Origin of the sequence: Flavobacterium frigoris PS1 (assembly GCF_000252125.1) — a bacterium.
In the GTDB taxonomy this organism is placed as follows: Bacteria; Bacteroidota; Bacteroidia; order Flavobacteriales; family Flavobacteriaceae; genus Flavobacterium; species Flavobacterium frigoris_A.
On sequence record NZ_AHKF01000017.1, the window covers coordinates 57,672 to 173,014 of the forward strand.

Sequence of the window (115,343 nt, forward strand, 5' to 3'; positions counted from 1 at the left end):
AAGTAGATCTTGGTTTTATAGGTTCCTGTATGGTTCATAAAGGGGATATGAAAATTCTTGCTCAAATGCTTAAGAATATTGATGCACAAGAAGGTAAGGTGGAATTTAAAGCGCCGCTAGTTGTAGCTCCCCCTACATACAATATCGTAGATGAATTGAAGAAAGAAGGAGACTGGGAAATTTTACAGAAATATTCTGGTTTTGAATTTGATGATAGCGTGCCTAAAGCGGTAGCTCGTACATCATATGAGAAAATGCTGTATTTAGAGCGTCCAGGATGTAATCTATGTATGGGTAATCAGGAAAAAGCGGCCAAAGGAGATACAGTGATGGCAACTTCTACACGTCTTTTCCAAGGAAGAGTTGTCGAGGATACTGAAGGTAAAAAAGGAGAATCTTTACTTTCGTCAACACCTGTTGTTGTTTTATCTACGATCTTAGGTAGAACCCCTACTATAGAAGAATATAAAGCAGCTGTAAAAGGGATTAACTTGACTAAGTTTGCGCCTCCTCACAAGCAATTAGTTGGATAATTACAGATTGTCTATTAAATATATTAAGAAGCCTGAGTTATAAACTCGGGCTTTTTTTGTATATTGTGATATCTAAAATACAACAACAAAAAATACCTATATATTATGGCTTTTGATATTGATATGATTAAAAAAGTGTATGACAACATGACTACTCGTGTTGATGCAGCACGTGAAATAGTGGGTCGTCCGCTTACTTTAACGGAGAAAATTTTATACAATCACCTTTGGGATGGTATGCCATCTAAAGCTTTTGAAAGAGGTACGGATTATGTAGATTTTGCTCCAGATAGAGTAGCTTGTCAAGATGCAACGGCGCAAATGGCATTATTGCAATTTATGCATGCTGGTAAATCTCAAGTGGCAGTTCCTACAACAGTACACTGTGATCACTTGATTCAAGCAAAGGTTAATGCTGTAACGGATTTGGCTAGAGCCAAAACACAAAGTAATGAAGTTTTTGATTTTCTTTCATCAGTATCTAATAAATACGGAATTGGTTTCTGGAAACCGGGAGCTGGGATTATTCACCAAGTAGTTCTTGAGAACTATGCGTTCCCAGGTGGAATGATGATTGGTACTGATTCGCATACTGTAAATGCAGGTGGTTTAGGTATGGTTGCTATTGGTGTTGGTGGTGCTGATGCGGTAGATGTAATGTCAGGAATGGCATGGGAACTAAAATTTCCAAAACTAATCGGAATCAAATTAACGGGTAAACTTTCAGGTTGGACAGCTCCAAAAGATGTTATTCTTAAAGTTGCTGGCATTCTTACTGTAAAAGGGGGGACGGGTGCTATAGTTGAATATTTCGGTGAAGGTGCAACTTCTATGTCTTGTACTGGAAAAGGAACAATCTGTAATATGGGTGCTGAAATTGGTGCAACCACTTCTACATTTGGATATGATGATTCTATGGGGCGTTACTTGCGTTCAACTAATAGAGCTGATGTGGCTGATGCAGCTGATAAAGTAGCAGATTACTTAACTGGAGATGCTGAAGTATATGCTAATCCAGAGAAGTATTTCGATCAGGTTATCGAAATTAACTTATCAGAATTAGAGCCGCATTTAAACGGTCCTTTTACTCCAGATTTAGCCACTCCAATTTCTAAAATGAAAGAAGCAGCGATCAAAAATAACTGGCCGTTGAAAATTCAAGTAGGTTTGATTGGTTCTTGTACCAACTCTTCTTATGAAGATATTGCTCGCGCGGCTTCAATAGCCAAACAAGTTACCGATAAAAAATTAAAATTAAAATCAAAGTTCACCATTACTCCAGGTTCTGAAGTGGTTCGTTATACAATCGAGCGTGATGGTTTTATAGATACTTTCGATAAAATTGGTGCTACGGTGTTTGCAAATGCTTGTGGACCGTGTATCGGAATGTGGGATAGAGAAGGTGCTGAAAAAGAAGAACGTAACACTATCGTTCACTCTTTCAATCGTAACTTTTCTAAACGTGCCGATGGAAACCCAAATACGATGGCTTTCGTAGGTTCGCCTGAGTTAGTGACGGCTATGGCTATCGCAGGTGATTTAGGTTTCAATCCATTGACTGATACTTTGATCAACGAAGATGGTGAAGAAGTAATGCTAGAAGCACCAACAGGTGATGAATTGCCGAAAAAAGGATTTGATGCTGAAGACCCAGGTTTTCAGGCGCCAGCTCCTGATGGTTCGGGTATTCAAGTAACTGTAAGTGAAGATTCAGAGCGTTTACAATTATTGGCTCCGTTTGCTCCATGGGATGGAAAAAACATTACGGGTGCCAAATTGCTTATTAAAGCATTCGGAAAATGTACCACAGATCATATTTCTATGGCAGGGCCATGGTTGCGTTTCCGCGGACATTTAGATAATATCTCTAATAATATGTTGATCGGTGCTATCAATGCATTCAATCAAAAAACAAATACGGTTAAAAATCAATTGACTGGAACGTATGATGCAGTTCCAGCTGTAGCACGTGCTTATAAAGCGGCTGGTGTACCATCTATCGTTGTGGGGGACCATAACTATGGTGAAGGATCTTCTCGTGAGCATGCTGCCATGGAACCTCGCTTTTTAGGTGTGAAAGCGGTATTGGTGAAATCCTTTGCTCGTATTCATGAAACAAACCTTAAAAAACAAGGATTGCTAGGGTTGACATTCGCTAACGAAGCTGATTACGACAAAATTCAAGAAGATGATACAATCAACTTCACAGATTTAGTCGATTTTGCTCCGGGAAAACCACTAACATTAGAATTCATTCATGCTGATGGTAGCAAAGATGCAATCATGGCTAATCATACCTATAACGAGGGACAAATTGGTTGGTTCGTTGCCGGTTCAGCATTAAACTTAATAGCTGCTGGAAAAGCTTAAATTTAAATTTCCTCACCGATTTTCGGATGGGATAATTCATACTTAAAACGCCTTGTGAAGACAGGGCGTTTTTTTTATCTCTTTATTTGTTAAAATAATTATAAAGAGTTCTTAAAAAAGTGCGTTATTTGTATTTATGGGTTAAATTCGCATTGGTGAAACATGGTTTTTGCAGGTTTTACTATTTTGGTATGACAATTCACTGATTTTAAATGCGTAATATGTTTTATGTAGTTGAAAATAAGAGGGGTGGTTAAATTAAAAATGAAATTTAAATAGGGTTTATGAGGTACAACAGTTGGATTTTAGCAATAGTTTTTTTAGGTAGTGTTAGTGCTTTTTCACAAGAAAAATATACGAAGCACATCGTTTCAAAAGGAGAAAACATTTCTAAAATTGCAGAGAAATACCATGTAAAGCCGAGCGCCATTTTTGAACTCAATCCAGATGCTAAAAATGGGATAAACTATAAGTCGGTTTTATTGATTCCGAATACCAATTTAAAATCCCAAAAAGCGAGTACCGATATTGTAACTACTTATCCTTCAAAAAAACACTCCGTCCTTCCTAAAGAAACTCTTTATGGTATAGCCAAACAATATGGTGTAACTGTAGAAGATTTACAAAAAATAAATCCTACGCTTGGAAAATCTGGACTAAGAAACGGACAAAAAATAAATATTCCTGGTACCGAGTCAGATCAAAAGGCAGTAGCTTCAGTCGTCGAACCACTAAAATCCAATCAAGAAGTAACCGTTTCTTCACAAACCAATGTAACAAAGGAAATTTCGACAGAAAGCGTAGTTCGCGAAATCTTACCAAATGAAACTAAGTATGCCATTGCAAGAGAATACGGTATTACGGTAGCTGACTTAGATAAGGCGAATCCAATTTTAGAAACTGAAGCTTTACAAATTGGGCAAAAAATCACCATTCCTGTTAAAGAAGAAAATAATACTAAAACTGTAGTTGCCAATGTTGAAACCAAAAAAGAGAATGCCACTGTAGCTGAAAATAAAATTACTCCAAAAACCGAAACTTCAGTTATTGAAGCAGAGGTAATTGAAAATAAAATAGTTGAAACAACTTTTATTCGCAAGGTTTTACCCAAAGAAACCAAATATGCAATTGCAAAAGAATACGGTATTTCGGTTAAAGAATTAGAGAGACAAAATCCAAAAATAGCCAAATCACTTCCCATAGGTTATAAACTGAGTATCCGTAGTCCAAAATTAGTTTTGACAGAAGAAGCCAAACAGGAATATGCGAAAAATAATGAGCCAGAATTTGTAGGCCCATCTTACAACCTTAAATCCTTCCACGGAACTGATTTCTTGGATCAGTTGGTTTCTACTGCATCTGAAAATATTGGGACGCGATACCGCACTGGCGGTACCACAAAAGAGGGCTTTGATTGTTCTGGACTGATGTGTACCACTTTTGGGACATTTGATATCCAGTTGCCTAGAACATCCATTGAGCAATCACGTTATGGTGTGAAAGTAAGTAATGAAGAGGCGCAAAAAGGAGATCTGATTTTCTTTAAAACTAACGGAAGACGTCAAATTAACCATGTAGGGATGGTAGTCGAGGTAAATGATGGGGACATTAAATTCATACATGCCTCTGTTGGTGGCGGGGTGATTATTTCGTCGATTAAGGAAAGGTATTATAGCAAAAAAGTGTCTCAAATCAATAGGGTGTTATAGTACATTCGATAAAGATATAAAAACTGACTCTCAGGGAAACTTGGGAGTTTTTTTTATGAAGTTTATTTAAAATAGATCTCCGTTGTATTTTTTCAACTGTCTCAACTGAGACTGTTTTTTTTAATAATTAAAATCATTCTTTGCTTTCCGAACCTAAATGTGCATTTTCAATGCTCAGACATAGTCTGCTGGTTTGTGGCTAAATGAGAATATAGTAGTTTAAAATTGTAAATATTTCTTTGTTCGGTCCAACGCGAATTTTTCAACACGGAATTTTAGTATGGAAATAGCAGTAAGTTTATAAAAAAAAAAACAGATAGTGCTAAAGTAAAAATCAGCATTCCGAAAGTAGGAATGCTGATTTTTTTTGTTTTTTAATTGCGACTTTCAACTGCCATGATTTCCAGGTTTTTTTCACCTTCTTCAAAGTCCCAGTTAATCACATCACCTACTTTCCAGCCCACTAAAGCAAGCCCCATCTGAGTTAATATGGATTCCGTTTTGTTTCTTTTTTTTGCTTTATCTGGAGCAACAAAAACATAGGTTTCTTCAAGATCGTTATCTAGGTTTTTAACGGTTACACGTTTCTCTATATCGACAACGTCGTCGGGTAAATTCTTTCGGGTTAACTGTTTTGCGTTCTTAAGTTGTAATTTTAAATTTTCTTCTTCTGTAGGTGTTACTTTTTTACTTTTAATATGGTCTTTGATAAGATCGTATATACCGGTTGTTAAAATAATATTTTGTGACATTTTTCTGTTTCTTAGTACCAATGCTTTTGATGCACCTTTGTTAACGGCCCAAACACTAAATAGCAATTGTCCCTGTAGGTAATTGGTGTTTAATGATAAAACTGCTTCAATAAGCTATTCACGGTGTAAAATTATATATAAAGGATAGCTGAGGGTGTCCCTGCCTTGGGTTTGCAGGGAATATTATCTAAAGTCTTTGGAAAATTTTAGAAAATAGTCTTCATACTGACAGGGCAATAAAAATAAATGTCCTGATGCATAAGTGCTTATGTTTAAAAAAAGTGATTTACTCATTGTTTTTAATTGAAGAACAAAATTACAAATTTAAATATGGCTAAAAGAAGATTTAGCCTAAGATTGAGGCTATAATTTAATCGAAAATACTAACCATCCTTTTTTGAAGTCTTTATTTTTTTTAAAGAGATTAAAAAGGGACTTCTTACTATCGGTATTTTTAGCTACGATATATTTTGCATAAAAAAAACTGCTATTGATGAGGTAGCAGTTAGATTTTTAAAAGGGTTGGAAATATGATTTAAAGTCATTATTCTTACCCTAGCACATGATGTGCCAGTACTTTTTGCACTTCATAAACATTGACAGATTTATTGAATTGTTTTATGATGCTAGGATTTAGTTCACTGGAAACCCAGATCTTTAATTCGGCGTCCAAGTCAAAGGTGCCGGCAGTCTCAATACTGAATCTGGAAATGCTTTTATAGGAAATGGATTTGTATTCGGTTTTACTTCCTGTTATACCTTGTTTGTCAACCAGAATAAGTCTTTTAGTTGTAAAGATAAAAGTATCTCGTATTAGTTTAAAACCCAATTCGATTTGTTCTCCTTCTATCAAAAGTTGGTCATACTGTTTTGCTAATTGCTCTTGGCTTACAGTACCTGCATTACCAAGAATTGCTGAGAAAATCCCCATATTATAATTCGTGTTATTAGTTAATTTTTTTAGTGGTTTGAACAATGTTTTAGAAAGAACGATTCGGGAATTGCCTTTTTATTTTCTAAGACTTTTTATTATTGCCATTACATCTTCGTCGCCCAAACCTTCATATTGAGCGGCAGCGTAGCTATCAAGTAGGGGTTCGATTAATGGGGTGTTTAATCCTGCTTCTTTGGCCAACCCCAAATCTTTAACGAGGTGTTTCAGCGCAAAAGCGGCAGGGTAGGAGTCCTCTAAAATGGAGGTTGATTTTATTTTGGTGATTCCGTTGCCACAGGCGCCTTCATTGATAATGCTGAGCATGTCTTCTTTACTTACGCCATTGTTTTCGGCAAAAATAATGGTCTCCGCCAATCCCTGAAGATTAAGTCCGAGTAAATAGTTAATAGCCAATTTAGCAGAACTTGCTACGCCGGCTGCACCCACGTGGATGGATATTTTTCCTAATACGTCAAAAATAGGTTTGACTTTTTGATAGCTTTCAGCAGTTGATCCAACTAGGATTACCAGAGTCCCATCTTGTGCTGGCTTAACGCTACCAGAAACGGGTGCGTCTATAAAAGTTACTTCCCTCTTGCTACAGTTGGTCGCCAAATAGCGTGAAGTGGCAGGAGATACTGTACTCATGTTTATGATAATTTTCCCAGGATATTCTTTTCCCAATAGTCCTGATAAGCCTTCAAATATTTCTTTTACTGCGGCATCATCGGACAACATGGTTAAAACTACATCGCAATTCTCCATCAAGTCTTGAGGACTATTGGCAGAGGTAGCGCCTGCTTCAATTGATTGGGATTCTTTGTCTTTGGTACGGTTGTATACAGCCACATCAAATCCAGCATTCAGTAAGTTTTTAACCATCGGATTTCCCATGTTGCCAAGTCCTATCCAACCTAATTTTAATTTATTCATGTTTTTTCTATTGCTGATTTAGAATTTCTTTATTACATTTTTTAGAGAAAAGGTAAGTTACTCTTTGTTTGCAAAACGCGATACTAATTTAAACTTTATTTCTTGGCAAAGAGTATAAAATCAACTACAAATGGTAGTAATCTATAAGCAACTGAAAGACAGTATTTTTTTAAGTATATTATATATTGATGATTTAATAAATAGGTATGATAGAAAAGCACGGACGTTAGTCCTTGCGATATACGGTAAAGGAATTAGAAAGCATATCCCATTGTTAATAACCAATTTCTAGGTGTGCCTGGAAAAAGACGGATATAATCGTAACCACCTACCCAATGTTCCTTGTTAGAAATATTATTTATGTTTAATTGTAAGGTAAAGTTGTTTATCTTATAATAAAGTGCGGCGTCCAGTAAAGTATATCGTGGAATAGTTTGATCGCTATTTTGTTGCAAAATTCTTTCAGTTAAAAAATTAGTGCCCATTCCCAAGCCAAAATTGGCAAATACACCATTTGTGATGTTGTAGCGGGTCCAAATGTTTCCTTGGTGTTTCGGAGTATTGGGCTTTTGCAGATTACTGCTATTCCCATTTTCGTCTTCAGTTATATTAGAATTATTATAGGCATAAGATGCAGTGACATTCCAATTGTCAAGAATACGCCCACTTAAATCTAGTTCTATACCTTTTGATTCTTCTTTACCAATTTGCTGCAAGTCATCAGAGTTAGGCTTCTGATACAGACTGTTTTTTTGTTGAATTTTATAGAGCGCTATGGTTCCAGATAATTTTCCGTCAAACCAAGTTGTTTTGCTTCCAAATTCAATCATATTACTTTCAAGAGGATCAAATGGTCCACCTAGTGTTGAATCCATATTTGATGCCATCTGTGGTTCATAGCCTTGTAAGTAGGTTCCATAAAGATTTATATTTTTAGTTGCTGTGTAAGTAATACCTATTCGAGGTAAATAAGCATGTTGCTTTACATTAGATTCATCTGTTTGTTTGTAGTTTATTTTATCAGTATAATTATCATAGCGTAAACCTAGTAGTGCTTTGAATTTTTTCCAGCTAATATTATCTTGTACATAGATTCCATGTGAGTTATAAAAGTCAGGGCCAAATTCCCGTATTTTATAAATATACTTATTCATGTTTTTTAACTGTTGTGATCCTACTCGGTCCGTTAAGTCAAAATGGGGGATATTAGGTACAGGATTACCATTTTTATCGAGCATGTATTTGTCTTTATCCTTCAGGAACTGTTCCGCACTATTTATGTTTAAAGCGTTTGTTCCATCTGCATTTAGGTATCCTGAAGCTTGCAATTGAGAACCTCCTGGAGGCATTTCTTGTTGTGCATAATCGTAACCAAGGATTATGTTGTGATTTAGAGCACCTGTATTAGTTTTATAATTTAAAAATGAAGATAGGTTGTCTATATACCGTTTACGTTTGCGTTGAAAAACTTGCATGGCTACTTTATCTGAAATATCTTCCCCGCTAGCATTAACTGCATAAGCATTAGCGCTGCGGTGTTCTAAAAGATCTTCATCGTAGCCTGTCCGAATATAAGAAGATGAGAACGAAAAATTATCGCTAAACTGATGATTTAATGCCATAGTCATAACATAGGTTTCCTCATTCAAATAATCATTGGCTGAACTCAGCGATAATGAGATTGGAGCCGAATATAAGTCACCTTTAAATACTGATTGTCCACGATCTAATCTGCTTTTTGAACTATTATAAATTAAGTCAAAATTAAGTTGAGTCTTATCAGAAGGTAGGAAAGAGATTGAAGGAGCAATAACTATGTTTTTGTCAAATTGTAAATCCCGAAAACTACCCGCATCTTCGTAACCAATATTTATTCGGTATAATAAAGACTTTTCGTCGTTTAATGGTCCCGTAAAATCTCCTAAAGCTCTTACCGTATTATTACTGCCTGTAGAAAAACTCATAGAATTTCTTTTTATATCCAGTGGTTTTTTAGTGACACGATTTACTACTCCACCAGGTGATGCGTTTCCCGCAAGTGCTGAGGCAGGACCTTTAAGTACCTCTACACGTTCCAAATAATTTACAAGTGGTTGTTTCCAAAATCCTGTAGAGGTGCGCATGCCATTTAACAATTGCGTGTTGCTGCTACCGTTAATTCTAAAGCCACGAATAATTATGTCATCATAAAAGGTGTTTTGGTTGACGCCACTAAAGTTTTTTACGATATCTCCAATACGTGTTACGCCTTGGTCTAATATTAGTTCTTTCGTGGCGTATGAAACAGCCTGTGGCACATCTTTAAGAGCCATTTCGGTTTTTGACCCTATAAACGAGCGTGTGTTTTTATAGGATTTTTCTTTTCGTCCAATTATTTCTACACTTTGTAATTGGTTAACTTTCTCCTGCAAAACAATATCTAAACGGATGGCTTGATTTGAACTTAAATGGATTGCTCTTATTTGTGATTCAAAGCCAATGGCTGAGATAATAATTGTATAATCTGCAGATGAGATTTGCGAGAATTTATAGTTTCCGTCTTTGTCAGTATAGATTCCCTTTTTCAGTTCTTTAATATATACGTTGACATTGTACACTGATTGCTGTTGTTTATCGGTGATTTGTCCAGATATGGAAGCCATTTCTTGACTGTGTAGTATTGTAGAGTAACAAGCCAGAATTAAAATGTAAAATAATTTCATTAGGTATTAGTTTTTATTTCAGCAAAACTAAATCTTATTTAGACTAAATACAAATAATGATATGTCAATTTACAAAATAATTAGGAAGCGAATATTTGTCGCTATTTGTAGTCTAAATTTTACCAGGTATTTTAAGGTTGTAAGTGTCTAATTAGTTGTGTTTTATTAGAAATGGCTGTGTGCTTTGAAGCAACTAGGAGACCTTGATCTATTGTATTGTTTCAGGGAAATCACTATAATTACATTTAAGAGGAGGTTTTCATTTAGTTGTTGCTGCGCATTTATAAACTAATGGTATTGTTTTTCTTTTAAATGAAAATTTAACATTGCAGATTCATCAATAAATTTTTAGCACGTAAAAGGTCTGTTGAGGAATTTTTGCTAATTTTCAAGAAGTAGTCTGTTTGCCAATTTTGAGTTTTCAACGCCTGCTGACTAACCACTACATCCCAGGGAGGATAAACCCTGATTCCACGTTTTCCGGTTTTGTTTTCCGTACTAATTATCCCTTTATCAGCAAGTACAGCTTTAGGAAATATGAATTGTCCAAAATTCTCCCCACTTTTTACTGTGATAATAATAAAGTCAAAATCGTCTTGAATGTTATAAGGTTCTGTTATACCGTCCTGATTTCTTTTCCAAATCGTCACAAACTGCCCTGATTTTGTAGGCGTAATTTTAGCAGTCCTATGTATGATTTTCTTTCTGTCAAGTTGAAATATGCAGGCTCCATATTCAACACTTTCAGTATTAATGGATGGATTGGTTATGTCAAAATCACATTTGTTATAGACCCGTTCTTTGGCGATTTTCAAGTCGCTATGAAATGAGTTGATTATTTTTAATGTATTTTCATTATCTATCATACTGTCTTTTTTAACCTTAGTTTTGTTTTTAGTCGCGTCATGCCACTAGCGGCCATGGCTTTTTTTTTGCTCTCTAGAGATTCAGAACTAAATTAGGATTTGTTTTTCGTTTCAATATAATCAATTCGCTCAATTCATAGAGATAAGTGAAATCAAAAACACAATTTAAATATCATAACCATGAAATTGGGATTTCAATAATATAGAATAAATGTAAATTAGGATTTTAAAGGATAAAAATACGGATCATCGTAAACTGTCGGATTTTATTTTGCAATCTTTGGACTCAAAAAAAAATAGCATTATGAGCAAGACAAAACTAATAATTAATCGCAACGGATCTATAAAAATAGAAGGTGATTTTGAAATTATAGACTGTGATGGTAAAGTATACGGATTAGAAGGTCGAACAGCCTTAGGACTATGCCGTTGTGGGTTATCCTCTAATAAACCTTTTTGTGACGGATCACATCGGAATAATTTTGAACACGAATCGGCTGCATTTGATTTGCCACCAGTGAAAACAAAATAAGATTTTTCATTTACTACTTACGCTTAAACAAAAAGCTGCATTTTATGAAAATGCAGCTTTTTGTTTGATGATAAAGGCCTACTAATTTTTTACCAATAACTCAATTTGAATTTATCTGTTTTCTCGGTCTAATTTTATATTGGTTATAGGATGATAGACTAAGGGGATTTGCTCTACTTCAATATCAGATTTCTCTAATCCAAATGCTTTTTCATCACTTACTCCTAAACGTTTCAAAAAGAAATAACCATTTAGTAAAAGTCCATCTCGTAATGCAAATTCATTTTCGATGGATAAAAATTTCTCAATTACAATAAATTTAAAATCAGGCTCATTGTTGTATTTACTTGATCCATCAGGTCGAATGTGTAAATTAAGTTCTTTATTGTTTACTAATTCGGTTACTATATTTTTGAAATAAAGTTCTGTTTTTGGCTGTATTCTAAAACCAACATTGATATTTACTTTTATTACTTTATCATCTACTAATTCCGAAACATCATACGATAATGTAAATGGATCTTCGGTTCGATTAATGTGTAAAAACCAGTAGACGTCAGCACGTTTTGGTTTCTTTGCAAAAATAGATTTGATTATTTTGTCTTCTATTTCATGTCTTCTATTTGATTTAGTTAAATAAATTAAATGCGTTGCAAATTTTGGAATAGCGTCGTCTTGACTTAATTCTGTAAGTTGAGAACTGTATTTGCCTAATTCTTCAAATTTAGTAAAACGATTATTGATTTTTCTGGCATAATACCAAATGTACATTACCATAAATAGGAACAATTCGAAGAATAAAAACATCCAACGTTCTTTGATTTTTGCCACATTTGCTATGAAAAAGGATATTTCAATAGTTCCAAAAATTATCAAAAATAAGATCACGTATATTTTTTTCCATTTTAATCTGTAATAGATAAAATAGCTTAGTAATAAGGATGTCATCATCATTGTAATGGTAATCGAGAAACCATAAGCTGCTTCCATGTGGGCGCTTTCTTTGAAGTAAACCATCATTAAAACACAACCAAACCAGAGTATAGTATTGATACTTGGGATGTATATCTGTCCTTTGCTGTCACTAGGTTGTCTGACCGTTATACGTGGCCAAAAGTTCAGGTTCATCGCTTCACTTATTAAAGTAAAACTTCCGCTTATTAAAGCTTGAGAGGCAATAATCGTGGCACAAGTTGAAATTATGATACTGGGCAGTAAAAACCAAGTTGGGATAATTTCAAAAAATGGATTTCTACCATTTAATAATGTTTCTCCCTGGTGCATGAGCCAAGCTGCTTGGCCTAAATAGGCAACTACCAAACTTATTTTTACATAAACCCAAGTAATACGAATGTTTTTAATACCACAATGTCCTAAATCAGAATATAAAGCTTCAGCACCTGTTGTACAAAGAAAAACAGCTCCTAATAACCAGAAACCTTTAGGATAATTTGCTAATAAATCATAAGCATAATAGGGGTTTAATGCGTGTAATATATCAGTGTGTTGCATAATTTCTTTCATTCCAAAAATCAACAACATTGAAAACCAAATAGTCATAATGGGACCAAATGCTTTACCTATAACTTGGGTTCCAAATCGCTGAAAGAAAAACAATAGGGATAAAATAGCGACGACAATTCCAATTGTTAAATAATTACCAGGAATAATAATGTTTTCTAATCCTTTAACCATACTTAAACCTTCAATTGCTGAGGAAACAGAAATTGGGGGTGTTATAATTCCGTCTGCAAGTAGGGTTGTAGCACCAAGTATTGTTGGAATAACTAATTTTTTGCCATAGCGTCTAACTAAAGCATAAAGAGAGAAAATCCCTCCTTCACCATGATTGTCTGCTCGAAGTGTGAGCCAAATATATTTGATTGTAGTTTGAAAAACTAAAGTCCAAAAAACACAAGAAACACCACCATAAACCAGCATTAAGTTAATATCTCTAGTTCCTATAATTGCTTTGAAAACATAGAGCGGACTTGTTCCTATATCTCCATAAATAATACCAAGTGCGACTAAAAGTGATGCAATAGTTACTTTATTTGCGACACCATTTTTTGTTGTATTCATTGTATAATTGGTTTAAAATTCTAATGATACAAAGTTCTATAAAATGGTATTTGCAGAATATAAAGATATAATGGCTAGATATAAAGATTTTATAAAGATTAAATAAAACGATATCCCACACCACTTTCAGTAATGATGTGTTTGGGTTGATTTGGGTTTTCTTCTATTTTTTTGCGCAAGGTGGCGACAAAAACTCTTAAGTATTGAGTTTCTGTTTGATAGGCAACTCCCCAAATTTCTTTCAGAACGTATTGATGTGTTAATACCCGACCTTCATTTTTCATAAAAAGTGATAATAAGTTAAACTCAGTTGAAGTCAGTTTTAATATAGCATCATTTTGTTTTATGATTCGAGCTCCAAAATTAATTTGTAAATCACCACATGTAAGAATACTACAATCATTTTGTAATTGATTTCTACGAATGACAGAACGAATGCGTGCCAAAAGTTCTGCACTTCTAAAAGGTTTAGTCAAATAATCAGTTGCGCCGTTGTCAAGTGCTTTTACAATATCTTCTTCGCTATCTAGGACAGAGAGTATTATAATTGCTTTGTTGTACCAAGTGCGCAATTCTTTAAGGATCTCGTGTCCGCTTTTATCTGGCAAACCAATATCCAGTAGAATTAATTCTGGCGGATGGTTTACAGCCATAAGTATTCCTTCTTTCCCTGTTTCGGCAAGCCAAACTTTATAGTCGTTACTCTCTAATGTTATTTCTAACAGTTTTCTTATTGGAGCTTCATCATCAATAACTAATATTTCGGCTTTATTCATTTTTGAGGTTGTTTAAATAAGAGGTTTCAGTTGGAATAATTACTGTGAACTTTGCACCAGAATTCAGGTTGTTTTCTAGTTTTATAAGACCATTATGTGCCTCAACAAAACCCTTTACAATAGATAATCCAAGGCCACTTCCACCTGTTTTTGTACTTGGTAATCGATAGAATTTATCAAAAACAAATTGAATTTGACTTTCAGGGAAGCCATTTCCGTTATCGGAAACTGAAATAACACAACTATCATTTTGGTGTGAAGCTTCAATCTTTATAATTGAATTTTCAGGGGTATATTGTAAAGCATTAGTTATTAAATTTTGAATGATTTCTTCAATTAATCCAGCGTCTAATTTGAATAAGGGTAGATTTTCATTTGAAATAAAAGAAATGGTATGATTGTTTTTTAGTGTTGCAATTTTTTGAATTACCCCATAAATAAGTTCGTTACTATCACACCAGTCTAGTTTTAGTTTTAGCATTCCAGTTTCAAGTCGACTCATGTTTAATAAGTTTTCTACTTGTCTATTGAGTCGAATAGTAGCTGTATCAATTTCGTCTAACAGTACATTTTGATTTATTTCTGAGAGTTTGTTTTTGTTTTCTTTAAGTATGTCAATTGCTCCAATGATTGTAGCAATTGGAGTTCGCAATTCATGAGATAATGAATTAAGTAAGGTATTGTATAGCTTTATTGTTTTTTCTTTTTCTTCTTTATCACGGGCTTTATTTTCGGCCTCTCGAATTTTAAAGGTTAAAACGGCATTTACTAAGGCAATAATAAAATACATTAAAAACAGTAGTATGTCTTCGGTATTTGTAATATGAAAAGTGTAAAGAGGTAGTATAAAGAAGAAATTTAAAATTAAACCACTTAAAACAGCGGTGACTACTACTGGTATAATTTCAAAAAGCATTGCAATAATAGAAACTGTCATAAGCAGAATTAATGCGGTTATTCTATAATCGATATATTTTAAGGAAAAAAAACAGATAATTGAAATACTCAATACTAATGAGATGCTAATGGTAGATTGCATACCTATTGAATATTTTTGTGCTTTCACTATTTTTAACATAATGTTACTTTTAATTAGAGCAAAAGTAATTCAATTCTATAAATAATGTATAAAGTGTTTTTTTTAGTTGGAATTAATAGCTTTGGTTTATATTTAAATTTAGTTTTTCTACATCTATGTTGTTTATTTCCTTTGTATTTCAGGTTGTGTTTTGGCATGCAAGTCTTTTAATGGTATGAATTAGAACTATTAGTTGATTTATGTTGCGTGAAGGATAGCAGCGGAAATCCTCCCGTTTTTCAGGGAGATTGTAGCGGATAGCCTGACCTTGTTGCTGGCTAGAGATTTTTTAGATGTGTGGAATCGCTCTGCAACATGGGCACGCCCAAAAGAATAACAGGAACTTTCCATATGCCTTAGTCGATTTACAAAAAAAGTATATCTTTAGCCAAACCAAAAAAACAAAAAACCAAATTTAAAGATGCAAGAAGACAATCAAGACGATTTTAAAAGAGAGCTAGGCTTATTAGACGGTACCATGCTTGTCGTGGGGTCTATGATAGGTTCTGGGATATTTATAGTGAGTTCAGATATGGTGCGTCAGCTGGGTTCTGCCGGATGGCTAATTGCTATGTGGGTTCTTACCGGCGTGATTACTGTGATTGCCGCAGTGAGTTATGGCGAGCTGAGTGCTATGTTTCCCAAAGCTGGTGGTCAATATGTATATATTAAGGAGGCATACGGAAAGTTGATTGGGTTTTTATACGGCTGGAGTTTCTTTGCGGTGATACAAACCGGTACAATTGCTGCCGTAGGTGTGGCTTTTGCCAAATTTACTGCCTATCTATTTCCGCCCGTTAGTGACACTAATATTCTATACGAGTTAGGTGATTTTAAATTGAATGCTGCACAACTTGTTTCTATTTTTACTATAGTTTTATTGAGTTATGTAAACAGTCGCGGGGTGAAAAACTCCAAGATTTTGCAAACGGTTTTAACAGTAATCAAAATTTTATCATTGGCAGGACTGATTGTTTTTGGCTTTATGGCTGCTAAAGCTGAAGTTTGGGATGCCAACTGGGCTAACGCCTGGGGATCACAATCGCTCGATGTGGCTACAGGAAACTGGATGCCTATTAGCGGAACGGTTTTGATATCGGCAATTTCGGCTGCATTGGTGGGGTCGATTTTCTCGAGTGTGGCTTGGGAGGGTGTGACTTTTATAGCAGGCGAAATTAAAAACCCAAAACGAAATGTAGGATTGAGTCTGTTTCTGGGAACTTTAATTGTATGCTGTATTTATGTATTGGCAAATCTGATGTATCTCGCTGTTGTGCCTTTGCAGGATATTGCTACCGCTCCATCTGATCGTGTGGGTGTAGTCGCTTCACAAAACATTTTTGGTTCTATAGGGACCGTAATTATCGCTGTGATGATTATGATTTCGACTTTTGCCTGTAACAACGGCTTGATTATGGCGGGGGCTAGGGTGTATTATACTATGGCAAAAGACGGGGTTTTCTTCAAGAAAGCTGCTGAATTAAACAAAGCGAGTGTTCCAGCTTGGGCATTATGGGCACAATGCTTCTGGGCTTCGGCTTTGTGTTTGACAGGGAAGTATGGTGATTTACTTGATTTTGTGGTGATCATCGTAATGATATTTTATATTCTTACCATTTTGGGGATATTCATCCTTCGAAGAAAAATGCCTGATGCTGAAAGACCATACAAGGCTTTTGGTTACCCATTTTTGCCTGGTCTTTATATTGTTGTGGCCAGCGCCATTTGTATCGCTTTGTTTTTGACTAAAACAAGTACAAGCGGCTGGGGTGTCTTAATCATGCTACTAGGAGTGCCAGTTTATTATTTGACAAGAAATAAAGAATAAACTAAGAAGATAGAGAATAGAATATAGAACAAGTAGAAGTTAGTGATGGATTTACATCTTTACTCTATTCTCTATGTTCTCTTCTCCTCTTTAAAATTAAACATAAAAAAATCCGTCTCGTTTCAATAACGGGACGGATTTTCTATTAGATACAGGCTGGATCGCTGTAAACTTTAAATCTAAAACTTGAACTAAAAACTAAAAACTAAAAATCTGCAAAAGCAATCTCCAACCTGTAATTTGTATGCTAGTAGTACGTGAAACGTCTTACTTTAGCAATGTATTTTGCCAGTCGAATTACCTGGTGGCTATAACCGTATTCATTATCATACCAGATGTATAAGACGATATTTTTTCCGTCATTAGATACGATGGTGGCATTGCTGTCATAAATCGATGGCGCCGAAGTACCCACGATATCAGAAGAAACCAATTCGTTATTCATTGAATATTTAATTTGCTCCACCAATTCGCCTTCAAGGGCATATTTTTTCATGATAGCATTTATCTCGTCAATCGAAGTTTCTTTGGATACTTCTAAATTTAGCACAACCAAAGAACCATTTGGAACGGGAACACGTATTGCATTCGACGTTAATTTACCTTCTAGTGATGGTAATGCTTTTGCAACTGCTGTTCCTGCACCAGTTTCGGTAATTACCATATTTAAAGCTGCCGCTCTACCACGACGGTATTTTTTGTGCATGTTGTCGACCAAGTTTTGGTCATTAGTGTACGAGTGAATGGTTTCCAGATGTCCTTTTACTACGCCCAAAGTATCCTCAACTGCTTTTAGTATCGGAGTAATGGCGTTAGTTGTACAAGAAGCTGCAGAGAAAATATCTGTTTCGTCAGGATTATATTCGTTTTGGTTTACCCCATGAACGATATTTGGCACTCCTTTTCCTGGAGCAGTCAATAGTACTTTGTGGGCTCCTTTTGAAACTAAATGTCTGCTTAAAGCTTCTTTAGTAGTAAAAGCTCCTGTATTATCTATAATTAAAGCATTGTCAATATCGTAAGCAGTATAGTCAATATCTTCTGGTGCGTTTGCCGTGATGACATGAACGGTGGTACCGTTGATTATCAATGCATTGTTTTCCGGGTCTGCAGTAACTGAACCTTGAAAATCACCATGAATAGAGTCATAACGTAATAATGAAGCTCTTTTCTCAAGTGTTGAAGCGTCATTTTTATCTCTGGTAACAATGGCTCTCAATCGCAATTGGTTTCCTTTTCCAGTTTTGGACATCAGTTCTCGGGCTAATAAACGACCAATTCTACCAAATCCGTATAAAACCACATCTTTAGGCTGAATCTCTTCAGAAGATTTAGCATCTTTCAATTTGTCCAATACAAAATGTCTTGCATCTTCGTATTTGTCTTCTTCCAAAAGGTATTCGTAAGTCAATTTACCAATATCCAATTTTGAAGGCGGTAAATCCAATGTTAAAATTACTTTGGCAATTTCTACCGAAGAAAACACATTAATTGGTTTGCCCACAAATTCACCCGCATATTGATGCAAGTTGATAATGTCGTTTACGTTTTTATCCAGTAGTTGATTTTTAAACAAAACCATTTCTATGGATTTGTCATACCATAAATCACTGATGATTTTAATTAATTCGACTCCTGAACGTCGTCTGTCGACTTGAAATGAAACTTCTTTTTGGTACAAAGTTGTATTATTCATAGGTGAAAATTTGGAAAAATTGAGTAGTTATTTTTTTAAATTTGGCGCAAAAATACCCATTTCAATCGATTTCGTAAAGTATTTTGTGGTTTTTTTTCAAATAAAAAAAGCCGACTTGTTTTTGCAAGTCGGCTTTGAGTTTTTAAAGCAGGGGGTTATCAGATGATAATTCTGAATACTTCTCCGTTTTTATTGATCATTTCAAGACGGACGCTTTGACGTTCGTCTTTTTTATTTAAAAGTTTAGAAACCGATTCGATATCTTTTGCTTTTACATTGTCAATACTCAATATGATATTCCCTTTTAGCTCGTCGCGATACTGCGCCAAATTTTCATTGGAGATTGATTTTATTTTTACCCCGTAGTCAAGATTAAACTTCTTTTTGTCGGCGGCGTCAATATTCTCTAATTCAATTCCTTTAAATTCAGTACTAAAAAATTCATTTTTGCTCAACACCACAGGAACGGTTCTATTATTGCCATCTCTTACAAAAGTGACTTGCACTTTATCGTTTGGCCTTTTTGTATTGATATATCCAGAAAGATCTGCAAAAGTCGCAATACTTTGATTATCAAGTTTGACGATTATGTCTCCTTTTTTAAGTCCTGATCTCTCGGCGCCAGAATTTTTAGAAACGGAACTGATATAAAAACCTTCTGTTTGTTCAATTCCTAATTCTCTGGAGGCCGTTGCGTTGAGTTCACCACCTTCGACACCGAGGATTCCTCTTTGAACGTTACCATATTCCATAATGTCTTCGATAATTTTTCGCGCAATGTTTGAAGGTACAGCAAATGAATAGCCCACATACGAACCTGTCATTGAGGAAATCATAGTATTAATACCTACTAAATCACCTCGGGTGTTGACTAAAGCGCCTCCACTATTACCTGGATTTACCGCCGCATCTGTTTGTATAAATGATTGTATGCCGCTGGCATCTAGATTTCTGGCTTTTGCCGAAATTATTCCAGCTGTAACTGTTGAGGTAAGGTTATACGGATTCCCAACTGCTAAAACCCATTCTCCTACTTTTACCGAGTCTGAATTCCCAAATGTGGTGTAGGGAAGCTTTTCGTCAGCATCAATTTTCAACAATGCGATATCCATTTTAGAATCGGTTCCAATTAGTTTTGCCTTATACGATTTTTTGTTGTTTAAAGTGATTTCAATTTCCGAAGCCCCTTTGACAACATGGTTGTTAGTTACAATATAACCATCTTCAGAAATAATCACCCCTGATCCTGTTCCTACTTGTTCTTGGGTTTGTCCTCCTTTGTAGCCGTAATAATATTCAAGCATGGGGTTAGTGACCGTTTTATAAGATACGTTTTTTACGTGAACCACAGAATGGACAGTCTTCTCGGCTGCTTCGGTAAAATCGACCACTTCCGGTGATAAGCCTACTTTTTTATTGTAAGACTCAGTGGCAAGTGTTGTTATTGGGCTTTTATTAGACGAAAAAACCCCATTGCTGTCAAACAATAATTTGTAAGCCCCCAATGTTGTGGCTCCGCTTAATAAAGCCACTAAAAAAAGCTGTGAAAATCGTTTCATATTATAGTTTGTTTTACGTTATTTGAGGAGTAAAAATAAGGGTAAAAAAGGGTGTTAAAAAACGGTTTAACGCTCTTTAACAATGATTAACATTTCATTAATAGTTCGTACTTTTGTGGAACACAATAAAAAGACATGCAAATAGAATTTTATAAATACCAAGGAACTGGAAATGATTTTGTGATGATTGATAATCGTAGGGATACTTTTCCAAAAGAAAACATTGAATTGATTGCCCATTTATGTGACAGACGTTTCGGGATAGGGGGTGACGGTTTGATTTTATTGGAAAATGACGCTGACACAGATTTTAAAATGGTATACTACAATTCAGACGGAAACCAAAGTACTATGTGCGGTAATGGTGGAAGATGTTTAGTGGCCTTCGCCAAAAAACTTCACGTTATTGAAAACAACTGTACCTTTAATGCGATTGACGGATTACACCATGCAACGATTACCGAAGACGGCATTGTATCGCTACAAATGATTGACGTTGCAAATATAAAAATGGACTTGAATTATACTTTCCTAAATACAGGATCTCCCCATCATGTTGAACTAGTAGATGATTTGGAACATTTTAACGTAAAGGAAAATGGAGCAGCTATTCGTTATGGAGGCTTGTATGGGAAAGAGGGTAGTAATATCAACTTCGTAAAGCAAGTAGACGACAGTACTTTTTCTCTTCGTACCTATGAAAGGGGAGTTGAGGACGAAACTTTGGCTTGTGGAACTGGAGCGACAGCTGTAGCTATTGCTATGAATGCAACTGGACTTACTCAGGCCACGGCAATCGATGTAAATGTTGAAGGCGGAAAATTAGCAGTTTCATTTGATAAAAATGACGATCAATATACTAATGTATTCCTGATAGGTCCAGCCAAATTTGTTTTTAAAGGATCTATTACGATTTAAAGAGTAGCTAAAAACTAGTACACAAAACCCTTATGATTACCCTAAAAGGAGACAACATATACATTCGCGCACTTGAACCCAATGATTTGGAGTTTATTTATGCAATAGAAAACGAAGAGGCTGTTTGGGAAGTAAGTAATACCCAAACGCCGTATAGTCGGTTTTTAGTGAAACAATACCTAGAGAATGCACATCAGGATATATATGAAGCCAAACAACTGCGATTGGCAATTTGCCAAGACCGGGACTTTCCCGCTCTAGGTTTAGTAGATTTGTTTGATTTTGATCCAAAGAATAATAGAGCAGGTGTTGGTATTGTAATTCAAGGTAAAGATAACCGAAACCAAAATATCGGTTCAGAAGCCTTAGGATTGTTAATCCAGTATTCTTTCTATCATTTAAACCTGCATCAGTTGTATGCAAATATTGGCACCGAAAATGAGGCGAGTAAAGCTCTTTTTACTAAATTTGGCTTTCAATGTATCGGTGTAAAAAAAGATTGGAATCTTGTAAATGGCGTCTATAAGGATGAGGCTATTTTCCAATTAATTAATCAACAATTTTAATATTTTAGTTTTGAATTTAAAAAAAATTATTTCGATCGTATCGATCGTATTGATATCTACTTTGGTTGTTTACGGCTTTATTTTGATAGGGCAAATTTTTGCGGATAACACAAAATTTTCTGAAAAAGAAATTTATGTACATATTCCAACAGATGCAAACTATGATGAAGTCAAAAAGATAATAGCTCCTTACGTAGGGAATATTGATCGTTTCGAAATGGTAGCGAATAAAATGAGCTACCCCGAAAACCTAAGTCCAGGACGTTATTTATTCGCTAAGGGAATGAACAGTTATGAATTGGTAAAAACTTTGAGAAGAAATGTTCCGGTGAAGCTAGCTTTTAATAACCAAGAAAGAGTAGAAAACTTGGCTGGACGTGTGGGGTCGCAAATTGAAGCGGATAGTGTATCATTATTAACGTCGTTTAAAGATTCAATTTTTTTGAAGGAAAACGGTTTTAATGAAGATAATGTTTTGGCTGTATTTATTCCCAATACCTATGAGATCTATTGGAATACTACCGCTGAGAAATTCCGTGATAAAATGATCAAGGAATACCGTAAGTTCTGGAATAAGGAACGAGTAGCCAAAGCTGCGGCACAAAATTTAACACCCATAGAAGCAACTATTTTGGCTTCAATTGTTCATAAAGAATCAGTTAAAAAAGACGAAAGACCACGTATTGCAGGAGTGTATCTGAATAGGTTGAAATTAGGAATGCCACTTCAAGCTGATCCTACGGTGATATTTGCCATCAAAAAGAAATCAAATGATTTTGAGCAGCTAATTAAAAGAGTGTTTTATAATGACCTGACAATGTCTTCGCCATACAATACTTATATGAATACAGGGCTTCCTCCCGGACCAATTGCAATGCCTGACATAACAGCTCTTGAAGCAGTATTGACACCAGAAAATAATGATTTTATTTATTTCTGTGCCAGTGTTGAGCGATTTGGTTACCATGAATTTGCCGCGACTCTTTCAGAGCATAACAAAAACGCCAAAAAATACTCGGATTGGATCAACAGCCAAGGAGTAAAAAGATAGTTTTGATAAATAAAAAAAGCAGGTTTTATTTACTTTTTGTATTGTTAGGAATCCAAGCTGCTGCCGGGCAGTCTACTTTAGAGGCTTTCCTGAATCCTGCTGATACCTTAAATGTAAAAAGGAAAAACACGGTGTTGATCACTGAAGCAGTATTGGCTTCAGTGACTCTAGTGGGTTTAAACCAGCTCTGGTATGCCGATTATCCAAAATCTAATTTTCATTTTATAAATGATAATTCAGAGTGGATGCAAATGGACAAAGTGGGGCATTTTTATTCGTCTTATCAAATGGGTAGGCTGGGTTCTGAAATGCTGGAATGGAGCGGAGCCACTAAAAAAGATCAATTAATTTACGGTTCAGGTTTGGGGTTTGCGTTTCTGACCGCTGTGGAGGTCCTAGATGGTTTTTCTTCAGAATGGGGTGCTTCGACAGGTGATATAATTGCGAACGCATCAGGCACGGCCTTATACGTGTCGCAAGAGCTGTTGTGGGACGAGCAGCGCATCATTCCAAAATTTTCATTTCATACTACTCAGTATGCAAAATACAGACCCAACGTTTTAGGGCGTTCCTTTACGGAGCAGCTATTGAAAGATTACAATGGCCAAACTTATTGGCTTTCCGTTAATCTACACTCCTTCCTCAAAGATTCAAAAATACCCAAATGGCTGAATTTAGCAGTTGGTTATGGTGCTGAAGGAATGATCAGTGGAAACGCTGAAAATATTAACTTATTACTGCTGCCAAATAACGCTAGAGCGAGGCAGCTCTATTTCAGTTTTGATGCGGATTTAACTAAGATAAAAACCAATTCACATTTATTAAAAACTGTGTTTTCTGTGCTGAATACCCTAAAAATACCGGCTCCCACGTTGGAAATCAGACAGTATAACCAATTTAAATTACACTTTATCTACTTTTAATCAAATCCTACCGATTATAGCTTAAAAAGTCACATTTAGACTTTTGCAATATTGTACTTTATAATGCGATGATAAAACGCATTATTCTGATTGTTTTGATCTGAGTTCTCACCTTCAGCTGACGAAAATAGACACAAAATTAGATTTTTTGAAGAGTTTTTTTTCTGTTTTCAATACTATAAAAACCCTAGCGCCAACGATTGAATACTCACTGAGAGAGGGATTTAGGGCCCACAGTTTGTATTTTTAGACAAGTTTAACAGCTTGGTTTTCAGCTTTGTAAAATTTATTGTATCTTTGCACGCAGAAATTTCTTAACGGGACAGCGTTTTGAAGAAAAACAATTTATGGTAAGGAAATGGTATTTTTATACAAGTTTAGCTATTATTATAGCCTTTTTAAGTGCAGGGTTTAAACCGCTTAAAATAGATGCGAATCAATGGTTTCTAATAAAAAACCCGGATGGAAATCGATATTTATATCCATCCCAAGAACAAGAAGATTACACCAATTTGAATATCCCTTTTACTGGAAATTTATTTATTGGTTTTAAAGAAGCACTTGGTTTCAAAGAATCTGAAGGGAAATACAAAAAAATTAATTCTCTAGGTTATATGGGTAAATACCAGTTTGGTACTGAAACCTTGAGATCAGTTGGAATATATGACAGTTCATTATTCTTGCGAAGCCCAAAGATGCAAGAAAGAGCTTTTGTAGCGCTTTTGTCAAAGAATAAATCTATTTTACAGGATGTAATCAAGAAATACGATGGAACGGTCGTTAATGGTATTTTAGTGACTGAATCTGGAATTTTGGCTGCAGCGCACCTTGGTGGGGCAGGATCTGTAAAAAGGTATTTTAAGCACAATGGTAAGGTATTTATTAAAGATGCTTATGGTGCTTCAATCCGAAGTTATATGAAGGCGTTTGGAGGTTACGATACTTCCCTTATAGTCGCAAATGTAAATGCGGTTGCAAACGTGAATTAAGTTGTAATATTTTACAATAAAAAGGCATTCAAACATATATTGTTTGAATGCCTTTTTTCTTATCTTACTTTTAATATATCCCCATTGGAACGCACGGTCAATTTAAGGGTTTGTTTGCCTTTTTTAATTTTGAGATTATACTGTTTTTTTAGGACATCCCCTTCCTCTTGGCTATATAGGTATTCGTCGTTTACAATAGTCCAGTCAGGATATGTTCTGTAGATGGAATAAATAACCTCGTTGGGTAATCTAACATCTTTATAGTTTTCCACAACGCGAATCAGTTTTCCATTCTCATTGTAGGTTGCGGACAAAGAACCATTTTTTGTTTCCATTAGCAATAAATAGTTCTCATAACCCTCGTAATCTTTCCCAATGTCGTACGCTATGAATTTTTCTTCCATTCTTCTGACGTCTTGATCAGGATGGTTGTCTGGGAGATAAACTGAAAAGTCAGTTCCGACGCGTTTAATAACAACTGCCGGTAATTCTTCCATTTTAATGATCCCCTCTTCCATATCCTTCTTCGTTTTATCTTGAGAATATGATGTAGTGGTTAACCCCAATAACAATAAAGCAATAATAAATGATTTCATAATATTTAGTTTTTAATTAATATTTAGTTTTTAAAAAATATAAGCTAATAATGAAATTTGATAGTTTGTTGATTTAATTAATGATTTGTTAATCAGTGTTTTGTAGATAATTAGTATCGTTATTTTTTTTCGGTCGATAGTTTAAAAATACATGCTCTCTAGTAAAGTTAGTTTTTTTAGCAGATGTTAAATGTTAATTTTTTAATAATATTATGTTAATAACACATGCGTTTTAAAGTTATTTTTTATTCAGAAAATATTTTTTTTTAAATAGATTTAATAAAAAAAGCTGCCCATTTTATTGGACAGCTAATTGAGTATTGTTTTCAGTTGTTTTTAATTATAACCCAGCAATAATTGCACCGTCTGGATGAACTGTCAATTTTTTGGTTTCTTTACCTTTTTTAATTTTCAGATTATATTGTTTTTTTAAAATATCCCCTTCTTTTTGGGAATATAAGTACTTGTCATTTACGATTTCCCAACCAGGAAATTTTTTATAAATGGAGTAAACGACATCACCAGGGAGCTTTACATTCTTGTAGTTTTCCACAACAGAAAGTAATTTTCCGTTTTCGTTATATGTAGCTGCAAGAGAGCCACCTTTTATTTCCATAAATACTAAATAAGTTTCAAATCCCTCGTAGTTTTTTCCGAGATCATAGGCTATGAAACTATCTTCGAGTTTTCTTATTTTTGGGTCTGCATTTCTGTCAGGCAAGTAGACTGAAAAGTCTGTTCCAGCACTTTTGATGACCACAGCTGGTAAGTTTTCCATACTAATATTCCCATTTTTCGAATCACTATCCTTTATATCTTGCGAATAGGATATATTTGTCAGCCCTAGGGCCAACAAAAAAATTACATAATATTTCATAATAGTTGAATTTAATTGATTAATAATTTACTGAAGATTTAAATAGTTAAGGCATTTTGTCTACTTCCCCTTATTATTATTATTATTTAATCTACAGGTCTTTAATAAAAACAACAGTTAAGATTTGGGACTTTACATAGGTGTCGTTACTTATAGATATAAAGTTAAAAATTTTTTTAATTGCTGATTGTTAATGATTTATGTTATTTTTGTTAAAATAACTGTGTCAATGTATCGTTAATTTAGTAGGAAGGTTTTATTACTTTAAACTAATAAAATAAAGGCACAAAAAAACACCAAATCTTCATCTGATGTTTTTTTGTACTATAAAATTGGCGTGATTAATAGATTAGTCACCTATCAAAATCTCTAATATCTTTATCGCAGCATCGCTGATTTTTGTACCTGGGCCAAAAACAGCTACTGCACCTGCGTCAAATAGATATTGATAGTCTTGTGAGGGGATAACTCCGCCCACAACGACCATAATGTCTTCTCTTCCATATTTTTTTAGTTCTTCGATCACTTGTGGAACCAAGGTTTTGTGGCCTGCTGCCAAAGAGGAAACTCCTAGAATGTGAACGTCATTCTCAACTGCTTGTTTGGCAGCTTCAGCAGGAGTTTGAAATAGCGGACCAATGTCCACGTCAAAGCCTACATCAGCGTAACCGGTAGCTACTACTTTTGCTCCGCGATCGTGTCCGTCTTGCCCCATTTTTGCAATCATGATTCTAGGGCGACGACCTTCCTGCTTGGCAAAGGCATCTGCTAGCTGTTTTGCTTTCTCAAAACTTTTATCGTCTTTTATTTCTTTACTATACACACCGCTAAAGGATTTAATTTGTGCTTTATACCTTCCAAAAACAGTTTCCAGGGCGTCGCTAATTTCACCTAACGTAGTTCGGTTTCTTGCAGCATCTACGGCTAGTTCCAATAAATTACCTTCTCCAGTTTGGGCGCAAAGGATTAGTTTTTTGAGTGATTCCTGTACTTTTTCAGAGTTTCTAGTTGCCTTGATACGATCTAATTGTTCCAGTTGTTGCTTGCGCACCATCTGGTTATCTACATCCAGAATTTGTAAAGGGTCTTCCTTTTCCAAGCGGTATTTGTTGACACCCACAATTATATCTTGTGAGCTGTCAATACGCGCTTGTTTTCTGGCGGCCGCTTCTTCAATTCTTAGTTTAGGGATTCCGGCTTCAATGGCTTTTGTCATTCCGCCAAGTTCTTCTACTTCTTCTATTAGCTTCCATGCGCTTTCTGCAATTTCATGTGTCAGACTTTCAACATAATAGCTTCCGGCCCAAGGATCAACTGTTTTTGTAATTTTGGTTTCTTCCTGCAGGTATATTTGTGTGTTCCTTGCAATTCTTGCAGAAAAGTCAGTAGGCAAGGCGATAGCTTCATCAAGAGCATTAGTATGAAGAGATTGTGTTCCTCCAAATGCTGCTGCTGCTGCTTCAATACAAGTTCGAGCTACATTATTAAATGGGTCTTGCTCTGTTAAACTCCATCCGCTGGTTTGGCAATGCGTTCTTAAAGCTAATGATTTATCATCTTTTGGATCAAACTGTTTTACTAATTTGGCCCAGATCATTCTACCGGCACGCATTTTGGCTATCTCCATAAAATGGTTCATTCCTATAGCCCAGAAGAAGGAAAGACGTGGCGCAAAATCATCAATTTTCATTCCAGTTGATAAACCAGTTTTGATATATTCTAATCCATCGGCAAGAGTATAGGCCAATTCAATATCAGCCGTTGCACCTGCTTCCTGCATATGGTAACCTGATATCGATATGGAATTGAATTTCGGCATTTTTTTGCTCGTATATTCAAATATATCTGCAATGATTTTCATCGAGGGAGTAGGCGGGTAGATGTAAGTGTTACGAACCATGAATTCCTTAAGAATGTCATTTTGTATGGTTCCAGAAAGCTTTTCAGGTTTAACACCCTGCTCTTCAGCAGCCACGATGTAAAATGCCATTATAGGCAAAACTGCGCCGTTCATGGTCATTGATACCGACATTTCGTCTAATGGAATCTGATCAAACAATACTTTCATATCCTCTACAGAATCTATGGCCACGCCCGCTTTTCCCACATCTCCTACCACACGTTCGTGGTCTGAATCGTAGCCACGGTGAGTGGGTAAATCAAATGCTATGGAGAGGCCTTTTTGACCCGCGGCAAGATTACGTCTGTAAAAAGCATTGCTTTCTTCAGCGGTTGAAAATCCAGCATATTGGCGAATCGTCCAGGGACGGCGTACATACATGGTTGTGTATGGGCCACGTAAATTGGGCGCAAAACCAGCTGCAAAATCAAGATGTGTGAGATTCTCGACATCTTTTTCAGAATAGGTTTCTTTGAGTTCGATTCCTTCGGCGGTCAAGTAGTTTTCGGCCGATGAATTTGTAGTATCGGTATTGGGCTTTTGAGCTTCTAGTTGAATATGTTTGAGGTCATTTCTTATCATTTCTGACTCTGATTTACAAGATTTGTAATTGATTACTGTGGTTGAAACTTATTCTAAATCGAGACGTTCCTGCTCAATTTTCTCGGCCAGACGTTTCTCAATAATAGGGGTGATAAGGGTTTTTCGTGGTTTTATTTTTACAAAAGGGAACAATTCTAAATCGTGTTTCATCTTGTCGTCTTTGTTGGGATATTTATTGGTTCCTAACAACACTTCTTTCCCTGAATCAAAAAGCTCTTGCTCCTTGTCAGCACTTTCCTGTATTTTTCTTTTGATGATTCCTTCATTCAATTGCTTTAGGAAACCACCGGTAGCCTCGATGTCTTTAAACAAGACCAATGCTTTTTCGGCAAGCTGGCTGGTAAGCGTTTCTATATAGTAGCTTCCATCAGCGGGATTATTGACCTTGTCAAAATAACTTTCGTTTTTAAGAACTAGCAATTGGTTTCTGGCGATTCTGTCCCCAAATTCATTGTCTTTATGGTATAATGAGTCGTACGGTAAATTAGCAATGGCATCTGCTCCTCCTATAATTCCCGACATGCATTCAGTAGTAGTACGCAACATATTTATATTGTAATCGTATAGCGTTTTGTTTCGTTTTGTAGGCGAAACAAGAAGATGACAGTCTAAAGTATGACCGTATTCTTTGGCTATTAAATTAAAAAGTACTCGGAATGCGCGCAATTTGGCAATTTCAAAAAAGTAGTTGGTTCCTACTGAAACTTCAAAAACAATTGGTTTATTGATAATTGGAATTCTATTGAAATATTCATTGGCGTGTGCCAGACCGTAGGCAATTTGCTGAACCATATTGGCTCCTGCATTTTGGTATAATCCAGCATCAATACTTATTATAGAACTGTTTGGTGTCGCTGTTGCTAACAAGTTAAGCGTGTCAAAATTATTCTTATCTTCAGTTTTAAACCAGTTGCCCTCTTTGGCTAACTGTCCGATTGGATCGAGGTTGTAAAACGCAAGGGCCTTTTTTTGTAAGACTATAACATCAATCTTTTTAACGAAATCGATTGAGATAAAGTTCAAGTTAAAATAAATGGTAACGTTTTCCAGAGGTAAGTTCTGCAATAGTTTTACCACGTCAATTGTTTCGTCCTCAATAGTAAAGCGAAGACTTTCGGCACCACGTAAGAGTGTGTCCAAAGCTCTTTCCACCGATTTCTCGATATCAAAAACAAAAATATTTTGACAAATCTTACATTCCGAAGCTTTTGTGGTAACTGGAAAAGATTTTGTAAACTCATCCTTATGGTAAAAAGGCTTTACCTTAATGTCTTCTGGGGAATTCCAAATCAAAGTTTCATTGTAATCCGCACCCTTAAGTTCAAATTGTATTTTTTGTTTCCATTGCTTGGAGCTAACCGGATCGAAATCTTCGAATAAATTAGTGGCCATTTTAATTGTTGTTTTTAATAATTCAAGATTTAGTGCTGTTTTCAATGCTGTCACCTTCTAATTCTATAATATAAATATCCTCGTTTTCTTTTTTCATATAGTACTTTTCACGAGCGTACTTTTCTATTTGTTCTGGATTCTTCAGCTGTTTTATTTGCTCTTCGTCCTTCTTTATTTCCTCCTTGTAATATTCTTTATTGTCTTCGAGCTCACTGATTTGGTTGTCTAAAAAACGATGATCAAAATAAGAATAGTTGTCCAGAAATATCATCCAAGCCGCAAAAAACAACAATACCCACACATATTTATTGCTCAGAAATTTAAACCAAGGTTTGTCTTTATATGGATTTGTCATTTTTTTTTTTTTAGCCCCGATAGAGCCGATATCCCACGTTTTTTAACGTGGATAAGGGCGAAAGCGGGAAATAGCTCCTTATTCTTCCTATTTTTAAAAAGAGGTCATGGAGCTTAATTAGGTTAAAAATACAATAAAATTATAGAATTCTTTGATTTATTACGGCTCTAACTACATCAATGGCTACAGTATTGTATTTGTCATTGGGTATAATAATGTCAGCAAAGGCTTTTGTAGGCTCAATAAACTGCTGATGCATTGGTTTTAGTGTATTTTGATAGCGATTTAGTACTTCGTCCATATCGCGTCCTCGATCTGCAATATCTCGTTTTAATCGACGTATCAATCTTTCATCAGAGTCTGCATGTACATAGATTTTTACGTCAAATAAATCCCTTAGTTCTGGATTAGCGAGAATTAAAATTCCTTCCACAATCATTACTTTTCTCGGGTGGGTAGTAATTGTATCTTCTGTTCTGTTGTGAGTTACAAAAGAATAGACCGGTTGGTGGATTGTTTTTTCAGCTTTAAGTTCCTTCAGATGGGCAACTAATAATTCAAAATCAATAGCACGAGGGTGATCAAAATTGATAAGAGCCCGTTCATCAAAACTTAAGTTGTGGTTTTCCTTGTAATAGGAATCTTGAGAAATAATTCCTACTTCCTTTTCAGGTAATTCATTCATAATCTGATGAACTACGGTTGTTTTTCCGCTTCCTGTTCCGCCTGCAATCCCTATAATGAGCATAAATCGTGGTGTTATTTATTGATGGCACAAAAATAGCGATTTTATTGGGAGTGAATTTTGTTTTTTTAAATCTTTTAATGAATTAGGGAGTTTTAATTTGGAGCTAATCCAACTGTATGTTTCAAGTTCTTGCTTGAATTAGTTTTTTCTATTGTCCTGCAAGGAGCTTCCTTTGGTCGCTCTCTCAGGCCTAGAAAAAAATATAATTCAATCCGCGAAGCTTTTCACTTCCATTTGGGCTAATTTTCATTGTTTGTTATTCGATTTTAGGCAAAAAAGAGTGAACCGAAAAAACGACTCACTCTTTTTAAAAAGAATTCAGATCTTAATTATTTATTCTTTTTTGCTTTAATCATCATTTCCAGTTGGTCCCAAAGCTCTTCGGGAATTGCTTCTAGAATATTAAATTGTCCAGCTCCTTTCAGCCATTCACCACCGTCGATTACCACTACTTCACCATTTATGTAGGCAGAAAAATCAGAAACCATATAGGCGGCTAGATTAGCCAGTTCCTGGTGGTCTCCCACACGTTTTAAAGGTACTTTCTTAGCCATATCAAATTTTTCTGCAAGGTCACCAGGCAACAATCTATCCCAGGCGCCTTTAGTTGGGAATGGTCCGGGTGCAATCGCATTAGATCGAATTCCGTATTTAGCCCATTCTACAGCTAGACTTCTTGTCATGGCTAGAACTCCCGCTTTCGCAGTGGCACTAGGCACTACATAGGATGAACCTGTCCAGGCATAAGTAGTCACAATATTCAAAATGGTCGAAGAGGTTTGTTTTGAATCGATCCAGTGCTTTCCAAAAGCCAATGTACAGTTTTTTGTTCCTTTTAAAACAATATCAATTACAGTATCAAATGCATTGGCTGATAGCCTTTCTGTTGGCGAAATGAAATTTCCAGCAGCATTGTTTAGCAAAACATCTACCTTTCCAAAAGCTTTCAATACTTCTTGTAACATGTTTTCAACCTGGTCATAATGACGAACGTCACATTGTAAAGGCAAACAAGTACCAGCCGTTTCAGACTCTAGTTCTGAGGCTGTATTCTTTAGTTTGTCTAAATCTCTCGACGTTATTGCTACTTTAGCTCCAAGTTCTAAGAAGTACTTTGTCATCGCTTTTCCTAAACCGCTACCGCCGCCAGTTACTACTATTACTTTGCCTTTTAAAGCGTCATCACGTAACATTTTATCTGTATAATTCATATCGTATTATTTTTTTGAATTGTAAATATAATAAATAAATAGTATGCACGCATAATAAAATGAGCATTACTATAGTTATATGCTGCACAATCTTTTAGCTGCTTCCTCTAAAGTTGCATTGTCCTTTGCAAAGCAAAAACGGATCAAGTGTAGGTCTTTTGCATCAGCATAAAATGTTGAAATAGGGATGGCAGCTACGCCATGTTCCATAATTAATCTTTTGCAGAAATCCAGGTCATTTTCATTAGAGATAGCAGAATAGGAGGCTACTTGAAAATAGGTTCCTTCACACGTCATGAGTTTAAATCTACTGTTCTTGAGTAACTGTCTGAAATAATCTCTTTTCTCCTGATACATACTACTGATTTCTTGAACTGAGACAATGTCTAAATAGTCACTTATGGCTACCTGAGATAGACTATTGACGCTAAAAACTAAAAATTGATGCACCTTTTTTATTTCCTTCATCAAATGTTCTGGCGCAACGAGATAACCCACTTTCCAACCAGTTATATGAAATGTTTTTCCAAAAGAAGAAACTACGATACAACGCTTTAAAAGCGCGCTACGCGTATGTGCTGAAATGTGTTTCTCTTCAAATGTGATGTATTCATACACTTCATCCGAGAGTAGGGTTATATTGGGGAATTTTCGCAATAGCTTTTCTAGGGCCTCAAAATCCGTTATGGTTAAAATTTTCCCCGTGGGATTATGTGGATTGTTGATGATAATCATTTTAGTTTTTGAGGAACACGCTTTCTCTATTGTTTCCCAATTAGTGGTATAATCATCATTAAGAGCAATACGAACGGGCTTAGCATTAGATAAAAGAACTGGCGCTTCATAGCAGTCATAACTTGGTTCAAGGATAATAACTTCATCTTCAGTGTCAACTAATGCTTGTATTGTAGCGAAAATGCCCTGTGTGGCTCCAGCAGTTACAAGTATTTCAGTTTCTGGTTGAAGAATTCTACCATAAGAATTATGGACTAAAACAGCTATTTTTGATAGGAGAGATGGGTAACCTGCCATGGGAAGGTATTGATGCACGTCTTTTTTTGCTAAGTTGGCCACGATATTTGTAAGTCTTTCGTCAACTGGAAAATTAGGGAATCCTTGAGAGAGATTTATAGCATTGTATTCGGCCGCCATCTTAGACATGATTGTAAAGATACTTGTAATGATATTTGGAAGCTTTGACATACTTTTATTTTTAGTGATTTAAAAGTAGGCAAATGGTTTGGGTTTGTAAAATGTTATTTTTAGATTTATTTCTTCTGAAAATTTATAACCGATATTCATCGTTGTGTTTCGCTAATTTTTCTAGTTCAAAAAAAGAAAGCACTCCAGTTGAAGTGCTTTACTAGTAGATTTATTCTTAAATTTTATTTTTCAGGTTTCGGCATATCTGAGTTGCCCATGTCTCTTATGCAGATGTATTTCCCGTCTCTTTTTTCAAAAAGACTCATGAAATTTCCACTCATCATTTTGGTGTTTGTGGAATCTACAACTGTATATCCTCCAATTTCGACAACCTGATTGCCATCATTTGCAACATGTACTTCTTTGGTTTCAAAGCTTATTTTTGCAGCTTTTGGAAAAGTCATTATATCTTCTTTCATTGATTCATGAATCGCTGCCTTGCTTTCCAATGGTTTTTTTTCGCTGGAGAAACTAACAGCATCATCCGCATAATACATTATGCCGTCTATATTTCTCGTATTGTATGCGGCAGCAAAGGCGTCTTCCATCGCTTGAATTTCAGTTTTAATAGCGTCTTTGTCTACTGTTACTGTGGGAGCCTCTTTTTTTTCGTTGCAACCAATGAACAAAGACATGATAAGCAGCACTAAACCTCCCTTTAAAATCTTGTTTTTCATAATTAAATTTATTTAAAATTGATAATTGTGATTTTTTTTAGATAGGGGATATTAAATTTAATTATAAAATATTGATAATCAATAATATGTATATATTTTTTTTCAAATAATTTTTTTATCATCAAAGTGATAAAGTCGTTTTAATAACAGATTAAGTCTTTTTAATAGGAATATTTCCAAAACCAATAAAAGAGGAAGGCAAAAAAAAAACTGACTATTGAAAAACAAATTCGTTTTTAATAGTCAGTTTTATATCGTGTTTAAGTGAAATTATTTTTTCTCAATATTGTAATCATAATTTCGGCCGTTATGATACCCATCCATAAAGGCAGCTTTAGATTCTTTCCAGTTGTAAACACTTTCTATGATAAATAGAGCAACCATTGTTAGTATCACTCCTGTAAGGAAATTTTTTAGTCCGTTCACTTTTTGGTATGTAAATGCTTTTGAAATATTTTTTAGTTTGTTTTAGTTGCAGCCGGTTGGTTGTAACCATCATTCCAGCCTCTTAAAAATTCACTTTTGGTTTCTTTCCAGCTGTAGATAGATTCTATTGCAAAGAAGGCAATCATACCTAATATAAATATCCTAATGTCTCTTTTGGTTATTTTCACTTTAATTAGTTTACGGGTTTAGTTTTTACTAAGATATAAAAATATTCCATTTGGAATCTAAAAATTACATTTTATGAATTATAAAGATAGTGGGACGTTTATGTAAATCGATAGTTTCTTTCTTCCAAGCCGCAATTTTCTTGGTCTTGATATATTCTGTTGGAAGTGTAATATCAGTAGCTATACATAAATGTGTTTCGGGATTTAGAGTCTGCAATAAATCTTCTAATAACTTATTGTTGCGATATGGAGTTTCAATGAAAATTTGAGATTGATTATGTTCGAATGAAATCCTTTCCAGACTTTTGAAACTAGCTCTCTTCTCGTCTTTTTCAATAGGTAAATAACCGTGGAACGTAAAACTTTGACCGTTCATTCCAGAAGCCATCATAGCCAAAAGAATTGAAGAAGGACCCACTAGTGGAATCACTTGTATTCCTTTTTCATGAGCTAATTTTACGATAACTGCACCAGGATCAGCTACTCCAGGGCAACCTGCTTCGCTCATTAACCCCATATTTTTACCTTCTAATAAAGGTTTGATGAAATCAAGATGCTCTTTTACTTCGGTCCGTTTGTTTAAAGTAAAGAGTACCAATTCAGATTGTTTTTTTTCAGGGTTAACTTCTTTAATTGATTTACGAGCTGTTTTGTCGTTTTCAACAATGTAATGGTCAATAAAATCAATGGTTCTTTTTACAGTTTGAGGCAAAACATCCATAGGGTCACAATCGCCCATAGTGGTTGGGATTAGGTAGAGTTTTCCTAAAATGGTATTTGGTTTCATTGAAATCGATTTATGTTTGTAATCTAATTTAGAAATGCAAAGAACGGCATTAATAAAGAAATAGATAAGAATTTAGAGTTGAAAAAACTACCAAAGAAACTTATAGGTGGGTTTCTTTTAATTTGTTGGCTATAATGTCACAAACCTCGTTTAGCATATTGTAAACAATGTCAAATCCATTTGGCATACCAAAGTAAGGGTCAGGAACATCCACATTTTCATTTGGATATAGTTCATTCAGAATAATTTGGACTTTGTTTTTTTGCTCAGGAGTTTGTGCTAATTCGATTACATTATCATAATTGGATTTGTCCATGACGTAGATGTAATCATAAGTTTCAAAATCGGTACTGCTAAATTGTCGGCCTTTTTGGTTGGAAATATCAAGCTTGTTTTTTTTGGCGGTAGCAATAGAACGTGAATCGGGTGCATGGCCAATATGCCAGGAACCAGTTCCCGCTGAATCTACGCTGAATTTATCTTTGGGAAGTTTGGATGCCATAATACCTTCTGCCAATGGTGACCGACAAATATTTCCCAAACAAACCATTAAAATTTTTACTGGCATGATGCGTTTATAGCGTTAATTTTTTATGGATATCTTCAACAAATTTCTTGAATTGTTTGTCAGTGGCTACTAAGTTGTCCACAGTTTTGCAAGCGTGTAAAACTGTGGCGTGATCACGGTCACCAATCTGAGAACCGATATTTGCTAAAGATGCTTTCGTGAATTTTTTCGCGAAAAACATAGCCAATTGTCTTGCTTGGACTACATGTCTTTTTCTGGTTTTTGATTGCAATGTCTCAAGATCCAATTGGAAATAATCAGAAACTGTTTTTTGAATGTAATCGATAGAAATTTCTCTTTTTACATTTTTTACAAATTTCTCTACAACACTTTTCGCTAATTCAATAGTAACCTCTTTTTTGTTGAAAGAAGATTGTGCGATCAATGATATAATGGCGCCTTCTAATTCACGAACATTTGATTTAATGTTGCGTGCAACGTATTCGATAATTTCTTCAGGAATTTCAACACCGTCACGGTACAGAATGTTTTTCAAGATAGAAATTCTAGTTTCATAATCCGGTTGATGCAATTCAGCTGACAATCCCCATTTGAAACGAGATAATAAGCGTTGCTCAATATCTTGCATATCAACTGGCGCTTTATCTGAAGTCAGAATAACTTGTTTACCGTTTTGGTGCAAATAATTAAATATATGGAAAAACACGTCTTGAGTTCCTGATTTACCAGAAAGAAACTGAACATCGTCAATGATAAGGACGTCAATTAATTGGTAAAAATGGATAAAATCATTTCTGTTGTTTTTCTTTACCGAATCAATGTATTGTTGAGTAAATATTTCGGCTGAAATATACAAAACTGTTTTTTCAGGGTATTTGTCCTTGATCTCAACACCAATAGCGTGAGCAAGATGCGTTTTACCTAGACCTACACCTCCAAAGATTAATAATGGGTTAAAGGACGTTCCACCCGGTTTGTTGGCGACTGCCATACCTGCTGAACGTGCTAGTCTATTTGAATCTCCTTCTAGGAAATTGTCAAAACTATAGTTAGCATTCAGTTGTGATTCAATTTTTAAATTTCTGATTCCGGGAATTACAAAAGGATTTTTTAATTCCGGATCTAAGTTTTTAAAAGGAGCATCAACATTTTGCGGTTTCATAGGAGCGCGGTTCGCACTTGGCAATTGTTCCGTAAACGGTTGTTTGTTGCCATAAGTGTTTTCCATTTTGATTTTATAAAGTAACTTTGCGTTTTTACCAAGTTCTTTAGTCAAGGCTACTTTTAATAATTTTACATAGTGTTCTTCTAACCATTCGTAGAAAAATTTACTTGGAACTTGAATGTATAATGCGTTATCGGTAAGTTCAACTGATTTGATCGGTTCAAACCAAGTTTTGAATGCTTGGTCCTGAATATTGTCTTTAATAAAAGACAGGCAGTTTTCCCATACTGATTGAGCAGTTTTGTTCATAAATTCTAGGTAAATTATTTTATTTAGTAATCGTTGTCTTATTAAAAAATACCAAAAATATTGATATTTTTCGGGGTAACAAATATGTGAACAAATTTCTGTAAAAAAAAATTAATAGGGGTTGAATTTGTAAAAATATTGTTGTAAGTAGTATTGAGTGAGTCAAAATTTAATGATAATAATAGAAATAAAAGTATGAAAGAATATGAATTTAATGTAAGGGTAAGGTATTCTGAAACAGACCAAATGGGTGTTGTTTATCACGGTAATTATGCCCAGTATTTCGAGATGGGTCGTGTGGAATGGCTCAGAAACCTTGGGATTTCCTACAAATGGATGGAAGAGAGTGGAATTATGCTTCCGGTGGTTTCTTTGAATATAAATTATAAGAAACCGGCTCGGTATGATGACCTATTGACGGTTCGAACTATTTTTAAAAGTCAAACTTCGGTTAAGATTGAATTTGACTATGAGATTTACAATGAGAAAATGGAGTTATTAACAATTGCTAGTTCTACTTTGGTTTTTGTAGACATGAAAACGAGCCGGCCAACTGTTCCTCCTGAATATATAAATGAAAAACTTGCCGCGATTTAAAATAAGCGGATTTGAGCAAAATTATTCTTTAATTTTTATATCAATTTCGAATATGGAGTTAAAAATGTCGAATATCATTTCGGCATTTTTTTTTCGTATTTTTACCTCAATTAAGCCAATTGGTAATCCAGTTTCTTCTACTATTTCCATTTTCTGAGATACAATGTCTAGTTTTTTTTCTTTGATTACTCTCATGACTTTATTCATGTTTTTGTAATCAAATGATATTAGGTAGTGTACGTCTATTGTTTTTTCAATAATAGTGCAGTTTTCAAGGGTCATTTGAGCGGTAGTCTTGTATGCGGATATTAATCCTCCGACACCGAGCTTTGTACCCCCAAAAATACGAACTACAATCACAACAATATTTGTTACCGCAAAGGACTGTATTTGCCCGTAAATAGGCATTCCTGCGCTATTGCTTGGTTCCCCGTCATCATTAGCTCTATAAGAAAGAGTCTCTGTGCCTACTTGATAGGCATAGCAAAAATGCCCTGCGTGTGGATGTTTTTTTCTTAAAAGGTCAATGATAGCCTTTAATTCATCTTCAGATTGGATAGGAAAAGCATAACCAAAAAATTTGCTGCTCTTTTCTTTTAATAAAATCTCTTCTGAAGCAGCTTCAATGGTATTGTAGGTATCTTTAATTTTCAATAGGTATTCTTCTAAATTATATTTTTATTAAATAGGTCAACGACGTCTTCTTTGCCCACTTGTAGATTCCATACTTGGAGACCAAGTTCAGCTGCGGCATCTGTGTTTTCTTTTTTGTCGTCAATAAACAAAGTTCGTTTTGCCTGCAATTCATGTTTGTTTAAAATATAATTGTAAATTTCTGAATTGGGTTTGCGCATTTCTATTTCAAATGAAAAATAGACTTGTTCAAAACATTGGTAAAAATCACTGTAAAATGTAGTGCCAGATTTTTGTTCAAATTTCTCGATGTGTATTGCGTCAGTATTACTTAATAAAAAGAGCCTGTATTTTTTGGAAAGCATTTGAAGGAATTCAAGCCTATAAAGAGGAAATTCTAATAAAATCGCATTCCAAGCATATTCGATTTCTGTAGTACTTGCATGAGGGATGTGTTTTTGTATGCCTTGAAGAAAGTTATCTCTTGTGATTTTACCGGTCTCAAACTGAATGTTTAAATCGTTCAGATCATCATTCCACTGTGTCAACCCTAATTTTTTTAGGCCGGTAACAGTAGCTTGTTTGTCTAAATTGATAAAGACATCTCCAAAATCAAATATAATTGTATTAATCATGGTTTCTTGATATTATAAGTTCATCCTGGCCAATAAATTGCTTTTCAATATGGTTTTTGGGCAGAGTTGGTGCGGTTGTGCCTTCGGTGAAAATCGTATTTCCTGAAAAAAAACGGGCTTCGTCCCAAAGTTTTGCGTCAATAAAAGTTTGTAAAGTCTGACGGCCACCTTCAATAATTACGGATTGAATTTGGTGTCTGTACATCGCTTCCGCAAGTTGCTGTGCTATGTTTTTTTCGAAAGCAATATTCTCAAAGATAAGGTTTTCTTTGATAACATCTTGTCTGGATTTTGAAATAACAATAGTTTTTATTTGATTATCAAACACTTGGCTGTTGTTTGGGGTGCGGTTATTTAGGTCCAAAACCACTCTTATGGGGTTGTTTCCGGTCCAGTCGCGAACATCTAATTTTGGGTTGTCATCAATAACCGTTTGTGTCCCAACCAGTATCGCTTGTTCCTCGCTTCGCCATTTATGAACTAATTGCCTAGAATATTGATTTGTGATCCAAACTGGCCTTTTTTGATTTTCATTGAGTGTCTTTCTGAATTTAGCATCAGGAGCTATAAAACCATCTTCACTTTGTGCCCATTTTAAAATTATGTACGGTCTTTTTTTCTGATGAAAAGTAAAAAAGCGTTTGTTCAGTTCGTTGCATTCATTCTCAAGCACACCAACGCTTACCTTTGTTCCGGCTTCAATTAGTCTTTTTATACCGTTACCGGCAACTTTTACGTTTGGGTCTACGGTTCCAATTACAATATTCGGAATCTTATTTTTTATAATTAGGTCACAACAGGGTGGGGTTTTTCCAAAATGGCTACAAGGTTCCAGACTAACATAAATGGTGGCTTTATCTAAAAGTGATTTGTCTTTTACTGAATTTATGGCATTTACTTCTGCATGAGGTTCTCCTGCTTTTCTATGCCAACCTTCTCCAATTATCTTGTTGTCATAAACAATGACACTGCCCACTAAAGGATTTGGGTAAGTTGTTCCTAGTCCGTTTTTGGCTATTTGTATGCAACGCTCTATGTATTTTTCATGTATCTTCACAATGCAAAAGTAGTTATTTTTGAGTTTAGGATTTAGTTTTGAAACTTTTGAAAATAACAACAAACAATTTCTATTTTTGTATCATAAAAAATAAGTAATTATAATAATGGAAAATTGGGCTATTAGAGAGATTGAAAAAAGAGACAATCCAGCTGTTGCAGAATTGATACGTGCGGTTTTTGACGAGATGAATATCCCGAAAGTGGGAACTGCTTATGAAGATCCGTATTTGGATTTAATGTTTGAGGAATATAGCAAGCCTAAATCTGTATATTACGTCGTTGAAAATAACGGTAGAATAATGGGAGTGGCAGGCGTAGCTCCTCTTGAAAACGAAGCCGAATCAATCTGTGAACTGCAAAAGATGTATTTTAGGCCAGAAACTCGTGGCTTAGGAATAGGAGGTCACATGATGGCTAAATGTTTGCAAATGGCTAAAGAATTTGGTTTTAAACAATGCTATTTAGAAACGATGCCTTTCATGCATGGTGCTCAAAAACTGTATAAAAAAACAGGCTTCGTGAATATTGATGCTCCAATGGGATCTACTGGTCATACCTCTTGTCCTGTGTGGATGTTGAAGGAACTATAAATTATGAGTTTCTAAATTGAAACAGAAATACGATTAGAATGAAAATTAAACAATACCGAGACTTATTTACTAAAACGCTATCGCCAATTCACGGGGAAGGAGAAGCGGAAAGTTTCTTTTACTTAATACTAGAAGCAAACCATCGGTTGAAAAGAATTGATTTGGCTTTGCAACCTGATATGGAGTTTTCTGAGACAGAAATTTTGATATGGAATACTCTTGTGGAACAGTTGAAATTGGAAATTCCTATTCAATACCTATTGGGTGTTACTAGCTTTTATGGTTTAGATTTCGAGGTAAATTCTTCTGTTTTGATACCGCGACCAGAAACAGAAGAATTAGTAGAATGGATTTTAGAAAGTCAAAAGTCGATATCTGGAAGTGATAAACTCAGAATTTTGGATATTGGAACTGGAAGCGGTTGTATTGCAATTTCGTTGGCAAAGAATATTCCTCAGGCGCAAGTTTTTGCTATCGATGTTTCGCAACAGGCTTTGGCTACAGCCAAAAAAAATGCAGAAACAAACAAAGTTGAGGTGATTTTTATAAAGCAAAACATACTTCAAACCGATGATTTGAACCAGCAATTTGACGTTCTCGTTTCAAATCCTCCTTATGTTAGAAATCTGGAAAAACAGGAAATTAAGAAAAATGTCTTAGATAACGAGCCGCATTTAGCACTTTTTGTGGATGACAATGACGCTTTAATTTTTTATAGAAAAATAGCTGAATTGGCTCAAAAAAATCTAATTCCAAACGGACTATTGTTTTTTGAGATTAATCAATATTTAGGCGAGGAAACAGTAAGTCTACTAGCTGAGGTGGGTTTTAAAAACATAGAATTACGTAAAGATATTTATGGAAATGACCGAATGATTAAAGCAACGGTCTAGTAGACCATGTTTAGTTTTAAATTTTTGTACCGATTTAAGATTAGTTACTGCAGATTACTCATATCGCAAGGCTTCGATTGGGTCTAAAAATGCGGCTTTTATGGCTGGATATAAGCCGGATACGATAGCTACAATAAAACTAGTCAGAAAAGCTGCAAAAATGGCGATCCAAGGAATCACAAAGTCGAAACTAAAAGCAGTGGCTATCCCAAAGCCTATCAATATTCCTAAAATAATACCCACGATACCTCCAAGTTGCCCAATTAGTAATGTTTCTATGAAAAACTGAATTGCGACAGTAGATCTTTTTGCGCCCAAGGCTTTTCTAACTCCTATTTCTCTCGTACGTTCCGTAACAGAAACAATCATGATATTCATCAAAGCGATGGAAGATCCTAAAACGGTAATGATGCCTATTAACCAAGACGCGAGGCCAAGGTATTTAGTGATTCCAAGGATTCTATTGATAAGATCATCGCTTCGAACGACGCCAAAGTTATTGTCTTTTACTGGCTTCAACTTACGCACATTACGCATGGTAATAGTGGCGTGATCAATGGCCTGATCCAATAATTCTTTTTTGGTAACCATTACACTCATGGTGTAATTAATATTAGGTGCCGTAAATAAAGACCTTGCTAATTGAATTGGAATTAAAACTCTTAAATCCTGTTTATTGCCAAAAGTGGAACCTTTTTCTTTTAAAACACCGATTACTTTAAACCGTGCCCCTCGTATTGAAATTGTTTTGTCAATTGGATTAACGTCTTTTAAAAGGCCTTTTTCAAAATCAGAGCCCACAATGCAAACGTAGTTGTTGTTATCGATGTCGAAGCCCGTGAAGTTTCTTCCCACACTGGTTTCTAAACCTGAATTAGTCATAAACTGTTCATCGACACCAAGTACGGCAATTTCTGGGTCGGTTTTGTTTGCTTCATATTTCACTTCAGCATTAGAAGTTGCCGTAAATGAAAGTGAAGTTTCCGAAAAAGGATAATTGTATTTGCTCTTGAAAGCTACTGCTTCTGGGTAGGAAATGATCGGGTTTATGATTTTACGTTCTTCATTTCCCTGTCTTCTTATTGTATTTTCGTATTGTTTAATATTGAAAGTATTGGCTCCCATCGATGCGAAATCGGAGGAAATAGTGTTTTCTAAAGCGGATACTACAGTCAGGATTCCCACTAAGGCTGTAATTCCTATGGCGATAATTAATACGGTAAGAGTGGTTCGTAATAATTGTGTTCTGATTGAACCAACGGCAATCCGAACGTTTTCTTTAAATAAATTTAGCATCATAGTAGTTTGACACGAAAATACAATTTTTGTTACAAGTTTGTTTTGGAAGGAGCATTATTTATTTTAAAAATAAGATATTTGCAGTAGTAATTATGATATTTAAATAAGAGATTGCGATTTTGAAAAATCCATTTTAGTTATAATTCATAATGCATAATTTAAAATTCACAATTTATAATAATGGCATCAAAACCGAGTATACCAAAAGGGACAAGAGATTTTTCACCTGCTGAGGTGGCAAAACGACAATATATCATGCAAATTATCAAGAGCAATTTTGAAAAATTTGGTTTTCAACCCATAGAAACACCTTCATTTGAAAACTCCGAGACTCTAATGGGGAAATACGGGGAGGAAGGCGATCGTTTAATTTTTAAGATATTAAATTCAGGGGATTATTTGGCAAAAGCCAATGCATCTCATTTGGAAGCTAAGGATAGTACTAAATTAACGTCTAGTATTTCTGAAAAAGCCTTGCGTTACGATCTAACGGTACCTTTTGCAAGATACGTAGTACAACATCAGAATGACATTGAATTTCCTTTTAAAAGATATCAAATCCAACCGGTTTGGCGTGCTGACAGGCCTCAAAAAGGTCGTTTCAGAGAGTTTTTCCAATGTGATGCCGATGTTGTAGGCTCAAAATCCTTGTGGCAAGAAGTGGAATTAGTCCAACTTTACGATATGGTTTTTAGTGATTTGGGATTGAAAGGGGCGACTATTAAAATCAATAACAGAAAAATTTTATCTGGAATTGCTGAGGTAATTGGCGCATCGGATAAATTAATCGATTTCACTGTAGCTCTCGATAAATTGGATAAAATAGGGGAGGATGGTGTGAAAAAGGAAATGATCGAAAAAGGAATCTCTGAAGAAGCTATAACTAAAGTTCAGCCTCTTTTTAATTTCACAGGGAGTATCTCAGAGAAAATAGAAAAACTATCGCAACTATTAGTTTCTTCACAGGAAGGAATGAAAGGGGTCGAAGAGTTACGTTTTATATGCGATAATACCATGAATTTGGGATTGTCAACGGCTACTCTTGACTTGGATGTTACTTTGGCCCGTGGGTTGAATTATTATACAGGAGCTATTTTTGAAGTAGCACCGCCAAAAGAAGTAGCTATGGGATCCATAGGTGGTGGCGGACGATATGATGATTTGACAGGTATTTTTGGTTTAAAAAACATGAGTGGTGTTGGGATTTCTTTCGGGCTCGACCGTATTTATCTGGTTGTCGAAGAATTAAATCTGTTTCCGGAAACGGTTACTGCAACCACAAAAGCATTATTTATTAATTATGGAGACAGAGAAGCTTTTTATGCAATGAAAGCGATTCAGAAATTAAGGGTATCGGGTATTAAAGCAGAGTTGTATCCGGACAATGCAAAAGTGGCAAAGCAATTCCAACATGCTGATAGACGTAACATTCCGTTTGCGGTAATCATTGGGGAAAATGAAATGGCATCTGACAGTTTTGCTCTTAAAAACTTGGCAACAGGAGAGCAAGTTTCACTTGATTTTGAAGCTTTAAAGGAAGTGCTTTTGTAAATAAATTTTTGGGCGTAAAAAAAAGCTTTGTTTAAATAAACAAAGCTTTTTTTAATATGGGGTAATCACGAATTAATAATTGTACAGTAACTAACCATATTTTTAGATCAGAACCGATAACAAACTTAGAGAAAGTAAATCGTAATAGTCTTAAAATAATCTTAAAATTTAGATTCTGGTTGGTGATAAATGCACAAGGATTAAAATTCAGTAGATAAATGAGAATCAAAAAAGAATGACAATTTGACATTTAGTTAGAATTGGCAGTACTTTTGCATTCCATAGAAAAGTGCAAAAATGATGTTTAAAAATATTTTTAAAAATAAAGGTAATATGACTACTGAAAATACAGAAATCGATAAAGAGATGGATGATGTAACATTAGAGAACAATGCAAACGAAGAGGTTGTTGCTGATGAGTTAAGTGTTGAAGAGCAATTAACGCAAGACTTAGCGAAAGAGAAAGATAAATATTTACGATTATTTGCTGAATTTGAAAATTATAAAAGAAGAACCTCAAAAGAGCGTTTAGAGTTGTTTAAAACGGCTAATCAAGAAGTTTTGTTGGTTATGCTGCCTGTTTTAGACGATTTTGACAGAGCTATGGTTGAAATAAGTAAGTCTGATGATAAATTACTTTTAAAAGGAGTGGAGCTAATCCATGAAAAATTAAAAGGAACTTTAGTTTCAAAAGGACTAGAGCAAGTTGAGATTAAAAATGGTGATACATTTGATGCTGATTTTGCTGAGGCAATCACGCAAATTCCAGCTCCATCCCCAAAGATGAAAGGAAAAATTGTTGATGTGATTGAAAAAGGATACAAATTAGGCGATAAGATCATTCGTTTTCCAAAAGTTGTTATTGGGCAATAGTGGAGCCGCGATTCGTCGCATCCAATTAATATGAGACGCAATAAATAACGTCTGTACCAATAATGCGATTGGTCGAAGTTGTGCCATTCAAAAATAAAAAAATGAAAAAAGATTTTTACGAGATATTAGGTATTTCAAAAAGTGCAGATGCTGCAGCAATAAAGAAAGCCTACAGAAAAAAAGCATTAGAGCATCATCCTGACAAGAACCCTGACGACAAATCGGCAGAAGAAAAGTTTAAATTAGCTGCAGAGGCGTATGAGGTTTTAAGTGATCCAAACAAAAAAGCAAAATACGATCAATATGGTCATCAAGCTTTTGATGGTTCCGGCGGTTTTGGCGGCGGCGGCGGTCAAGGTGGAATGAATATGGATGATATTTTTAGCCAGTTCGGAGATATTTTCGGTAGCGCCTTTGGAGGCGGTGGCGGATTTGGGGGCGGTGGCGGAGGTCAACGCAGAACCAAAGGGAGTAATCTTCGCATCAAAGTGAAATTGACTCTTGAAGAAATTGCAAATGGAGTTGAGAAAAAGGTAAAGGTTAAACGTAAAGTTCAAGCACCAGGCGTTTCTTATAGAACTTGTTCTACTTGTAATGGTCAAGGTCAAGTAATGAGAGTGACTAATACGATATTGGGAAGAATGCAATCAGCTTCTACCTGTCCTACTTGTGCTGGTTCAGGTCAGATTCTGGATAAAAAACCAGCAGAAGCAGATTCGCAAGGTATGATTACTGAAGACGATACCGTTTCTATAAAAATTCCTGCAGGTGTGGTTGACGGAATGCAATTGAAAGTTTCTAATAAAGGTAACGATGCTCCAGGGAACAGTGTTCCAGGAGATTTGATTGTAGCGATCGAAGAGTTGGAGCACCAATTCTTGAAGCGTGAAGGTGAGAATTTACATTATGATTTATATATCAGTTTTTCTGAAGCAGTTCTTGGAATATCAAAAGATATCGAGGCTATAAATGGAAAAGTGAGAATTAAACTGGAAGAAGGAATTCAATCCGGCAAGATTCTCAGATTAAAAGGAAAAGGAATTCCGAGTATCAATGGTTATGGGAATGGTGATTTGTTGGTACATGTAAATGTATGGACGCCAAAAACCTTAAACAAAGATCAGAGGCAATTTTTCGAGAAGAATGTGACGGATGAAAATTTCATTCCAAATCCTGAAAAATCAGACAAATCATTTTTTGAAAAAGTAAAAGATATGTTTTCGTAATTTATAGAAAGCTTAAAAATTTAAAATTAGTTCCCCATCCTTGTTAAAATAAGGATGGGTTTTTTTTGTAACAATTGGACCTATTTTGCTACTAATTATTTACTTTTACACAAATTCAAAATTCAGCATGAGTACCTTACTTGAAGTTAATAAAGTTGTTAAGCAATATGGTGATTACGTGGCGCTTAATGAAGTTTCGTTAACCGTGCCTAAGGGCAGTATTTATGGGCTTTTAGGTCCAAACGGTGCCGGAAAAACATCACTAATCCGAATAATAAACCAAATTACTTTACCCGATAGCGGCGAAATCATCCTTGACGGTGAAAAGTTGCAGCCCAAGCATGTTCAATATATTGGATATCTTCCTGAAGAAAGAGGATTGTACAATAGCATGAAAGTGGGAGAACAATGTTTGTATTTGGCTCAAATGAAAGGCTTGTCTAAAGCGGAAGCTACAAAACAGTTGAATTATTGGTTTGAAAGACTAGAAATTCAAGGCTGGTGGAACAAAAAGGTGCAAGAGTTATCCAAAGGAATGGCCCAAAAAATTCAGTTTGTCGTTTGTGTGCTGCACAAGCCTAAATTACTGATTTTTGACGAACCTTTTTCTGGTTTTGATCCTGTAAATGCCAATATCATAAAAGATGAAATTCTTGCTTTGCGAGAGGATGGAGCTACCATAATTTTTTCTACGCACCGTATGGAAAGTGTTGAAGAATTATGTGATCATATCGCCCTAATCCATAAGTCAAATAAACTGATAGAAGGCAAATTGGATGATGTTAAAAGACAATTTAAAACCAATAGCTTTGAAGTTGGGGTTTTATCAGATAACGTAGAGGGTCTGATGTATGATATTACCCAAAAATTCACTGTTGGCCCAGCTAATTTTAAATCGCTCAGTAACGAATTGAAACTTGAAATTCAAATAGGAAATGCCATGCCAAATGAATTACTTAATGTCCTGACGCAGCGTGGGCAAGTAACTCATTTTATGGAAAAAATACCAAGCGTAAATGATATTTTTATCCAAACTGTAAGCGAAAAGTAAATTATAATTTATAACTCCTATGAGTATTATTTCATTAATCATAAAAAGAGAATTTATTGCCAAAGTGCGTAATAAATCCTTTATTGTTATGACCTTTTTAAGTCCGTTACTCTTTGTTGGAATCGCTGGCTTTGTGGGCTATTTAAGCTCAATGAAAGCGGAAACCAAACGAATAGCCATTCATGATGAATCTGGTTTGTTTGTCAACGAGTTTGTTTCTAAAAACAGTGACAAAAGCAATTATAAATACCTAGACTTATCGCTTATTGATGCGCAGTTCCTCAAGGACAGTATCACAAATGAAAGTTATGAAGGCTTACTATTGATTCCCAATACTACGAATGTAGCTGATTTGGAAAGCAAAATACAATTCATCTCAAATGACAGTCCCAGCATTTCATTTATTGAAAGTGTACAAGGAATTATTGCTAATAAAATTACCGATATTAACCTTGAAGAGGCAAAATTAGATACCGAGGCAATAAAAAATGCACAGTCTAAAGTCAATATTAGCCTTGCAAAAGCTTCTGGGGAGCAAAGTGTGAAAGGTCTCAATGAAATTAAAATTGCCATTGGTGGTGGCTTTGGTTATTTGATCATGATGTTTATTATTATCTATGGAAATATGGTGATGCGTTCTGTGATTGAAGAAAAAACCAACCGAATTATAGAGATAATTATTTCTTCGGTCAAACCATTTCAATTGATGATTGGTAAAATCATAGGGACATCGCTAGCTGGTATCCTACAGTTCTTTATATGGGCAGTAATAGGACTTTCCTTGATGTTTGCTGCTTCGATATTTTTTGGTGTAAACGTTGGACCAACGGCTAAAGTTTCACCGGAAATGATGCAGCAAGCACAGAATGAATTTGCAGGTCCAGCCCAAATGTATATCAAAGAGTTATGGAACTTGCCTATAGCAAGTATCCTTATCGGTTTTGTTGTTTACTTCATAGGAGGTTACTTCTTATACAGTTCATTTTACGCGGCAATTGGTGCCGCAGTAGATAATCAAACTGACTCGCAACAGTTTTTATTGCCTATCATCATGCCGTTGATGCTTAGTGTTTATGTTGGTTTTTTCAGTGTAATGAACGACCCACACGGGACATTAGCAGTCGTTTTTTCGATGATTCCGCTTACATCGCCTATTGTGATGTTGATGCGAATCCCGTTTGGCGTACCTTTGTGGCAAATTGCAATATCAGTCACCTTACTATTTGCTACTTTCTTTTCAGTGGTTTGGTTTGCAGCTAAAATATACCGCGTTGGAATATTGATGTACGGTAAAAAGCCCACATGGAAAGAGTTGTATAAATGGTTAAAATATTAAAATAATTTGGAGCTATTTCCCGCTTTTCGCTACAATCTTTTTTACTTCGCCCAAAAAGCGAATTAAAAAAAGGATTTTCACTGCAATCGGGGCTACAAAATCAGGTTTAAAAAAAACTTGTGAACTTTGCGAATTACTTTGCGAACTTTGCGGTAAAACGATAAAATAATTATGCCGAAAATATTAATCATAGAAGACGAAGCCGCGATCCGAAGAGTACTTTCTAAAATACTTTCTGAAGAAAACGATGCCTATCAGGTAGAAGATGCAGAAGATGGTGTTGCGGGTTTTGAAAAAATAAAAAATAACGACTACGATTTAGTTTTGTGCGATATAAAAATGCCAAAAATGGATGGTGTTGAATTGCTTGAGGCGGTTAAAAAGATAAAACCCGAAATTCCTATCGTCATGATTTCTGGTCATGGAGATATGGAAACGGCTATAAATACGATGCGCATGGGGGCTTTTGATTATATTTCAAAACCACCTGATTTAAACCGTTTGCTAAATACGGTTAGAAATGCGTTGGACAAAAAGCAATTGGTTTCAGAAAATAAGATTTTAAAGAAAAAAGTCAGCAAAAACTATGAGATGATCGGGGAAAGCGATGCGATTAATCACATTAAAGTGATGATCGACAAAGTGGCCCAAACTGAAGCTCGAGTTTTGATTACTGGACCTAATGGAACCGGAAAAGAATTAGTAGCACATCAATTGCATGAAAGAAGCGAACGTGCTAGTTTTCCTTTAATCGAAGTGAATTGTGCTGCAATTCCAAGTGAATTGATAGAAAGCGAACTATTTGGTCATGTTAAAGGAGCTTTTACTTCTGCGGTGAAAGACCGAGCGGGTAAATTTGAAGCTGCAGATAAAGGAACTATTTTTCTTGACGAAATTGGTGATATGAGTCTTTCTGCTCAAGCCAAAGTATTGCGTGCACTGCAGGAAAGTATGATTACCAGAGTAGGAGCAGACAAGGACATAAAAGTGGATGTACGTGTAGTTGCCGCCACCAATAAAGATTTAAAGACAGAGATTGCCGAAGGGCGTTTTCGTGAGGATTTGTACCACCGATTGGCCGTTATATTGATTAAAGTTCCGTCGTTAAATGAAAGACGCGACGATATTCCGCTATTAATTTCGCATTTTGCAGATAAAATTGCTTCAGAGCAAGGGAATGCAAGAAAGAAGTTCTCTAATGATGCCGTCAAATTATTACAAGAATATGACTGGACGGGAAATATTCGTGAATTGCGAAATGTGGTGGAACGTTTGATTATCCTTGGCGGAAGCGAAATTTCCGAGAGTGATGTGAAGTTGTTTGCATCAAAATGATTAAATAATTTAAAGATTAAGTAATTAAAAAATTAAGAGTCTAATCTATTAATTTTTTAATGTTTAAATCTTTCAATCTAAAGTAAATGAAATTAAAAAAATTAAACGAAAAGCTACAAGAAGCACTAATTGAAAATGGCTTAACGGAGGCTAATAAAATGCAAAAGGAAACTTTTTCGACTTTAAAAAGTGGAGCAGATTGTATTATTGTAGCACCAAAGGGAAGCGGAAAAACAACAACTATTGTAATCAACGTGATTCAACAGTTGGTTTGTGAGGGTGAGCAATCTCCGCGTGCTTTGATTATTGTGGAAGACAAAGCCAAGGTTTTGGAGATGGAAGCACTTTTTGAAAAGTACGGTAGATATACGAATATGACTGTGTATGGAGTTCATGATAGAGGGGATATGGAATACGATAAAAATTTCATTTCAGGCGGAATTGACGTTTTGATTGGAACTCCTAATAAGTTAAATGAGATGTTTACTATGGCTGGTTTCAATGTGAACCGACTTAAAATGTTTATTCTTGATGATGCTGATCCAATTTTGAGATTACGACATGAAACTAAAATCATGCGTATTTCTAACAGTATTACTAGAACGCAACGCATCATTTTTTCGGAGCAAATGACAGACCGTATTGATATTCTTGCTGAAAAAATGTTGGTAGAGCCTTTCTTGTTTGAAATTGACGAAGATGAAGAGGATGAGAATGAAGAGGATAAAAAATAACATAAAATAAAATAGAGATGGGATTAATGAAAGTGTTTTCGGGAAGCGAAATTTTAGCATTGGCTTTAAAAGAAAAAATTGAAGCTATAGGTATAGATGTAGTGAAAAAAGATAATATCCAATCGGCAAGATTGGCAGGTTTTGGTAGTTCAGGATCGGCTGTCGAGCTGTTTGTTCAGGAAACGGAGTACGGTAAGGTAAGCCCTGTTATTGAAGAATTCAGACTGAGTATTTAATACTCGTCAGTCACTTTAAATATTGATTCCTTGATGCTTTTTTACATCAAGGTTTTCTTTTTAAAATTGGATTCGAATAACAAAAAAAAACAATACATGAAATATAAAATGTTGGTTTTAGACATGGATGATACCTTGTTGAATGATGACCATGAAATTTCGATTCAGAATAAGGAAATGCTTGCAAAAGCTCAGGAAATGGGTGTTCATATAGTTTTAGCGTCGGGAAGGCCAACTCCTGCCATGACGGCGTATGCCAAAGAGTTAAACCTGCATAATTCCTATATGATTTCTTATAATGGCGCAGTGATTTCTGATTTAAAAGAAGATAAAATCATTTTTGAACAAACTTTGACTCAACAACAAATTCATGAATTATATGATTACAGTGTAAAAAGCAAAACTCATATTATTACGTATGTTGATGGGGAAATTGTGAGTGAAACGGATTCTGAATACATTGAAATCGAAAGAAAAATAACGGGATTGGTACACAACAAAGTATTGGATTTTAAAGCTGCCGTTCAATCGTCTGCTGTAAAATGTATTTTATTGGAAGAACCAGCTTATCTCAAAGGAGTCGAAAAAGACTTAAAATTGGTAATGCCGCATTTGAGTGTAAGTATGTCAAAACCTTTTTTCCTTGAAGTTGCACAAAACGGCATCGACAAAGGGGCAAGCGTCAAATTATTAGCAGAAAAACTGAACATTCTTCAAAGTGAAATTATAGCCGTTGGTAACGCGGGCAATGACTTAACAATGATCGAATATGCTGGACTGGGCGTTTGGGTAGATAATGTGACTCCTGAACTTCGTCATAAAGGGGACGTTATTGTTGCTTCAAACAATAATCATGGAGTTGCTGAGGTAGTAAGACGATTTATATTGAATTAATTCTTTTTTACTTTTTTCAAACTCAGTAGATTCAATGGGTTCATACCCAAACCGGTCACGTTTTTTCTAGTAAAACGGGCCACTTTGTCATAAAACAAAGCAATAACCGGCGCTTCGTTTATGATGATTTTATCCATTTTTTGATACAAAACATAGCGTTTTTGGTCATCAGTTTCTTTGAAAGCCTGTTCGTATAACATATCGAATTCGGCATTTTTAAAGTGGGTATAATTTGGTCCGTTTGGGGAAAAATTCCCACTGTAAAATAGTGACAAGTAATTCTCGGCATCAGGATAGTCGGCAATCCAGCTCGCTCTAAAAAAAGACACTTTACCAGTCGATATCGCTTGTCGCAAAGTCGAGGGCGGACTAATATCAACTTGTACATCCAAGCCTATTTTTTGCCATTCTCGTTGTAAAAACTCTCCAATATCTACATAGGAAGCATTAGTACTTAATTGAATTACTGGGTTTTTATCTCCAGTCGTTTTTTTGTAGTCGTTAACTAATTCTTTTGCTTTTTCGATATCGTAATCATAACCTTCTGCATTGTTGAAACTTGGTAAACCCATTGGAATCATTCCGTTTACGGCTGGTGTCCCCATATTATTCCGCAAATAGGTAACTAGTTTTTGGCGGTCAAAGCCATAGTTCATAGCCTTTCGAATGCGTGAGTCCAAAACAGTTTTGTTATCACCGTCCATTCGGAATCCCAAATATTCAGTGTTGAGGTACGGACCTGTTATCAAGTTTACGTCATTTACGTAATTAGGTTGTAGTTCCCCTTTTTGGGTAAGAATTTCGTCTTTATAGGAAGGGTCTAGTCCGGAAGTAAAATCTAATTTTCCTTGTATGAATTGCAGAAAACCACTTTGCTTGTCCGGCAAGAAAGTAATGGCTACCGCCTCAAGATAGGGAAGGGCGTTTCCTTTTTCATCTTTTTCATAATACAGTGGGTTTTTTCGCAAAACCAGTTTTACGTTTTCTTCCCACAATTTAAATTGAAATGGTCCGGTACCTATTGGATGGGATCGAAAATCACTGCCGTAATGTTCAACAACTTCTTTAGGCACCACAGAGGCATATTTCATAGTCATCAAACCAAGGAAAGCAGGAAATGGTTTGATTAGCTTAATTTCGAAAACGCTATCATTTTTGGCTTTGAAACTTTCGACATTTTGCAACACCCACCCGCCAGGCGAAGCCACTTTTTCATCTAATAAACGACCTAAACTGTATTCAAAATCTTGTGCTTTTACTGTTCGGGTGCTATCCTTACCAAAAAGGATATGTTTCTGAAAAAAGATATCGTTGCGTAAGGTGAATGTATAGGTTTTTGCATCTGGCGCGATAGTCCAAGATTTAGCAATATCAGGCTTTATGTGCAGGCTGTCATCTAATTGGAGTAAACCATTGAAAATGTGGTTGCAAGCCCAAATATTAGACTGTACTTTAGAAAAGGCAGGGTCTAATGATGTGATATTAGAACTTTCATTGTATCTAAAAACGAGGCGGTCTTTGTTTTCTTTGCTCTCTTTTCCGCAAGAAACAAATGTTAATACAATACAAAATACTGATATATAAGGGATTATTGATTTCATTTTAAAGAATATTGTACGTAAATTTGCAAACTCTTTTTACAAAGATGTAAATATAATAAGTTACTACTTAAAACGTAGTTTATCCCTATGGAAAACAGAAAAAAAGTTGCCTTTTATACGCTTGGATGCAAACTGAATTTTTCAGAAACATCAACAATTGCTCGAAATTTTCAAGATGAAGGTTTTGATCGTGTTGATTTTGAAGAAGTCGCTGATATGTACGTTATTAATACTTGTTCAGTGACGGAGAACGCAGATAAACAGTTCAAGCAGGTTGTAAAGAAAGCGATGAAACTCAATGACAAAGCTTTTGTTGCGGCTGTGGGTTGTTATGCGCAATTGAAACCGGAAGAATTAGCGTCTGTTGATGGTGTGGATTTAGTTCTTGGTGCCACAGAAAAATTCAAAATCCTGGATTACATCAATGATTTGAGTAAAAACGATATGGGTGAAGTCCATTCTTGCGAGATATCAGAAGCTGATTTCTATGTAGGGAGTTATTCTATTGGTGACAGAACGCGTGCTTTCCTGAAAGTGCAGGACGGTTGTGATTACAAATGTACTTATTGTACTATTCCACTAGCAAGAGGGATTTCACGTAGTGATGAATTAGAAAATGTGTTGAAAAACGCAAAAGATATTTCAGATCAAAACATCAAGGAGATTGTTTTGACTGGAGTGAATATTGGAGATTACGGAAAAGGAGAGTTTGGAAATAAAAAACACGAACATACATTCTTGGAATTGGTTCAAGAATTAGATAAAGTAGAAGGAATCGAAAGATTGCGCATCTCGTCTATTGAGCCGAATTTATTGAAAAATGAAACAATAGAATTTGTATCGAAAAGTAGGACTTTTGTACCTCATTTTCATATCCCATTACAATCTGGAAGTAATGATATTTTGAAATTAATGAAGCGTCGCTACCAACGCGAAATCTATACAGAACGTGTAAATAAAATTCGGGAAGTGATGCCACATGCATGTATTGGAGTAGATGTTATCGTAGGTTTTCCAGGAGAAACAGACAAACATTTTTTGGAAACCTATCATTTCTTGAATGATATGGACATCTCGTATTTACATGTTTTTACTTATTCAGAGCGTGATAATACAGAAGCAGCCGATATGCCAGGAGTCGTTCCTAGTATCGTAAGGTCGAAACGAAGCAAAATGATGCGTGGATTGTCAGTTAAGAAACGTCGTGCTTTTTATGAAAGCCAGTTGGGAACTAATAGGACAGTACTGTTTGAAAGTGAAAATAAAGAAGGTTATATTCACGGATTTACAGAAAACTACGTAAAAGTAAAAACACCTTGGAATCCTGAATTAGTGAATACTTTACACGAGATCAACCTGACTAAAATTGATGATGATGGAAGTGTAAGAATTGAATTTGTTTCTACTTTAGTTTAAATTAATTTTTAAACATATAAGTCACTTAAGTTTTTAATAGCATTGATGGATTTTTTTTAAACATATAAGTCACATAAGTCTTCTAAACCATTAAGGGATTAAGTTTATTAAGTTTTACGCTTAATTTTCTTAATCCCTTAATGGTTTTATTAGTTAAGATTGGCCTTTTGACTTTAAGACTTTCTACTAATATGACTTATACGTTAAAAAAATTACGGGTTCGTCGACCAAATACTGCTGTTCTTAATGAAAACGCGTCGGTTTAGTTTTAACTGTGCGATAATCAATTCAGCCATATCTTCAGCCTGCATTACTTTATCAGGATTTCCGTCAGTCAGTTTTAAGTCTTTCGCCATTTCGGTAGCAACAGTACTTGGAGTCAATGCTGTCACACGAATGTTGTATTTGCGAACTTCTTGCATTAAAGATTCAGTTAATCCCAAAACGGCAAATTTAGAAGCACTATACGCACTTGTTAAAGCGTTTCCGGCTAATCCTGCAGTTGAAGAAATATTGATAATGTCTCCTGTTTGTCTTTCAATCATATTAGGCAAAACGGCACGAGTCATATAATAAGTTCCCATTAAGTTTACCTGAATGATGCGTTCCCAAGCTGTAGGTTCTAATTCTAAGAATTTACCAAAAGCGGCAATTCCGGCATTATTGATTAAAATATCGATGGTTCCAAATTCAGCTAGGGCTTTTTCAGCAGCAGCGTTTACCGAGCTGATGTCAGCAACATCTGCAGTGATTGCTAGTGCTTTTACTCTCAAAGAGCGCGCTTTTGCTGCTACATTATCGATTTCTTCTTGTGTTCTCGCAACCAAAATCACATTTACGCCTTCTTTGGCTAAGGCCAAAGCGATAGCTTTTCCTATTCCTTTTCCGGCACCCGTGATAAGTGCATTTTTATTTTTTAAGTCCGTCATTTCATTCCATTTTAGATGTTGCAAGCAAAGTTAAACCATTCCCTTTTTTTAAATGGAAGTACAATGTGAAAAAATCCTTAAAGTTATTGCATTTGGGATGTTTTGTTGAGGAGCACTATTAAATCCCAAAGGAAATGGCAGATTATAATAATTGTAATGGATCTGTATTTTTGATAGTGGAAAGCTAATACCACTCCTATAAACAAAGGAGCAATTATTTGGATTAAAGTACCATAGCTATAATGGATAAGCCCAAAAAGAACACTTGATATAACGATTGCCCAATAGGAGTTTTTAAACAGAATTTCTAGTCTGGGAATAAGGTAGCCTCTAAAAAGTAGTTCTTCAGTAACCCCGGCAGTTATTGATGTAAATAGTATTAAAGGCAGGTTGTTATTGAAAAATTTAAGAATCTCATCTATCTTTTTGCTTTCGATGTTTGAACCAGATAATTTAAATAAAAGGGCAATCCCTAACATGACTAATACTAGTATCCCCATAGTTTTAGCGATAGATTGTATATAAAATAGCAGTGAATATTTTTTCTCCTTCCATAAGAGGAAGTTTTGTTTTTCTATAGTTACAGAATACATATAAACTAAAAACAAACAGAGCCAAATAATTAACCTAGAGATATAGAATGTGGTAACATACTTAAAATTAAGTTGCTTTAAAAACGGAAATGATACTGCAGTAGCAATCAGTAGTAATACTAAAAATGAAATTCCACCAATCAGGGTTGACTTCTTAGTTTTCTTTAAATAATCGTTCATTTTTATTTCAAGTCTAAGGTCAGTTTATAAATTTGGGTTTCTAGAACGGCTGTTTCCTTGTCTTCGCAAAGTAAGAACTCAATCTTTTTATTCGAGTTTTTGAAAACAGTTAATCCCTTAAATTTATGGCTGTTGCTAATTTTTTTTGTGAACTCAATTTTCATGGTCTCTAGATTGATACAACCAATATGACTTACTAGAATTTCGCCATCGGCGTAGGTTGATTTTGTATTTTCGGTTGTGGCCAAAAAATAAATTTTTCCGTCGACCAAAACAGCATCTGTAAAAGTGGAGCGAACGCCTTTTATCTTAGGGAGTTTGTAGTCGTTTGACATTAGACTGAATTCATCACTTAGTTTTTTTGCGTGAATACTAAAAAGTACATTCCTACTCGCATCTCCATTGCCTCGATTGAATAAGTACCAGGTTTCGCCGTCGTAAATGGCGCCTTCTAAATTAAAATTTCCCTGATTGATGTTGCCGAAACTTTGCATAACGGCATATAAATCGACTAGATTATTGGTAGTGACTTTCTTTTTTTGTTTTAAGTCAAACTCGACCATGCTGTTCCCTTTGGCGGTAGATCCTGAACCAAATACATATATTGTATCTTGATATTGAGTAAAGGATTCAAAATCTGGTTTTTCTTTTTTAGGAATGTTTTCAGAAGGCTTTTCTATAAGTGGATAGCTCTTTAAATTGCTGCTGTCTATATTGTATTCATATAGGAACCCGCTATTGTCACCAATAAGGAGTAAGCTGTTGTCGTTGTACAGTAGTCCTGAGGCAGAACCTATTCCGATGATTTTAAAAAGTAAATCGAGTGTGAATTTTTTCATGAATGTTATTTTAGAAAAGGATGCCCTAGCCCGGATAGCAGCGAAAATCCTATTAAGCCGCTTTTTTGCGGATTAATAGATTGTAGCGAATAGCCGGAAATAGCTCCTGAAATTTATCAAGAGTAACTCAATTATTTGTTATATTTGAGATTATAAAGATAAAATATTTCTTATGAAGTCTATTGATCCAGATAATTTTAAAGTGACAGGCAAAATTGATTTGTCTAAAATCCCTACGAACTTGTTTAATAAAGCCAGCGATGACGATAAGGAAGATAAATTAGATAAGGTGCAGGAGAAGTTGAGTGCGTTGCAGGATGTGATGTATGCGCACAATCGCTACGGCGTTTTGATTTGCCTGCAAGGAATGGATACTTCTGGAAAGGATAGTTTGATTAGGGAAGTTTTTAAGGAATTCAACCCACGTGGAGTGGAGGTTTATAGTTTTAAAACGCCGAACTCGACTGAGCTGGAACACGATTATTTATGGAGACATTATCTGGCTTTGCCTGAGAAAGGGAAATTTGCTGTTTTTAACAGAACGCATTACGAGAATGTTTTAGTTACTCGTGTGCATCCTGAATATATATTGAACGAAAATTTACCGGGCATTGAGAAAGTAGAAGATATTACCCCTCAGTTTTGGGAAAATAGAATGGAGCAAATCAATAATTTTGAGAAGCATATTACTCAAAATGGAATAATTGTAATGAAGTTTTACTTTCATATAAGTAAGGAGGAGCAACGGCAACGCTTGTTGCGGAGACTGGAAGAAGAGGAGCACCATTGGAAATTCTCTCCAGGGGATTTGAAAGAGCGGGAGCACTGGGATGAATATATGGAATATTATCAGGAAGCTATTAATAAAACAGCTACTGAAAATGCACCTTGGTACATAATCCCTTCTGATGACAAGGATATGGCTCGCTATATTGTAGCTAAAATTATCTGGGAAGAAATGCAGAAACATACGGATATAAAAGAACCGGAATTAGATGATAAAGTAAAAGCTAATTTCCAGATGTATAAAGATATGCTGAAGAAGGAAAAGTGATTTGGCAGTTTATTTTTCATAAATGTCTAAAACAAAAAAAATGCTCTGAAACTCAGAGCATTTTTTTTACTAATTCGAAAATTGGTATTATAGTTCAAACCCGTAAGCCAAACGTACTCCAACTTGTCCAACACCTTTTCCTGTAGATCCATTGTTATTTACTGTTGGAAAATCAGAATAGTGCTCATAACGCAATGAAACGTCAATGTATTTTGTTGCATAACCGACACTCGGCGCTAAGATTAAAGAAGTTTGGTCATAACCGTTAGTCACTGCAAATGCAGCACCAGCTTCTCCCATCACATAAAATTCGTCATTCCAAACGAATGCTTTAAAACCTGCTTTAGCTGGAATAAAACCTAAGTCACTTCCGTCAGCTTCACTTACAAAAAGGTTTGTAAATCCAGTAGTCAAAGTCAATGAGTATCTTTTTGTTAAATCATATTGTAATCTAGCATCTGCACCCAAAGCTAATTTATATGGGTCTTGAGTAGCGTATCCACCACTAACACCAAATCCTAATTTGAAACCTTGATCGTAATTTTTTACTGCTGTGTCTTGTGCTTGTGCATTATTTGCAAACATTATTGATACTGCAAATACAAATAACATTTTAATTTTTCCTGTAACTTTCATAATCGTATTATTTGGGTTTTAAAATATGTCTTTTTGAGATGTTTAATTACACTCTTATCGACAGATACAAATGTATATAGGTGTATGTCCGGAAATGTTATAGAATTATTTGATTTTGTTACATAATATTAGAGCTAGGAAAAAAACAGCACAAAATAGTAGTGTATATTAATTCAATATTGCAGGAACATTAAAAAGGTTCTAATTATATTTGCCATCAAAAACCTGAAATTGAATTTATCTACCTACACAAAAGAGTTCTCGTATAATTTAAGATTAGCCTATCCTATAATTTTAGGAATGTTAGGACATACCGTTGTTGGAATTGTTGATAATATTATGGTGGGTAAATTAGGACCAACGGAATTAGCAGCCGTTTCTCTTGGAAACAGCTTTGTTTTTATCGCGATGTCATTGGGGATTGGGTTTTCAACGGCTATTACACCATTGGCAGCACAAGCAGACGGAAAAAAAAGTATCGAGGAGGGGAGAAGTATATTTCATCATGGATTGTATTTGTGTACCATTTTAGGAGTCGTACTTTTTGGACTGATATTTTTTTCTAAACCATTAATAGGTTTCATGGGACAACCTGACAATGTGGTTGAGTTAGCCAAGCCTTATTTAGATATTGTGGCTTTTTCTTTGATTCCGTTGATAATCTTCCAAGGGTATAAGCAATTTGCGGATGGAATGAGCGAAACTAAATATTCTATGTGGGCAACCATTTTAGGAAATGTAGTAAATGTAGTTTTGAATTATTTATTTATTTATGGTATTTGGATTTTTCCGGAATTGGGTATTGTTGGTGCAGGGATAGGGACTATAGCGTCACGTTTTGTGATGCTAGGATATATGCATTATGTGATGAAAAAAAAGGAGAAGTTTCATCATTTTTTCGAGAAGTTTTCTCTACAAAATATCAAAAAAAAGGTGAATATCGAGATTATTCGGTTAGGGGCGCCTTCTGCTATGCAAATGTTTTTTGAGGTGGGTTTGTTCACTGGGGCAATTTGGCTTTCGGGTGTTTTGGGGATAATGAATCAAGCAGCGAATCAAATTGCATTAAGTTTGGCTAGTTTTACGTTTATGTTCGCCATGGGCTTGAGTGTAGCTGCCTCAATTCGAGTAGGGAATCAAAAGGGTTTGGCTGACTATAAGCAACTTCGTGTTGTGGCCTTTTCTATATTTTTATTGGCAATAATAGTTGAGACTTTTTTCGCTCTGATATTTGTACTGTTCCATACGCAGTTACCAGCGTTGTTTGTTGATATGAATAATGTAAACGATTTAGCCGTTAATACTGAGGTGGTAAGCATTGCTGCCCAACTATTATTAGTAGCAGCAGTTTTTCAAATTTCAGATGGAATTCAGGTAGTTGTCTTGGGAGCTTTAAGAGGATTACAAGACGTAAAAGTACCCATGTACATCACTTTTGTTGCTTATTGGGTAGTTGGATTTCCAATATCAATTTATTTAGGTCTATATACTGAACTGAAAGGGGCAGGGATTTGGATAGGTCTTCTCGCAGGATTATCTATTGCCGCTTTATTTTTGTATCTTCGCTTTGTGAGATTGACAAATAGGTTGCTTGTAGAAAAAACCTCAAAATAAGTTTGTCCTCACGTATTCTTCTAATTTGTTTTTCTGTTCACTTGACAGATATAACATTCTAAAATAAAATACATGATATTACTTATTATTCTTGGCATAATCTTATTGGTTGTGAGCTTTACTTTGAAACAAGATCAGAATCCATTCTCAAAATTCTCCAATTTAGCACGGATTATTGGAATTTTATTAATCGTAGTGGGTATTTTTTCTGCCGCATTTCAACAAATAGATGCAGGGAAAGCCGGTGTTAAATCGTTATACGGAAATGTTGAGCCGGGAGTTTTAGATCCGGGACTTCATATTATCAACCCTCTTTTAGATGTAACTGTTTTTGATATTCAAACTCAAAATTATACTATGTCTTCTGCTCCAACGGAAGGAAATCAGCAAGGTGATGATGCCATCAGAGTGTTGTCAAATGACGGGCTTGAAGTGGTTATTGACTTGACGGTATTATATCGTGTGTCTGCGGTGGATGCTCCAACAATTTTTAAAGAAATTGGAGTGAACTATATTGATAAAATTGTTCGTCCAGTTACAAGAACACGTATTCGTGACAACGCTGTTTTTTATGATGCTGTCGCTTTGTACTCCACCAAAAGGAATGAATTCCAAGATGGTATTTTTAAAAGTATCGAAGCCGATTTTAAATCAAGAGGGCTAGTACTTGAGTCATTGCTGATTAGAAATATCAATCTTCCAACCTCTGTAAAAAAGACAATTGAGAGTAAAATTAATGCTGAACAAGATGCTCAAAAGATGGTTTTTGTTCTACAAAAAGAGAAACAAGAAGCAGAACGTAAAAGAGTGGAAGCACAAGGTATTGCTGATTACCAAAAAATTATCTCTACTGGTTTGACTGACAAACAGCTGCAGTATGAAACAATTAAAGCACAAAAAGAATTAGCTGCATCGCCAAACACAAAGATTATCTTTATGGGAAAAGGGGGAGCTCCAATAATTCTTTCCGATAAATAGATTTTTTAAAACTTTATTCGGTTATTTGTCTAGTCGTTGGGTCGATAAGCCAGTGATACAATAAAAACATTAAATATAAATTACAAATGGAATTACCAAAGTTTTTACTGGGTGACAATACTGATTTTCCTGAAGATATTTTCATCATACATTTAGATTATCCAAGATTTATAATTAATCTTAAAGATGATGAGGTAGAGTTTATGGAAGAAGCTGAAGATCTTGACGAAACAGAATTAAACGCTGAAATGGAAGGTTTAGTCGAACAAGCTAATGCTTTTTACGACAAAGAAATGGAACGTTACGAGAAAGAGTAAATAGTTATTTAAAATACTCTTTCAACAATAATTGAGCGGCTGCAAATGGTGAAATTTCATCATTTTGCACCGCTTTTTTAGTTGAATCTAATAGGCTTTGAATTGTAGGATGGTTGTAAAAACGTAGTTTTATTTGTTCATTGATGGTTTCCATTAACCAATATTCATTTTGCTCTGATCGTTTTGTATAAAAATAATCGTTGGTTTTAGTAAGTTCTAAAAATTTTTCGATGGTTGCCCACACTTCAGGGATTCCATCTTGATTAATAGCGCTGCAGGTTGAGGTTGTGGGTGTCCAGCCAGATTTTTTAGCCGGAAAAAGATGCAGCGCTCTATTAAACTCGCTTTTTGCCAGTTTTGCTTTTCTGATATTATCTCCATCTGCTTTATTGATGACAATCGCATCAGCCATTTCCATAATTCCGCGTTTTATTCCTTGCAGTTCATCTCCGGCTCCGGAGATTTTTAGTAATAGAAAGAAATCTACCATACTATGCACGGCAGTTTCGCTTTGGCCTACGCCAACGGTTTCTATAATAATGGTATCAAAACCACAAGCTTCACATAAGCTGATTGACTCTCTGGTTTTTCTCGCCACACCACCTAATGTCTCTCCTGAAGCTGATGGACGGATATAGGCGTTTTTATCCTTCACTAATTCTTCCATGCGGGTTTTGTCTCCTAGGATACTTCCGTGAGAAATGGTGCTACTGGGATCAACTGCAAGAACGGCCACTTTTTTCCCCATTCCTGTTAAGTATTTTCCAAAAGCTTCTATAAAAGTACTTTTTCCTACTCCGGGAACACCAGTGATTCCTACTCTAACTGATTTATTGGCATGTGGTAAACAGGCTTTTATTACTTCGTTGGCTTTTGCCAAATGATCAGGATTGGTGCTTTCGATCAAAGTTATGGCACGACTTAATGCCGTTATGCTACCCGATAAAATACCGTTAACGAGCTCTTCCGAAGAGGGTTGTATTCTCCTGAATTTCTGAATAGTTTTTACAACCGAAGGGCTGAATATTTCTGGCGCAGGAATACCCGCTTTTTCTTGAAGGGCAGAATATTTTATTTTATCTTTTTCCAAAACTGAAATCATTTTTAGTAAAATTAGTACTTAAACATGAATTATAGTGATTTAATGAAGTTTTTATAACTAAGTAAGCAACAATGTCACCTTAGATAGTTCTGCTTTAAAATTATATAAAGTTCTGCAATATTTTTGTTCTTTTATCCTATGTGCTATTAAATTAGTGGATATATTTGTCGTGCTATGATCAATATTATTCTAATTTTTGTTTATCTTTTTCTTGGACTTGCGTTACAGAGAATTAAATGGTTTCCTACAGATAGCTACAAGTTAATAAACAAGATCGTCATATACATTTGCCTTCCCGCTTTGGCATTGTATTTTATTCCGAAAATTCATTGGAACAACCAACTGTTGTTTCCCATTGGAGTTACTTGGATCGGTTTTATATTCGCTTATTTTTTCTTTGGATTTTTAGGACGGAAATTTAAATGGTCTAAAAAACTCACAGGCTGTTTGATTTTAACTGCTGGGCTAGGAAACACCTCTTTTTTAGGTTTTCCTATAATTCAGGCGTTATATGGTGCTAACGGTATGAAAACGGCCATATTAGTCGATCAGCCAGGTACTTTTGTGGTGTTGTCTACTTTGGGAATTCTTGTAGCAACGCTATACTCTAGTGGAGAGCAAAACGGAGTTCAAATTGTAAAAAAAATCATGTTTTTCCCGCCTTTTATCACTTTTATTTTGGCTTGTGTAATGAATGTGCTTGGTTTCGATTTTCACGAATGGATTCAATTTGTTTTACAAAAAGTAGGAAGTGGTGTTACTCCATTAGCATTGGTTTCTGTAGGTTTGCAACTTCGGTTTGAAAGTAGAAGTCAGCATTGGAAATTTTTAGGACTGGGTCTTTTGTATAAATTGATACTGACTCCAGCCGTAATTTATTTCTTATATGTAGTAGTTTTAAATCAACATTCAAAAATGATTGAGGTTTCTATAATGGAAGCAGCAATGGCGCCCATGATTACGGCTAGCATATTAGCAACTACACATGGATTAAAACCTAGATTAAGCAGTATGATGATAGGATATGGAATTCCACTTTCTTTTATTACACTGGCAGTTTGGTATTTTATACTTCAATTTATATAATTTCTTTGACCCCACTTTTTACCTTAGATTATGCAGACTCTTTCCAGTACAGAAAAAACAATATCCAATCCAGTATTAGCCCAAAAAACGGTATACTCCATTTTATTCTCTATTGCATTTGCTCATTTGTTGAATGATTTGATGCAGTCCGTTATTCCAGCGACTTATCCCATATTAAAAGATAATTTTCAGCTTAATTTTACCCAAATTGGTCTGATTACTTTTGTGTACCAGCTGACAGCTTCTTTACTACAACCATTTATAGGTTTTTATACTGATAAGAAGCCAAAACCCTATTCCTTAGTAATAGGAATGGTTTTTACGATATCTGGCTTGACCTTATTATCGTTTGCCACTGAGTTTTGGATGATTTTGGCAGCAGTGTCTTTAGTCGGTGTAGGTTCATCAATCTTTCATCCAGAAGCCTCTAGGGTTGCCTTTTTAGGTTCTGGTGGAAAAAGAGGATTAGCACAGTCTATTTTCCAGTTGGGGGGAAATACAGGAAGTGCAATAGGTCCGCTTATGGTAGCCGTTATTGTAGCGCCTTATGGACAATTTTATATAATTTGGTTTATTCTTGCAGGTTTCTTAGGGATGTGGGTATTATCTAGAATTGCCGTTTGGTATGAAAATCATTTGTCGTTACGCGCTTCTAAAAAGATAGTAATTGAAGAGGATGTTGTTCCATTGTCTAAAACGAAAATCAGAATTTCAATTGGGATTTTATTATTACTGATATTTTCGAAGTTCTTTTACATGACAAGTATGTCGAGTTATTTTACTTTTTATTTGATGCATAAATTTGGACTTTCTATTCAAGACTCCCAATTTCATTTGTTTGTCTTTCTGGCATCAGTGGCTGCTGGAACTTTAATTGGAGGCCCATTGGGAGATCGTTTTGGAAGAAAGTACATTATTTGGATATCCATTTTAGGGGCAGCGCCTTTTACTTTGCTTTTGCCTTATGCTGATTTGTTTTGGACAGGTGTTTTGTCAGTCATTATTGGAGTTGTTATTGCTTCAGCTTTTTCAGCAATTTTAGTTTTTGCCCAGGAATTAATGCCGGGAAAAGTAGGGATGATTTCGGGATTATTCTTTGGTTTTGCTTTTGGAATGGGTGGCTTAGGCTCCGCTTTCTTGGGTTATTTAGCGGATCAAACCAGTATTGAATATGTGTATCAAATAAGCTCTTACCTTCCTCTTATTGGTATATTTACCTACTTCTTGCCCAATATTAAAAAGAAAGTTGTTCCCAGTTAAATTTGGTTTTATTTATGAATATTCGTGGTTCAGTTCGTGATTTTTTGATTAATTTTAGATGAATTTAAAAAACAAAAAGTCATGGCAACATTGCGACTAGGAGATATAGCTCCAGATTTTGAAGCAGAAACAACATTAGGAAAAATAAAATTTCATGAATGGTTAGGAGATTCATGGGGGGTTTTGTTTTCGCACCCCGCTGATTTTACACCTGTTTGTACTACAGAGTTAGGAACTGTTGCAAATTACTACCCTGAATTTGTTAAACGCGATACAAAAGTGATTGCGCTAAGTGTTGATGGACTGGAATCGCACTTGAAGTGGATAAAAGACATTGAAGAAGTTCAAAATGTTACTTTACAATACCCTATTATAGCTGATGAGAATAAAGAGGTGGCTGATTTGTATGATATGATTCATCCAAATGCAAACGAAACCTTCACTGTCCGTTCTGTTTTTATAATTGGGCCAGATAAAAAGATAAAATTGATACTTACCTATCCAGCATCGACGGGAAGGAATTTTGATGAAATCCTGCGTGTTATTGACAGTTTGCAATTAACGGCAGATTATAAAGTGGCGACTCCGGCAAACTGGAAAGATGGTGATGATGTTGTTATTTCTCCTGCTATAAAGGACGAAGATATTCCAGCGAAATTCCCAAAAGGTTTTCAAAGAATAAAATATTATTTAAGGATGACACCACAGCCTAACAAATAAGAATAAATAAGATCAAACAAAAAGGGAATTCAACACTAGTTGAATTTCCTTTTTTTTATGGATTGTATTTTTAGGAGCAGAAGGATCTCTTTTCAAAACCACTTTTTGTCCTGCTGTTCATTACAATCCTCGCCATTTAGCTTCATTCTTAGCAATAGCTCGGGATTTTCATTTCCATCAGGGCTATCGAGAGCATTTTTGTTTCTATAATACCGTTTCAAGTTTAATAAGGAATTAGTTATATATTTTGTGTAGTATATTACGTTATTAAATAGCAAAAATCTACCTGATTTTGGAAGTATAAGTGCTGTTTTGGAGCGGATTTATACAAGATAGCGCAAACTTCACTTTCGTCCATAAAAAGCATTTTTCATCTACCAGATCTTAATAGATATCGAGATATTGATTTTATTGGATTCGAGAGATGTTTTTTAAAATTTGGTATAATAAAATGCAGAAATTTTGCGACACATAATGCTAATAATTCATTTCAGATTCAGGCTGTTGATAGTGCGTCTAGACTGTTCAATTGGTTTCAGATAGTTTTCTGACTCCTCGCACTGTGTAGGGCAGTTTAAAAATCAATGCTTTAATCACAATCTTGATTTTATTTATTGGTACTGCTGTTTGAGGACTGACCGGTATGGTTCTGTTTTTTTCCTTTACCCCCATGTTAAAGGTTGTTTGTGAAGAGTTTGCTGAGCTCAAACAAATTGTAATGATGATTGGCTGAAAAAATGTAAAAGAGAGCGTTGCAAATGAAAAATTCTTATCCCGATAGCGGTAAAAAATAAAAAACGGTTTTCTAAATAATTAATATTCAAATAGCTAATCTGTGAATGATGTAACTAATTTAATATATCATGTAAGACAATATGGCGTGTTAAGACATAACTTCGTATCACAAATGCAAACGGTCACAATATTATCAAACGCACTAATAATAACCTTAAAAAAAAACTATCATGAGAAATTTACTTTACATCGTAGCGGTAATTTTAATTATTGGTTGGGCAATCGGATTTTTTGCTTTTCAAGTCGGTTGGTTTATACATTTATTGCTTGTTATTGCAATTATCGCAATAGTTGCTCAACTCATTCAAGGTAAATGAATACTATAATTAAATGTCGATTACCTGAAAGGTTCCATTTAAAAGAAAATGCTATCGAATAAATATTTTAACACTTAAAAACAAAATTATTATGGCAGAAATTAAGATTGAAAAGAAAAAACCGGTTTGGCCGTGGTTGTTAGTTGGCCTTGTCATCGTTGCATTGCTTGTATATTTTCTTGTATTTCGTGATAACGGCGAAAATACAGAGGCAGTAACTGAAGCGGATTACATCACTAATACGAACGAATCTGACCTTTTAGGGGTAAAAGAAAATAACGGTACCGTCGCGGCCTACGTGAATTTTGTAGAAAACAATAAAGAAAATATGAGTCTGGATCATGAATATACAAATGAAGCGCTATTAAAACTAATTGAGGCTACTGATGCTATGGCCAATGAGGTTGGGTATGACGTTCAGGGAGATATAGAAAAAGCAAGGGAATATGCAAAAATGATTGAACAAGATTCTTTTGAAACAACACACGCGGATAACATTAGAAAGGCGGATGATATTTTAACTAATATATTGCAAAACATCCAAAAGGCAAAATATCCAGGTTTGGCAGATGAGGTTACAGCATTAAAAAGTGCATTAGAATCAATAAAACCTGGTGTACTTACGCTTGATCAAAAAGATGTAGTTAAGAATTACTTTGCAAAGGCTTCTGGCCTACTTCAAAAAATGAATTAGTTAATCTTTAAAAATTAAAATGATGACAAATACAAATAAAAATCTTTTTAATCTGGATGAATTGTCGGGTTATAAAGTTGCCGAGAATTATAGCGATGTAAGGGGTTGGAATGTAAAAGATGTAAATAACCGTATTATTGGGAAAGTAGATCATTTGCTGGTGAATAAAACTGCAGAACGAGTAGTTTATCTAGATGTTGAGGTAGATACAACCTTGATTGAGGAAGGGCATGAAACGTATCAAAATCGTGTAAGTTCCGGTGTTCATGAGTTTATAAACAAGGAAGGGGAAAATCACCTGATTATTCCTATCGGAATGGTAATTATTGATGCGAAGAACAAACTTGTAAATACTAATCAAATTAATAGTTCGACTTTTGGCAAAGCAAATCGGTTCAAAAAGGGAGATGTTATAGACTTTGAATACGAATTAAAATTACTGCGCCATTACAGGGGAGATAACACGATTCACAGTTCGAATAGTGTTGATGGATTTTATGATCGTGAAGAGTTTAATGATACTTTTCCTGAAAGAGATTTGGAGTAAAATTCTATGTAATTAATCACCTTAGAGTGTTTTGGGAAATGCCTCAGTACTAATTGTGATAAGAGGAAGCAGTGGAATAATAGGCGCAGCATTAATTCATAAAAGAGTTGCCTATTAAATAAAAGTAAATTTATAATAGCACAATGAAACAGGACATACAAGAGCAGGTAGCGGAACCGGTACAAACGGTAGTACAAAAGTTAGAAAGTTGGTTTGATACCTTCATCAACATGCTTCCCAATATGGCAGTGACCTTGTTGCTATTGATCATTTTTCTTGTGCTTGCAAAGCTTGGAAGTAAATTATTTAGAAAACTTTTCTACAAAGCATCAAATAACGAAGCATTGGGACATTTATTTTCCACTATAGTTTATGGCGCAATCCTGAGTATCGGGCTTTTTATTATGCTTGGTGTTCTTGGGCTGGATAGGGCTTTAACCTCAATATTAGCAGGAATTGGTGTGATAGGTTTGGCATTGGGTTTTGCTTTTCAGGATATCGCTGCCAATTTTGTTTCGGGTATTATCCTGGCCTTTAATAGACCTTTTAAAATTGGGGAAATCATAGAAGTAAATGATATAATGGGTCAAGTAACTCGAACTGGCTTGCGCGATACAGCTATTGCGACTTTTCAGGGTCAAGAAGTTTACATTCCGAATAAAGACTTTTTACAGCATGCCTTTTACAATTTTTCTGTCTTAGAAAAAAGGCGAATTGATATAACCGTTGGAGTTTCTTACGCAGATGATCTTGATAAAGTTGAAGATGTTGTATTGAGCACAATAAAAAACCTGGACGGTGTGATAGATAAAGATTTGACGGTTTTTGACTATTCTGAATTTGACTCTAGTTCCATCAATTTTAATATTCGATTTTGGATAGAATATCCTGGAGAACCCAGCTACTTTGCGATGAAAAATAAAGCCATCAAAGCGATTAAGAAAGCATTTGATGAACAAGGTATTACTATTCCTTTTCCAATTAGAACATTGGACTTTGGAATTAAAGGCGTACAAAAACTCTCCCAAATGGAGTTGAATAAGTAGGGAATAACCAAAGAAGTAAATTAAGGTCCCAGTTTATGAAAATTCCAATGCACGAAAGCGGTCTGTCAGATCTCTTTTAATTGTTAATCTATAAAATAAAGTTTTGAAAAAAGAAGTAAACACATCTCTAACGCAAAATATTTTCAGAATCCTATTAGCTCTATTTATGGTCTATGCCGGATTTAGTCATCTTACTTTTAACAGAATCGATTTCCAAGCTCAGGTTCCTGATTGGGTTCCATTGAGCAAAGATTTAGTGGTAGTATTATCAGGTATTGTTGAAATAGCATTAGGCCTGACTTTACTGTTGTGGAAAAAGCAACGAGTAAATTTTGGATGGGCCTTAGCCCTATTCTTTATCCTGGTTTTCCCGGGAAATTTAGCTCAATACCTTGATGGAAAAGATGCTTTCGGAGCTTTAAATTCTGATAGTACCAGATTAATCCGACTTTTCTTTCAACCGGTTCTCATAGCTTGGGCACTTTGGTCGTCTGGTGCATGGCAGTCATGGAGAAATACTAAAAAATAAACAGCATGCTTAATCAATAATTAAATTAAAAGTCGACTGACATGAAAGTATTGCAAATAATATAACACGGTGAACTTAAAGACAGTTTATCAATAAACGAAATATAAGAACCATAAATAAAGGCTACAGATATTCTTTTAGTGAAACAAAAACAACAGCTCTCAACTCTATTGAATACAAAATGGTGAGTGGTGAATTAAAAGATATGGTCTCACTGTAAATTCTCATCACAATTGGCTTTGATGCGAGCGGTGTGATTGTGGAGAAAGGCGCGGAAGTCACAATGAGTGCTCCTTCGTTTTTTGATGCTGGATTTGCATATGATGGAGGACATCTACAAATATCTATATCTCTTAACTATTAAATTTTAAAATTCGCTTATGTTTATCTGAAGCTTCAGCGAATTAAGTTAATGAAAAAAGCCCGCTCGAAAGGCTTGTTGGAAAAGTTCGAAAACCTGATCGCTCAGATATACGCAGAAGTTGTCGCAGCATTGCATTCTTTGTACACAAAGAGCATCGACATTCCAAATCTAGAAAGTGAAAAGTTCAATAATATTTGGTAAAAATAAATTCGAAATGATATGGACTGACCTGCGAAGTTTCTAAGAGGATATCAGCAAATAAAGCTTTATTTGCGTATGGCGCCACAGCCTAATAAATAAGATTAAACAAAAAGGGAATTCAACGCTAGTTGAGTTTCCTTTTTTTATGGATTGTGTTTTTAGGAGCAGAAGGATTTGTTTTCAAAACAACTTTTGGTCCTGCTGTTCATTACAATCCTCGCCCGCTTCGCAAGGGCTCGGGATTTTCATTTCCATCAGGGCTATTGAGAACATTTTTGTTTCTATAATACCGTTTCAAGTTTTATAAAGAATTAGTTATATATTTGATATAGTATATTACGTTATAAAAAAGCGACAATCTACCTGATTCTGGGCGTATAGGCGTTATTTGGTAGTGGGTATATGTTAGTTGACTTTTATTATGCTGACGACCGCTCAATATATAATATTAAACAAAATGAACGATGACAAACAAAGACTTTTCAGAATTAACTGATCAAGAATTATTAGACGAAGCAAAAAAAATGAAATCATTTTCAATCACTAATGCTTTGATTATTGGAGTTTTAGTAGGAGTAGTCTTTTACAGTATTGTTAAGAACAGTTTGGGAATGCTTACATTAATCCCTTTGTATTTTATCTACAAAATGATTAATGACCCTAAAAACAAAAGAAGTAAAGACTTGGAAGAACTTTTGAAGGTACGGAATTTGAAATAACCAATAATAGAAAGAGAATACTGATTGGACTTACAACAGTTCGATAATTTGCTAAAGAAAAATAGGATAACAGTTTTTTTTTTTTTTTGAATTATTTACTTGCTTAAAGACTGAACTCGTAGCAAAAATCGAATCGCTTATCAACAAAAACTTTGACAGCCAAGTAGCAGCATAGCGTTCTTTAACTTTTACTTGAACAAGTTTAACGAACAGACTTTTGTTTATATGTGAATACAGATTAAATAAATAACAGCAGCTAGCCGCCATTTTGAGCTAGCTGGAATTTAGTGGAATATCAGTTTTCGCATCAAGTTTTCGTTCCACCGAAAACGGAAAGGTTACGAAACACCAGCCATCTTAAGGTAGCAGAAAGTTGTGCAAAATTTACAAAAACACCTCTAATTATAAAACAATAGAATTAAATGAAAAAAAGCTTACTTATTTTAACATTTGGACTTTTAACAACCTTGAATTATGCTCAGGAAAAAAATGACATAGGAACAGAAAAAGTTTTCCGAGTAAATTTTTTAAATCCAGCAATTGAATTGGAAATTCCGACAGGACAATATTCAACTTTTTCTTCAGCTCTAGGAGTTGGCTATGGTGGAGGATACCCTGATTTGACTTATGGTGGAAACGGATTTATTTATATAATTAGTCCGTTTGCAGATTTTCAACAAAAATGGTTTTACAACTTAAATAAAAGAAACGATAAAAACCGAAATACGGAAAATAACTCTGGGAATTTTGTATCGTTAAGATTTATAACACGTGGAAATTCAATAGCGGAAAATGTAAGTAGGACTTCCGATTTTGATTTTGCATTTGGACCAACTTGGGGAATACAAAGGAAATACGGAAAAAATTTTCACTTACTATTTGACGTCGGACCTCAATACTACTTTGACACAGATGGAAATGGAAATATTTGGCCAATTATGTTACAACTTAATTTAGGATTTGACTTAAAAAGGAAATAAAAACGTTGCATAACCGCCGTTTGGCTATATGGCGGGTTTAGATTTAATTTAAAGATGGTTTTGTGTTAGCAAAACTAGTGTCTAACCGAAAGTTTAGGCTTTCCTAATCCGCTACATTGCAAAGCTTGAGAACTTGGTGGCCATTGTAAAAGACCACATAAAAAAAGAAAAGAATGAAAATTACTATCACGACTATTTTTGCTTTTTTGACAATGTTTGCATATGGACAAAATATGTCAAATTTAAAAGAACTTGGAAACAACGAAACAATCCCTACAGGACAAGCAGTAATTTATGGAAACTTTATCCAAAGACTTGGTTTTAGTAGCGGTGGATTTCCACAAGACATTAAAATAATTAACATAGAAACCAAAGAGCTTTATACTTTTAGAGTTAAACCGACCTTCAAATCTGCAAAAGAGAATACTTTTTGTTACACTTTAAAACCAGGGACATATGCGATTAGCAATTATTTATGGACACAAAGTAAGTGGTATGGAGCCAAAATGGTTACAGAACCAGTTTTTAAAAATATTGACGCTACTGACCAGATTGAAAACAAAATAAACACAGGAAAACTGAAAGAAATTGATTTTGTCCCATTTACATTTACTGTAACTGAAAACACATTGAACTATTTAGGTACCTGGCATTTTGATACAGGACTCGTGAAATTTACAAATGACAAACAAGTATTTGACATAAAAATTATTGACAAGTACAAAAAACTTGATTTAGCAACAGCGAAAATAGTTTTACCAAATTAACGAGAATAACAATAAACCTCTAATATCATTTTTGCAAAAATGCGGCTTTATTGCTAAGATGAACTTAGGTGCTTTCTAGGGCCCAGCTCCGTAAAGTCCAGAACCGTTAGTGGCTCTTCGAAAAAAGATACGAAAATTAGATAACCAATAGACAATAGGAATTAATTATATCATACTAAAAATAATAAATTATGTCAAGAGTTGGAATGGTAATAGGTTTAGTAATCGCTTTTGTAGGTTGGATTTTATACCGACTTATAATTAAAAAGGACTTAAATAAAAATTTAAATAATCTGTACCTTGGACTATTTTTTATAGGAATATGGGTATTGTTTTATTTTTTTATTGTTGATTTTTTTTAAAATCCACTATTGCGTGTTTTCGTTGAGCTCTGCTATTGGTCTGCGACGAATACCTGCTTAAATAAGAAGATTAAACCTTGTGTTCACAATGCGGCTGCCAGAAAAAAACGATTTTTTCTAAATCTAAAAATTATGCTTTTTCATTGGTGACTAGTAAACCAGTAATAATACCTGGCATGCTCAGGTAACCGCTAACGTTGGCGTAGAATTGCTTTCTGCGTACACAAAGAGTATTAACAATACAAATCTAGAAAGGGAAAAGTTCAATAATGCCCAACCAACCCTTGTTTTTTCTAGCTATTCTCCAGTACTTTTCTGGTATGAGTACCCTTTGTAGTAGCGGGGCCGTTGTAGACAACGTTTAAAGGAGGGAAACTATAATATTTATAAGTGCTGAATTTAAAATGCTTGTCCGATTCCAATATAAAACAACTTATCTTCTTTTGAGATCCCATAATCAAAAGATATAATTGTTGACTGATTCCAAGCAACTCTTGCTCCCAAACCATAGGAATATCTAATATTTTTTAAGTTTAAGTTTCGCCAATCATCTCTTACTGTCCCCGCATCAAAAAAGGGTGCGACACCAAAAGCAAATCTTTGTTTACCTAGTTTTGTTTCGGCAATTCTGTATCTCAACTCAACATTTGTAAACCATAATGAACGTGCTAAAAATCGATTTGCTCTATAACCACGCAATGATTGTTTTCCGCCAAGTGAATTTATACTTCCTTCAGGACTCCATTGGTCTTGAAATTCAAAAAATGGCGCGTTTGAACCAAAAATAGTGCCAACGCCAAATCTTCCGGCTAATACAGTTCTTGTCCCAAAAGGTAACTTTTGATAGGCTCGTGCTTGAATAAAAAGTTTATTAAAGTCAAATTGTGAACCAATGTACTTACTGGAATATTCATTTGCTATTTCAAAATAATATCCTTTAGTAGGGTCTGGTTCAAAATCTCTTGTGTCATATATCAAAGCTGTTTGCAAAATTGAAATCCAACCACCATTTAGTCCAGAAATTTGTCCTTGGTCAAAATCTCTTTGTAAGAGTGAAAATCCATTTGGTGCAGAAGTTTCTTCTTCGGTAATCGGATTGATGGCCTCTGCCTGTTCGCCTTCAAAAGTTTTGTAGCTTAGATGTTGTATTTCATAACCGCTCATTATTCGCCATTTTCCATTTCCTAGAGCATAATCTGCTTTTATATTAAGCATGTACTCTGTTTCTCTAAATCTGTTAGATAAAGCATCTGTTACAAAATCTGCTTCGCCAATTCCGCCAGGTCTTACTATTTTTCTAGCTCTGTCAAACGCTGCATAAGTTGAAAAAGTGGTGTTTTCATCTGATGGAAGCCTAAGATTACCTAAAGTTGATTCTGTTAGACCGAAATATAAATTAGCTGGATTTTGCTGCGCTTTAAAATCAATCTTAAATCTCCAGCGTGTTCCTTTATAATACGGAATATCTAACGATAAAATTAATTCTCTTGCATTTGAGGTGTAATAGGCTACATTGGCTTTTAACTTTGCTAAATAGGGTGTATGAGCAAAAAGTGGATTTGTTCGTTCTCCATTCCAATAAACGTTACTCCTAATGCCAAAACCAAAACCTGTCACTGGATCAGATGAAAAATCAGGTAAACCAGTTATGAATGTTCCTTCGCGTTTTTTCAAAAGATCATCATCAGACATTTTTTTTGATTTTATGAATGAAAGTGTATCAATTGCTTGAGCTGTAACTGAATTTGTTATAATTAGTAGAATAACACAAAGTAATAATTTCCCTGATGTTTTTTGTAATGACATTTTTGATGAACTTTATAATTATCCATCAAATAAAGTGAGTAATAAATTAAGTATCACAAAAGATAAGTACAGAACAATTTATTTAGCCTAATTAGACATTTTATAAAAGATTTTTTTTGAATTGAGTAGGCGTTAAACCTTTGGATTTCTTGAATATAGCATTAAAAGAAGATTTGGAATTAAAACCTACATCTACAGCAATTGCTAAAAGTGTAAAATGGTTATTTTGGTTGTTTTTCAATCTTTTTATAAATTCTTCAACACGATATTTATTAATAAAATCTTGAAAATTTGTATCCATATGTTCGTTTAATACTTGGGATATATATTGACGAGGAATATTGAGCTTTGCAGAAACCTCTTGAATTGATAATTTCCCATTAAGATATAATTTGTCCTTTTCCATTGAAGAAATTAAATCAATTTTGTACTTGTTTACCATTTCTAAATTTAAATTGGAATTCTTGTATTTGCCTATTTCGATTTTAGGTAAAATATCGTTGCCATTATTGAATAATTTAAAAGCAATGAAATAGAATAAAAATGCAACAACTAATAAAAGATAAGTATTAAAATTTTGGTCTCTGAAAAATGGTAATTCTGATAGTCCAACAATTTTAAAAATATCATTTATTAATGAGAATACAAATAAAATAGCAATTGGAATAATAAAATAAATAACCCAAATTTTGCTTTTAACTGTGACAACTGAATATAAAATTACAAATAAGTAAACCACGAAAGTTAATTCTGAAAACACTTCAAAAATTTCAACAATTAAATTTTCTTTAACCAATTTTATTTCAATTACCTCAAGAATCAAATAAAGGATATTGGGTAGAAAAAAAAGATAATCTAATTTCTTAAATTTTTCTTTACCACTTTTGTAATATCTAAAAAACAAAAAAATAAATGTTACAAAAAGAGTATTGTCGAAAAGAAACCAATCAGTATTTTGAGCGAATAGATTATTTTTGTCATCGCCAATAATGTAAAGTATAACGGAAAGCAAGCTTCCAAAGAACAACCAAAAAGTAGTCTTTTTGTAGTCTTTGCGATTAATGAATAGAACATAAAGGACAAAAAGCCCTTGTACTAAAGCAATTATTTGAATTGTTTTGAGCATTGTATTAATTAAAAGATTGCAAGTTACAAAATTCACAAATCAGATTATCATTCAAAATACTTTTAAGGTATGCGTATTAGACCCTCTTTTGGTTGTCGTCTGAGATAATTCCCTACTTAAATAAGAAGACAAAACCTTGTGTTAATAATGCGGCTACCAGAAACAAAGGGTTTCTTCTAAATCTTAAAATTAAGCTTTTTTATTGGTCAACAATAAACCAGTAATAATTATGCCCATGCTGATGATTTGGGCCAAAACAATAGCTTGATTTAAAAAAAAGTAGGCCAGTATTCCACTAAAAACTGGGATTAAATAATAGATCAATGCCGTTTTACTGGTTCCTATTAAACAAATTGCTTCATTCCACAAATAGTATGAAATGAGAGATGCGCAGATGCCAACATAGGTTGTGGCATAAATGGTTGTGGAGTCAAATGTAACTTGATTATAATATAAATGTTCCCATAAATAAAAAGGTAGTAGTAGAATAGTCCCTATAATAAAGATGGTAAACAAAAATACCTTTGATGGGATTTCTTTGGGTTTCAGCCGGACCAAAATGGTATAGCTAGCAAAGAAAAAGCAGGCTAAAAGCATTAATAAATCGCCAATAGTAAAATTTATTTCGAGCAAGGATTGTATAGAACCTTTGGTAATTAGTACCAAAACACCAGTTATAATTGTTGCTATGCCTAACATTTTAATAGCAGAAACTTTTTCTTTAAATACAATCCGAGATATAGCAACAATAAATATGGGAATCGAAATTGCTATCAAGGATAAATTGACCGCCGAAGTTGTTTTACCTGCAAAGTAAATTAATGTGTTAAAGATGGTGACTCCTAAAATTGCCGTTATTATCAAATACCCTTTGTTTTGTAGTAAAATGGTTTTGTTTTTTAGCGTACTTCGCAAGGCAAAAGGAGCTAAGACTACACAAGCGGTTGTCCACCTCCAAAAAGCCAATCCTACAGGCGGAATATGGCCTTTTATACCGCTCGCAATCACAAAATTCACTGACCAAAGTAAGGTAGCACACAATGCGAATAAAACGCCTTTTGTCTGGTTATTCATATTCTAAATTCTAAAGAGATAGTTTTAAACGAGCTGATTAATTTTAGCATGCTGCAATAAGAGGATTGTCTTTGCATCTTTAATTTCTCCAGACGCAATCATCGCATAAGCTTGGTCATAAGACATTTCCAGGACATCAATGTTTTCCTCTTCATGTGCTACTCCGCCGCCTTCATTTACTTTCATCGATTCGTCATATTCCCCAACAAAAAGATATAAAATTTCAGTTACAGCACCAGGAGACATATAGGTTTCCATAACTTTATGAACAGTAGTTAGGCGATATCCAGTTTCTTCTTCGGTTTCTCTTATAATGCATTGTTCTGGATTGTCTTGGTCTAACATGCCTGCGCAAACTTCAACCATCATCCCTGTTTTATTTCCGTTGAGGTAGGTTGGTAAGCGGAACTGGCGAGTTAGAATGACTGTTTTTTGTCGTGTGTTGTACAGCAGTATTGCAGATCCATTTCCTCTGTCATAAACTTCTCTTTTTTGGGTAATCCAAGAATTATCGTTTTTTTGATAATCGAAAGTTACTTTGTTTAAAACGTACCAATTGTCAGAAAGTAGTTCGGTTTGTTTTATTTTTATTTCGGGGTTTTGCATTCGTTTTATTTTGATTTATTAATGTTAAAATTAAGGGTTTCTAGGACTTAAACTAAGGTTTTTAAATGTACTTCCCCAATTATTATTGTTATTGTCATTTGGAAGACCTGCAGTGGTTAATAATGCATCTTGATCAGTAGCGTCTTTTTTCCATACCCAAGCACAAACTGAAAGTCCACGGGTAGAAAGAATACCCAAAAATGGTTTTGGATCCATTACGTGCCCTGCGTTCATTGGGGCGGTTTCTCCAAAAATAACAGGTATTTTTTTATTTTGTAATTGGCTTAATCGGGAATCGATCGAAGAGGGGTTATCCAAAAGCCATTTTTCGTAGGCATGAATGTCAAATAAAATATTTGATTTGTTAGCTAAGAATTCATTTGCTTTATTTAATAATACACTCTCGTCTTGTCCTTGTTCGGCACAAGGGATTAGGATGATGTTTTTATTGCCAGTGTCTCGTATAATTGTAGTCAATTCATTCATGTCGCTCATCCACTGCGTATCGGTATATCCATCAGCTCTATCGTATCGATAAGGTTCATTCCAGACTTCAATCCAAACATCAGCTTGATTTTTGAATTGGACTGCCCATTGTCTCAAGGTTACTTTATAAGCATTCCACCAGAAAGTTTGCGTGGGACTTTTTCCAGTAAACTCCGTTTCGCTATTACCATCCCAGCCAAAGGCGCATAAAATTGTTATTCTGTTGTTTTTTCGATTGTCATCAACGATGCTTTGCAAGGAATAAAGATAAGAACCATTCGAGGATTGGATTGGACCAGCCGTTAGTGGCGTTTCTTTACTATTTCCAATGAATTCCCTTGCAATGTCAAGGTTCCAACTGTTCATGTCGCCACTACCAACACTAAAGACATGAAAAGCATTTGCTCCTATCAGTTGAAGAGGTTTATCGTTGTGTATAATAGCCGAGCCAGAAATTACATATTCTAAATTACTCTCGTTTGAAACGGGTAAATCTTCTTTTTTACAAGATGAAAAAAGCGCCAAATATAAAAAGAGGAATAGGAAAAGGCTGTTTTTTTTAGGCAGACTCATTGAAGTTATACTTTTTATAAATTGAATTTGTGAATTGTAAAAATACATCTTTTTATAAAAAAAACGTCCCGATGAATCGGGACGTTAATTACTTTATTTAAGTATTGTTTGCTTTCTGTCTGGTCCTACAGAAACAATTTTTATAGGAACTTCAACTTCTTGTTCAATATATTCGATATATTCTTTTAGTTCGATAGGTAATTCCTCGTATGTTGTCATACCAGTCAAATCAGCTTTCCAACCTTTGAATTCTTTGTAAACTGGAGTTACATTTTCTGGCTCAATGTTGTAAGGGAAATGAGCAATCTTTTCTCCTTTATAATTGTAGTCAGTACACACTTTCAAAGTTTCGAATCCAGAAAGTACATCACCTTTCATCATCATTAACTGTGTTACACCGTTTACTTGGACAGCATATTTTAATGCTACTAAGTCTAACCATCCACAACGTCTTTGTCTTCCTGTAACAGAGCCAAATTCGTTTCCTACGCGTGCCATTGTAGTACCATCTTCATCAAAAAGTTCAGTAGGGAATGGTCCGCTACCTACACGAGTTACATATGCTTTGAAGATTCCGTATACTTCTTTGATTTTATTAGGTGCAATTCCTAATCCTGTACAAGCACCTGCAGCAGTAGTATTAGATGAAGTTACAAATGGGTACGTTCCAAAATCAACATCAAGTAATGAACCTTGAGCTCCTTCACATAATATTGTTTTTCCAGCCTTTTGAGCTTGGTGTAAATATTCTTCACTGTCAATAAAATCTAATTTTTTTAACTCTTCGATAGATTCAAAAAATTCTTTTTCAAGTTCTTCTAAATTATATTGAATGTTTACGTCATAAAAAGCAATCATTGCTTCATGCTTGTCAGCAAGAGCTCTGTATCTATCTTTGAAATCTTCTAATTCGATATCTCCAACACGAATACCGTTTCTACCTGTTTTGTCCATGTAAGTTGGCCCAATACCTTTAAGGGTAGAACCAATTTTTGCCTTACCTTTTGATGCTTCCGAAGCAGCATCTAACAAACGGTGAGTTGGTAAAATTAAATGCGCTTTTCTTGAAATGATTAATTTACTTTTAATATCTAAGTTAAATTTCTCAAGACCTTCGATTTCTTTTTGAAAAACTACAGGATCTATAACTACCCCGTTTCCAATTACATTTACAGCTGTTTTATGAAAAATTCCAGAAGGAATGGTTCTAAGTACATGTTTTATTCCGTCAAATTCTAAAGTATGTCCAGCATTTGGTCCACCTTGAAAACGAGCAATAATATCATAATTTGAGGTAAGTACATCAACGATTTTTCCTTTTCCTTCATCTCCCCATTGTAATCCTAGTAATAAATCTACGGCCATTCTGTTTATTGTTTGTAGTTAAGTTTTTATTAGATGAACACCTTGCTAGTTGTTCGTGTATTTTTGTTTCCTAAATATCAGTTTCTGATTTCGGAACTTTTTTGACTCCATAAAAATATAAGGAGTGATTAATTATGTCAATATCGAAAATTTCTTCGATTGTACTTTTTATTGATTGTATCCTTGGATCACAAAATTCGATTACTTCTCCAGTATCAGTCATGATAATATGATCGTGCTGCTTGTCGAAATAGGACTTTTCGTAATGCGCTTGGTTTTGGCCAAACTGATGTTTCCGAACCAAAGCACAGTCTAAAAGTAATTCGATAGTATTGTATAACGTAGCTCTGCTGACACGATAGTTTTTGTTTTTCATTTTGATATATAGGTTTTCTATATCAAAATGCTCTTCACTTTCATAAATTTCCTGAAGTATAGAGTAACGTTCAGGAGTTTTACGATGCCCTTTTTTTTCAAGATACATTGTAAAAACATTTTTTACAATTTCTTGGTTTTTGTTGTTATCTGTGGAAATGAGTGTCATATCTGGCAAAGATAATAAAAAATTTTAGCCACTTGACCCCCAAAGTGGGAATAAAAGGTGGATTAAATATTTTTTTGATTAAATAATTTGTTTTGCATGTAGTATTACCCGCTGTGGGTCATGATGCTAATTTTTATATATCCTTGTCACTTTATCAACTCCATCAATTTTCTTGATGTTATCTATTAGTTTTTTCAAAATTGTGATGTTTTGGACAACGACAACAACTTGCCCCTTGAAGAGACCAGCTTCACCATTTAAAGATATACTTTGAATATTTACGTGCATATTATTCGAAATCACTTTAGTCAGCTCATTTGTAAGTCCTAAAGTATCCATTCCCGTAATATTAAGGATAGCCTTAAATTCTTGTTGTGATGAATCAATCCATTTTGCCTGCATGATGCGATAGGCATAATTAGACTGCATAGCAATGGCATTCGGACAATCCTTTTTATGCACCTTGATGCCTTCATTTATAGTCACAAATCCAAAAACGGGATCTCCTGGAATGGGGTTGCAACAGGTCGATAATTTATAATCTAATTTATCCTGCGCTTTACCAAATACCAGCATATCGTAATTGCTATTCAACACCTGTTTGTGGATGTCGACATCTGCTGTTTGCTCGGTACGTTTGATTTTACTTTTAAAAAAATTCATTAAAGTATTGCTTCTCTGGGCAGCAAAATCTTTAAGTTGTTGATTTTCAATTGAGCCAACACCAACTCTGTAAAACAAGTCTAAACTGGTTTTTAATTTGAAAAAATTAACTAAATCATTAACAACGGACTCGTTTAGAGTAACTTTAAGATGTTTAAGTTTACGTGTAAGGACTTCTTTTCCATCTTCGGCAATCTTTTTTGTATTTTCGTTCAGGACATTCCTAATCTTATTTTTGGCACGCGAGGTGGTAACATAATCAAGCCAGTTCATTGTTGGCTTTTGATTTACAGAGGTAATGATTTCAACCTGGTCACCATTTTTTAATTCATAATTAAGCGGCACTAATTTTCCGTTAACTCTTGTTCCCCGTGTTTTAATTCCTATTTCAGAGTGGATGCTAAAAGCAAAATCTAGTGAGGTTGCGCCCTTTGGTAACGATTTTATATCTCCTTTTGGAGTAAAGACATAGATTTCCTTAGAGTAGAGGTTCATTTTGAAATCCTCCACAAAATCTACTGCACTAGTTTCTGAATTTTCAAGTGCCTCTTTTAATAAGTTTAACCAATTATCTAAGCCACCTTCTTCTGACTGGCCATTTTTGTATTTGTAGTGTGCTGCATAGCCTTTCTCTGCAATTTCGTCCATTCGTTCACTTCGAACTTGCACTTCAACCCAGCGTCCTTTTGGGCCCATAACTGTTATGTGAAGCGCTTCGTATCCGGTAGATTTTGGTGATGAAATCCAATCGCGCAAACGACTTGGACTCGGTCTGTAGTGATCTGTTACTATGGAATATATCTTCCAAGCCAGAAATTTCTCCTCAGGTGGAGCCGATTTGTAAACAATGCGAAGGGCAAATTTATCATAAACTTCATCAAAGCTTACGTTTTGTGCCTGCATTTTTCGTCTAATAGAATAGATGGATTTTGGGCGTCCTTTTATTGCATATTCGATTCCCTCGGCGTCTAATGATGTTTTGATAATATCCGAAATATCCTTAATATAAGCATCTTGTTGCTCTTTGGTTTCCTTTATTTTACTTATAATTTCATTATAAACGTTGGGTTCCGTGTATTTTAAACCTAGGTCCTCTAGTTTTGTTTTGATATTATATAAACCCAAACGATGTGCTAAAGGGGCATAAATGTATAGTGTTTCGGATGCAATTTTAACTTGCTTGTAGTCATCCATTGACTCCATAGTTTGCATATTATGCAGTCTATCGGCAATTTTGATAAGGATAACACGGACATCGTCATTAAGTGTCAAAAGCATTTTACGGAAATTTTCCGCTTGCATAGACACATTCATGTCTTTTTGAACCAATGAAATTTTAGTAAGACCTTCAACAAGTTGCGCTACTTTTGGATTAAAAATACGCTCTATATCTTTTACAGTAGTGGGCGTGTCTTCAACCACATCGTGCAATAATGCAGCAGCAATGGATGTAGCTCCCAAACCTATTTCAGAAGCGACAATTTTTGCCACAGCAATGGGATGGAAGATATAGGCTTCACCTGATTTTCTTCTCTGTTCTTTATGGGCTTCGACAGCAACATCAAAAGCTTTTCGTATCAGTTTCTTGTCTTCGGGAGTCAAGGTTTGGTAACTGATACGAAGTAGTTCTTTATATTCTTGAGCAATCGCTTTATTTTCTTTTTCTATATCAATTTCTGTCATAACGGCATGGTTCATTTTCTAAAAATAACTATAAGTTTACATATATGCAAGAGATAAATCAATGCTGAAAAATAAAATACTAAATTCTATTTTAAAGTTGGTTTACGCCTAATTAGTAGCCGTTTTTGTAAAATCCAAATCTTGGAAATCATAACTAAAATCAGTTAAATCAGAAATGGGTTTCATTTTTAGGCCAGTCACTTTTCCATTACTATCAAATTCAAAAAACAGATGTGCATCTGCATGCAAATAGGCATTGTCCCATTTCACCACATAATTCCCTGTTTTATAGAAAAACACTTCTCCTTTTAGTTGAGCAGAACGCTTAGATTCAAAGAATAATTTTCCTTTTTTCTCAGTGATTAATACGTCTCCAAACCAACTGTCAGTATAAGTGCCTGTAATAGCTTTGTAGTCTGTTTTTAATTTGGCAGTCTTGTTCTTTGCTACGGTAGCCCAAACTTCATCAGTAAGTTTATCAGCAGAATCTTCATTGGCTTTGATACGACTGCTGTAAAGGGCGACATAGTCCTCTGATTTTATATCAAGATAGCTGTCCTTTATCGTATTAGTGATTGCACGAAATGCAGCACCTGATTGTTGATTAGTCAGTACAATAATACCCAATTGCAATTCTGGAAAATAAGTAGTTTGCGTTACAATTCCTTCTAGTCCACCAGTATGTGTTACTTCTTTGTATCCTTTTACATCGCTCAAAAACCAACCTAATCCATAGGCTTTAAAATGAGAATTATAGGGAGCTACTGTATTAATTGGTATTAAAGTTTGTGGTGTCCACATTTCAGCATGCTCTTTTTCAGAGAACAATTGTTTGTTGTCAGGACCGTATTTCCCATTATTCATTTGCATAATGGCCCATTTACTTAAATCATTTACGCTCGAATAAATTCCGGCTGCAGCATCAAAAAGTTGGTTTTTATACCTGATTATCACCTTTAATTTTCCGTTAATAGGCACATGAGGCGCAATAATATTAGTTGTGTCCTTCAATCTTACAAAAGAAGCTGCACTATTATTCATTTCTAATGGTTCCATGATGCGTTCTTCTATAAAATCGCCCCAGCTTTTGCCGCTAACTACGTGAATCACTTCTCCAGCTACAATATATAGTAAGTTGTCATAATCATATTTTGTTCTAAAAGCAGAAACAGGTTTTAAATATTGCAGATTTTGAATGATGTCTTGCGCAGTAAAATCACTTCCGTCAGGCCAAATCATTAAATCTCCTGCACCCAGACCAAGTCCGCTTCTATGTGTCAATAAATCACGAATCGTAAATTCTTGGGTTACGTAATCATTATACATTCTAAAATTAGGAAGGTATTTGATGACTTTATCGTCCCATTTTATTTTTCCTTCATCAACAAGCATGGCTAGAGCAGCACTTGTAAACGCTTTACTATTGGATGCAATTCCAAAAAGAGTGTTTGCATCTACCTTTTCATTTGTGTTGATTGATTTTACACCATAACCTTCTGCCAAAACTATTTTTCCATCTTTAACGATTGCCACCGCAATTCCGGGAACATTAAAAGTTTTTATGGTGCGATTGACTAATTCATCCACCTGGGCAGGACTGATTTGCGCAAAAGAAAGAGTCGTTGAAATTAAAGCTATTGTTATAAATAAGTTGTTTTTCATAATTTTAATGTAAGATTTTTTAAGTAGAGACTTCCTCTTTTCGAAATAATAAAACCGCAGTAACTTTTTATTTTTAGATCTAAAATCCTCTTTGCCTTTTGGCTTCAAAAATCAAAATTGCAGCTGCAACAGAAACATTCATACTGTCAATTTCGCCTTGCATCGGGATAATGATGTTTTTAGTAGCTGCATCACGCCATTCTGGTGTTAAACCAATTGCTTCTGTTCCTACAACCAAAGCGGTTGGAGTAGTGTAATCTTGGGTATGGTAGGAAGTCGAATTTTGTAAAGTGGCACAATAAAAATTGATTTTTCTTTCTTTCAAAAAAGCAATGATTTCATCCGTTGTTCCTGTGGCAATTTGATTGGTAAAAAGACAGCCTACACTAGAGCGTACTATATTTGGATTGTATAAATCACTTTTTGGATTGGCAATTATTACGGCATCCAGATTCGCGGCATCGGCAGTTCGCAATAAAGCACCAATGTTTCCCGGTTTTTCGGGCGCTTCCGCAACTAAAATTAGTGGATTGTCTGATAATTTTAAGTCAGATAACTGCATGGATTTTGTTTTGGCTACAGCCAAAACACCTTCAGTTGTTTCTCGATACGCTAGTTTTTGAAATACATCCTTGTTGATTTCTATCAGCTCAGCAGTTTTTGCTATTTTTTTTGCTTCAATTTCAGAACAAATCTCTGGATAAAACAAGATTGTTTCCACTTCATAACCACCTTTGATGGCTATTTCAATTTCCCTCTTACCCTCTATTATAAAAGTACCAGTTTGCTTGCGGTTTTTTGCCTTTTCTTGCAATAATACCAATGATTTTATGAATGGATTTTGAACTGAAGTGATTTGTTTCAAGATATTCTAAAATTTAATTATTATTTTTTAACAAAGATACATAGAGTGTATCCAGTTTTATAAATTTAGAATGGAATATTTATGAATCTGAAATGAGATTGAATAGATAAGTTTGTCAGAACACTTTCACGCAACTATTTTTCTTTAATTTTGCCGTCAATTGTCATTTTAGCACAGTAAAATTTAGCTTTTCAATCTAAACCCACAAAAAAATCATGTTTCATTTATTAGACATCATAGGAACAATTGCTTTTGCAATGTCAGGCGCATTGACTGCGATGAGCAAAAAAATGGATGCCTTTGGGGTATTTATAATTGCTTTTGTAACTGCTGTGGGGGGAGGAACATTGCGAGATGTGATGATTGGGAGAACACCAGTGGGATGGATGCTTGATTTAGAGTATGTATATGTAATATGTATCGCTTGTGTTTTTGCGGTATTGTTCAGAAAGAAATTCGACCGCTTGCGAACTTCGCTCTTTCTATTTGATACGATCGGTTTAGGAGTTTTTACTTTAATTGGTCTTGAAAAAGGGATTAATATCGGTTTACATCCTATTATATGTATCGCCTTGGGAACTATGACAGCCTGTTTTGGAGGCGTGATCCGTGATATTCTTTGTGCCGAGATCCCTGTGATTTTCAGAAAGGAAATATATGCCACCATCTGTATACTTGGAGGTGTCGTGTTTTTTATATTAAAAAGATTTAATCTAGATAATGACCTTTTATACTTAACAACCTCTTTAGTGATTATTTCTTTTCGGTTGATGGCGGTCAAGTTCAAATGGTATTTGCCTACTTTCGAAAACAAATAAAAAAAGGTTACTTTCACAAAGTCTAAAACTTAACAGTGAAAAATTATTCCGTCCAAAAATATAAGGAAAGTGATTATGCTAATTGGAATGACTTTATTGGTCAAGCTAAAAATGCTACATTTCTATTCCATCGTGACTTTATGGAATACCATAAGGATCGATTTCAGGATAATTCCTTGATTGTTTTGCACAAGGAAAAATGGATTGCAGTTGTGCCTGCCAATGTAGTGGGGAATGAACTGTTTTCGCATCAAGGATTGACTTATGGAGGTTTAGTGTATAATGAAAAGTCTAAATTGTCTACAATTATTAACGCTTTTAGAGCTGTTTTGATGTTTTTGGATGCCAATGAAATTGAAAAACTACATCTAAAAACAGTTCCTTCGATTTACCATACTAAACCATCTGAAGAACTTCTATATGCTTTGTTTTTGGCGGAAGCCAAATTAGTACGAAGAGATAGCTTGTCAGTTATTGATTTGTCACAACAATTTAAAATTTCAAAAATAAGAAAAAGAGGTATTCAGCAAGGAATCTCAAACAAATTGGTTATCAAGGAAGAAAATGCTTTCAAGTCCTTTTGGGACGAAATATTGATTCCAAATCTAGAGGAAAGACATAGAGCAAAACCGATTCATACCATTGAAGAAATGGACCGTTTGAAACGCCTATTCCCAAATAATATCCGACAGTTTAATGTATATCATAACGATATAATTGTGGCGGGAAGTACGATTTTTGAAAGCCAGCATGTCACGCATTGCCAATATATTTCTAAATATGAGAAGCAGGAAGATTTAGGAAGTTTAGATTTTCTGTTTCATTTTTTGATTACTGAAGTGTTTGCTGAAAAACGTTTTTTTGATTTTGGTATTTCCAATGAATTACAAGGAAAAAAGCTGAATGATGGGTTGTCCTATTGGAAGGAAAGTTTCGGTGCTAGTACAATTGTTCACGATTTTTATCAGATTGAAACGGCGAACCATTATCTATTAAATTCCTTTTTTACAAAATCAAACACAGTCTCAGCATCTTAAAATCTTAAACTTTAAACCCATTTTTAATGATTCCTTTTCTTGATTTAAAAAAAATAAACGAACCTTATGAAACTGCTTTTCAAGAAAAATTGAAAGTGGTTTTAGATAACGGTTGGTATATTTTAGGGAATGAAGTCAAAGAGTTTGAAACTCGTTTTGCTAATTACTGCGGGACAAAATATTGCATAGGAACAGGAAACGGTTTTGATGCTTTGGTTTTGATTTTTAAAGCCTATATCGTATTAGGAAAACTACAAAAAGGGGACGAAGTTATCGTTCCTGCCAATACATACATTGCGAGTATTCTGGCTATTTTACAAGCTGATTTAGTTCCTGTTTTTGTTGAGCCAAAGTTGGAAACCTATAACATAGATCCTAATCTAATAACAGAAAAAATCAGCTCAAAAACCAAAGTAATTCTAGTAGTTCATTTGTATGGTCAATTGGCCGAAATGGATGCGATAAATGAAATTGCTGTTCCAAATAATTTATTGGTAATTGAAGATGCGGCCCAATCTCATGGTGCTTTTTTAGAAGTCGAATATCAAAAGTCGAAAGTCATAAGTGGGAACGCGCAGGCGTACAGTTTTTATCCTGGGAAGAACCTTGGCGCTTTAGGCGATGGAGGAGCTGTTGTTACAAATGATCAAGAACTCAGCAGCACTATACAGTCTCTGCGAAATTATGGTTCGGAAACAAAATACCATAATGATCACAAAGGAATTAATTCAAGATTGGATGAACTCCAAGCTGGTTTTTTGAATGTAAAATTGAGTCATTTGGATTCATTTAATGAACTCAGAAGAGGAATTGCTAGAAGATATTTGGTTGAAATTAATAATGACAAAATTGTGCTTCCGCATTGGGACTTGTCTAATAATCATGTTTTTCATTTGTTTGTTATTCGAACAAAAAACCGAACAGAACTACAAGAGTATTTACATGAAAACGGAATACAAACTGTAATCCATTATCCGATTCCACCGCATAAGCAAAAAGCCTTGTCTGAATGCAATGATTTGTCTTTTCCTATTACAGAAAAAATTCATGACCAGGTTTTGAGTCTTCCTATAAGTCCGGTTTTAACTGCAGCTGAAGTTGATTATATTATTTCGGTTTTAAATAAATACTGATTTGGAGATTTTAAAAAAAATATACAAATCACAACTGTTTAAAATTAGCTCTTTAAACAGTTTGAGTATTATCCTTAAAATAGGAATAGGCTTAGTGACATCTAAATTGCTTGCCGTTTTTGTTGGCCCTAGTGGAATGGCATTGGTGGGGAATCTTAGAAACTTCATGTCTTCATTAGAAACGGTATCAACCTTGGGATTTCAAAACGGGATTGTCAAGTATGTTGCCGAAATTAAGAAAGACGAAGCGCAGCTGCAGAAATTCATTTCAACTGTTTTTATCTGTTTACTGATTGTCGCTGCGCTCTTAAGTGGATTGCTATATTTCTTTACTGCTTTTTGGAACTACAAGATTTTCGGAAATGATTTTAAATATGATTTTGTTTTTAAAGCTTTGGCGCTAGCATTACCTTGGTATGCGGTTTCCATTTTTTTAGTTTCCGTATTGAATGGTTTGGGGAATTTTAAAAAGGCAATTTGGATTAATAGTATCGGGAATGCAATAGGATTGCTTGTTTCAATTGTTTTGATTTTGGAGTATAGAACCTTTGGTGCTTTATTGTCCATCGTTATTTCACCGGCTTTATTGTTTTTTGTCGCGTTCTATTTCGTCAACAAGGAAATGGCTATTTTTAAAATAATCAACAGTGCAGCTTTTGATTTTAGTTTTATCAAGAAACTGTCGTCTTATTCTCTGATGGCGTTGGTCTCCTCTGTATTGGGACCATTGGTTTTTTTAATGGTACGGAATAATATCATTCAAACGCTCGACATCAATCAGGCAGGTTTTTGGGAAACGATGACAAGAATATCCACTTACTATATGTTGTTTGTAAGTACTATTTTGTCTGTTTATTTTTTGCCAAAATTGTCTACTTCGAAGGATACTGATGAAACAAAAAGTGTATTTTGGAGTTTCTACAGAGGAATTTTACCTGTTTTTATTTTAGTGGTGACCATAATTTATTTTGCCCGTTTTTTTATAATCAAGTTGCTGTTCACCAGTGAGTTTTTGCAAGTTGAATCTTTGTTTTTCTGGCAATTGTTTGGGGATGTTTTAAAAGCCGCTTCTCTGATTTTAGGATATCAATTTTTTGCCAAAAGACTTACCACAGCTTTTATTATAACAGAATTAATGTCGCTTGGCTTGTTCTATTTTTTAAGTGATTATTTGATGGGATTGTATGGGATTTACGGGGTAGTTATGGCTCAAGCAGTAGATAACTTTGTTTATTTACTTATTTTGCTGCTTTATTTCAGAAAGAGTTTGTTTTAGTATTTGTTCCAGATTTCCAAATATTTACTGGCTATTTTGACATAATCGTGTTCTCTTTCTATAAAGTCTCTTGCACGTTTTCCAATGGCTATTATTTCAGTAGGGTTTTCAATTAGATAGGATAATTCTGTTACCAAATAATCAACATCTGCAATTGCATTTACAGCCACTCGTTTCTGTAGGGCATACTGTTTGTGAAATTTTTTTTCAGCACCTGTAAACACCACTTTTCCTTTGGCCATGGCTTCAAGTGCATTATAACCTTGGTCATAGGAGTAGGCTTGATCGAGTAGGATATGTGCTTTATTATAGGAGTTAATATAGACTGAGTAAGGAACATTTCGTGTGGTAATTATTTCAACTTTGTCGCCATATTTTTGTGCTATACAATCCAATGCTTTTTCAAAATAATCGTTTCCTTTTTTATAATAATTGGCCTCATTTATTCCGTGAAAGATTACAATCTTGCCTGAGGTTGATATTGGTTGAAAGTTAATTTTAGCGCTATTGATTGGATTTGGAATCAGTTCTAAATATTTGGGGTTATTATGTAGCGGAATGTGGTAATCTAGATCAGTGGCAATAACTCCTTTTATGTTTGAATAAATTAATTGATGCAGTTTTTCAAACGATTTACTTTTGAATTTTAATACATTCTCAAAACTTTTGGAATTTATTCTACCCTGTAAATAGGGCTGAATTACCGATTTGAAATCAGGAGTGTCAAAGCAGTATTTTACATTCAAAAAATCATAACCTGAAGATAACAGGAATACGTTAGCATTGTTCTTAAACAGAAATTCAAGGATTTTTTTTTCGTAATAATAGTGACAATAAAAACTGTTTTCATTGATGAGTTGTACTACATCAAAGTTGGTAAAATGAATCTTGTTTTTTTTAAACTGGCAGTAAGTCATATAGGAACTGATGTCAAAGCCAAAGAGAGAATGAAAAGCTATTTTTATTTTTTTTAAAATACCATCATCCCATTTTTTTACAATGGGAAAGTCAATGGGATAATTTTTAAAACCATCCTGATGGCCTACAATATAAACGTCATGCCCTAATTCCTGTAAGCCTTCTTTGAGTGAGTTATGTAAACGGCTGAATTCGCCAACAAGTAAAACTTTCATTTATGTGTATATTTGGTAAATATATTTACTTTTAGACAACAATGATGAAAAACAGAAACAAAGTAGCGATAATTTCGACCTCATTAGGACGTGGTGGAGCCGAAAAATTTGCTGCAATGTTGAGTTATATACTTGAAAATTTGGATGTCGAAGTTCATAACATTATTATAAACGACCATATTGACTATGAATATGCTGGTAAGTTGCTTAATTTGGGAAGCCTTAGTTTAGGCTCTAATTCGTTATTCAAAAAGATTAAGAAAGGGTTTTTATTACACCGTTATTTAGAAGAAAAGCAAATAGACTTGATCATTGATAACCGACCTAGGAATAATTTGGCAAGGGAATTATTGACGCATTGGATTTATGGAAACAGAAGATTATGGTTTGTTGTTCATAGTTCTAAACTAGACAATTACTTTCCCAAATCTGTTTTTTGGTCTAAATTACTTTATCAAAAAGCCGAAAAAATCATTTGTGTTTCCAATGCTATCGAGCTGGAATTAAAACAGAAATTTGATTTAGTAAATACTACAACCATTCACAATCCATATGACTTTTCGAAAATTGAAATGAATAATCAAGAAGTCTTCGCTGATAAATACATCTTGTATTTTGGACGGTTTGATGAAAAAGTGAAGAACTTTAGTTTGATGCTTGAAGCTTTTTTAATTTCGAAGATTTTCCTGCGGGGCTATAAACTATATATTATGGGCGAAGGACCTGATTTAGCTTTTATTCAGGATAAAATCAAAGAATTTAAATTGGATTTTTTTATTCAATTACTGCTTTTTAATAGCAATCCATTTCCTTGTGTTCAACAAGCCAAATTCACCATTTTAACGAGTCGCTACGAGGGATTTCCTTTATCAATCATCGAGTCACTAGCTTTGGGGACTCCTGTAGTTTCGGTCGATTGCAAGTCGGGACCTAATGAAATAATAAAAAACGAATACAATGGTTTGTTGGTCGAGAATAATAATCCAGATAGTTTAGCGTTAGCCATGAATCGATTTATAGATGATGCGGATTTGTATGATTTTTGTAAAAAAAATGCTTCAAGCAGTGTAGAACATTTATCTTTAAAATCTATTTCAAAACAATGGGAATCCATTTTATTCTAAGTACATGATAAGCAGTTCACAAGTTCGGTTAATTGAAATTCCTAAAGTTCAAGATAGACGAGGAAATCTTTCTGTGATAGAAGGCGAGACGATACCGTTTGTGTCTAAAAGAGTGTATTATTTATATGATGTTCCAGGAGGAAGTAAAAGGGGAGGGCATGCACATAAAGAACAAAAAGAGTTTTTGATTGCGTTGAGCGGAAGCTTTGATGTGGTTGTTAAGGACGGAAGTTCCGAAAAAACAATTACCCTGAATAAACCTAATTATGGCTTATTAATTGAAAAAGAAATTTGGAGAGAACTAGAGAATTTTTCTTCGGGATCGGTTTGCTTGGTATTGGCTTCGGATGAATTTGATGAAGAAGATTACATTCGGAATTTTAAAGATTTTAAGTTACTTAAAAACCGATGAACCAAATCCAGATTCGGCTAAAACGGTTTTAAAACGGATTAATTGATGTAATAGAGTAGCGGGCAGCAAAAGTAGAATCCGTTTCTTTATTTCCAAACTATTTAAGTCAATAGCAGCATAATAGTTTTCATAAGCTACTTTGTTTCCTGATAATTTGAATTTTATCGCCATTGAAAACCGGTTCAAGTCGAGGAATTTTTTCAACATAGGATTTGTTTTCTCTAATTCTTTAAATTTAGTAAAATCCACTTTTGAGTGGAGATGATTTATGTTTTTTGAAAGACTATTTTCATCATAAACATATCTCGCTAAAATTTTCCATGAAAAGACTACGGGATATACTAATCCAATTCGGATCCAAAGATCAGTGTCTTGTCCGCTTTTTATTTGAGTATCGAAATTGCCTATTTCTTCAAAAATACTTTTGTTAAAAACGGCACAAGAAGTACATATAACAGTCTCTTTTGAACTAGCTGAAAAATAATTTACGATTTCAGAATCGTTTGTTTTGGTAATAGAATATTGTGCAGGGAAAACACTTTTATGGGTTTCTATTTCAATTGCTGCCGAAAACACTTTTTGCGCTGGGTATTTCTTCATGTTGTTAAACATTTCTTCTAAAAAACCTGGATACCAGTAATCATCGGCATCTAAGAAAGCAATGAATTTCCCTTGTGCTTGTTCTATTCCAAAATTTCTAGCTGCAGAAACTCCTTCATTTTCTTTTGAAAAATAACGGATTCTGGGGTTAGTGAATTTTTTGATTATCTCTGCACTTGAGTCTGTTGATCCATCATTGATAATTATGATTTCAAAGTTCGTAAGGGATTGCTCAAGGACGCTTCTTAGAGTGGCTTCAATGAATTTTTCTTTATTGAATAATGGAATTATTACTGAAAAGTAAATCATATCATTGTGGTTTTTATTTACAGATGTAGCCCACTCTGAAAATATTAAAGATAAATAGACTTGGTTTTTTCCCTTTCAGATTTTTTAATAATAGGTTTTCAAAAACGGAAAATAATTTTGAAATGGGAAAGCTTAATTTAGTTTTGTTTAGAAAATGATATAATTTAACCATTCTTATAAATTTAATGTCTATTTGGTTCAAACGGTATAAATTCAATAGATTCTCTAAAGCATCTTTTGTTTTGTTTAAAAAGACCTCATTCGTGTCAATATTAGTGTGTTGTAGAGGGTTTTCAATATGATTTACTTTAAACTTAAATGTACTTAATTGATAAGATAGTAAAGAATCTTCATGACCATAGGTACAAATTTCTTCATTAAATTTCACTTGGTCAAAACAGTTCTTTTTAATTAAAGTATTATTAAAAAGTAATGATTTAAATGGTCTTTGTTTTCTGTTTGAAGCTGTTTGGTCTTCAATTAATCGTCCATATTTCCATCGTAACTGTTGACTGTTTGAGGGACATTTTTCTGGATGCAATCGGCCTCCATAAAGAATGTCAAATCCTTCCAGATTAAGGATGTATTTTGTAATGTAATTTTCGTTGAGGATTATGGAATCACAATCTATAAACAATAGCCACTCAAAATTAGACTTTGCAGCCAGTAAATTTCTGATTTTGCTTCTGCCAATGTTTTGGGGTAATACTGTAAACGAACAATTACTTAGTGACGAAATCGAATTATTGTGCGACTTAAATTGTGTCGAAGCGTCATCAACACAAATAATCTCAAAATCAATACCACATTCTGTACATTGTTTGTGAAATTCCTGAACTAATGGATGTGCATTGTAATTGTATATTGGAATAAGGACGGAAAGCATTACACTGTTCTCTGAACCACCTCAAAGATTTTAGAATCTTCACATTTCAATGTTTTTGAAGGGAATTTCATCAGCAACGCATAATCGTGAGTGGCCATTATTATCGTTTTTCCATTAGCATTGATGCTCCTTAAAACTTCAAGAACTTCAGCACTTGTTTGTGGGTCTAGATTTCCAGTTGGCTCATCAGCAAGGATAAGTTCAGGGTCATTTAACAAAGCTCTAGCAATAGCAACACGTTGTTGTTCACCACCTGAGATTTGATGTGGCATTTTGTGTGCATATTCTTTCATACCCACTTTGTCCAAAACTTCGTCAATTTTGCGATCCATTTCATTCTTGTCAACCCAGCCAGTTGCTTTTAACACAAACAACATATTGTCTTTTATCGTGCGGTCTGGCAATAGTTTAAAATCTTGGAATACGATTCCTATTTTTCTTCTCAAAAACGGAATGTCGTTTTCTTTTAGACCTACTAAATCAAAATCAACAATGTGTCCTTCGCCTTCTGCTAAAGGCAAATCAGCATAAAGCGTTTTCATTAAACTGCTTTTTCCTGATCCTGTTTTTCCAATGATGTATAAAAATTCACCATGGTTTACTTCCAGATTTATGTTTGATAAAATAACTTTATCTTCTTGATAAATGGATGCATTTTTTAAAGACAGTACAGTTTGAGACATAATTGACATTTGTTTATTGGGTAAAAGTAATTATCAATTGTCAATTATCAATTATCAATTATGATTTTTTTTATTTTTTGTTAAAAGATTTGTTCATAATAAAACTAGATTACAATCCGTTATAGTGGTTAGTTATAATACATTTGAATATTAAAAAAAAAATCAAAATGCGTATATTTTCCTGGCTCTTCTTTTTATTGACTTTTGTTGCACCTTTTACGATTTCAGCGCAAAAATCAACAATCTACACCCATGATTTAGCAGATTTCAATAAAGCGCTTTCGTTGTTCAACGATATGCAATATGCCTCTGCCCAAATTATTTTCGAAAAAGTAAAATTAGAAACGACTGACGAAGAATTGAAATCAGATTGTGCTTATTATGATGCCAATTGTGCTATTCGTTTGAATCGTGCCAATGCGGATGTTTTGATGGAAAATTTCGTTTCAGATTACCCTACGAGTGCTAAGAGCAATCAAGCATTTATAGAGGTGGCACATTATTATTTTGAGCAAGGTGATTATCCACAAGCGCTTCAATGGTTTGAAAGAGTTGACGAAAGCCAATTGAGCTATAGCGACAGAGATAAATTTAATTTCCAGAAAGGGTATGCTTTTTTTAGTTCCAAGAATAAAAAAGAAGCGACAAGCTATTTTAATAAAGTGGTGAACTCGGCAGAATACGGTTCGCAAGCAAAGTACTATTTAGGGTTTATTGCTTATGAAGGTGATGATTACAAAGAGGCTACGAAATATTTTGATGAAGTTTCAGGTGAAGAGAAATACAAAGAAAAATTGTCATACTATCAGGCTGACATGAATTTTAAGCTTGGTAATTTTCAAAAAGCAATTGAGTTGGGCGAAAAAGCCATGGCTAAGTCAAATGCTATCGAAAAGTCGGAATTGAATAAAATAATTGGCGAAAGCTATTTTAATTTAAAGCAATACGACAAAGCGGTTCCTTATTTAGCGGCGTACAAAGGGAAAAAAGGAAGGTGGAATAATACTGACTTTTACCAGTTGGGATATGCCTATTACAAACAAAATGATTTTGAAAATGCTATTTCCCAATTCAACAAAATCATAAACGGAAAAGATTTCGTAGCTCAAAACGCGTATTACCATTTAGGCGAGAGTTATTTGAAATTGGATAAAAAACAAGAAGCTTTGAATGCGTTCAAAAATGCATCTGAAATGTCATTTGATACTTCGATACAAGAAGATGCTGGCTTGAATTATGCCAAATTAAGTTATGAAATTGGGAATTCATATAAAAGTGTTCCTGCAGTTTTATTGGATTTTACGAAAAAATATCCAAATAATGCCAGCCGTTCCGTAATTGAAAAATTATTGATTGACTCTTACATATCCTCTAAAAATTACAAGGAAGCATTGGTTTTATTGGAAAAAAACAAAAGCCCGGAAAACAGGTTGGCGTATCAAAAGGTTACTTTTTATAGGGGTTTAGAATTGTATGCTGATAGAAATTACTCAGAAGCTGCCACTATGTTCAAGAAATCTATTGATGGACAAATAGATGCTGATTTTACGGCTAGAGCTACTTTTTGGAAAGGAGAAACTGAATACGTTTTAGACGATTATAAAAATGCGTTATTGAGTTATAAGCAATTTGCAAGTTCAGTGCGTGCCCGTAATGCGGTAGAGTATAAAAACATCAATTACAATATAGCATATGCTTATTTTAAATTGAAGGAATATGATCAAGCTGGAGATTATTTTCAAAATCAGATTGATGCGGTAAAAGAGGATAAGGTAAGATTAAATGATAGCTATTTAAGGTTAGGAGATTCCCGATTTGTAACTTCTAAGTATTGGCCAGCAATGGAAGCGTACAATAAAGTAATTGAATCCAGAGGAGTTGATGCTGATTATGCGTATTACCAAAAAGCATTGTGTTACGGTTTTATCGCTAAAAACGATAAGAAAATTGATGAGTTGAATTCATTCTTACAATTGTATCCAAAATCAAGCTACCGTGACGATGCAATGTATGAATTGGCAAATACTTATGTAGCCAACAAGCAGCAGGATCTTGCCTTGAAAACCTTTGATCGATTAATAGGAGAGTATAAAAGCGGTTCTTACACAGCAAAATCTATTTTAAGACAAGGTTTGATCTATTACAATTCAGATAGAAATAATGAGGCTTTAAATAAGTTTAAGAAAGTGGCAGCTGATTTTCCTAAAACTCCAGAAGCGCTGGAAGCAGTATCAACAGCAAGGTTAATATATGTTGACGGAGGAAGAGTAAATGAATATGCGACTTGGGTACGAACTTTAGATTTTGTTACCGTTACAGATGTCGAATTAGATAATGATTCTTATGAATCAGCAGTAAAACAATTCGAACAAAATAACAATAAACAAGCCATTTCAGGGTTTAATGCTTACATATCGAGCTTTCCAAGAGGAATGCATTCATTGCAAGCTAATTTTTATTTGGCGCAAGCCTATTATTCTGAAGGACAAAAAGACAAGTCTATTTCGAATTATCAATATGTAATTGACGAACCGAGAAGTGAATTTACGGAGCAGTCCTTAGCGAGGTTGTCGCAAGTACTTTTAGATAATAACGAAAAAGAGAAAGCGATTCCGGTATTACTTCGTTTAGAAAGTGAAGCTGATTTTCCTCAAAATAAAGTGTTCGCGCAGTCTAATTTGATGAAATGTTATTATGATAAAAAAGACTATTCTAATTCAGTTGTCTATGCCGATAAGGTGTTGAATAACGTGAAAACGGATGATAATGTAAGAAGCGATGCTCAAATTATAATAGCTCGTTCAGCCATGCAAACGGGAGATGAAGCGAAAGCCAGATCAGGATATGCTAAACTATTGACTATTGCTACAGGAGAGTTAGCAGCCGAGGCTTTGTATTATGATGCTTATTTTAAAAACAAAGATGGAAAATTTGAACCTTCAAATGTAGCAGTTCAAAAGTTGGCTAAAAACTATTCTAGTTACCGTTACTTTGGGGCCAAAGGATTGATCCTTATGGCCAAAAATTTCTATGGATTGAAAGATAGTTTTCAAGCAACTTATATTTTAGATAATGTCATTCAGAATTTTACTGATTTTCCAGATGTTATTTCCGAGGCGCAAAAAGAGTTAAATATGATCAAAGCCGAGGAGTCTAAAACAAATTCATCAATAGCCAATTAGGAATGTTTAAAACAATTAGTATAATACCGTTGTTGTAAATTTAAAAATAATTAATAAATGACTATTCCTTTTTATATCGTAGATGTCTTTACAGAAAAAAAATATGCAGGAAATCAACTAGCAGTTTTTTTAAACTCGACTGATTTAACGACTGATCAAATGCAACAAATAGCAAGCGAAATTAATTTTGCTGAAAGTACTTTTGTTACTGCTATAGCAGCTGAAAATAATAAAGCAACAATTAGAATTTTTACTCCAGCACATGAAATGCAATTTGCTGGACATCCAATAATTGGGACTTCATGGGTTTTAATGAATAAGATATTCAAACATCATCCCAAAGAGATTAAATTAAATGTTCCAATAGGAGAAATTCCAGTAAGTCAATCTAAGGATTTAGTTTGGTTGAAAGCTTCACAGCCTAGTTTTTTAGATGTTTTCATGAAGGAAGATTTTACTTCTTTTAGTAATTTAAGTGCAGCTGATTTTGATGATCGTTTTGTAGTTCAGGAAGTAACGACAGGAAGTGCTTTTGTAATTGTACCACTTAAAGATAAAGAGACATTAAATGCAGTTAAATTGGATAAAGATAAAACGGCAGAATGGCTTAAAGCAAAATGTAAAACAAAGCATCAAGCCCTGTATTTTTTTAGTTTAGAAAATGAAGTGCTAACGACCAGAATGTTGTGCATAGAGAATGATCAGCTTATAGAAGATGCTGCAACAGGAAGTGCTAGTACATGCTTACAAGCTTTTTTATTGAAATATCACTCAACTGAAATAAATATGGTGAACAACCAGGGAGAATACATCAATAGAAACTCTCAAATATATTTTAACGGGAAATTAGAGGAGAATCTTTTTGATATAAATATTGGTGGAGAAACTCAGTTTGTGGCTCAAGGAGAATGGGAAGTCGTTTAGGAATAGAGATAGTAGAAAAAAAATAATGCATAAAATGCAGGTGAGGGTAGATAGTTTTTAATCGCCTTTTTTAAAATAAAACAAAAAAACATGAAATTGAATTTCCAAAATAAAATTACCATTGTACTTCTTTTAATAGTATTTCAGTTTTCGTTTGCTCAAAAAAAAGAAGACAATATAGGATCTGAAGTCGTAAATGTAGTTAAGCCTTATACGCCAACACTTTCTGACGCCTTCAAAGTACAGGAAACACCTATTCTTGATGATGAGGGAAATGCCAAAAAAGAAAAGATTAATTATTCTATTTTCTCTTTTCCAGTTGCTTCCACTTTTACGCCTTCTAAAGGAAAAGCGGAGGGAGTCGACAAAACGAAACAGGCTCATTTGTATGATAATTATGCGACCTTGGGGTTTGGTAATTACAGAACATTAAATGCTGAATTGTTTATGAATCAAGATTTAGGGAATAACGATTATGTGGGCGGAATGTTCCGCCATCTTTCTTCTCAAGGGGGAATAAAAGGTGTTGAACTAGATGATCGTTTTTATGATACATCGGTCGATCTGACTTACGGAGCAAATACTAATGCTATTTCTTGGAACTTGGACTTGGGGTATAAAAACCAGATATACAATTGGTACGGTTTGCCGTCAGAGTTTGGTAGTAACTTATCTTCAGCTGATCGCATTTTGTTAATAAACGGGATTAATGCACAGAATGTATATAACACCTATTCTATTGGAGGTAAAATTGATTTTAATGATGGGATTTTTAATGATGCCAACATGAAGTTTAGCCACTTTACAGATACTTTTGGTTCGGCTGAAAATAGATTTTACATCAAGCCTTCTTTGCAATTTGACATAATGGATGAATCTATTAAAACTAATATAATTGTAGATTATGTAGGAGGAAGTTTTGAGAATAATTATGCGAATACAAACACACAACCTTTAAAATATGGTTATACTAATTTTGGAGTTACTCCTACTTTTGTAATGCAAGAGGACGATTGGACCATAAATATTGGTGCAGCCATTTTTTATAGCTTAGACAACGAAAACAGTAATAACAAGTTTTTTGTCTATCCGCAAGTCAATGCAAGCTATAAAGTGGTTGGGGATTTAATGATTTTTTATGCAGGAGCAGAAGGAAGTTTAGAACAAAATTCTTATCTGGATTTTGTTAATAAAAATTCATTTTTGTCACCTACGTTAAACATTGCTCCTACGGACAAACAGTATGATATTTTTGCAGGATTAAAAGGTAAATTAATGAATAATGTGAGTTATAATATTCGCGGATCCTATGTAAACGAAAGAAATAAAGCATTGTTTAGAAGTAATGATTATAATGAAAATGCTTCAAATGAAAATTATGCATTCGGGAATTCAATGCAAGTGGTTTATGACGATATGAAAACGCTGAGTTTTTCGGGTGATTTAAAAGCTAATTTTTCAGATGACGTTACTTTTGGAATCAGCGGAACTTTTAATAGTTATACAAATGATTTTCAGCAAGAAGCTTGGAATTTACCTGAAGTGAAATTAAATTCGAATATTGATTTCAATATTACTCCAAAATGGTTTGCTGGCGCAACTGTTTTTTATGTTGGAGAGCGTAAGGATACTCAATTGAACACGGACTTTACTAGTAATTCTACGGCAATAACGCTGGATAGTTACTTTGATGTAAATGCACATGTAGGCTATAAATACAATGAACAATTGACAGGGTTTGTAAGAGCAAATAATATTACGAACCAAGCCTATGAAAAATGGTTGAATTATCAGGTTCAAGGTTTTCAGGTTGTTGTAGGAGCGAATTATAAATTTGATTTCTAATTTGGCGCTAGCAATCGTATGTTTGTCAAAATAACAGTAAACAAAAATGGCTTCCACACTGTGGAAGCCATTTTTGTTTGTTTGTAAAACAGTTATTCGGTAAATGGAACAGCGACTCTCATCTTGTCCCAACCCATATTCAAAACAATACCGTTGTCAGCCTTGGTGAAAACCATTGAAAAGTTTTCAAGTGACTCAGCTCCTTCAGTTACAGGAACGCTAAGTCTAGCTACATCATTTTCTTGTTTGTAAAAATAAGATCCCCAGACGTTAAGGTCTTTGTTTATTATTACAGTATAAGAATCTTTTTCAGGAATGGTATACAAAGTATAAGTACCAGCCTTAATGTTGTTTTGACCTAATTTCATATCCTTATAAAAGGTAATTTCAGCTGCTTCATTAGCACCAGTTCTCCAAACCTTACTGTTTGGTGCCAATTCGCTAAGAGCACGTCCTTTTAGCTGAGGTCTGCTATAAGTAACTTTAGCAATTTTGTCGGCATTTTTATAATCAGTAGGGAATGCAGCAACGTCCATTGGACTTTTGTCTAGGTCAGGAAATTTTTGAGCTTGCACATTAGAAGATAAAATGATCATAAAGGCAAATGCAATCGAGGAAATAATAGTTTTTTTCATAGTTAGGATTAAAATATTAGAATGTTAAAATTATTAATTATGTCTGTATAAAGCTAAGAAATCACATTAAAATTGGGAATAAATTCTAAATCGGATCCAAATAAAATAGTGAGTCTTTAGAATAATAGCATAACTTTGGAGTCATGTATGCTAGCTGAGATGGTTCGGGGTCTATAGCTAGAACCTCATTTTATTAGCTTTCGGTATTTTAAAATAAAATAAAAACATGACTTTCAAACAAAAAATATATCAATATTACTTACAACTCGTTCAGGATAGAATTGATGTTTTTAGGGATATGATAGCTGCTCTTACCGAAGATTCTAAAAATGATGCCAAAGGTTCTGCAGGAGATAAACATGAAACAGCTCTGTCAATGATGCATATTGAACAAGAAAAACTCAATAATAAATTGAGAGAGGTAGTAAATCAAAAAGCAATTTTAGACAAAATTGATGCTAGTAAAATAGCCCAAACAATTATTGTTGGTAGCTTAGTAAAAGCGAATGGAATTTATCTTTATATGAGTTTGGCTCTGCCAAAAATAAATATAGAAGGAATTAATGTAATCGCTTTGTCACCGCAGTCGCCTTTAGGAAATAAATTAATGGGAAATGTAGTGGGCTTTACCTTTGAGATTAATGGAACTACTTACTTAATAGAAGAAATTTTGTAGTTTCAAATTTTAAAAAAAACTATTTTATTGGGGCCTGCAATGTAATTCTGTAACGAATAATATTACTGTTCTTAAGTATAAAACTGTTTTTTTTGATTTTTCAGTTACCTATTATATGTAAAAACGCAGTTATTGTTACAGTTTATAACCATATGGGCTATATGTGTTTTTGAATTGTAACTACAATCGCATCTTTGCTTCATCAAGTTAAACAAACAAATAAAAATATATAGTTATGTGCGGAATAGTATGTGCCTTTGATTTAAAACAAAAAGCAGAAGTTTTAAGACCACAAGTGTTAGAAATGTCTAAAATTATCCGTCATCGTGGACCAGACTGGAGCGGAATTTACAGTGATGAAAAAGTGATTATGTCTCATGAGCGTTTGGCAATTGTTGATCCGGCTTCGGGTAAACAACCATTGTTAAGTGAAGACGGAAAATTGATTTTGGCTGCTAATGGTGAAATCTACAACCACAGAGAATTACGTAAACAATTTGAAGGAAAATATAACTTTCAAACGGAAAGTGACTGCGAGGTTATTCTAGCGCTTTATAAAGAAAAAGGGCCTCATTTTATTGATGAAATGAATGGAATTTTTGGATTTGCCATTTATGATGTAGAAAAAGATGAGTATTTTGTCGCTCGTGATCACATGGGGATTATTCCCTTGTATATTGGTTGGGATCAACATGGAACTTTTTATGTAGCTTCTGAATTGAAAGCTTTAGAAGGATATTGCACAAAAATCCAATTGTTTCCTCCAGGACATTATATGACAAGTAAGGACGGAGAATTTGTACAATGGTACAAAAGAGAATGGACGGATTTTGACGCTGTAAAAGACAACGAAACAAATATTCAAGATATTAAAGTAGCTTTAGAAGCTGCGGTTCATAGACAATTGATGAGTGATGTGCCTTACGGAGTATTACTTTCAGGAGGATTAGATTCGTCTATTACTTCGGCTGTAGCCAAAAAGTATGCTCAAAAACGTATTGAATCAGGAGATACTGCTGATGCTTGGTACCCACAATTGCACTCTTTCTCGGTAGGATTAGAAGGTTCTCCAGATTTAGCTGCTGCTCAAATTGTAGCGGATCATATTGGAACAATTCACCACGAAATTAAATTTACCATTCAAGAAGGATTAGATGCGGTTAAAGATGTAATTTACAACTTGGAGACCTATGATGTGACTACAATTAGAGCGTCGACGCCAATGTGGTTAATGGCGAGAGTGATTAAATCGATGGGAATTAAAATGGTATTATCTGGTGAAGGTGCTGATGAGTTATTTGGAGGTTATTTATACTTCCACAAAGCGCCAAACGCACAAGAGTTTCATGAAGAAAACGTACGTAAATTAGGAAAACTACATATGTATGATTGTTTAAGAGCTAACAAAAGTTTAGCTGCTTGGGGAATTGAAGGTCGTGTGCCGTTCTTAGACAAAGAGTTTATGGATGTCGCTATGCGAATCAACCCACAAGACAAAATGATCAACAAAGAACACCCAATGGAAAAATGGGTAGTTCGTAAAGCTTTTGAAGATATGTTGCCACCAAGTGTTGCTTGGAGACAAAAAGAACAATTTAGCGATGGAGTTGGATACGGTTGGATTGATAAATTAAAAGAAGTAGTAGCTGTTGAGGTTAGTGATGAGCAATTAGCAAACGCTAAATACAAGTTCCCTTTGCAAACACCAACATCTAAAGAGGAATATTATTACCGTTCTATATTTACAGAGCATTTCCCTAGTGATGCAGCAGCTTTATGTGTGCCACAAGAAGCAAGTGTTGCTTGTAGTACTAAAATTGCCCTGGAATGGGATGAGGCGTTTAAGAACATGAATGATCCATCAGGAAGAGCAGTGGCTAATGTCCATTCTGATTCCTATGTAAAAGGATAAAACAATTTACTTTGCATTTTAAATATAAAAAGGCGCTCTTCATTTTGGAGGCGCCTTTTTTACGTTAGTCAAAACAGCCAATTGTCATATTATTTAGGTATTTTATTAAATAATTGAACCTGGCTACTTTTATATTAGGCTTCTTTTTTATATTAGCGTATCTAAACACCATATTATGAAACGCTGTATTTTAATTTTTAGTTTACTGGCACTTACTTCTTGCTTAAAAAAGAATAAGACGGCCGTAGATACCATAATTACAAATGCTACTATTTACAAAGTAGATAAAGCATTTGGAACAGCAACTGCGATGGCGGTTAGTGACGGTAAAATTATAGCAATAGGGAGTGATAGTCAAATTAAAAATGCCTTCGAATCAAACACTATTATACAGGCAAAAGGGAAGTTCATTTACCCTGGCTTAATAGATGCGCATTGTCATTTTTATGGTTTTGGACTTAGTCTTCAGGAAGTCGATTTGCGTGGTACTAAAAGCATGGAGGAAGTGGTGAAGCGGATTCAAGCTTTTCAAAAGGAAAAAAAGTCAAATTTTATCGTTGGAAACGGATGGGACCAAAACGATTGGAGTGTAAAAGAATTTCCTTCGAAAGCTATTTTAGATAAAAATTTCCCAAATATACCCGTGGTACTAAATAGAGTAGATGGTCACGCGATTATTGTTAATAGTAAAGCTTTGGCATTAGCCGGAATAACTAAAGACACAAAAGCAGTTGGTGGTCAGATCGAAATTAAAGATGGCGAGCCAACAGGGATTTTAATTGATAATCCAATGGAGTTGGTTTTTAGAATAATTCCAAAACCTAATAGAAAAACACAAATAGCCGCGCTGTTAGATGCTGAAAAAGTAATGTTTGATTACGGTTTAACCACGGTAAATGATGCGGGACTGGATCCGGGTGTTATTGATTTAATAGATAGTTTACAAAAAGCGAAAGCGATGAAGCTTAATATTTACGCGATGGTCTCTGCCAATACAAAGAATATCGATATGTACCTTAAAAAAGGAATTTATAAAACGGATAATTTAGACGTGCGTTCTTTTAAAATGTATGGTGATGGTGCCTTGGGTTCTCGAGGCGCCTGCCTTCATAAAGCGTATTCAGATATGCCTAACCAATATGGAGCCCTATTGTCTCCTATTTCAGAATTGAGATCTGTAGCCCAAAAAATTGCAAATTCTGACTTTCAATTGAATTCACATGCAATTGGTGATTCAGCTAACACGGTTTTGTTGAAGATTTATAAAGAAGCCTTGACGGGCAAGAAAGACAGAAGATGGAAGATTGAGCATGCGCAAGTTTTACGTGAGCAAGATTTTGATTATTTTAAATTTGGTATAATACCTTCGGTACAACCTACACACGCTACCTCAGATATGTATTGGGCTGGCGAAAGATTAGGGAAAGACCGCTTAAAAAATGCTTATGCCTATAAAAAATTACTTAGTAAAGCAGGTGTAATTGCTTTAGGGACTGATTTCCCAGTAGAGGAAGTGAATCCTATGTTGACTTTTCATGCCGCAGTAGCCAGAAAAGATGGTAAAGGATATCCAAGAGGTGGTTTTCAAATTGAAAACGCATTATCTAGAAAAGAGACTTTAAAAGGAATGACTATTTGGGCTGCCTATTCTAATTTCGAAGAAAAAGAAAAGGGGAGTCTTGAAGTTGGGAAATGGGCAGATTTTGTCATCTACGATAAAGATATCATGAAAATAATGGAGAGTGAAATTCTTGAAATGAAGCCTTCTAATACCTATTTGAAAGGGGTTAAGGTTAAGTAAATAGGGGTGTTCAAAAAGAAAGATTTACAATTTATTAAATAACACTTTCGTCTTTTGATTTGTGAGTTACACTTTTTACGTAAATAGCATTTTTTGGTTATTAATTCAAACTAAAATATTTGTTTGTGTTTTGTGTTTGTAACTGTTGATGCATCTTTGTGCTGTTAAATTAGAAAAAAATACAATTATTAGTTATGTGTGGAATATTAGCCATTATTGGAAAAGGGAAAGACAAACAACTTGTAAAAGAGCTTTCAAAAAGAATGTCACATCGTGGTCCAGATGAAAGCGATTTGCATGTAACGGAAAACGGACATGTTTTGAGTCACGAACGCCTGTCAATTATTGATTTACATTCAGGGAAGCAACCGATACAAGGTACAAAATTGGCCTATATGATTCATAACGGAGAAATATACAATCATCAGGAATTAAGGGATGGAATTTTGAAAAGTCACACTTTTAGAACCAAATCTGACTCGGAAGTGATCGTTCATTTGTATGAAGAGTTTGGGTATGACTTTTGCAATATGCTTGACGGAGATTGGGCTTTTGTAATCGTTGATGGTGATAATTACATGGCTGGTAGAGATCCAATGGGTGTAAAGCCTTTATATTATGGTTTAGACGAAAGAGGAAGAATTTATTTTTCATCTGAAATGAAGTCTATTGCGGATCAATGTAGAACATTTGCGACATTTCCTCCAGGGCATTATTACACTGCCAAAACTGGCTTTGTGAAATACTACCAACCAGAATATGAGGACTATTTAAAGGCAGACCAAGATTTGGATTTTGAAGCAATACGAGAAACTTTGACAAAGGCAACTCGTAAGCGTTTGATGAGTGATGTGCCTATTGGTGTTTTGCTTTCGGGTGGATTAGATTCTTCGTTAACGTCAGCAATAGCTTCAAGACTATTGGCAGAAAAGGGTGAAAAGTTACACTCGTTTTCGATAGGATTGGATGCTGATGCGCCAGACACAGTCGCAGCCAGAAAAGTGGCAGCATTTATAGGGACGGAACACCATGAAGTATATTTCACAGTTGAACAGGGAATAAAGATATTAGAGAAGTTAATATGGAATTTAGAAACCTATGATTTGACTTCAATAAGAGCCAGTGTTCCAATGTATTTCTTATCAAAAGCAATAAGCGATTTAGGTATTAAGGTGGTTCTTTCAGGGGAAGGAGCTGATGAGGTTTTTGGTGGCTATTTGTATTTTAGAAATGCTCCGTCAAGCGAAGATTTTCAAAAAGAGACAATTGAAAGAGTGCAGAAATTATTTACGGCTGATTTATTAAGAGCTGATAAGTCAACAATGGCGCATGGATTAGAGACTAGGGTTCCTTTTTTGGATAAGGCGTTTTTAGATGTTGCTATTCGAATTAAAGCCAGAGAAAAAATGCCCAAATCATATGATGGAAAAGAAAAATATATCTTAAGAAAAGCATTTGATACTCCTGACGACCGATATCTTCCTGACGAAGTTTTATGGAGACAAAAAGAGCAGTTCTCTGATGGTGTAGGTTATAATTGGATTAATCAGTTGATCGAATATTGTTCTTCTCAAGTTACTGATGAACAATTGGCGGGAGCGGTTGCTGAATTCCCGTTTAATTCTCCAACAACAAAGGAGGCTTATTTTTATAGATCTATATTTCATAAATATTACCCTCAAGTTAGTGCGGCTCAAACGGTTAGAAAATGGATTCCGAAATGGCAAGAAAATGAAGACCCAAGCGGAAGAGCGAATGCAGCTCATGTTAAAGCAGATATAGAAATGGCCAAAACAAGAATCATTGTTTAGTGTCGATTAAAATTAAAAACGCTCTCTATTTTGAGAGCGTTTTTTTATGCTTTAAATCAACAAAATGTTAATAACTTAACACCTTAAAAAGGTATTTTAACGGTTAAATATGTTACGTTTTTATATATTTGCGTGTTAGACGAAATTACATTTTAGAATAAATCATATGAGCGAAGAAATCAAGAAGGACAATTATTCAGCAGATAGTATTCAGGCATTAGAAGGAATGGAGCATGTAAGAATGCGTCCGTCAATGTATATTGGAGATGTGGGGGTTCGAGGACTTCATCATTTAGTTTATGAAGTAGTAGATAACTCTATTGATGAGGCGATGGGAGGCCATTGTGATACGATTATAGTTGATATAAATGAAGATGGTTCTATTTCTGTTGAAGACAATGGGCGTGGTATTCCTGTAGGTATCCATAAAAAAGAAGGAGTTTCGGCTCTGGAAGTTGTAATGACTAAAATTGGAGCTGGAGGTAAATTTGATAAGGATTCTTATAAAGTTTCTGGTGGACTTCACGGTGTTGGGGTTTCGGTGGTAAATGCACTGTCAAATCATCTTAGAGCTACGGTTCATAGTAGTGATGGGAAAGTGTACGAGCAGGAATATGAAAAAGGGAAAGCGTTATATCCGGTAAAGCAAATTGGAGAAACTACTAAAAGAGGAACTATAGTTACTTTTTATCCTGATCCAAGTATTTTTACTCAAACTATAGAATTTTCATATGATACTTTGTCAGCACGTATGCGTGAATTATCATACCTAAATAAAGGGATTACAATCACTTTTACTGATAAAAGAGAATTAGATAAAGACGGAAATTTTGTTTCTGAAATTTTTCATTCTGATGAAGGTTTAAAAGAATATATTCGTTACTTAGACGGAAATCGCGAGCCAATCATTGCCCACGTTATTTCGATGGATAATGAAAAAGGTGAAATTCCAGTTGAAGTTGCGTTGATTTATAATACAAGTTACACGGAGAATATTTTTTCTTATGTAAATAATATCAATACACACGAAGGAGGAACACACTTGCAAGGTTTCAGAACGGGTCTAACAAGATCACTGAAGAAATACGCAGATGCATCCGGAATGTTAGACAAATTGAAGTTTGATATATCAGGGGATGATTTCCGTGAAGGTTTAACTGCAATTATTTCTGTAAAGGTTGCTGAACCACAATTTGAGGGACAAACGAAAACTAAACTTGGAAACAGGGAAGTAGTTTCTCCGGTAAGTCAGGCTGTGAGTGAAATGATTGAGAACTATTTGGAAGAAAATCCAAATGATGCTCGCATCATTGTTCAAAAGGTTATTCTGGCTGCTCAGGCGCGTCATGCGGCTAAAAAAGCACGTGAAATGGTACAACGCAAAACCGTAATGGGTGGTGGTGGATTACCTGGAAAATTGTCTGATTGTTCAGAGCAAGATCCTGCAAAATGTGAAGTATATCTTGTCGAGGGAGATTCGGCAGGGGGAACGGCAAAACAAGGTCGTGACCGTGCTTTTCAAGCGATTTTACCATTGCGTGGTAAGATTTTGAACGTAGAAAAAGCAATGCATCATAAAGTTTTTGAAAACGAAGAGATTAGAAATATATTTACCGCACTTGGAGTTACTGTAGGTACTGAAGAAGATAGTAAAGCATTGAATATATCCAAGTTGCGTTATCATAAAGTAATTATTATGTGTGATGCCGATGTCGATGGTAGTCACATTTCTACTTTAATTTTAACATTCTTCTTTAGATTCATGAAAGAGCTGATTGAAGAAGGACACGTATATATTGCTGCGCCACCTTTGTATTTAGTTAAAAAAGGAAATAAAAAGGAATACGCGTGGAATGATGCACAGAGAGATCAAGCTAATGAAAGAATGGGTGGAAGCGCAGGAATTCAAAGGTATAAAGGTCTTGGGGAGATGAATGCTGAACAATTATGGGAAACCACAATGGATCCAAGTTTTAGAACTTTACGTCAGGTAAATATTGACAGTCTTGCAGAAGCGGACAGGGTTTTCTCTATGCTAATGGGTGATGAAGTTCCTCCGAGAAGAGAATTTATTGAAAAAAATGCTGTTTATGCTAATATTGATGCCTAATAAGGTGTCTGAACATTAATTGACTAACCAAAAAATACACACATAGATTATGAAAGTTACTATTGTAGGAGCAGGAAATGTAGGAGCAACATGCGCAGACGTAATTTCTTATAGAGGAATTGCAAGTGAAGTTGTGTTGTTAGATATTAAAGAAGGATTTGCTGAAGGTAAAGCATTGGATATTATGCAATGTGCTACCAATACAGGATTTAATACAAAAGTATCAGGTGTTACTAATGATTATTCAAAAACGGCTAATAGTAGCGTTGTAGTGATTACTTCTGGAATTCCTAGAAAACCAGGTATGACTCGTGAAGAATTAATTGGAATCAATGCAGGAATTGTAAAAACTGTAGTTGAAAGCATTTTGGTTCATTCGCCAAATGCAATTATCGTTGTGGTTTCAAACCCAATGGATACAATGACTTACTTGGCATTAAAATCTACAGGATTGCCAAAAAATAGAATAATAGGAATGGGTGGAGCTCTTGATAGTTCTCGTTTCAGAACGTACTTGTCAATGGCTTTAGATAAACCAGCAAACGATATTTCTGCTATGGTAATTGGAGGACATGGTGATACTACAATGATTCCCTTGACTCGTTTAGCGTCTTATAATGGTATTCCAGTTTCACAATTTCTATCTGAAGAAGCTTTACAAAAAGTGGCTGCAGATACTATGGTAGGAGGAGCTACATTAACAGGACTTTTAGGAACTTCAGCGTGGTATGCGCCAGGAGCATCAGTTGCTTATTTGGTAGATAGTATCTTGAATGACCAAAAGAAAATGATTGCTTGTTCTGTTTTTGTTGAAGGAGAATATGAGCAAAATGACATATGTATAGGGGTACCTTGTATAATAGGTAAAAATGGAGTAGAAGAAATACTAGAGATTGAGTTAAATGATAATGAAAAAGCTTTGTTTGCTAAGAGTGCTGATGCAGTTAGGCAAATGAATGATGCCTTGAAATCAATTTTAGCTTAATTCAAATGTTATACATTAATGAAGACTGCAGTATTGCAGTCTTTTTTTTGAGATTAATCAATAAATAAATTGGTTAATGTTAACGTTAATTATATATTTGCTCGGTTAAAAAAAAATAATAGAACACTTGGTTTTCATTTTTACGAAGAAAATCAATCTCAGGTTCTATATTAAGGCTTAGAAAAATAAATAAATATAAAATAATTAATTTTTAGTAATAATGCAGAATAAAGGACTTATTAAATTTTTCGCAATACTATTTGCATTGGTAAGTATTTACCAACTTTCTTTCACTTTTGTTTCAAGCAAAATTAAAAATGATGCTAAATCTTTTGCTAACGGGAGTCCCGAAAAAGAAGCGAAATATTTAGATTCTATTGGTAAAGAAAAAGTGTATAACTTAGGATTTACAGATTTTACTTTTGACGAGGTATCAGACAAACAAATTAATAAAGGACTTGACTTGGAAGGTGGTATCAACGTGATATTACAAATTTCAGTAAAGGACATATTAAAAGGATTATCTAATAATTCGAAAAACCCTGTTTTCAATAAGTCTTTAGCAGATGCTACTGCAAATTTAAAAGGAAATCAAACATATATCGATGCTTTCTTTGAAGCTTTTGAAGCTAATTCTAAAGGGACAGTTAAATTGGCATCTCCAGATATTTTTGCAAACAGAAGTTTACAAGGTGAAGGTGGAGTTGATTTTCAAATGACTGACTCGCAAGTTCAAAAAGTAATCAAAAGAAAAGTTGATGAGTCTGTAGAAAGTGCATTTGGCGTTCTGAGAAAACGTATCGATAAATTTGGTGTAGCTCAACCTAATATTCAAAAATTAGGAGAGTCAGGTAGAATTCTTGTTGAGCTTCCTGGTGCTAAAGATGTAGACAGAATAAAAAAATTATTGCAAAGTACCGCTCAATTAGAGTTTTGGGAAACGTATAAAATTGATGAGATGGGTAGCTTTTTAGTAGCTGCAAATGAATCATTGAAAAAAACGGTAGTTAATACAGTAGAATCTAAACCAGTAGTAAAAGACTCTTTGAGTGCTTTATTAACTGACGGAAAAGATTCTTCTGCAACTAAAAAAGGTAATAATCCTTTATTTGATAAAATTCTTGCTCAAGGCGGTGGACCGGTTCTAGGACTTTTCTCTCCAAAAGATACAGCTACAATAAATGGATACCTTAAAAGATCTGATATTAGAGTTTTATTGCCTGCAGAGCAGCGTTATGCTAAATTTGTTTGGGGTAAGTTAACCACAATACAAGATGCTAAATCAAAAGATATTGAAGCTGTAGAATTATATGCTTTAAAAGGAAATAGAGATAATGTACCTGCAATGGGTGGTGGTGTCGTTACTGATGCTAAAGATTCATTTGATCAATTAGGTAAACCTTCGGTTTCTATGCAAATGGATGGACAAGGTGCAAAAGCTTGGGAAGAATTGACCGGGAAAGCATATACTCAAAAAAGTAATATTGCTATCGTTCTTGATAATATTGTTTATTCTGCTCCAGGGGTTTCAACAGGGCCTATTTCAGGTGGTAGATCTGAGATTTCAGGATCGTTTGACGTAACAGAAACTAAAGATTTAGCTAACGTTTTGAGAGCTGGTAAGCTTCCAGCTTCTGCTGATATTATTCAGTCTGAAGTGGTAGGACCATCCTTAGGTCAAGAAGCGATTGATAATGGTACTACTTCTGCAATTGTTGGATTGCTTTTAGTATCTCTTTGGATGATGGTGTACTACGGAAAAGCTGGTTGGTATGCTAACGTAGCTTTAGCAGTTAACTTATTGTTTTTGTTTGGTATTTTGGCAAGTTTAGGTGCTGTTCTTACATTACCTGGTATTGCTGGTATTGTATTAACAATGGGAACTGCGGTCGATGCAAATATTATTATATACGAAAGAGCAAAGGAAGAATTACGTGAAGGTAAGACGCTAGAGGAAGCTGTTAAAGCATCTTATAGTTGGACTGGAGCTATGCGTTCAATCGTCGATGCTAACGTTACACATATATTAACTGGAGCCGTGTTATTCATTTTTGGTTCTGGACCAATTAAAGGATTTGCGACTACATTATTGATTGGTATCATAACCTCTTTATTTACTTCTATTTTTATTGCAAGAATATTTATCGATTGGAGTCTAAGAAAAAGCAACAATATGTCTTTTGTAACAGGATTTTCTAAAAATTTCTTTACGAACTTCCATTTTGATTTTTTACGTATCAAAAAGTGGACGTATTTGTTTTCTGGAATTGTAGTAGTTGTAAGTATTGTTTCATTGGCGACTAACAAATTGGATCAAGGTGTCGATTTTGTTGGAGGAAGAACTTTTCAAGTACGTTTTGAAAAACCAGTTGAAGCAGAAGCAGTGAAAGAAGAATTGACTAAAGTTTTCGGTAGTGCAGAAGCTAAAATATTTGGTAATGATAATCAGTTAAAAATCACGACAAAATATAAGGTAGAAGAACACGGGATTGAAGCTGACCAAGAAGTAAATAGATTGATGTTCGAGAGTCTGAAAAGCCATTTCTCTGCTGGATTGACATATGACAAATTTGTAAACCCTTATCAAGGGAAGGAATTCGGAATTATGCAAGCTTCAAAAGTGGGACCAACGGTTGCTGAAGATATTAAGACTAACGCTTACTGGGCTGTTCTTGGAGCTATGGCGATCGTGTTTTTATACTTAATGATTAGTTTTAGAAAATGGCAATATAGTTTAGGTGCTATTGCAGCTGTAGCGCATGACGTAATATTTGTTTTGGGAATTTATTCTTTATGTTACAAGTTTATGCCTTTTGGTATGGAAATCGACCAACATTTTATAGCAGCGATTCTTACTGTGATTGGTTATTCTATGAATGATACTGTAATTGTATTTGATAGAGTTCGTGAATTCTTAGATGGTAAAACCAAAGGAACGTTTTCTGAAATCGTTAATAAGTCGATTAATTCAACTATGTCAAGAACAATCAATACTTCATTAACTATGATCGCTGTGTTATTGATCATGTTTATTTTTGGAGGTGAATCAATTAGAGGTTTTGTATTCGCTATGTTGATAGGTATTGTTGTAGGAACTTACTCTTCATTATTTATTGCGACACCAGTATTGGTAGATACAATTTCTAGAGAAGATAAAAGGTTAATTGAAAAACAACATCAAGAAAGCTAATCTATATTTAATATATTTAAAAAAGACCCAACGTAAGTTGGGTCTTTTTTTTTTGTT

General features: G+C 34.7%; 104 protein-coding genes (1 of these 104 only partly in view). 55 read left to right on the forward strand and 49 right to left on the reverse strand.

What is annotated here, in order from left to right; all coding sequences use genetic code 11:
• The 3 genes from HJ01_RS07890 to HJ01_RS07900 all read left to right on the forward strand — a co-directional run.
• Positions 1-533 carry the end of a bifunctional aconitate hydratase 2/2-methylisocitrate dehydratase gene (locus HJ01_RS07890; RefSeq protein WP_007137825.1) on the forward strand. The gene continues 2,239 nt to the left of window position 1, outside the view, so the window shows 533 of its 2,772 coding nt (coding positions 2,240-2,772); the start codon falls outside the window, past its left edge; the stop codon is at positions 531-533.
• 105 nt (positions 534-638) lie between these two features.
• Positions 639-2,903 carry an aconitate hydratase gene (locus HJ01_RS07895; protein ID WP_007137826.1) on the forward strand — a complete coding sequence of 755 codons (2,265 nt, stop codon included), beginning with the start codon at positions 639-641 and terminating at the stop codon, positions 2,901-2,903.
• Between the two features lie 284 nt (positions 2,904-3,187).
• Positions 3,188-4,612, forward strand: coding sequence for a peptidoglycan endopeptidase (locus HJ01_RS07900; RefSeq protein ID WP_007137827.1), 1,425 nt, complete (start codon positions 3,188-3,190; stop codon positions 4,610-4,612).
• A 374-nt stretch (positions 4,613-4,986) separates the two neighbouring features.
• Here the strand turns inward: HJ01_RS07900 and HJ01_RS07905 are convergent, their stop codons facing one another.
• The 5 genes from HJ01_RS07905 to HJ01_RS07925 form a co-directional block, all read right to left on the reverse strand.
• On the reverse strand, positions 4,987-5,364 hold the full coding sequence (locus HJ01_RS07905) for a GreA/GreB family elongation factor (RefSeq protein ID WP_040473801.1): 378 nt from the start codon (positions 5,362-5,364) through the stop codon (positions 4,987-4,989).
• A gap of 550 nt (positions 5,365-5,914) precedes the next feature.
• Positions 5,915-6,295: a PH domain-containing protein gene (locus tag HJ01_RS07910; protein WP_007137829.1), complete on the reverse strand. Its 381-nt coding sequence runs from the start codon at positions 6,293-6,295 to the stop codon at positions 5,915-5,917.
• 78 nt (positions 6,296-6,373) lie between these two features.
• Positions 6,374-7,231 (reverse strand): NAD(P)-dependent oxidoreductase, encoded by an 858-nt coding sequence (locus HJ01_RS07915; RefSeq protein ID WP_007137830.1) that lies wholly within the window; start codon positions 7,229-7,231, stop codon positions 6,374-6,376.
• Positions 7,232-7,485: 254 nt separating this feature from the next.
• Entirely contained in the window at positions 7,486-9,933 is a 2,448-nt protein-coding gene (locus tag HJ01_RS07920) for a TonB-dependent receptor (protein ID WP_007137831.1), read from the reverse strand.
• Positions 9,934-10,253: 320 nt separating this feature from the next.
• Entirely contained in the window at positions 10,254-10,799 is a 546-nt protein-coding gene (locus tag HJ01_RS07925) for a MepB family protein (protein WP_007137832.1), read from the reverse strand.
• Positions 10,800-11,103: 304 nt separating this feature from the next.
• Between HJ01_RS07925 and HJ01_RS07930 the strand changes: the two genes are divergently transcribed.
• Positions 11,104-11,331, forward strand: a complete 228-nt coding sequence (locus HJ01_RS07930; RefSeq protein ID WP_007137833.1) for a CDGSH iron-sulfur domain-containing protein — start codon at positions 11,104-11,106, stop codon at positions 11,329-11,331.
• A gap of 111 nt (positions 11,332-11,442) precedes the next feature.
• Here the strand turns inward: HJ01_RS07930 and HJ01_RS07935 are convergent, their stop codons facing one another.
• The 3 genes from HJ01_RS07935 to HJ01_RS07945 all read right to left on the reverse strand — a co-directional run bounded on the left by HJ01_RS07935 (position 11,443) and on the right by HJ01_RS07945 (position 15,267).
• Positions 11,443-13,413 carry a KUP/HAK/KT family potassium transporter gene (locus HJ01_RS07935; RefSeq protein ID WP_007137834.1) on the reverse strand — a complete coding sequence of 657 codons (1,971 nt, stop codon included), beginning with the start codon at positions 13,411-13,413 and terminating at the stop codon, positions 11,443-11,445.
• 98 nt (positions 13,414-13,511) lie between these two features.
• Positions 13,512-14,189 carry a response regulator gene (locus HJ01_RS07940; RefSeq protein WP_007137835.1) on the reverse strand — a complete coding sequence of 226 codons (678 nt, stop codon included), beginning with the start codon at positions 14,187-14,189 and terminating at the stop codon, positions 13,512-13,514.
• Complete coding sequence (locus HJ01_RS07945; protein WP_007137836.1) at positions 14,182-15,267, reverse strand: ATP-binding protein; 1,086 nt, start codon at positions 15,265-15,267, stop codon at positions 14,182-14,184. The genes HJ01_RS07940 and HJ01_RS07945 overlap by 8 nt, the downstream gene beginning before the upstream one ends.
• Before the next feature lie 421 nt (positions 15,268-15,688).
• Between HJ01_RS07945 and HJ01_RS07950 the strand changes: the two genes are divergently transcribed.
• The gene (locus tag HJ01_RS07950) at positions 15,689-17,095 is read left to right on the forward strand and encodes an APC family permease (protein ID WP_007137839.1); all 1,407 of its coding nucleotides are present in this window, start codon (positions 15,689-15,691) and stop codon (positions 17,093-17,095) included.
• A gap of 247 nt (positions 17,096-17,342) precedes the next feature.
• On the opposite strand, the gene HJ01_RS07955 is transcribed toward HJ01_RS07950, so the two are convergent.
• Positions 17,343-18,791, reverse strand: a complete 1,449-nt coding sequence (locus HJ01_RS07955) for a glyceraldehyde-3-phosphate dehydrogenase (protein WP_007137840.1) — start codon at positions 18,789-18,791, stop codon at positions 17,343-17,345.
• A gap of 158 nt (positions 18,792-18,949) precedes the next feature.
• Positions 18,950-20,350 (reverse strand): Do family serine endopeptidase, encoded by a 1,401-nt coding sequence (locus tag HJ01_RS07960; protein WP_007137842.1) that lies wholly within the window; start codon positions 20,348-20,350, stop codon positions 18,950-18,952.
• Positions 20,351-20,485: 135 nt separating this feature from the next.
• Here HJ01_RS07960 and dapF point away from each other — a divergent pair, with 135 nt between their 5' ends.
• From dapF to HJ01_RS07985, 5 genes are all read left to right on the forward strand, one after another.
• Positions 20,486-21,268 carry a diaminopimelate epimerase gene (gene dapF / locus HJ01_RS07965; protein ID WP_007137843.1) on the forward strand — a complete coding sequence of 261 codons (783 nt, stop codon included), beginning with the start codon at positions 20,486-20,488 and terminating at the stop codon, positions 21,266-21,268.
• Positions 21,269-21,300: 32 nt separating this feature from the next.
• On the forward strand, positions 21,301-21,834 hold the full coding sequence (locus tag HJ01_RS07970) for a GNAT family N-acetyltransferase (protein ID WP_007137844.1): 534 nt from the start codon (positions 21,301-21,303) through the stop codon (positions 21,832-21,834).
• A gap of 10 nt (positions 21,835-21,844) precedes the next feature.
• Entirely contained in the window at positions 21,845-22,885 is a 1,041-nt protein-coding gene (mltG, locus tag HJ01_RS07975; RefSeq protein ID WP_007137845.1) for an endolytic transglycosylase MltG, read from the forward strand.
• Positions 22,886-22,887: 2 nt separating this feature from the next.
• Positions 22,888-23,808 carry a DUF2279 domain-containing protein gene (locus HJ01_RS07980; protein WP_007137846.1) on the forward strand — a complete coding sequence of 307 codons (921 nt, stop codon included), beginning with the start codon at positions 22,888-22,890 and terminating at the stop codon, positions 23,806-23,808.
• 347 nt (positions 23,809-24,155) lie between these two features.
• A complete protein-coding gene (locus HJ01_RS07985; protein WP_007137847.1) occupies positions 24,156-24,797 on the forward strand; it encodes a hypothetical protein in 642 nt (213 codons plus the stop codon).
• A 59-nt stretch (positions 24,798-24,856) separates the two neighbouring features.
• Here the strand turns inward: HJ01_RS07985 and HJ01_RS07990 are convergent, their stop codons facing one another.
• The 14 genes from HJ01_RS07990 to dnaA all read right to left on the reverse strand — a co-directional run bounded on the left by HJ01_RS07990 (position 24,857) and on the right by dnaA (position 37,763).
• Positions 24,857-25,393, reverse strand: coding sequence for a hypothetical protein (locus HJ01_RS07990; RefSeq protein WP_007137848.1), 537 nt, complete (start codon positions 25,391-25,393; stop codon positions 24,857-24,859).
• Between the two features lie 340 nt (positions 25,394-25,733).
• A complete protein-coding gene (locus HJ01_RS07995) occupies positions 25,734-26,270 on the reverse strand; it encodes a hypothetical protein (RefSeq protein WP_007137849.1) in 537 nt (178 codons plus the stop codon).
• Between the two features lie 349 nt (positions 26,271-26,619).
• Positions 26,620-28,752 carry a methylmalonyl-CoA mutase gene (scpA, locus tag HJ01_RS08000; protein ID WP_007137850.1) on the reverse strand — a complete coding sequence of 711 codons (2,133 nt, stop codon included), beginning with the start codon at positions 28,750-28,752 and terminating at the stop codon, positions 26,620-26,622.
• A gap of 48 nt (positions 28,753-28,800) precedes the next feature.
• Complete coding sequence (locus HJ01_RS08005; RefSeq protein WP_040473803.1) at positions 28,801-30,165, reverse strand: methylmalonyl-CoA mutase subunit beta; 1,365 nt, start codon at positions 30,163-30,165, stop codon at positions 28,801-28,803.
• Positions 30,166-30,187: 22 nt separating this feature from the next.
• Entirely contained in the window at positions 30,188-30,520 is a 333-nt protein-coding gene (locus HJ01_RS08010; RefSeq protein WP_007137852.1) for an FtsB family cell division protein, read from the reverse strand.
• Positions 30,521-30,659: 139 nt separating this feature from the next.
• Positions 30,660-31,268, reverse strand: a complete 609-nt coding sequence (gene udk, locus HJ01_RS08015; RefSeq protein ID WP_007137853.1) for a uridine kinase — start codon at positions 31,266-31,268, stop codon at positions 30,660-30,662.
• A 329-nt stretch (positions 31,269-31,597) separates the two neighbouring features.
• Positions 31,598-32,479, reverse strand: coding sequence for an SDR family oxidoreductase (locus HJ01_RS08020; protein WP_007137854.1), 882 nt, complete (start codon positions 32,477-32,479; stop codon positions 31,598-31,600).
• A gap of 75 nt (positions 32,480-32,554) precedes the next feature.
• Positions 32,555-33,682, reverse strand: coding sequence for a methionine aminotransferase (locus tag HJ01_RS08025; protein WP_007137855.1), 1,128 nt, complete (start codon positions 33,680-33,682; stop codon positions 32,555-32,557).
• 182 nt (positions 33,683-33,864) lie between these two features.
• The gene (locus HJ01_RS08030; protein ID WP_007137857.1) at positions 33,865-34,359 is read right to left on the reverse strand and encodes a YybH family protein; all 495 of its coding nucleotides are present in this window, start codon (positions 34,357-34,359) and stop codon (positions 33,865-33,867) included.
• A gap of 270 nt (positions 34,360-34,629) precedes the next feature.
• Positions 34,630-34,785, reverse strand: coding sequence for a hypothetical protein (locus HJ01_RS17630; RefSeq protein WP_157999916.1), 156 nt, complete (start codon positions 34,783-34,785; stop codon positions 34,630-34,632).
• A 32-nt stretch (positions 34,786-34,817) separates the two neighbouring features.
• Positions 34,818-34,973 (reverse strand): hypothetical protein, encoded by a 156-nt coding sequence (locus HJ01_RS17635; protein WP_157999917.1) that lies wholly within the window; start codon positions 34,971-34,973, stop codon positions 34,818-34,820.
• Between the two features lie 64 nt (positions 34,974-35,037).
• Positions 35,038-35,760: an SAM-dependent methyltransferase gene (locus HJ01_RS08035; RefSeq protein ID WP_007137861.1), complete on the reverse strand. Its 723-nt coding sequence runs from the start codon at positions 35,758-35,760 to the stop codon at positions 35,038-35,040.
• 100 nt (positions 35,761-35,860) lie between these two features.
• Complete coding sequence (locus HJ01_RS08040; protein WP_007137862.1) at positions 35,861-36,328, reverse strand: low molecular weight protein-tyrosine-phosphatase; 468 nt, start codon at positions 36,326-36,328, stop codon at positions 35,861-35,863.
• A 7-nt stretch (positions 36,329-36,335) separates the two neighbouring features.
• Positions 36,336-37,763 (reverse strand): chromosomal replication initiator protein DnaA, encoded by a 1,428-nt coding sequence (dnaA, locus tag HJ01_RS08045; RefSeq protein WP_007137863.1) that lies wholly within the window; start codon positions 37,761-37,763, stop codon positions 36,336-36,338.
• 195 nt (positions 37,764-37,958) lie between these two features.
• On the opposite strand from dnaA, the gene HJ01_RS08050 reads away from it, so the two are divergent.
• A complete protein-coding gene (locus HJ01_RS08050; RefSeq protein WP_007137864.1) occupies positions 37,959-38,360 on the forward strand; it encodes an acyl-CoA thioesterase in 402 nt (133 codons plus the stop codon).
• A gap of 21 nt (positions 38,361-38,381) precedes the next feature.
• On the opposite strand, the gene HJ01_RS08055 is transcribed toward HJ01_RS08050, so the two are convergent.
• The 3 genes from HJ01_RS08055 to ribD are packed head-to-tail and all read right to left on the reverse strand — an operon-like array spanning position 38,382 to position 40,685.
• Positions 38,382-39,014, reverse strand: a complete 633-nt coding sequence (locus HJ01_RS08055; protein WP_007137865.1) for an IMPACT family protein — start codon at positions 39,012-39,014, stop codon at positions 38,382-38,384.
• Positions 39,015-39,025: 11 nt separating this feature from the next.
• On the reverse strand, positions 39,026-39,628 hold the full coding sequence (locus HJ01_RS08060; protein WP_007137866.1) for an HAD family hydrolase: 603 nt from the start codon (positions 39,626-39,628) through the stop codon (positions 39,026-39,028).
• Positions 39,621-40,685, reverse strand: a complete 1,065-nt coding sequence (ribD, locus tag HJ01_RS08065) for a bifunctional diaminohydroxyphosphoribosylaminopyrimidine deaminase/5-amino-6-(5-phosphoribosylamino)uracil reductase RibD (RefSeq protein ID WP_040473804.1) — start codon at positions 40,683-40,685, stop codon at positions 39,621-39,623. The genes HJ01_RS08060 and ribD overlap by 8 nt, the downstream gene beginning before the upstream one ends.
• A gap of 106 nt (positions 40,686-40,791) precedes the next feature.
• Between ribD and HJ01_RS08070 the strand changes: the two genes are divergently transcribed.
• Positions 40,792-41,277: a GNAT family N-acetyltransferase gene (locus tag HJ01_RS08070; protein WP_007137868.1), complete on the forward strand. Its 486-nt coding sequence runs from the start codon at positions 40,792-40,794 to the stop codon at positions 41,275-41,277.
• Positions 41,278-41,315: 38 nt separating this feature from the next.
• A complete protein-coding gene (gene prmC / locus HJ01_RS08075; protein ID WP_007137869.1) occupies positions 41,316-42,170 on the forward strand; it encodes a peptide chain release factor N(5)-glutamine methyltransferase in 855 nt (284 codons plus the stop codon).
• A 54-nt stretch (positions 42,171-42,224) separates the two neighbouring features.
• Here the strand turns inward: prmC and HJ01_RS08080 are convergent, their stop codons facing one another.
• On the reverse strand, positions 42,225-43,469 hold the full coding sequence (locus tag HJ01_RS08080) for an ABC transporter permease (protein ID WP_007137870.1): 1,245 nt from the start codon (positions 43,467-43,469) through the stop codon (positions 42,225-42,227).
• A gap of 180 nt (positions 43,470-43,649) precedes the next feature.
• Here HJ01_RS08080 and hisS point away from each other — a divergent pair, with 180 nt between their 5' ends.
• The 9 genes from hisS (at position 43,650) to HJ01_RS08125 (ending at position 52,705) form a co-directional block, all read left to right on the forward strand.
• Positions 43,650-45,020: a histidine--tRNA ligase gene (gene hisS, locus HJ01_RS08085; protein ID WP_007137871.1), complete on the forward strand. Its 1,371-nt coding sequence runs from the start codon at positions 43,650-43,652 to the stop codon at positions 45,018-45,020.
• A gap of 297 nt (positions 45,021-45,317) precedes the next feature.
• Positions 45,318-45,893, forward strand: a complete 576-nt coding sequence (locus tag HJ01_RS08090) for a nucleotide exchange factor GrpE (protein ID WP_040473787.1) — start codon at positions 45,318-45,320, stop codon at positions 45,891-45,893.
• A 101-nt stretch (positions 45,894-45,994) separates the two neighbouring features.
• Positions 45,995-47,119, forward strand: coding sequence for a molecular chaperone DnaJ (dnaJ, locus tag HJ01_RS08095; protein ID WP_007137873.1), 1,125 nt, complete (start codon positions 45,995-45,997; stop codon positions 47,117-47,119).
• 127 nt (positions 47,120-47,246) lie between these two features.
• Positions 47,247-48,170: an ABC transporter ATP-binding protein gene (locus tag HJ01_RS08100; protein WP_007137874.1), complete on the forward strand. Its 924-nt coding sequence runs from the start codon at positions 47,247-47,249 to the stop codon at positions 48,168-48,170.
• Between the two features lie 19 nt (positions 48,171-48,189).
• Complete coding sequence (locus tag HJ01_RS08105; RefSeq protein WP_007137875.1) at positions 48,190-49,506, forward strand: ABC transporter permease; 1,317 nt, start codon at positions 48,190-48,192, stop codon at positions 49,504-49,506.
• A gap of 171 nt (positions 49,507-49,677) precedes the next feature.
• Positions 49,678-50,841: a sigma-54-dependent transcriptional regulator gene (locus tag HJ01_RS08110; RefSeq protein ID WP_007137876.1), complete on the forward strand. Its 1,164-nt coding sequence runs from the start codon at positions 49,678-49,680 to the stop codon at positions 50,839-50,841.
• Positions 50,842-50,927: 86 nt separating this feature from the next.
• Entirely contained in the window at positions 50,928-51,575 is a 648-nt protein-coding gene (locus HJ01_RS08115; protein WP_007137877.1) for a DEAD/DEAH box helicase, read from the forward strand.
• A gap of 17 nt (positions 51,576-51,592) precedes the next feature.
• Positions 51,593-51,811 carry a DUF2007 domain-containing protein gene (locus HJ01_RS08120; protein ID WP_007137878.1) on the forward strand — a complete coding sequence of 73 codons (219 nt, stop codon included), beginning with the start codon at positions 51,593-51,595 and terminating at the stop codon, positions 51,809-51,811.
• A 96-nt stretch (positions 51,812-51,907) separates the two neighbouring features.
• The gene (locus tag HJ01_RS08125) at positions 51,908-52,705 is read left to right on the forward strand and encodes a Cof-type HAD-IIB family hydrolase (protein ID WP_040473805.1); all 798 of its coding nucleotides are present in this window, start codon (positions 51,908-51,910) and stop codon (positions 52,703-52,705) included.
• Here the strand turns inward: HJ01_RS08125 and HJ01_RS08130 are convergent.
• Entirely contained in the window at positions 52,702-54,306 is a 1,605-nt protein-coding gene (locus HJ01_RS08130; protein ID WP_007137880.1) for an ABC transporter substrate-binding protein, read from the reverse strand. The genes HJ01_RS08125 and HJ01_RS08130 overlap by 4 nt on opposite strands.
• A gap of 87 nt (positions 54,307-54,393) precedes the next feature.
• On the opposite strand from HJ01_RS08130, the gene mtaB reads away from it, so the two are divergent.
• Positions 54,394-55,722 carry a tRNA (N(6)-L-threonylcarbamoyladenosine(37)-C(2))-methylthiotransferase MtaB gene (gene mtaB, locus HJ01_RS08135; protein ID WP_007137881.1) on the forward strand — a complete coding sequence of 443 codons (1,329 nt, stop codon included), beginning with the start codon at positions 54,394-54,396 and terminating at the stop codon, positions 55,720-55,722.
• A 212-nt stretch (positions 55,723-55,934) separates the two neighbouring features.
• Here the strand turns inward: mtaB and HJ01_RS08140 are convergent, their stop codons facing one another.
• The 3 genes from HJ01_RS08140 to HJ01_RS08150 all read right to left on the reverse strand — a co-directional run bounded on the left by HJ01_RS08140 (position 55,935) and on the right by HJ01_RS08150 (position 58,263).
• Positions 55,935-56,651 (reverse strand): 3-ketoacyl-ACP reductase, encoded by a 717-nt coding sequence (locus HJ01_RS08140; protein ID WP_007137882.1) that lies wholly within the window; start codon positions 56,649-56,651, stop codon positions 55,935-55,937.
• An 83-nt stretch (positions 56,652-56,734) separates the two neighbouring features.
• Positions 56,735-57,424: a CPBP family intramembrane glutamic endopeptidase gene (locus tag HJ01_RS08145; protein WP_007137883.1), complete on the reverse strand. Its 690-nt coding sequence runs from the start codon at positions 57,422-57,424 to the stop codon at positions 56,735-56,737.
• 2 nt (positions 57,425-57,426) lie between these two features.
• Positions 57,427-58,263: a DUF6929 family protein gene (locus HJ01_RS08150; protein ID WP_007137885.1), complete on the reverse strand. Its 837-nt coding sequence runs from the start codon at positions 58,261-58,263 to the stop codon at positions 57,427-57,429.
• A 172-nt stretch (positions 58,264-58,435) separates the two neighbouring features.
• Between HJ01_RS08150 and HJ01_RS08155 the strand changes: the two genes are divergently transcribed.
• Positions 58,436-59,317, forward strand: coding sequence for a PPK2 family polyphosphate kinase (locus HJ01_RS08155; RefSeq protein WP_007137886.1), 882 nt, complete (start codon positions 58,436-58,438; stop codon positions 59,315-59,317).
• An 87-nt stretch (positions 59,318-59,404) separates the two neighbouring features.
• Here HJ01_RS08155 and HJ01_RS08160 read toward each other — a convergent pair whose 3' ends face one another.
• Positions 59,405-59,953 (reverse strand): hypothetical protein, encoded by a 549-nt coding sequence (locus HJ01_RS08160; RefSeq protein WP_007137887.1) that lies wholly within the window; start codon positions 59,951-59,953, stop codon positions 59,405-59,407.
• A gap of 231 nt (positions 59,954-60,184) precedes the next feature.
• On the opposite strand from HJ01_RS08160, the gene HJ01_RS08165 reads away from it, so the two are divergent.
• The 3 genes from HJ01_RS08165 to HJ01_RS08175 all read left to right on the forward strand — a co-directional run bounded on the left by HJ01_RS08165 (position 60,185) and on the right by HJ01_RS08175 (position 62,862).
• A complete protein-coding gene (locus HJ01_RS08165) occupies positions 60,185-61,567 on the forward strand; it encodes an MATE family efflux transporter (protein WP_007137888.1) in 1,383 nt (460 codons plus the stop codon).
• Between the two features lie 72 nt (positions 61,568-61,639).
• Positions 61,640-62,545 (forward strand): prohibitin family protein, encoded by a 906-nt coding sequence (locus HJ01_RS08170; RefSeq protein WP_007137889.1) that lies wholly within the window; start codon positions 61,640-61,642, stop codon positions 62,543-62,545.
• Between the two features lie 86 nt (positions 62,546-62,631).
• Positions 62,632-62,862, forward strand: a complete 231-nt coding sequence (locus HJ01_RS08175) for a hypothetical protein (RefSeq protein WP_007137890.1) — start codon at positions 62,632-62,634, stop codon at positions 62,860-62,862.
• 4 nt (positions 62,863-62,866) lie between these two features.
• On the opposite strand, the gene meaB is transcribed toward HJ01_RS08175, so the two are convergent.
• Positions 62,867-63,964, reverse strand: coding sequence for a methylmalonyl Co-A mutase-associated GTPase MeaB (gene meaB / locus HJ01_RS08180; protein WP_007137891.1), 1,098 nt, complete (start codon positions 63,962-63,964; stop codon positions 62,867-62,869).
• A gap of 174 nt (positions 63,965-64,138) precedes the next feature.
• Here meaB and HJ01_RS08185 point away from each other — a divergent pair, with 174 nt between their 5' ends.
• The 12 genes from HJ01_RS08185 to HJ01_RS08230 all read left to right on the forward strand — a co-directional run bounded on the left by HJ01_RS08185 (position 64,139) and on the right by HJ01_RS08230 (position 73,989).
• Complete coding sequence (locus tag HJ01_RS08185; RefSeq protein WP_007137892.1) at positions 64,139-65,050, forward strand: AEC family transporter; 912 nt, start codon at positions 64,139-64,141, stop codon at positions 65,048-65,050.
• A gap of 30 nt (positions 65,051-65,080) precedes the next feature.
• Positions 65,081-66,310, forward strand: a complete 1,230-nt coding sequence (locus tag HJ01_RS08190) for an MFS transporter (protein ID WP_007137893.1) — start codon at positions 65,081-65,083, stop codon at positions 66,308-66,310.
• 81 nt (positions 66,311-66,391) lie between these two features.
• A complete protein-coding gene (locus HJ01_RS08195) occupies positions 66,392-67,030 on the forward strand; it encodes a peroxiredoxin (protein WP_007137894.1) in 639 nt (212 codons plus the stop codon).
• A gap of 965 nt (positions 67,031-67,995) precedes the next feature.
• Positions 67,996-68,142 carry a lmo0937 family membrane protein gene (locus HJ01_RS17555; RefSeq protein WP_007137896.1) on the forward strand — a complete coding sequence of 49 codons (147 nt, stop codon included), beginning with the start codon at positions 67,996-67,998 and terminating at the stop codon, positions 68,140-68,142.
• A 91-nt stretch (positions 68,143-68,233) separates the two neighbouring features.
• Positions 68,234-68,836 (forward strand): hypothetical protein, encoded by a 603-nt coding sequence (locus HJ01_RS08200; protein ID WP_007137897.1) that lies wholly within the window; start codon positions 68,234-68,236, stop codon positions 68,834-68,836.
• 19 nt (positions 68,837-68,855) lie between these two features.
• The gene (locus HJ01_RS08205; RefSeq protein ID WP_007137898.1) at positions 68,856-69,383 is read left to right on the forward strand and encodes a PRC-barrel domain-containing protein; all 528 of its coding nucleotides are present in this window, start codon (positions 68,856-68,858) and stop codon (positions 69,381-69,383) included.
• A 143-nt stretch (positions 69,384-69,526) separates the two neighbouring features.
• The gene (locus HJ01_RS08210) at positions 69,527-70,429 is read left to right on the forward strand and encodes a mechanosensitive ion channel family protein (RefSeq protein WP_007137899.1); all 903 of its coding nucleotides are present in this window, start codon (positions 69,527-69,529) and stop codon (positions 70,427-70,429) included.
• A 103-nt stretch (positions 70,430-70,532) separates the two neighbouring features.
• Entirely contained in the window at positions 70,533-70,958 is a 426-nt protein-coding gene (locus HJ01_RS08215) for a DoxX family membrane protein (protein WP_007137900.1), read from the forward strand.
• A gap of 412 nt (positions 70,959-71,370) precedes the next feature.
• The gene (locus HJ01_RS17640; RefSeq protein WP_007137901.1) at positions 71,371-71,523 is read left to right on the forward strand and encodes a hypothetical protein; all 153 of its coding nucleotides are present in this window, start codon (positions 71,371-71,373) and stop codon (positions 71,521-71,523) included.
• Between the two features lie 464 nt (positions 71,524-71,987).
• Positions 71,988-72,242 (forward strand): hypothetical protein, encoded by a 255-nt coding sequence (locus HJ01_RS08220; RefSeq protein ID WP_007137903.1) that lies wholly within the window; start codon positions 71,988-71,990, stop codon positions 72,240-72,242.
• Positions 72,243-72,664: 422 nt separating this feature from the next.
• Positions 72,665-73,222: a hypothetical protein gene (locus HJ01_RS08225; protein ID WP_007137904.1), complete on the forward strand. Its 558-nt coding sequence runs from the start codon at positions 72,665-72,667 to the stop codon at positions 73,220-73,222.
• Between the two features lie 173 nt (positions 73,223-73,395).
• Positions 73,396-73,989, forward strand: a complete 594-nt coding sequence (locus tag HJ01_RS08230) for a hypothetical protein (RefSeq protein ID WP_007137905.1) — start codon at positions 73,396-73,398, stop codon at positions 73,987-73,989.
• A 761-nt stretch (positions 73,990-74,750) separates the two neighbouring features.
• Here the strand turns inward: HJ01_RS08230 and omp85 are convergent.
• From omp85 to HJ01_RS08280, 10 genes are all read right to left on the reverse strand, one after another.
• A complete protein-coding gene (omp85, locus tag HJ01_RS08235; protein ID WP_007137907.1) occupies positions 74,751-76,157 on the reverse strand; it encodes an Omp85 family outer membrane protein in 1,407 nt (468 codons plus the stop codon).
• A 100-nt stretch (positions 76,158-76,257) separates the two neighbouring features.
• The gene (locus HJ01_RS08240; RefSeq protein WP_007137908.1) at positions 76,258-77,283 is read right to left on the reverse strand and encodes a helix-turn-helix domain-containing protein; all 1,026 of its coding nucleotides are present in this window, start codon (positions 77,281-77,283) and stop codon (positions 76,258-76,260) included.
• 189 nt (positions 77,284-77,472) lie between these two features.
• Entirely contained in the window at positions 77,473-78,357 is an 885-nt protein-coding gene (locus HJ01_RS08245; protein ID WP_007137909.1) for a DMT family transporter, read from the reverse strand.
• A 24-nt stretch (positions 78,358-78,381) separates the two neighbouring features.
• A complete protein-coding gene (nudK, locus tag HJ01_RS08250) occupies positions 78,382-78,963 on the reverse strand; it encodes a GDP-mannose pyrophosphatase NudK (protein ID WP_007137910.1) in 582 nt (193 codons plus the stop codon).
• A 30-nt stretch (positions 78,964-78,993) separates the two neighbouring features.
• Positions 78,994-80,022, reverse strand: coding sequence for a cellulase family glycosylhydrolase (locus HJ01_RS08255; RefSeq protein WP_100208551.1), 1,029 nt, complete (start codon positions 80,020-80,022; stop codon positions 78,994-78,996).
• Between the two features lie 93 nt (positions 80,023-80,115).
• On the reverse strand, positions 80,116-81,387 hold the full coding sequence (locus HJ01_RS08260; RefSeq protein WP_007137912.1) for an adenylosuccinate synthase: 1,272 nt from the start codon (positions 81,385-81,387) through the stop codon (positions 80,116-80,118).
• 70 nt (positions 81,388-81,457) lie between these two features.
• The gene (locus HJ01_RS08265) at positions 81,458-81,931 is read right to left on the reverse strand and encodes a Fur family transcriptional regulator (RefSeq protein ID WP_007137913.1); all 474 of its coding nucleotides are present in this window, start codon (positions 81,929-81,931) and stop codon (positions 81,458-81,460) included.
• A gap of 126 nt (positions 81,932-82,057) precedes the next feature.
• Complete coding sequence (locus HJ01_RS08270; protein ID WP_007137914.1) at positions 82,058-84,277, reverse strand: RelA/SpoT family protein; 2,220 nt, start codon at positions 84,275-84,277, stop codon at positions 82,058-82,060.
• A gap of 108 nt (positions 84,278-84,385) precedes the next feature.
• Positions 84,386-85,939 (reverse strand): serine hydrolase, encoded by a 1,554-nt coding sequence (locus HJ01_RS08275; protein WP_007137915.1) that lies wholly within the window; start codon positions 85,937-85,939, stop codon positions 84,386-84,388.
• A gap of 79 nt (positions 85,940-86,018) precedes the next feature.
• A complete protein-coding gene (locus tag HJ01_RS08280) occupies positions 86,019-86,804 on the reverse strand; it encodes a TrmH family RNA methyltransferase (RefSeq protein ID WP_007137916.1) in 786 nt (261 codons plus the stop codon).
• Between the two features lie 215 nt (positions 86,805-87,019).
• On the opposite strand from HJ01_RS08280, the gene HJ01_RS08285 reads away from it, so the two are divergent.
• The 4 genes from HJ01_RS08285 (at position 87,020) to HJ01_RS08300 (ending at position 91,068) form a co-directional block, all read left to right on the forward strand.
• A complete protein-coding gene (locus HJ01_RS08285; protein ID WP_007137917.1) occupies positions 87,020-87,622 on the forward strand; it encodes a trimeric intracellular cation channel family protein in 603 nt (200 codons plus the stop codon).
• A gap of 35 nt (positions 87,623-87,657) precedes the next feature.
• Entirely contained in the window at positions 87,658-88,659 is a 1,002-nt protein-coding gene (locus tag HJ01_RS08290) for a hypothetical protein (RefSeq protein WP_007137918.1), read from the forward strand.
• Between the two features lie 26 nt (positions 88,660-88,685).
• Positions 88,686-89,792 carry a DegT/DnrJ/EryC1/StrS family aminotransferase gene (locus HJ01_RS08295; RefSeq protein ID WP_007137919.1) on the forward strand — a complete coding sequence of 369 codons (1,107 nt, stop codon included), beginning with the start codon at positions 88,686-88,688 and terminating at the stop codon, positions 89,790-89,792.
• Between the two features lie 61 nt (positions 89,793-89,853).
• Positions 89,854-91,068 carry an O-antigen translocase gene (locus HJ01_RS08300; protein ID WP_007137920.1) on the forward strand — a complete coding sequence of 405 codons (1,215 nt, stop codon included), beginning with the start codon at positions 89,854-89,856 and terminating at the stop codon, positions 91,066-91,068.
• Here HJ01_RS08300 and HJ01_RS08305 read toward each other — a convergent pair.
• Positions 91,065-92,201 (reverse strand): glycosyltransferase, encoded by a 1,137-nt coding sequence (locus tag HJ01_RS08305; protein ID WP_007137921.1) that lies wholly within the window; start codon positions 92,199-92,201, stop codon positions 91,065-91,067. The two genes, HJ01_RS08300 and HJ01_RS08305, sit on opposite strands and share 4 nt — an antisense overlap.
• A gap of 41 nt (positions 92,202-92,242) precedes the next feature.
• Between HJ01_RS08305 and HJ01_RS08310 the strand changes: the two genes are divergently transcribed.
• On the forward strand, positions 92,243-93,325 hold the full coding sequence (locus tag HJ01_RS08310) for a glycosyltransferase (protein ID WP_007137922.1): 1,083 nt from the start codon (positions 92,243-92,245) through the stop codon (positions 93,323-93,325).
• A gap of 4 nt (positions 93,326-93,329) precedes the next feature.
• A complete protein-coding gene (locus tag HJ01_RS08315) occupies positions 93,330-93,737 on the forward strand; it encodes a sugar 3,4-ketoisomerase (protein WP_007137923.1) in 408 nt (135 codons plus the stop codon).
• Here the strand turns inward: HJ01_RS08315 and HJ01_RS08320 are convergent.
• The 3 genes from HJ01_RS08320 to HJ01_RS08330 are packed head-to-tail and all read right to left on the reverse strand — an operon-like array spanning position 93,720 to position 96,215.
• The gene (locus tag HJ01_RS08320) at positions 93,720-94,646 is read right to left on the reverse strand and encodes a glycosyltransferase family 2 protein (protein WP_007137924.1); all 927 of its coding nucleotides are present in this window, start codon (positions 94,644-94,646) and stop codon (positions 93,720-93,722) included. The two genes, HJ01_RS08315 and HJ01_RS08320, sit on opposite strands and share 18 nt — an antisense overlap.
• 13 nt (positions 94,647-94,659) lie before the next feature.
• Complete coding sequence (locus tag HJ01_RS08325) at positions 94,660-95,532, reverse strand: glycosyltransferase family 2 protein (RefSeq protein WP_007137925.1); 873 nt, start codon at positions 95,530-95,532, stop codon at positions 94,660-94,662.
• Positions 95,532-96,215, reverse strand: coding sequence for a cell division ATP-binding protein FtsE (locus tag HJ01_RS08330; protein ID WP_007137926.1), 684 nt, complete (start codon positions 96,213-96,215; stop codon positions 95,532-95,534). Before HJ01_RS08330 ends, HJ01_RS08325 begins: the two co-directional genes overlap by 1 nt.
• Positions 96,216-96,382: 167 nt before the next feature.
• Between HJ01_RS08330 and HJ01_RS08335 the strand changes: the two genes are divergently transcribed.
• The 3 genes from HJ01_RS08335 (at position 96,383) to HJ01_RS08345 (ending at position 102,166) form a co-directional block, all read left to right on the forward strand.
• Complete coding sequence (locus HJ01_RS08335) at positions 96,383-99,397, forward strand: tetratricopeptide repeat protein (protein WP_007137927.1); 3,015 nt, start codon at positions 96,383-96,385, stop codon at positions 99,395-99,397.
• A 57-nt stretch (positions 99,398-99,454) separates the two neighbouring features.
• Positions 99,455-100,321, forward strand: coding sequence for a PhzF family phenazine biosynthesis protein (locus HJ01_RS08340; RefSeq protein ID WP_007137928.1), 867 nt, complete (start codon positions 99,455-99,457; stop codon positions 100,319-100,321).
• Positions 100,322-100,411: 90 nt separating this feature from the next.
• On the forward strand, positions 100,412-102,166 hold the full coding sequence (locus HJ01_RS08345; RefSeq protein WP_007137929.1) for a TonB-dependent receptor: 1,755 nt from the start codon (positions 100,412-100,414) through the stop codon (positions 102,164-102,166).
• A 92-nt stretch (positions 102,167-102,258) separates the two neighbouring features.
• Here HJ01_RS08345 and HJ01_RS08350 read toward each other — a convergent pair whose 3' ends face one another.
• Positions 102,259-102,801, reverse strand: coding sequence for a DUF2911 domain-containing protein (locus HJ01_RS08350; RefSeq protein WP_007137930.1), 543 nt, complete (start codon positions 102,799-102,801; stop codon positions 102,259-102,261).
• Between the two features lie 226 nt (positions 102,802-103,027).
• Here HJ01_RS08350 and HJ01_RS08355 point away from each other — a divergent pair, with 226 nt between their 5' ends.
• The 7 genes from HJ01_RS08355 to secDF all read left to right on the forward strand — a co-directional run bounded on the left by HJ01_RS08355 (position 103,028) and on the right by secDF (position 115,286).
• The gene (locus HJ01_RS08355) at positions 103,028-103,477 is read left to right on the forward strand and encodes a hypothetical protein (RefSeq protein WP_007137931.1); all 450 of its coding nucleotides are present in this window, start codon (positions 103,028-103,030) and stop codon (positions 103,475-103,477) included.
• A 235-nt stretch (positions 103,478-103,712) separates the two neighbouring features.
• A complete protein-coding gene (gene asnB, locus HJ01_RS08360) occupies positions 103,713-105,389 on the forward strand; it encodes an asparagine synthase B (RefSeq protein WP_007137932.1) in 1,677 nt (558 codons plus the stop codon).
• 175 nt (positions 105,390-105,564) lie between these two features.
• The gene (locus HJ01_RS08365) at positions 105,565-107,190 is read left to right on the forward strand and encodes an amidohydrolase (RefSeq protein WP_007137933.1); all 1,626 of its coding nucleotides are present in this window, start codon (positions 105,565-105,567) and stop codon (positions 107,188-107,190) included.
• Between the two features lie 194 nt (positions 107,191-107,384).
• Positions 107,385-109,001, forward strand: coding sequence for an asparagine synthase B (asnB, locus tag HJ01_RS08370; RefSeq protein ID WP_007137934.1), 1,617 nt, complete (start codon positions 107,385-107,387; stop codon positions 108,999-109,001).
• 166 nt (positions 109,002-109,167) lie between these two features.
• Positions 109,168-111,111 (forward strand): DNA topoisomerase (ATP-hydrolyzing) subunit B, encoded by a 1,944-nt coding sequence (gene gyrB, locus HJ01_RS08375; protein WP_007137935.1) that lies wholly within the window; start codon positions 109,168-109,170, stop codon positions 111,109-111,111.
• Between the two features lie 49 nt (positions 111,112-111,160).
• Complete coding sequence (mdh, locus tag HJ01_RS08380) at positions 111,161-112,096, forward strand: malate dehydrogenase (protein WP_007137936.1); 936 nt, start codon at positions 111,161-111,163, stop codon at positions 112,094-112,096.
• Between the two features lie 220 nt (positions 112,097-112,316).
• Positions 112,317-115,286 (forward strand): protein translocase subunit SecDF, encoded by a 2,970-nt coding sequence (gene secDF, locus HJ01_RS08385; RefSeq protein ID WP_007137937.1) that lies wholly within the window; start codon positions 112,317-112,319, stop codon positions 115,284-115,286.
• Positions 115,287-115,343 lie beyond the last annotated feature (57 nt).

What these genes read in the sequence shown, in the direction of transcription:
- secDF (WP_007137937.1), top strand. Translation starts at nt 112,317, where the DNA reads ATGCAGAATAAAGGACTTATTAAATTTTTCGCAATACTATTTGCATTG.
- nudK (WP_007137910.1), bottom strand. Translation starts at nt 78,963, where the DNA reads ATGCAAAACCCCGAAATAAAAATAAAACAAACCGAACTACTTTCTGAC.
- prmC (WP_007137869.1), top strand. Translation starts at nt 41,316, where the DNA reads ATGAAAATTAAACAATACCGAGACTTATTTACTAAAACGCTATCGCCA.
- HJ01_RS08080 (WP_007137870.1), bottom strand. Translation starts at nt 43,469, where the DNA reads ATGATGCTAAATTTATTTAAAGAAAACGTTCGGATTGCCGTTGGTTCA.
- HJ01_RS08320 (WP_007137924.1), bottom strand. Translation starts at nt 94,646, where the DNA reads ATGATTTACTTTTCAGTAATAATTCCATTATTCAATAAAGAAAAATTC.
- HJ01_RS08110 (WP_007137876.1), top strand. Translation starts at nt 49,678, where the DNA reads ATGCCGAAAATATTAATCATAGAAGACGAAGCCGCGATCCGAAGAGTA.
- HJ01_RS08305 (WP_007137921.1), bottom strand. Translation starts at nt 92,201, where the DNA reads ATGAAAGTTTTACTTGTTGGCGAATTCAGCCGTTTACATAACTCACTC.
- HJ01_RS08325 (WP_007137925.1), bottom strand. Translation starts at nt 95,532, where the DNA reads ATGCTTTCCGTCCTTATTCCAATATACAATTACAATGCACATCCATTA.
- dnaJ (WP_007137873.1), top strand. Translation starts at nt 45,995, where the DNA reads ATGAAAAAAGATTTTTACGAGATATTAGGTATTTCAAAAAGTGCAGAT.
- HJ01_RS08260 (WP_007137912.1), bottom strand. Translation starts at nt 81,387, where the DNA reads ATGGCCGTAGATTTATTACTAGGATTACAATGGGGAGATGAAGGAAAA.
- HJ01_RS08105 (WP_007137875.1), top strand. Translation starts at nt 48,190, where the DNA reads ATGAGTATTATTTCATTAATCATAAAAAGAGAATTTATTGCCAAAGTG.
- HJ01_RS08010 (WP_007137852.1), bottom strand. Translation starts at nt 30,520, where the DNA reads ATGACAAATCCATATAAAGACAAACCTTGGTTTAAATTTCTGAGCAAT.
- HJ01_RS07930 (WP_007137833.1), top strand. Translation starts at nt 11,104, where the DNA reads ATGAGCAAGACAAAACTAATAATTAATCGCAACGGATCTATAAAAATA.
- HJ01_RS08265 (WP_007137913.1), bottom strand. Translation starts at nt 81,931, where the DNA reads ATGACACTCATTTCCACAGATAACAACAAAAACCAAGAAATTGTAAAA.
- HJ01_RS07915 (WP_007137830.1), bottom strand. Translation starts at nt 7,231, where the DNA reads ATGAATAAATTAAAATTAGGTTGGATAGGACTTGGCAACATGGGAAAT.
- HJ01_RS08190 (WP_007137893.1), top strand. Translation starts at nt 65,081, where the DNA reads ATGCAGACTCTTTCCAGTACAGAAAAAACAATATCCAATCCAGTATTA.
- HJ01_RS08225 (WP_007137904.1), top strand. Translation starts at nt 72,665, where the DNA reads ATGAAAAAAAGCTTACTTATTTTAACATTTGGACTTTTAACAACCTTG.
- HJ01_RS08020 (WP_007137854.1), bottom strand. Translation starts at nt 32,479, where the DNA reads ATGAATTATACAGATAAAATGTTACGTGATGACGCTTTAAAAGGCAAA.
- HJ01_RS08240 (WP_007137908.1), bottom strand. Translation starts at nt 77,283, where the DNA reads ATGCTCAAAACAATTCAAATAATTGCTTTAGTACAAGGGCTTTTTGTC.
- HJ01_RS07990 (WP_007137848.1), bottom strand. Translation starts at nt 25,393, where the DNA reads ATGAAATCATTTATTATTGCTTTATTGTTATTGGGGTTAACCACTACA.
- HJ01_RS08335 (WP_007137927.1), top strand. Translation starts at nt 96,383, where the DNA reads ATGCGTATATTTTCCTGGCTCTTCTTTTTATTGACTTTTGTTGCACCT.
- HJ01_RS07950 (WP_007137839.1), top strand. Translation starts at nt 15,689, where the DNA reads ATGCAAGAAGACAATCAAGACGATTTTAAAAGAGAGCTAGGCTTATTA.
- HJ01_RS08100 (WP_007137874.1), top strand. Translation starts at nt 47,247, where the DNA reads ATGAGTACCTTACTTGAAGTTAATAAAGTTGTTAAGCAATATGGTGAT.
- HJ01_RS08040 (WP_007137862.1), bottom strand. Translation starts at nt 36,328, where the DNA reads ATGCCAGTAAAAATTTTAATGGTTTGTTTGGGAAATATTTGTCGGTCA.
- HJ01_RS08345 (WP_007137929.1), top strand. Translation starts at nt 100,412, where the DNA reads ATGAAATTGAATTTCCAAAATAAAATTACCATTGTACTTCTTTTAATA.
- HJ01_RS17555 (WP_007137896.1), top strand. Translation starts at nt 67,996, where the DNA reads ATGAGAAATTTACTTTACATCGTAGCGGTAATTTTAATTATTGGTTGG.
- HJ01_RS07960 (WP_007137842.1), bottom strand. Translation starts at nt 20,350, where the DNA reads ATGAAACGATTTTCACAGCTTTTTTTAGTGGCTTTATTAAGCGGAGCC.
- HJ01_RS08145 (WP_007137883.1), bottom strand. Translation starts at nt 57,424, where the DNA reads ATGAACGATTATTTAAAGAAAACTAAGAAGTCAACCCTGATTGGTGGA.
- HJ01_RS07985 (WP_007137847.1), top strand. Translation starts at nt 24,156, where the DNA reads ATGGTAAGGAAATGGTATTTTTATACAAGTTTAGCTATTATTATAGCC.
- HJ01_RS08155 (WP_007137886.1), top strand. Translation starts at nt 58,436, where the DNA reads ATGAAGTCTATTGATCCAGATAATTTTAAAGTGACAGGCAAAATTGAT.
- HJ01_RS08310 (WP_007137922.1), top strand. Translation starts at nt 92,243, where the DNA reads ATGATGAAAAACAGAAACAAAGTAGCGATAATTTCGACCTCATTAGGA.
- scpA (WP_007137850.1), bottom strand. Translation starts at nt 28,752, where the DNA reads ATGATAAGAAATGACCTCAAACATATTCAACTAGAAGCTCAAAAGCCC.
- HJ01_RS08200 (WP_007137897.1), top strand. Translation starts at nt 68,234, where the DNA reads ATGGCAGAAATTAAGATTGAAAAGAAAAAACCGGTTTGGCCGTGGTTG.
- HJ01_RS08245 (WP_007137909.1), bottom strand. Translation starts at nt 78,357, where the DNA reads ATGAATAACCAGACAAAAGGCGTTTTATTCGCATTGTGTGCTACCTTA.
- HJ01_RS08205 (WP_007137898.1), top strand. Translation starts at nt 68,856, where the DNA reads ATGATGACAAATACAAATAAAAATCTTTTTAATCTGGATGAATTGTCG.
- mtaB (WP_007137881.1), top strand. Translation starts at nt 54,394, where the DNA reads ATGGAAAACAGAAAAAAAGTTGCCTTTTATACGCTTGGATGCAAACTG.
- HJ01_RS17640 (WP_007137901.1), top strand. Translation starts at nt 71,371, where the DNA reads ATGAAAAAAGCCCGCTCGAAAGGCTTGTTGGAAAAGTTCGAAAACCTG.
- HJ01_RS07970 (WP_007137844.1), top strand. Translation starts at nt 21,301, where the DNA reads ATGATTACCCTAAAAGGAGACAACATATACATTCGCGCACTTGAACCC.
- HJ01_RS08210 (WP_007137899.1), top strand. Translation starts at nt 69,527, where the DNA reads ATGAAACAGGACATACAAGAGCAGGTAGCGGAACCGGTACAAACGGTA.
- HJ01_RS08285 (WP_007137917.1), top strand. Translation starts at nt 87,020, where the DNA reads ATGTTTCATTTATTAGACATCATAGGAACAATTGCTTTTGCAATGTCA.
- dapF (WP_007137843.1), top strand. Translation starts at nt 20,486, where the DNA reads ATGCAAATAGAATTTTATAAATACCAAGGAACTGGAAATGATTTTGTG.
- HJ01_RS07955 (WP_007137840.1), bottom strand. Translation starts at nt 18,791, where the DNA reads ATGAATAATACAACTTTGTACCAAAAAGAAGTTTCATTTCAAGTCGAC.
- HJ01_RS07940 (WP_007137835.1), bottom strand. Translation starts at nt 14,189, where the DNA reads ATGAATAAAGCCGAAATATTAGTTATTGATGATGAAGCTCCAATAAGA.
- HJ01_RS08365 (WP_007137933.1), top strand. Translation starts at nt 105,565, where the DNA reads ATGAAACGCTGTATTTTAATTTTTAGTTTACTGGCACTTACTTCTTGC.
- HJ01_RS08295 (WP_007137919.1), top strand. Translation starts at nt 88,686, where the DNA reads ATGATTCCTTTTCTTGATTTAAAAAAAATAAACGAACCTTATGAAACT.
- HJ01_RS08050 (WP_007137864.1), top strand. Translation starts at nt 37,959, where the DNA reads ATGAAAGAATATGAATTTAATGTAAGGGTAAGGTATTCTGAAACAGAC.
- HJ01_RS08355 (WP_007137931.1), top strand. Translation starts at nt 103,028, where the DNA reads ATGACTTTCAAACAAAAAATATATCAATATTACTTACAACTCGTTCAG.
- meaB (WP_007137891.1), bottom strand. Translation starts at nt 63,964, where the DNA reads ATGATTTCAGTTTTGGAAAAAGATAAAATAAAATATTCTGCCCTTCAA.
- HJ01_RS08230 (WP_007137905.1), top strand. Translation starts at nt 73,396, where the DNA reads ATGAAAATTACTATCACGACTATTTTTGCTTTTTTGACAATGTTTGCA.
- HJ01_RS08275 (WP_007137915.1), bottom strand. Translation starts at nt 85,939, where the DNA reads ATGAAAAACAACTTATTTATAACAATAGCTTTAATTTCAACGACTCTT.
- HJ01_RS07945 (WP_007137836.1), bottom strand. Translation starts at nt 15,267, where the DNA reads ATGTTAAAAATAGTGAAAGCACAAAAATATTCAATAGGTATGCAATCT.
- HJ01_RS08185 (WP_007137892.1), top strand. Translation starts at nt 64,139, where the DNA reads ATGATCAATATTATTCTAATTTTTGTTTATCTTTTTCTTGGACTTGCG.
- HJ01_RS08270 (WP_007137914.1), bottom strand. Translation starts at nt 84,277, where the DNA reads ATGACAGAAATTGATATAGAAAAAGAAAATAAAGCGATTGCTCAAGAA.
- HJ01_RS07995 (WP_007137849.1), bottom strand. Translation starts at nt 26,270, where the DNA reads ATGAAATATTATGTAATTTTTTTGTTGGCCCTAGGGCTGACAAATATA.
- HJ01_RS08070 (WP_007137868.1), top strand. Translation starts at nt 40,792, where the DNA reads ATGGAAAATTGGGCTATTAGAGAGATTGAAAAAAGAGACAATCCAGCT.
- mdh (WP_007137936.1), top strand. Translation starts at nt 111,161, where the DNA reads ATGAAAGTTACTATTGTAGGAGCAGGAAATGTAGGAGCAACATGCGCA.
- HJ01_RS08195 (WP_007137894.1), top strand. Translation starts at nt 66,392, where the DNA reads ATGGCAACATTGCGACTAGGAGATATAGCTCCAGATTTTGAAGCAGAA.
- HJ01_RS08120 (WP_007137878.1), top strand. Translation starts at nt 51,593, where the DNA reads ATGGGATTAATGAAAGTGTTTTCGGGAAGCGAAATTTTAGCATTGGCT.
- HJ01_RS08130 (WP_007137880.1), bottom strand. Translation starts at nt 54,306, where the DNA reads ATGAAATCAATAATCCCTTATATATCAGTATTTTGTATTGTATTAACA.
- HJ01_RS07895 (WP_007137826.1), top strand. Translation starts at nt 639, where the DNA reads ATGGCTTTTGATATTGATATGATTAAAAAAGTGTATGACAACATGACT.
- HJ01_RS08115 (WP_007137877.1), top strand. Translation starts at nt 50,928, where the DNA reads ATGAAATTAAAAAAATTAAACGAAAAGCTACAAGAAGCACTAATTGAA.
- HJ01_RS08350 (WP_007137930.1), bottom strand. Translation starts at nt 102,801, where the DNA reads ATGAAAAAAACTATTATTTCCTCGATTGCATTTGCCTTTATGATCATT.
- HJ01_RS07905 (WP_040473801.1), bottom strand. Translation starts at nt 5,364, where the DNA reads ATGTCACAAAATATTATTTTAACAACCGGTATATACGATCTTATCAAA.
- HJ01_RS08170 (WP_007137889.1), top strand. Translation starts at nt 61,640, where the DNA reads ATGATATTACTTATTATTCTTGGCATAATCTTATTGGTTGTGAGCTTT.
- HJ01_RS08060 (WP_007137866.1), bottom strand. Translation starts at nt 39,628, where the DNA reads ATGATTAATACAATTATATTTGATTTTGGAGATGTCTTTATCAATTTA.
- HJ01_RS08125 (WP_040473805.1), top strand. Translation starts at nt 51,908, where the DNA reads ATGAAATATAAAATGTTGGTTTTAGACATGGATGATACCTTGTTGAAT.
- HJ01_RS08030 (WP_007137857.1), bottom strand. Translation starts at nt 34,359, where the DNA reads ATGAAAAACAAGATTTTAAAGGGAGGTTTAGTGCTGCTTATCATGTCT.
- HJ01_RS07900 (WP_007137827.1), top strand. Translation starts at nt 3,188, where the DNA reads ATGAGGTACAACAGTTGGATTTTAGCAATAGTTTTTTTAGGTAGTGTT.
- omp85 (WP_007137907.1), bottom strand. Translation starts at nt 76,157, where the DNA reads ATGTCATTACAAAAAACATCAGGGAAATTATTACTTTGTGTTATTCTA.
- gyrB (WP_007137935.1), top strand. Translation starts at nt 109,168, where the DNA reads ATGAGCGAAGAAATCAAGAAGGACAATTATTCAGCAGATAGTATTCAG.
- asnB (WP_007137932.1), top strand. Translation starts at nt 103,713, where the DNA reads ATGTGCGGAATAGTATGTGCCTTTGATTTAAAACAAAAAGCAGAAGTT.
- HJ01_RS08035 (WP_007137861.1), bottom strand. Translation starts at nt 35,760, where the DNA reads ATGAAACCAAATACCATTTTAGGAAAACTCTACCTAATCCCAACCACT.
- HJ01_RS08005 (WP_040473803.1), bottom strand. Translation starts at nt 30,165, where the DNA reads ATGGCCACTAATTTATTCGAAGATTTCGATCCGGTTAGCTCCAAGCAA.
- HJ01_RS08220 (WP_007137903.1), top strand. Translation starts at nt 71,988, where the DNA reads ATGACAAACAAAGACTTTTCAGAATTAACTGATCAAGAATTATTAGAC.
- HJ01_RS08340 (WP_007137928.1), top strand. Translation starts at nt 99,455, where the DNA reads ATGACTATTCCTTTTTATATCGTAGATGTCTTTACAGAAAAAAAATAT.
- HJ01_RS08140 (WP_007137882.1), bottom strand. Translation starts at nt 56,651, where the DNA reads ATGACGGACTTAAAAAATAAAAATGCACTTATCACGGGTGCCGGAAAA.
- HJ01_RS07925 (WP_007137832.1), bottom strand. Translation starts at nt 10,799, where the DNA reads ATGATAGATAATGAAAATACATTAAAAATAATCAACTCATTTCATAGC.
- HJ01_RS08150 (WP_007137885.1), bottom strand. Translation starts at nt 58,263, where the DNA reads ATGAAAAAATTCACACTCGATTTACTTTTTAAAATCATCGGAATAGGT.
- HJ01_RS08255 (WP_100208551.1), bottom strand. Translation starts at nt 80,022, where the DNA reads ATGAGTCTGCCTAAAAAAAACAGCCTTTTCCTATTCCTCTTTTTATAT.
- HJ01_RS08315 (WP_007137923.1), top strand. Translation starts at nt 93,330, where the DNA reads ATGATAAGCAGTTCACAAGTTCGGTTAATTGAAATTCCTAAAGTTCAA.
- HJ01_RS08090 (WP_040473787.1), top strand. Translation starts at nt 45,318, where the DNA reads ATGATGTTTAAAAATATTTTTAAAAATAAAGGTAATATGACTACTGAA.
- HJ01_RS07910 (WP_007137829.1), bottom strand. Translation starts at nt 6,295, where the DNA reads ATGGGGATTTTCTCAGCAATTCTTGGTAATGCAGGTACTGTAAGCCAA.
- HJ01_RS08025 (WP_007137855.1), bottom strand. Translation starts at nt 33,682, where the DNA reads ATGTCAAAGCTTCCAAATATCATTACAAGTATCTTTACAATCATGTCT.
- dnaA (WP_007137863.1), bottom strand. Translation starts at nt 37,763, where the DNA reads ATGAACAAAACTGCTCAATCAGTATGGGAAAACTGCCTGTCTTTTATT.
- HJ01_RS08330 (WP_007137926.1), bottom strand. Translation starts at nt 96,215, where the DNA reads ATGTCTCAAACTGTACTGTCTTTAAAAAATGCATCCATTTATCAAGAA.
- HJ01_RS07935 (WP_007137834.1), bottom strand. Translation starts at nt 13,413, where the DNA reads ATGAATACAACAAAAAATGGTGTCGCAAATAAAGTAACTATTGCATCA.
- HJ01_RS08160 (WP_007137887.1), bottom strand. Translation starts at nt 59,953, where the DNA reads ATGAAAGTTACAGGAAAAATTAAAATGTTATTTGTATTTGCAGTATCA.
- HJ01_RS07920 (WP_007137831.1), bottom strand. Translation starts at nt 9,933, where the DNA reads ATGAAATTATTTTACATTTTAATTCTGGCTTGTTACTCTACAATACTA.
- asnB (WP_007137934.1), top strand. Translation starts at nt 107,385, where the DNA reads ATGTGTGGAATATTAGCCATTATTGGAAAAGGGAAAGACAAACAACTT.
- hisS (WP_007137871.1), top strand. Translation starts at nt 43,650, where the DNA reads ATGGCATCAAAACCGAGTATACCAAAAGGGACAAGAGATTTTTCACCT.
- udk (WP_007137853.1), bottom strand. Translation starts at nt 31,268, where the DNA reads ATGCTCATTATAGGGATTGCAGGCGGAACAGGAAGCGGAAAAACAACC.
- HJ01_RS08175 (WP_007137890.1), top strand. Translation starts at nt 62,632, where the DNA reads ATGGAATTACCAAAGTTTTTACTGGGTGACAATACTGATTTTCCTGAA.